Genomic DNA, 115,343 nt, shown 5'->3' with positions numbered 1-115,343 from the left:
GATTGGCGTAACTTTATTTATGGTCATGCTCGTTGTTACATTCCGCACACAATTAATGGGACTATTTACAGATAATCCTCATATTATCGCTCTAGGGGCAAGCGTTCTTTTACTAAGTGTACTACTTGAAACAGGACGGACGATGAACATCGTCATCATTAATTCACTTCGTGCAGCTGGCGATGCAAAATATCCTGTTTTAATCGGCGCATTCTCCATGGTGTTAATGAGCTTACCACTCGGTTACTTTTTCGCCTTCCATTTAGACATGGGGCTCGTTGGTATTTGGCTAGCGATTGCTATCGACGAATGGACGCGAGCAATTATTATGTTCTTCCGCTGGAGAAGTAGATCGTGGGAAAATTATGCACTTGTTAAACCAAATGAGCAAGATGAGAGTGTTTCTGTTCAGGCGCAGTAAAATAAAATTGTTTCTAAATGAAGAAAAAGGCGGCTGGATTTCAGTCGCCTTTTCTTCATTCTTGGAAACTCTTAATTTGCTGTCTTTAAACAGAAAAAGAACTTGGATAAAATCTCTTTATACTAAATTAAGTTTAATTAGTATAAAAAATAGAGCCATCCTTCTGTAATAGAAGAATGGCTCTACTTTATTATTGATAGATTTCTTTATATTTCTTATACTCTGCTTCAGAACATAATACAAAATGTCCTGGGCGAATTTCACGCATTGTCGGTGCTTCCTCACCATATTGATGTTGAGATGGATCGTATACGATACGTTTACGATTGCGCTCATAATCTGGATCTGGAAGCGGAATTGCAGATAGTAGTGATTTTGTATATGGATGCATTGGATTCGCATATAACTCTTCACTTGTTGTCAACTCAACGATTTGACCACGGTACATTACACCAATGCGATCACTAATGTATTTTACCATTGATAAATCATGGGCGATGAATAAGTATGTTAAACCTTTTTCTCTTTGTAACTGTTTCAGTAAGTTTACAACTTGCGCCTGAATCGATACGTCAAGTGCTGAGATTGGTTCATCAGCAATGATAAATTCAGGTTCTACAGCTAGCGCACGAGCGATACCGATACGTTGACGTTGTCCGCCTGAGAATTCATGCGGGAAACGGTTTGCGTGCTCTTTATTTAAACCAACTGTATTTAATAATTCATGAACACGGTCCATACGCTCTTTTTTGCCTTTTGCTAGTCCGTGAATATCAATACCTTCTGCGATAATATCCCCTACTGTCATACGAGGATTTAATGATGCATATGGATCTTGGAAAATCATTTGCATTTTACGGTTGAACTTCTTCAGCTCTGCACGTGATTTTTTACCATGTACATTTTCACCATCGAACAACACTTCACCAGCAGTTGCATCATATAAACGAATAATCGTTCTTCCAGTTGTCGATTTACCACAACCTGATTCTCCTACAAGACCAAATGTTTCTCCGCGGTAAATATCAAATGAAATATCATTAACCGCTTTGACAACACCACCACTCACGTCGAAGTGCTGCTTTACATTTTTTACTTCAATTAATTTCTCACGTTGTTTAGTCATGTTGTTCACCTGCTTTCATTTGAAGAATGCGTTTTTCAACGACTGCCGGTGGTTTTACTTCTGGAGCTTGCTCGTGAAGTAACCAAGTTGCCGCATAGTGTGTATCACTTACTTTAAATAAAGGTGGGTCCATTTCAAAATCAATTTTCAATGCCTGCGGGTTACGTGGTGCAAAAGCATCACCCTTTGGCGGTTTTAATAAGTCTGGAGGCGTTCCTGGAATCGCATATAGCTCGTCCTCTGCACCATCTAAGCTTGGCATAGATGCGATTAAGCCCCATGTGTATGGATGTTTTGGATTGTAGAAAATTTCATCAACAGTTCCAATTTCAACAACTTTACCAGCGTACATAACCGCAACTCGGTCTGCAACGTTTGCCACTACACCTAAGTCATGCGTAATGAAAATGATTGCTGCTTCTGTTTTTTGCTGAATGTCCTTCATAAGTTCTAAAATTTGCGCCTGAATTGTAACGTCTAGCGCTGTTGTCGGCTCATCGGCAATTAATAATTTCGGATTACAAGCTAACGCCATCGCAATAACTACACGTTGTCTCATACCACCTGAGAATTGGTGAGGATATTGTTTTAAGCGTGCTTCTGGATTTGGAATACCTACAAGGTCGATTAATTCTAAAGCAACTTTACGTGCATCTGCTTTACTCATCCCTTGGTGTTTAATAAGGCCTTCCATAATTTGATTACCAATAGTCATCGTTGGATTTAATGATGTCATTGGATCTTGGAAAATCATCGCAATATCTTTACCGCGTACTTGCTGCATTTCTTTTTCTGTTAGTTTCGTTAAGTCACGACCTTCAAATATGATTTCACCGTTTTTAATACGTCCTGGAGGATTCGGAATTAATCCCATTAACGCTTTAGAAGTAACTGATTTACCAGAACCAGATTCTCCTACAATCGCTAATGTTTCTCCTTTTTTCAAATCAAAAGTAACACCGCGTACAGCTTGTACTTCACCTGCATGTGTATCAAAGGAGACTTGCAAATCTTTTACCTCTAGCAATGTTTTCATTTTTACTTCTCCCCTCTTTTACTTACGCATTTTTGGATCTAACGCGTCGCGTAATCCGTCTGCAATTAAGTTGAATGCTAAGATTAACATACTGATGACAACCGCTGGGATGAACATCATATGTGGATACGTTTGAATTGATTTATAACCATCATTTACAAGAGAACCAAGTGATGCGAATGGTGGCTGAATACCTAGTCCGATGAAGCTTAAGAATGCTTCACCAAATACCGCTGTTGGAATTGTAAACATTGTCATTACGATAATTGGTCCCATTACGTTCGGAATTAAGTGCTTCACAATTAACTGTGTATTCGTTGCCCCTAATGTACGAGATGCTAATACATATTCTTGGTTTTTTAATTTTAGGATCTGTCCACGAACGATACGCGACATCCCTATCCAACCTGTAATTGCCATCGCAAGTGTAATTGACCAAATACCTGATCCCATAATGATTACCATTAAAATAACGATGATTAAGTATGGAATACCGTTAATGATCTCCATAATACGTTGCATAATATTATCTACTCTGCCGCCATAGAAGGCTGAAATACCTCCGTATGCAACCCCAATTACTAAGTCAATCGCTGCTGCTAAAAGAGCGATATATAATGATACTCGTGTACCTTCCCATGTTCTTGTCCATAAATCACGGCCAAGATCATCTGTACCAAACCAGAAGTACTCTTTAATATCACGTTTTTCATATTGGTCAACACCATATTGATCTGTACCGTCAAATGGTAGCCAATGAACATTTTCAATCACTGGAATTTTCGGTGGCATTTTCGCACGACCTAAATCCTGCTCTTTATAAGAATGCTTACTTACCATCGGTCCTAAAATTGCTAGTAGTACAATAAGCATTAATAATATGAAACCAAACATTGCACCTTTATGTTGGAACAAACGTCTTCTTACATCTTGCCAAAACGTTAAGCTTGGACGGGCAATGACTTCATTATCAACATTACTCTGATTGGCTGGTTGAAATAAATCTGGAGATAATTTTTGTACATCTTTCATCATTTTTTCCCTCCCGCTAAACGAATACGAGGATCAATAATTCCGTATAAAATATCGACAATGAAAATAACTAAGATGAAGATCGCACTATAGAAAATTGTAGTTCCCATAATAACTGTATAGTCATTCACTGTAATCGATTTAACGAATTGTTCCCCAAGTCCAGGTACAGCGTAAATTTGCTCAATAACTAGTGTCCCTGTAATTAATCCTGCAACCATTGGTCCTAAAATTGTTACAACTGGAATTAATGCGTTACGCAGTGCGTGCTTGATAATGATAACGCCTTGGCTAATTCCTTTCGCTTTCGCTGTTAAAATGTAGTCTGCTTGCATAACCTCAATTAACTCTGCACGAGCGAAACGTGCGATTGTTGCGATAACTGCCATCGATAAGGCAATTGTAGGCATTACTGTAAACTCCGGTCCTTTCCAGAATGCTACTGGGAACCAACCAAGCTTTACCCCTACGAAATATTGTAGTAATGCGGCGAATACGAATGAGGGTACCGACATCCCGAGTACGGAAATAATTGTCGCCCCATAATCGACCCACGTATTGTTACGAAGCGCCGCAACGATTCCTAAAATTAAACCGATAAATGTTCCTAATATAATCGCTTGTAAACCAAGTTGTGCTGATGGTCCAATACGATCCACAATCATATCTGTTACTGGGCGGTTATCATATTGGAATGATACCCCTAAATCACCTTTTGCTAAGTTACCTAAGTAACGTGCATATTGAACTGGTACTGGATCATTTAATCCATATTTTTCAAGAATGATTTCTTTTTGTGCCGGTGATAGCTTCTCCTGGTTTTTAAGCGGAGAACCCGGTAGTAATTTCATCAAAAAGAAAGTCAGTGTAGTAATTAAAAATAATGTCAAAGCCATGTACACGAAACGTTTTAATACATAACGTCCCATAGTCAAGCACCTCCCCGTTTTTCTCAAAAGCAATAAGATAGTTTGAAATATTCTTACTTTTATTTTTTTAAAATAAGAGCACATGCCCATCATAGGCATATACCCTTATTCATGATGGAAACCATTTTTAGTTTTTGAGTTCAACCCACTTATAGCTAAATTCTCCGCCGTATTTATGTTCTAATAGGCCTGTAATTGAACTACGTTGTAAATATGCCTTTCCAGGTTGATATACTGGAGCAATCGCTGCATCTTCAAGCAATTGTTGTTCTGCTTTTAATAGAGCATCCCAACGAGCTTGTACATCTACTTCTGTTTTGGCTTTCTTAATTAGTTCATCATAAGCTGGGTTTGCGTAATTCACTTTATTTTGCGAATTACCTGTTGTATACATTTCAAGGAATGACATTGGATCCATATAATCTGGACTCCATCCCGCATATGACATCGCATAATCTCCACTTGCTTCAAGTTTTAACTTTTGTGCAAATGGCTGCATTTTTGTTGAAACTGTTAAACCTGGTAAGTTCTTTTCGAATTGTCCCTTTAAATACTCTCCGATTTTTTTAGCATCATCAGTATCAAAGTTTAATAACTCTAACTCTACTTTGTCTACACCAAGTTCTCTTTTACCAGCTTCCCAATATTTTTGAGCTTCTTTAACATCCTCTTTTATAAGCTTTCCGTTCTCTTCACGGAAGTCTTTTCCGTTAGGTCCTTTTGCCAAACCTTTCGGAACAAAACCATACATTCCTTCTGAACCATCGTTTAAGATAACTTTCCCGATATTTTCACGTTCAAAGGACATCGCAATTGCTTTTCGGATATTTTTATTTGCTAAAAATTTATTTTTTTCATTTAAACGAATGAATTGTGTAGATGGTCTCTTAATTGTTTTAAAATCAGCATCTGATTTGTATTTATCTACAAATTCTGATGTTAATACTACACGATCAATCGCTTTCGTTTCATATAAGTTTATAGCAGTTGAGCGATCCTTAACAATATTGAAGTTTATCTCCTCAAGCTTCACTTCTTTATTTTCCCAATACGTTGGATTTTTCTTAAGGTGGAAACTTTGTTCATGTTTCCATTCATTTAAAACGAATGGGCCATTATAAAGTGTCGTATTGGATTCTAATCCGAATTTTGTTCCTTGTTCTTTTACAAACTTCTCATTCAAAGGATAAAATGTTGGATAGACTGTTAGACTTACAAAATAAGGAACAGGATTATCTAATTCCACTTCAAGTGTGTGATCATCAATTGCTTTTACACCAAGTTCCTCAACTGGTAATTCTTTTTTATTAATTTTCTCTGCATTTTTCACATCAAATAGTATGTAAGCAAATTTGGCACCCGTATTTGAATCAACAGCTCTTCTCCAAGAATAAACGAAGTCTTTCGCTGTTACAGGTTCACCATTCGACCATTTCGCATCTTCACGTAATTTAAATACATACTTTTTACCATCTTCTGATTTCTCATAAGATTTAGCGACTCCTGGAGCGAGTTTATCGTCTTTCCCCAGACGATACAACCCTTCCATTGTGTTATTCATGATGTTAGAAGATGCTGCATCCGTTGATAGCGTCGTATCCATTGTTGGTATTTCAGCAGTTTCTGTTAGATTCAATACTTGCTTATTTGAAGTACTGGATCCTTTCGCGCTTGCCTTATTATCATCTTTTTGATAACTACAGGCTCCTAGCACACTTACTGTCAACGTCGATGCAAGCAATAGCGGTATCTTTTTCTTCATGCTGTGTTGCCTCCCCTAATTGCACTTCCTGTACCCTCACTTGTAGAAAAACAGAATTGAAAGAATAATCTCCAAGTTTCTACAATTTTCATTATACATATAATATGACGATTGTGAATATAGTTTTTTGTTTTTTTGTTAAAATTTTTAATAAAATGTTTATATTTTTAATTTTTTGTAAAGGGATACGTTAACATTGCTACCATCATCTTGAAATTAGAACCTCAATTGCGTATAATTTTCAAAAAATTATTTATATTACTTATTATAACTTTTATAGTATAATAATTCTAGTAATATTTTGACGGAGGGGAATATTTTGAATAAAGTTTTTTTTCATACTTGTATACTATTTTTGGTTGCGATAATCGCTTCTAGTGTGGGCGCATTCCTCGTTTCATCACATTTTTTGTTGAATTTTGTCAACATCTCATTCTATATTGCATTGGTTTTTATTCTTATAGGTGGTTTTTTATTCATATTTCAAAACGGATTTTTTAACGTAACAATTTACGCATTCCAAAGAGTATTTGGTACGAATAAAAAAATTGACTCTTTAATTGAAGAAGCAGAGGAACCTATCGATAAGAAAGAACGTATTTATAAAACATATTCATTCAAATGGACGTATCCGATTTGTATTACCGGTATCGTACTTGGATTGTTCTCGATCCTCATTAGCTTTACTATTTTGATGTAGTTTGCAAACACTATCCCATATGATATAATAATCAGCAAAACATTTTGTTATAAAACTTTAGTTCTTTCATATTAAAAGAGCTTAGGTAACAATAAATAAATTTATATGTATGCGATGATAAAGAAGAGTACATATTGAGGCAATTTCAGAGAGCTTGTGGCTGGTGTGAACAAGTAATTGCGCAGTATGGAATGGGCTTTTGAGCACCAAACCGAACCGAAAGTAGTAGGCTTTGGCGTTATATCCAGACGTTATTATGGATCTTGAGAGATTTCACAGCTGTGAAATAATTAGGGTGGTACCGCGGTCCATTCGTCCCTATGTAATTTGGGATGAATGGGCTTTTTTGTATGCCTTCTCTTCCCCATCGCACATTCAATTTTAGGAGGAATTACTTATGTCAGTTATCTTTTCTGGTATTCAGCCAAGCGGAACAATTACACTTGGAAACTATTTAGGAGCTATGAAGCAATTTACAGAGCTTCAAAATGAACACGACTGTTATTTCTGTATTGTAAACCAACATGCGATTACAGTACCTCAAGATCCCGTACAACTTCGTAAAAACATTCGCAGTCTTGCTGCACTTTATGTAGCATGTGGCATCGATCCTGAAAAAGCTACTTTATTTGTACAATCAGAAGTACCAGCACACGCTCAACTAGGATGGATTATGCAATCAGTTGCTTACGTTGGAGAATTAGAGCGTATGACGCAATATAAAGATAAATCTTCTGGTAGAGATTCAGTTCCAGCTGGATTACTAACGTATCCACCATTAATGGCTGCTGATATTTTACTTTACAACACTGAAATCGTACCTGTTGGTGATGATCAAAAACAACATATGGAATTAACACGCGACCTAGCAGAGCGTTTCAACAAACGCTTCCGTGAAGTGTTCACTGTTCCTGAAATTCGTATTCCAAAAGTAGGAGCTCGCGTTATGTCATTAACAGAACCTACGAAAAAAATGAGTAAATCTGATCCGAATCCAAAAGCAATGATCAGTATGCTTGATGAACCAAAAACAATTGAAAAGAAAATTAAAAGTGCTGTAACTGATTCTGAAGGTATCGTGAAATTTGATAAAGAAAACAAACCTGGAATCTCTAACTTATTAACAATCTACTCTTCATTCTCTGGAAAAACAGTTGAAGAAATAGAAGCAATGTACGAAGGAAAAGGATACGGGGACTTCAAAGGCGACCTAGCACAAGTAGTCGTAGAAGCAATTCGTCCAATCCAAGACAAATATAACGAACTAATCAACTCACCAGAACTAGACGAAATTCTAGACAAAGGTGCAGAAAAAGCAAACCGCGTTGCATTCAAACAACTACGCAAAGTAGAAAACGCAATGGGACTGAGTAGAAAACGTAGGTAACTTATAAAGCGGAGGCAGCTCGTTCAGCTCTGACTGGCTAAGGTTCTTTCGCATAGAAGACGCTTTTTGTCTTCTTATGCGGAAGGTTCTTAGACACGAAGAGCTTGCTGCCAGAGCTGGATTACTACAAAAAGCGGAAGTGGCTCGTTCAGAATGTGAGGGGGATGGAGCTCCTTCCTGCGAGGCGCTTTTTGCCTCGCAGGAAGGCGCGAAGCCACCGAACATTCTTGTCACCTCCATAAAAAAAAACCGCCAATTGGCGGTTTTTTTAATTTACCTTCTGCTCATTTTCCATTTCCCATAACTTTTCAAAAAACGGCTGTCCTTTTACAAGGCGCTCACATAATTGCTCGTGCTTCTCAGACCATCCAGTTTTCGCTTCATCATAAAGTTTAGCCCAAACATCTTCAAACTCCATATGTTGGACCATTCCGTACGCTGATGGATCCCACTCTGTGAACCAATAGCGAATTTCAGCTGGATTTTTCGTTGTATGTAATTGATCTAATGCCATAAATAATAATTGTTTTAACTGTCTTTCTTTACGAGTTAGGCCGTTCATAATGAAAGGCGACGGTGATAAAATATGATGTTCTTTTTCAATCTCTTCCACTTGGAACTCATACTTTTCTGCTTGCACATTCTCTACCATCTCATATACCATCTGTTCTTGACGCGGTATAAGCCTACTTTTTCTAATTGGCACATTATAGCCGATTGAATCAATCGCAATAATTCCTTTTCCATCTGTAACTACAAAACAATATTCTTGTTGCAAACGTTCGTGATTTTTACGAATATAAGCCTTATGATATACGTCTTCCAATAATTTTTGCGGAAGCTCTAATAATTCGTTCTCGATGTAATGATATAATGTGGCATCTACTTTTAATAATGGCACTTGATCTAATAGCTCAATCGTATCATCTTTCCGCCATTCGTAAAAATGACAAACGTTATACCCATTCTCTTCACCTTCAAACCAATTTACCCATACATCATGTAGATATAACATTCACTACCCCTCACTTCACTACTGTTTGTACCAATCATTATGTTCAGTTTCGCTTAACTTTATTCCACTTGAGGAAATATATTCTAATTATTATTTTTTCTTCTATAATATAAAAAAAACAGGAGATAGCTCCCCTGTTTTTCATGAAACATGAAATGTATTTGCTTTATTCAAGATTTCTTTCGCATCTATAGATAATAAAGAAAGTGTATTTTCTCCTTCAAATGCTACACAATCTTTCACAATATGAAATCCAAGTGCATAGCCAAGCATTTTCGGATACGAGTGCAGTCCATTTAATAAAACATCATGCTCCCTCGTACCTCTCTTTACGCCTATTCGTTCTTGTATTGAATTCCTCCAATAATAAATAGCATCTTCTTTTGAAATGTAAGTAGTCCACGGTGCACATCTTTTTTCTGTATACCTTTCATACACAGCTTGCTCAGCTAACCCTTCCATAATCATCGTATCAAGTAATGTATACTCTGTTTCTTTCGTCTCAATTTGATGTAACCTACATATATGATGGTATTCATGCGTTAATAAAGCTTTTAGTTCCTCTACTGAATTACGTCCACATACGAATAAGAAAATAACGTGACGCATAGATAAGCCAGCCTTCCCGTTATATTCCTCTTGTACAGTTCGATTGTATGAATCTGATAATAAAATAAAGATAGGGACATCTGGACCTTTTAGCCAACCTTTCAATTTTTCATACTCCATGCTAAGTTCTTTCCAAATTTCTTTCTTCTCTAACTCTTTAATTTCCTGCTCCCCCCGCATTACTGGGCGATACATACCTTTAGAGATTAAAAAGCGATACAGTCTCTCTTTTGGCAATGGAATATACTTTGTAAATTTCTCACAAAGCTTCTCTGGACGTCCATAATACAGATGTAACCATTCTGCCGTTTCAACAACCCCCAACCTTCATCCCTCCTTTTCTTATGTATATGCAAAAAAGAAAGGAACGTAAAGGTGATTAAAAATAAATAAGGTATCTTTTCGTAATACTTTACGAAAAGACACCTTATGGTACATATTATTTATATGCTTTAAATACTAATACTGCGTTATGACCACCGAATCCTAATGAATTACTTAATACAGCTCGCACTTCTTGATGCCTCGCTGTATTTGGTACGTAATCTAAATCACATTCTGGATCTGGTGTTTCATAGTTAATCGTCGGAGGAATTACTCCGTCTGTAATTGATTTAATAGAGAAGATCGCTTCAACAGCACCAGCTGCTCCTAATAAATGACCTGTCATTGATTTCGTTGAGCTAATCGCTACTTTATATGCATGCTCACCGAAAGTTTCTTTAATTGCCATCGTTTCATACTTTTCATTTGCATCTGTACTTGTACCATGTGCATTAATGTAATCAATATCTTTTGGCTCTAGACCTGCATCAGCTAAAGCTTGACGCATCGCACGAACTCCGCCTTCACCGCCAGGAGCAGGCATTGTAATATGGAACGCATCACCAGTTGCACCATAACCAGCAATTTCCGCATAAATGTGAGCACCACGTGCTAATGCGTGCTCTAATTCTTCAAGAATAAGAATTCCTGATCCTTCACCCATTACGAAACCGCTACGATTTTTATCGAATGGGCGGCAAGCCGTTGCTGGATCTTCATTGAATGTTAATGCTTTCGCTGAGCTAAACCCAGCGAATGCCATACTTGTTAATGGCGCTTCTGCTCCGCCTGTTATCATCGCATCAGCATCACCGCGCTGGATTACTTTAAACGCATCACCAATTGAGTTTGCTCCAGATGCACAAGCTGTTACAGAGCAAGTATTAATTCCTTTCGCTCCTGTAGCGATTGACACTTGACCTGCTGCCATATCTGGAATCATCATTGGTACGAAGAATGGGCTCACGCGGCGCGGACCTTTTTCAGCAAAAATCTTAAATTGTTCTTCGTATGTTTCCATACCACCAATACCAGAACCAACCCATACACCAATGCGTGGTGCATTTTCTTCTGTAATTTCAAGCTTCGCATCTGCAACTGCCATTTTCGCTGCTGCTACTGCATATTGCGTAAAGCGGTCCATACGGCGCGCTTCTTTTTTATCTATATATTTTTCGACTTCAAAGTCGTTAATTTCTGCTGCTACTTTTGCAGGAATTTGTTCTGAATCTATTCTTGTAAGTCGTCCGATTCCGGATACACCGTTTTTAATGTTTTCCCAAGCTGTTTCAACATCTGTTCCGATCGGTGTAACAGCTCCTAGCCCTGTAATTACGACCCTCTTTTTTTCCATACAAAATACACTCCTTTTTTTCTCTCAGTCCTTATTTACCCCAACGAAGAGCTACTGCTCCCCATGTTAACCCGCCGCCAAAACCGACTAGTATAATTAAATCCCCATCTTGAATACGTCCATTTTGCAATTCCTCTACCATTGCAATTGGAATTGAAGAAGCCGATGTATTACCGAACTTTTCAATTGTCATACTCATTTTTTCTTTCGGTAAATTTAATCTTTCTCTTGCAGATTCCATAATACGAATATTCGCTTGATGTGGTACTAAGAAGTCCACATCCTCTTTCGTAAGTCCCGCTTTTTCTAACACGCGAAGACAGGAATCACCAAGTTGGCGAACAGCAAATTTAAAGACTTCTCTGCCGTTCATCATAACATACTCGTCTTGATAAAGATGCTTACCGCCACTTCCGTCCGCTCCTAATTCAAAAGAAAGTACACCTTTTCCTTCCGAAACAGCTCCCATTATGATAGCACCTGCTCCGTCCCCAAATAGTACTGCTGTATTTCGATCGTTCCAGTCTACAATTTTAGATAGTTTGTCACTACCAACTACTAATACATTTTTATAAGTTCCCGTTTGAATAAATTGCTGCGCTGTAATCATTCCGTACATAAAGCCAGCACATGCTGCACTTAAATCCATTGCTGCTGCGTGTTTTGCGCCAATTGCTTCTTGGATTACACAAGCTACTGCTGGGAATGCGCGATCTGGCGTTACTGTTGCCACTAAAATAAGATCGATATCCTCTCCGCTAATCCCGGCATCTTCAAGTGCTTTTTTAGAAGCCTCTACCGCCATATATGAAGTATCTATTGTATCATCGGCAATGCGTCTTTCTGCAATTCCCGTTCTCGTACGAATCCATTCATCAGATGTATCTACGATTTTCTCTAAATCGTGATTTGTGACTACTTTTTCTGGCACATATCTTCCGATCCCTAAAATGCCCACGTTCACATCGCAGCCCTCCGTTTTATATCAATTATTATGACTTGGTACTAATTTTAAAACATAAATGTACTTTTGTCTAGAATATATTTCAGCTAAAAAAATAAGACAGCGTATTACTAACTTTATTTTTCATTAAAAGAAACAGAAAAATCCCTATCCTTTCAAAAGATAAACTTCCCAATACTTTTGACCTTACTCCGCTCGCAACAAAAAAAGCCCTTACCGCTTCTATCCACAGCTCGAGCCTCTCTCCCATCAAAAAAGAAGATTTTTTTATTCTTTATCTGCTTTCCTTCAAAACTAAGACCTTCTCCTCATAACCTTTCCCTTTAACCTCATCATCTCTCTGGTATTACCTCGCTCGAAATAAAAAAAGGCCCTTACCGCTTCTATCCACGGTTCGAGCCTCTCTTCCATCAAAAAAGAAGGGTTTGGTTTTATTCTTTATCTGCTTTCCCAAGCTCATATGCTTCGCCCATTACTTTCATCAATAGCTCTAACACCGGCTGTGCTTTCTCCATATCAAGTGCAATTCCATTAGAATCTAAAATTGCCTTTGCTTCTGGTAAATGCTTCATTGCGATTTGTAAAAATTGCATACTTTTTTCGTTCATGTAATCTCTTCCTCTCCATTAAAGCTTTTCAATCAATTATCCATACAATAGTGTAACATGCATGCTACCCTTCGTATAACTCTTTATATTTTTTCATATGTGCCAATTGTTTATTTAAACCGAATTCTACTGGTGTATTTTTTTGAATAGAAATAACCTCTACAGCTTCATCTCTTACTTCCACATTTTTGTTATTTACTTTATCATCTGCATGTAAAAGACTCATACCTTTTTCCCATAACTCTTCTTTTCCACTAAGTAAATTATATATACCGAGGTGTTTTACATTCATTCCATTTTCCCATAAATATTCACATACATCTTCAACGTAAAGTAAATCACTTCCTTTTTCTCCATTTATACAACGGCACTCTTTTTCATCAAGTTCTGATAAAATAAGCTGATGATACATCATAAACGACGGTTGCCACGGCCCATATAATGTAGGAACTCGATATGCACTATATTGTAATTCGCCTTTTTTCAACCCTTCTTCCACTTTCGAAAATAGATGTTTGTTTTCGGATTCTTCAGTGCTTCCTATTTCAATAGAAGAAATTAGATTTAACTTTACTTTATTTTTTTCACACATCCTTACGATTCGTTTTAAATATTGTAATATGACCCTTTCATTCCGAAATCCACTTTGCTGATTCGGCTCATACAAGCAAAAATAAACTGTATCGAAACTCTCTTCCTCTACCGATCGCCATCCGTCTTCATCCCTTATAGAATAGTACGTAAATAACGCATTCCGCCCAATCAACAATAATTTCTCTTCATTAATTTTTGTCATACTATCAAATTCATCAAAATCAAGACCATATACTTCTACTTCTTCTGCAATCATTTTATTCACAAGGTGATAACCTACAAACGTAAGTGCACCTATAATCAGCACGCGTTTCATACCACCAACCCTTTCCCCTTGAAACAAATAGCTCCTCATTTATGTATATGGGAGCTTCACAATTCTTCTTCATATTTTTTAAAGAAATCAGTCGTTTGTCTAACCATTTTATATTTCACATCTTGCAGATGGAATAAAACAGAAGTATCGCATTGATTGAATTGCCTCATTTTCTCGTATTTACGTAACAATTGTTTTCTTCCTCTTTTTTCCTGTGTTGAGACAAAAACTTTAACAGGTACACAAGACGGCAGAAGCGCAAATGATTTCTTATTTATTTTTGATTCTAATTCTTCTTCTTTGGAATCATACGCCAAACTTAATTCCTTCACTAATCTTTTGTAAAAAAACTTATGCTCTTTCTCAAAATCCACATATTCTGGTAAATCTAAACACGGATTTAACATAACGACAGAACGTATACATTCAGGGTATTTGTTCATCATCTCCAGTGCTACAAGCGCTCCCATACCATCTGCCATAATGTGCATTTTCGCATTCAATGTCTCTTTTCTTAGAACGACATCATACAAACGTTTTGCAAGACGAACAGCTCGATCGTTCCCCCAATGCCTTCCGTATAAGTTAGATGAAAAGACCGTATAACCTTTTTCAATAAGGCCCTGTAAAAAATAAGCTCTCCCTGCATGCTGTGTCCATAAACTTGTACCATTCTCAATAAAATAGTTATAATCTCCTAGGAGCATAACAGAAAATCCATTTGGCTTTTCCGGTAAATAAATTACACATGGTTCTTTTTCTAAGTAAAAAAAACGTTCCGTAATACTCATTTTTCCCCCGCCTTATTTTCTAAACGTATAAAAGTACTCTTTATAATGTATGAACAGAATGCAAATTTGCGTTGAAAAATCTACAAATATTTTTCTATATTCTTTTTTCAATTGTGTTACAATAAGGACAGATTGAACGAATAGAGGTGTAAAATATGCGTTTCATTTGGGCATTAATTTGGTCGTTCGCACTTGTACATATGATGAGCTACGTAATCGGCTCTATGACTGGCGGTACATACGATTTTAACCAAGCGTCTATTTTCTCAGTTGTTCTTGCGGTATTAGTATTAGCGATTGCAGCTGCGATTCCAAACGAGCCAGTAGAACAACACTAAAAAAAGAGTCCGGATTTTATCCGAACTCTTTTTTTACTTCACACGCACGACTAATTCGTTATTTTTTACATCAACCACTACGTGACTATTGTCAGTAATCGCTCCTGCAATTAATTCTCTCGCTAATTTCGTCTCAACTTGACGCTGTACGTATCGTTTTAACGGACGAGCTCCGTACAGCGGATCGAATCCAGCTTCTACAACAAATTCTTTTGCAGATTCCGTCAATTCTAATGATATGTGGCGATCTGCTAAACGCCCTTGTAATTCTTGTACAATCTTATCAACAATACCTTTAATTTCATTCCTTGTAAGAGGTTTGAATAAAATAATTTCATCGACACGGTTTAAGAATTCTGGTCGGAAATGTCCTCTTAATTGTCCCATTACAAGTTCTCTTGACTCTTCTTTAATAGAACCATCTTCTTCTAGCCCTTCTAATAAGTGAGCAGATCCAATATTTGAAGTCATAATAATAACCGTATTTTTAAAGTCTACTGTACGTCCTTGTGAATCTGTAATGCGGCCATCGTCTAACATTTGTAATAAAATGTTGAATACTTCTGGATGTGCTTTTTCGATTTCATCTAACAAAATAACAGAATATGGTTTACGTCTTACTGCTTCTGTTAATTGTCCGCCTTCTTCATATCCAACATATCCAGGAGGCGCACCAATTAAGCGTGACACTGCGTGTTTCTCCATATACTCAGACATATCGATACGAATCATTTGCTCTTCACTGTCAAATAACGTTTGTGCTAACGTTTTTGCAAGCTCAGTTTTACCAACACCTGTAGGGCCTAAGAAAATAAATGAACCAATTGGACGATTCGGATCTTTAATGCCAGCGCGAGCACGAAGTACTGCGTCTGATACAAGGCTTACCGCTTCCTCTTGACCGATAACACGCTCTGATAAAATTTGTTCAAGACGTAATAATTTCTCACGTTCACCTTCAACGAGTTTTGCGACAGGAATACCAGTCCACCTTGAAACAATGTCTGCAATTTCTTCTTCACTTACTTCCTCGCGTAATAAACGATTCTCTTGTTTATTATGTGCACCCATCTCTTCCGCTTCTTTTAACTCTTTTTCGATAGCTGGAATTTTCCCGTGGCGAAGCTCAGCTGCTTTATTTAAATCGTAATTTCCTTCTGCTTCTTCTAACTCACGGCGCAAGCGCTCTAAATGTTCACGTAAGTCACGCACTTTATGAATGTCTTCTTTTTCTTTCTCCCATTTCGCTCTCATACTACTTGCAACTTCTTTTAAATCCGATAATTCACGTTGCAATGTTTTTAGGCGCTCTTGACTACCTAAGTCCTTTTCTTTCCCAAGAGCAGCTTCTTCAATTTCCAGCTGCATAATGCGGCGCGTTACTTCATCTAGTTCTGTTGGCATAGAATCAATTTCTGTTCGAATTGTTGCACAAGCTTCATCAACTAGATCAATCGCTTTATCAGGTAAGAAGCGATCCGAAATGTATCGATCTGATAAAACAGATGCTGCTACAATCGCGCGGTCATGAATATTTACACCGTGATAAATTTCAAAACGCTCTTTTAAACCACGTAAAATGGAAATTGTATCCTCAACAGTTGGCTCTTCTGCTAACACTTGTTGGAAACGTCTTTCTAACGCTGGATCTTTCTCAATATATTTACGGTATTCATCTAATGTCGTTGCCCCGATACAATGTAGTTCACCACGCGCTAGCATTGGTTTTAACATATTTCCCGCATCCATCGCTCCTTCTGTTTTACCAGCGCCGACGATGGTATGAAGTTCATCAATGAATAATAAAATGCGACCTTCACTCTTTTTAATTTCATTTAATACAGCTTGCAGACGTTCTTCAAACTCACCGCGGAATTTTGCCCCGGCCACAAGTGCACTCATATCTAAAGCGAAAATTGTTCTATCTTTTAATCCTTCTGGGACATCTTTTTTCACAATACGCTGCGCTAATCCTTCAACGATTGCTGTTTTACCAACACCGGGTTCACCAATTAAAACCGGGTTGTTTTTCGTTTTACGTGAAAGAATGCGGATTACACGTCGAATTTCACTATCGCGACCGATAACAGGATCAATTTTCCCCGCTCTCACTTCAGCCACTAAATCACGGCCATATTTTTCTAACGCTTCATAAGTTGCTTCTGGATTTTGACTAGTCACTCTTTGATTCCCCCGAACTGTCATTAAAGACTGTAATAAGTTATCTTTCGTAATATAAAATTTTGCGAATAATTGATTTATATCGCCTTTTTCTTCAGAAAAAGCAAGTAATACATGTTCGATTGAAATGTAGTCATCTTGCAGTTTCTCCGCTTCTTTTCCTGCTCTTACAAGCAGTTGTTGCAAAGCACCTGTTACATATAATTTCCCTGCCTCTGCCCCGCTTCCAGTTACAGAAGGCTTTTTCTTAATTAAACTTTCGGCGCCTTGCTTTAACGCTTCTATATCGACATTCATTTTTTGAAAAATACGTACCGTTAATCCGTCTTGTTGCTCTAATAACGTAAGCAATAGATGAACAGTATCTACTTCTTGATGATGATGAGATACCGCTAAAGATTGAGCACTCATAATCGCTTCCTGTGTTTTCGTTGTCATTTGATTTAAGTCCATCTTTACAGCCCTCCAAATGTTTGACTTTCTTTGACCTTTGATTTGATTATACGCCAACTGACTTTTTTATACAATAATTTTGCTTATGTAGTTCAAACTTATTATTGGAAAAAGAAAAAAGTAACATTCATTTTCCTAATCAAAAAAGCCGCAATAACGATTGCGGCTTCTGTTACGGTTTTCTTTTATATGTCCACTGACGGTTATGATTTGCGTTCTCTGGAAACTTTTCACCGGCAGTTAATTGTACCATTTGCGGATTTTTCACCATACTTCCCGTTTCACCAATTTCTACGTAAATGCCATCATTTGGCGCCTTTTGCCCTGAACGAAACCTGCGATTTTGTCCCATTTCCATTCTCCTTCCATGACGTCTTGCCTCATTAGTATATCCATTTTAAAAGAAAGCTTTTCTGTCATGTTTAGGAAACAAGTACTACGGTTTACCCATGTACATATATATAATTACACAAGCTTAAGCAGGAATTATTGGCATATTTGTTGAAAAAAAAGAAACCAACCTACTTTAGGCCAGTTTCAAAGGAGAGTCAAACATATACGAGAAGATTACATGTTCATTATAAGTCGCATCATTCAAACAATGTAACCCTTTTCACAAATTGTACATAATGAAAGAAACATTGTTTGAACTTTCTAAAAAGATATTGACTTTCCCTAATTTCCAACGAGAAATAGTAGACACCACAGCGCTTCGCGACGTAAGATGGATATATAGTGAAACTTTCATCTACAGTAGTTTCACCCAGTCTAACCTCTTATTTCTGCATATTAAAAACGGAAATACAGATAGAATCAAAAAATTTATTATAAGAGGTGAAATTATGAACAAACAACATTTAATCGCATTAGACTTAGACGGAACTTTATTAACAGACAACAAAATAATTTCTCCAAGAACGAAAAACACAATTGCAAAAGCAAAAGAACAAGGACATATTGTCGTTATTTCAACAGGGCGTCCATTCCGCGCTAGTTACGATTATTATAAAGAACTTAGCCTTAACACACCAATCGTAAACTTTAATGGAGCTTACGTGCATCACCCTCTTGATTCAAGTTGGGGAACACATCACTCTCCTCTTGAACTTTCAACAGCGCAAGAAATCGTCCGAGCTTGCTTTGATTTCGGCGTGAAAAATGTCTATGCTGAAGTCATCGATGATGTGTATGTCCGTGAAATTGATGAAGATAAAAAACATATTTTTGAATTCGGTTCTCCAAAGATTTTCACAGGAGATTTATTAAATATTTTAAACGACCATCCAACTTGCTTATTAATCGATGCACATGACGAGCATTCTGCTGCAATTCGCCAACATTTAACAGATATGCATGCTGAAGTCATCGACCATAGAAAATGGGGTGCACCTTGGCCAATTATTGAAATTGTAAAAAGCGGATTAAATAAAGCTGTCGGATTACAAAAAATTTCAGGCCATTATAACATTCCTAAAGAGCGAATTATCGCTTTTGGTGATGAGGATAACGACTTTGAAATGATCGAATTTGCTGGTCATGGAATCGCAATGGGTAATGCGATTCCTGAATTAAAATCACTTGCAAATCATACGACATTAACGAATGAAGAAGATGGTATCGCTCTATATTTAGAAGAGGTTCTTGGATTGTAATCTAAAAATTCCCTGCTTATAGTTTCTCGCTAAACGCTCATACTATTATTAGACGCAAAAGTCAGCGCGTCAATTGTTTTCAGCTAAATAAAGGGGGTTTTTCGAATGGGTAAAAAGAACAAATCAAAACGTTTTATCCAGCAAGGAGCCGATGCTGTTATGAAGCATGATGCAAGATTCCCGTACAGAGGTACATTAGCTGAGGCAGAAAAAGCGAGAAGTAACTCTTCATTTGGAGGGGTTTAAATGGGGAACTTACTATTCCAACAAGCTAGAGACGCTGTTTCAAGTGCCGTTTCTTGTTCAAGTGGCGCTGAACAACAGGAACTCGTTTATAGAGCAAAAAACTCTTTGCACTCTGCTTATGCAAACTCTTCAACTGCTGAAAAAGTTCAGCTACGTGAAATGCAGGAGCAATTGCAAAACATTACGAATTCGCATTAAAAAAGGAGGACCAGCTTTGGTCCTCTTTAATCTTTTCTAAACAATCCAAACACACCGACCGTTTGCAGTATATTTGTAAATGCACCTGGGTCCACTTGTTTAATAACCCTCTCTAATTCGTACAACTCGTAACGAGTAATAACAATCATTAACATTTCTTTATTTTCATTTGTATAAGCACCTGTTGCTGGTATAGTTGTAATCCCTCTCACTAAGCGAGAGTGAATCGCTTTTCGCACATCTGCCCCGTTCTTTGTAACAATTAATGCCGTAATCTTCACATGACGGGTATGAATCGCATCAATAATTCTCGTTGATACATACAAAGTGACTAAAGTATATAATGCCTTTTCCCATCCATATACGTAGCCAGCAGCGATAATGATAAGTGCATTAAAGAAGAAAAAATACGTGCCGACAGGCTTATCTTTTATTTTTGATAAAATCATGGCAATAATATCTAGACCACCTGTAGAAGCCCCCCACTTTAAAGCAACCCCTACCCCAATCGCTGAAATAATACCACCAAAAATCGCATTCAATATAATATCGTGCGAAACCGCTCTAACTGGGATAATTTCTAAAAACAAAGTCATAAATACAACACAAAGAAAACTAAAAAATGTAAAGGCCTTCCCAACCTTTTTCCACGCTAAAATAACGACAGGAATATTAAACAAACTAAACAATACCCCCGTAGATATATGAATAGATAAAAAGTCACCTAATATTTGTGACAATAATTGAGACAATCCAGCAAAACCACTCGCATACACTTTCGCTGGTGTTAAAAATAAATTCATCCCAATCGCATTTAATAAACCCGCAATAATTACAACGACTAACTTCTTAATAAGTTCAGTATAATTCAGCTTCAAATCCATTTCTAATCCACCTTTAGTATTCATGAATGCACCGCTATACATAGTCTTTACGAAAAAGGAAATGATAAACATACAACGTTTAGAAATGGAGTTGATACATATGCCACATACTAGTGATAACGACAAAAAAGCACGCGACAATAATGCAAAGCGCACTCAAAAAAATGAACAAGAGCAAAAAAATATTCAGCAAGGAAAACGTGCATATTCTAAGAAAACCGATCACCTTTGATTACATCGTACATCAACGTTAATGTTGATGTACTTTTTTTACATTTTACAGGGAAAAAACATTAAAAATTCACTTCATGTTCACTTCTATATTCTACAATAGCGATAACATATTCGGATGAGGTGTTAGCATGAAAGGAAAAAGTACATTCATTATCACTGCACTAATAAGTATATTAATGCTATCTGCTTGCGGACAAAAAAATGACTCGGGCACAATCGCTACAACAACAAACTCAACCATTACGAAGAGCGATTTCGAAAAACAATTGAAAGATCGATACGGAAAAGACACGCTATACGAAATGGTAGCACAAGATGTTATTACTAAAAAATATAAAGTATCTGATGATGCAGTAGATAAAGAAGTAGAAAAAGCAAAAGATCAATATGGAGAACAATTCAAAGCAACACTAGAAAATAATCGTTTAAAAGATGAAGAAGATTTCAAAAATCAAATTAAATTCAAACTTGCATTGAATGAAGCGATTAAACAAAGCGTTACAGAAAAAGATGTGAAAGACCACTATAAACCAGAAATTAAAGCTAGTCACATTTTAGTAAGTAACGAAAATGAAGCGAAAGAGATAAAGAAGAAATTAGATACCGGCACTTCATTTGAAGAATTAGCAAAACAAGAATCTCAAGATTTAGCATCAAAAGATAATGGCGGAGACCTCGGATACTTCGGGGCAGGCAAAATGACACCTGAATTTGAAAAAGCTGCCTACAAATTAAAGCCCGGCCAAATTAGCAATCCCGTAAAATCACCAAACGGCTATCACATTATTAAACTAACTGATAAAAAAGATTTACAACCTTACGATAAAGTGAAAGACTCTATACGTAAAGACTTAGAAGAAGAACGTCTTGCCGACCCTTCCTTCGGTCAAAAATTATTACAAGATGAATTAAAAAAGGCGGATATTAAAATAAACGATAGTGAATTGAAAGATACATTTTCTCATCTTTTTGGGAAAGAGAACTAAAATAAAGCACGATCTTATTTTTTCAAATAAGGTCGTGCTTTTTCTTCAGACTTTTATAATGCCAATTGATGTGATCTAGTTCTGCCTCTACTTCGATTAATATATCTATTAAGTCATCTTTATTTTGCTGAGATTTCATAATATTTTCAAGCAATTTTTCGAATCTTTCACTACTCTCATATATATCATTTAAATCCACCGCTAATATTTCACGTTCTTTTTCAGGGCATACTATGGAAAGACGGTTTATTAATTGTTCAAGTACATTATCTTGCACTTCCGTACCTCCGTTTCAATATCTCATCTATTCTTTCTTAATCTCTTGTAACAAAAGCATACAAAATTCAACTGAAGCTATTAGGGGGCACCATACCCAAAAAAGAAAACTGTACATTTAGACATTAAATTGACGTATTTCAATTTATTCCCTGTACGTTAAGGAATTAGTTTGTATATTTGTGGAGATATACGAGACAGGTGTGAATTTAGGGGAATCCAATATTTTCTATTCAAATATGATAGAATGAAAATATATCCAAAAGGAGGAACAACAAATGAACTCAAACACAAAACAGTTTATTTATGATATCCAGCAAAGAAAGAACAATTATATGGAAAATGTATTAATAGCAATACAACACCCTAAAAAAGAGCAATCTGAACAGGTCATTCAAAATATAGTAGAGAAGATGGATATGATGATTAGTTTAGTTACTACTTATATGAGGATTGAATCAGGATCTACGGAAGAATTAGAAGCACTTCAGGAAGAAATCATTCATGCTCAAGCATATATTCAAAAACGAAAATTTGAAGAAACACAGAGATAAAACCCTGTATTTTTATTTGGGCGTCTATGACGCCAATCGGTTATAAATCAAACTAGATGTAATTTGATCATTGTTTTGGCATAATCCATACAATTTGTTGAATACGTACAATATGCGGCACCTTATCTTCAATGAGCAAATGATCCGGTTCACATTCTTTAACTTTCCTCTTACATTACCTCTTACAGCTTCAATAACCACATGTTTACCAATTACCGATTGTAATGTCTAATATACGTAGGGATTAGGTACACTTACCATATTTTGTTCACTAAAGTCATTTACCTCTAAAAAACTCATTCTATAGGACTCCTTTCTAACTTACATTTTCCCTCTTAATATATGATATAAATCTTATAACTATACTAGAAGGATATTTCATTATAAAAACGAAACTAACATTTTAATAAGGTGCGTTTTCTATTCCTAAATTGCTAAAAAATTATTTATATAAGGTTACTTTTACTAGTTAATAGGTGATGATATAGGGATATTTTGAATGTACATCCAGGCTGTTCCTTTCAAGATATGTATCATTTTAAATACGCCCTTTATTAGAATAGTGCTCATACATTTTTTGAGATTCTTTAGTAATACGTGCGTTAAGTAAAATTGTTAACAATAAAAACACTCCATATTTCCCCCCTGTAGCTCCTATGATAATCACACTACTACAAACAAGCACAATTAATAAGATAAACGAAACTAAATAAATACAGTCATAATTCTTTGACATTTCCTCGTATTTTATGCGTTCTTTCCTTGCATCCATCTAAATTATCCATTTCACTATAAAATAAATTCCGACCTTAAAAAGAAAAATCTGTCCATTTAAATAATTAGTTTGTTTTTTTAGCAACTAATGTATATAACATGAAAAGAAATCCTACCAATGTTAAGCTTTCCACTATGATAATCCCGACCCTCTCCTTCCTATTAACCCCAACACATCAGATGAAAATTATGTGTACCCCATATTAGCTGCAGCAAACAAAAAGGATCCTCCCTTCTCTTAAAGGCTGATCCTTTTCTTCGTGCATTCAACTATTTTTAGCTATTCTTGATTAATTAGAATAACAGCTGGTCCATCTACACGAATTCCACCAACTTCGATTTTTTCATAAGGCTCAACTGTAATAGAAATGACCCCTTCCCGCTTCTTTAATTCTTTACTTAATTCTTTGGTTAACATTTTTTTCATGTGTGCACTCCTTCTTACTACTTAATTTACTATTGTTATGTAAATAAAATTAAAAGTGGTTTCCTGGTCTGGAAACCATTTTTTGTAGTTAACCATATGGTGTTACCAGTTCGCTTATCAATTTTACGTAAAGAAGATAAACAATTACTATTCACTGTCTCAGTAGATGTAAGAAATTCTTAAAGATAGCGGTGAGATTGATTGTTTTTTCTTCTAGAAATAATGACTTAGATAGTATATTACCTAAAACAATGAAAGCCCTACCTCTCTTTCATCCTTACGGCTCCTTGTCCGTGCCAGTGTGAATCAGGATTGCAAAATCAAGTGACTATTTAATCGAGTTATTTGATGAAACTTCGAACGTTCGTAAAAGAAATTTAAAAATAAAAATGGATTAGATTGAAGTAATAACAAAAGAGGTTCCTACTCTAAAAGTGAGTTAAAGAAGTTGAATGTCTTTGAAATGATTTACTTTTAATAATCATCATATTCCCGAAAAATTCAGGATATTTTCGGGGGATGTAATACATTATCTATAATGAATCTTAACAGAAACTTTTTATTTGATTTTCAGTGATTCCTTTAATTAATCCTAGTTCACTAATCAAAAATTCATGTGCGTTATCCAACATTTTTTTTTCGCTTGTATTAAGTGCCTTTTCTTTCTTCATACGCATTAAATCACGTACAACTTCAGCACCTTCTTGTATTTCACCCGTTTTTATTTTGTCCTTGTTCACTTTATACCTTTGTTTCCACGGCAATAATTTATCTGATTCTCCATGCTGAAAAATTTGTATAATGTGTTTTAATGCAAGTATATCAGTAACTGGGCGTATACTCGAACTTAATATTTTCCCCATAGGAATCATGACTTGCATATTACTGATCGACATTTTTATAACATAATACTGTTGTTTTTTTCCTGAGAATTCTTTTTCTTCTATGGCTTCAATTATACCTGCTCCGTGCATTGGATAAACAATGTTATCGCCAATTTGAAACATATAATCCACCTCCATATATGGTAACCTTCTCAACCTTAACATATATGTGATTTTTTATCAAATATTTTATAATATCATAAAATTGTTTTTATCGTCAACTACTTTTTTGACAAAAATTAAATTAAGTAAAAAACACCCCAAAAACAATAGGGAGTGTGTCAGATTCCCCCGCTTATATTCAGAAATCTCTACTCATTAACGTAGATCAGTTTTCCCTTGAAAACGACCAAATCGATCCCGTATTTTTTTCAATCTTGTGTGGTATTCCAAAATCTCAATTCTTGCTTTTTCAGCTAAAGGTGCAATTGGTCGTAAGTCTTTTAACCCCCAATAATCAACCACTACATCAAGTACTTGATCAAAATATTGTAGTGGTCCATAATTCGCTTCTTTTGCAATCACAGCCATTCTATTTTCAAAATCAGGCATGACGGCACCTGGCATTTTAAAATTCTTAATCACATTGGCAATATGATAGCAATAATTAGGTTCTAATTCCAAATGTGTTCGAATGACGTCTCGATAAAACGCATAATGAAGAGTCTCATCTTTGGCGAGACGACGTAATAATGTAGCAAGATCTGGATCATGCTTACTTGAAACCTTAGCTACGTTATTATAAAACACCAGCGTTGCAAGTTCTTGTAGCGTCGTATACGTCATTGCTTCGATTGGTGTATGAAAATCAGGCTCAAATCCACCCTCAACGACTGACTTTCTTAAATCATGTATTCGTTTAGGGTTCACACTTCGAGTGAGTAGTAAATATGTCTCCAATAAATTCGAATGTTGATCCTCTTCTGAGGTCCAAGTATGAATAAAGTCTGTAATAACAGAAAGGGATCCTTTAAAGGTCGCCGATAAATACGTTGTAAACCATGGTAAATTCACTTCTGTTAATAAAGCTGTCTCAATAGCCGTAATTACACCAGAAGGAAGAGTAACTTGACTTTCATCCCAAGGAACTCTTTTAAAGTCCATTCCCTTATCCCATGGTAAAAACTCATGATAACCCCAGTCTATCTTCTGCGCTCTTATTTTATGTTGTTCATACAGTTCTTTTAAACGTGGTTCTAATCGGAAATCTAAATCATTTGTTAGCATATATAAGTGCCCCCTTTTTTATCGTAGATAGTCATTCTATTTTTACATTCATTTGTATCCTTAAAAATTTTCTACAAATAAATATTACTTTCCTTTTTTTAAGTCAAATACAACAAATTTTTAACAAACCACTTTAAGAACGCTTTATTTCTATATGATTTTTTTCATATCAAAAGGGAAACCGTTACATATATTGTCATTTTTTTATAAAAAGGGTTCTGAGGCATACGATATGTTGCTTAGCCTAAATAAAAAAACTATCCTCAGCAAATAGAGGATAACATTCATGGATGAAGATACTCGTCATATTGTAAATCTTGGTGAGTATAAAAAGGTGCATATCCATAAAGAATCGTTTTATAATAAAGATTGATAAACAATTTATCTTTCATCCGTTTTCGTTACTTTCTAATTTTGTTATTGGTAGCAAAAACTTAAAAGATTAATGGCGTTTTATACACACTAACAATTTATTTAGATATAAGATATTAGATTAAGAAATTGCAAAATATATACAGTTGATAAGATAGCCTTAAACGACAATCCCCAACAAAATCACTGTACATTGGCTATGATGAGTTAGACCGAATTTTCGGAAACAGTATACAATACAAAGGAAAGAGGCGATAACCATGCAGTCAACGGAATCGTATATGAAGGAAAGACAACGTAGAGAAAAAATAGAAATAATATTTAATCACAGGGTAAAAGGAGAGAGTTATTTTCATGGTTCTTCCTATCAATGGAAAAACATTGTATATCAAAATTATAATAAGATACAACAAAAAGAGTTGGAAATTGAACAAATCATTTCAAAAATGGAAAAATCAGGAGTTCGTTTTACGCAGCACCGCTCGCTCATACACTATCCCATCATTGATTTTGTAAAATATATAGCTAAGATTTATAAGGAAACCCTCGAAACACAATAATCATATTTAAAGGAAACCTTTATAAAGTGTTTATTTTCGAAACTTTGTTAACTAAAAGCCCAAAAACTCATTTTAATATTCTTTTTATTCGAAATACTCTTCTTTCTTGTTATAATAAAAACCATAACGTATTCTAGTCGTTTGTATATCTTCAGATTTTGCGAATTTTATTACACCTTATTTACTTTTTATGTACTTTATAATAAAAAAAAGAATTATCTCTTCTCTTAAAAATTAAGAGAAAAAATAGTTCTTTTTCATTTATCTTATTTCTTAAAGTAAGTCCAGCCTTCTTCTTGGTAAATCTTTTCTTCTTTCATCAGTTTACCAAGCGCACGCTTAAATGCAGCCTTACTCATATTGAAACGTTCTTTAATGTCTTCTGGGTTGCTCTTATCCCAAAACGGCATTGCTCCGCCTCGTTCTTCCATATATGCATAAAGTACTGCTGCATCATCTTCCATTCCTTCTTCTTTACGAGGAAGAAGTGAAATGTTAATTGTACCGTCGTCTTTCACGTCAATAATACGACCTGTTACGCGCTCACCGATGCGGACTTGTTCTTTTCTTTCTGTATGGTGTAAGAAAGCACGGAAATGCTCGTCAGTTAGTATGAATGAACCAACTTGAAGTGAGCGATACACACGTCCATTTACGTTTTTATTACGCATAGATGGCGTTGCATCTACGATAATTTCTTGCATATCACTGTCTCTTGCCGGAAGAGCAATTAAACGATCACGATTCGTTAATTTTAACGTACAATATAATTCGTCGCCTTCCTGAGGCCATACTGGCATATAAATTGGAAACTCATCAAGTGGAATTAGTATATCTTTTGATACACCAATATCAACAAACACACCTAAACTAGGAATAACTTCTACAACCTTTACCCAATTCCAATCATGTGTTGTAATAATTGGTTCCTTCATTGTTGCTGAAATACGATTTTGGTGATCAAGGTATAAGAATACATCAATCGTATCGCCTTCTGCAATTTCTCCAGCTAATTCGTTTTTATGTAGGAAGATTTCTTCCTCTTCGTTTCCAACCATATATCCGATTTCCGTTTCGCGTAAAACAGTTACCTGTTCAATCGATCCTAATTGCAAATACATATTTTTTAATTCCCTTCTATATATATAAAATTATCTTTTTTATCATTCCAAACAAAAGTTAATTATAACACGATTTTCCCTTTATTTGTCCAACTGCCCAAAATTCACTATAATTAAATAAAGACTGTATCTATAGGACTATATTCCCCTACGGATGACCCGTCAAAACACTTAAGTTGCAACACTCTATCTAATCGATGTATTTTCCGCTATACTTTAATATGTATATTACATAGCCTATTTAGGTGCATGAAAAGATAGAAATTTATTTGGAGGTGCTGACTATGGCAAAAGAGAGTTCTTTTGACATCGTTTCGAAAGTAGAATTACCTGAAGTAACAAACGCAATTAACATCGCATTAAAGGAAATCCAAAACCGATATGACTTTAAAGGTAGTAAAAGTGATATTAAATTAGAAAAAGAAGTACTTGTTTTAACTTCTGATGACGAGTTCAAATTAGACCAAGTAAAAGACGTTCTAATTTCTAAACTTGTAAAACGTAACGTTCCAATTAAAAACTTGGACTACGGAAAAGTTGAAACCGCATCTGGTAATACTGTTCGCCAACGTGCAACTCTGCAACAAGGTATCGATAAAGATAACGCGAAAAAAATTAACAACATCATTAAAGAAATGAAATTAAAAGTAAAAACGCAAGTACAAGATGACCAAGTACGCGTAACAGCGAAAAGCCGTGATGACTTACAAGCAGTAATCGCAGCCGTTCGCAGCGTCGACTTACCAATCGACGTACAGTTCATTAACTACCGCTAAGAAAAAAAGATCCTCTATCTATACAGAGGATCTTTTCTTTTTAACCGCAATTAAAAAAGCAATAAATAATACGTTCACACCGACTATTAAGGAGATAAACAACCAATTCACACCTGTTTCTTCGCTAACTTTATACACATTCGACTCTTCACGCTTTAAAACAAGATAAAACTTTCCGTTTTCTTCTCTTATAATTTCGTCTTCTAACAATCCTCTTAACTCTTGTTTTTCACCAATTGCACTTACAGGTAAGGAAACCTTTTTCGTCTCTTTCGTATTATTAATCGCTACTAGTGTTACTTCATCTTTATACTTTCGTTTTAATATACTCATTCCATCTTTATCATATAGAAGTTCAAACGTACCACGTCGTAAAGATGGTCTCGCTTGTCTAAGTTCACCTAGCTTCGTTATGTGCTGCATAAACTTTTCATCAGATTTGAAATCCATTAATCGTCTATTATCTGGAGCATCTCCCCCATCTAATGCGATTTCAGTTCCGTAATAAAAATTCGGTATCCCCGGGGATGTTAATAAGTAAGTGATCGCTAGTTTTAAACGAGACGGTGGGTAATACATATTTTCTTTTGCAATACGTGCAAATCTCTTTGTTTCTTGATTATCTAAAAACGTAGCGAATTCCTCTTCTTTTCCGCTCACATCATATAAAGGTTTCACAGACATATCTGCTTTTGAAAATGACTCTACTATTTTTTTATAGTACTCATTATCTTCCTTTGTCATAATGCGAAAATCTTGCTTTACCTTCTGCAAATCCTTTTGCACTTCATCCCAAAAAGCACGCGGCTTTTTTTCACTATGTATCACATAACTTCCGTCTAAATCAACTTCTTTTATCCACCATTTCATCGAGTCTATTAATTGTTGCTCATTTTCTGCATACGGAAATTGAAAGACAACTTTCATTCCTTTTTGATGAGCCACTTTTACAAGTTCTTTCACATCATTTTCTGTTCCGAAATGTTCATTTACTTTTTGAAAGTTTCGAACGCCTAATCCATCATACTTTTCACTTTCAAAAAGCGGCGAAAGCATAATAGTAGTAAATCCCATTTCTTTTATGTAGTCCAATCTTTTTATAATCCCTCTTATATCTCCGCCCTGATACCCTTCTAAATTACCAACGTCTAACTGTTTGTCATTTTTCGGTTCTCCGTTATTAAAGCGATCAATCATAATGGAATATATAACTTCATCTCGCCATTCCCTTTTTTCTTCCGCAAAAGTATGTACTGGTACAAACAAAATAACAGCTAAACAAAAACAAATGAATAGTTCCTTAGTCCATATTTTTTTCACACGCATCCCCCAAACTTCTAATTGTAAGAATATTATACCAATTATTAGAACAAATCGCATACGTTGATTTTATCCATCCAAAATACCTAATGTTAGATTTTCTAACATCACTTAAAAAGTTTTCTGAATTTTTAGTTGATTTTTCTTTTTATTTCGAATATGATATGAAACATAACAAGACGATGTTATTTTTTCTAACATCATAGGAGGAGAGAGAATGAATACGGGAGATACAGTTTTTATGTTTGTAACGACAGTAATGGTCATGTTGATGACACCAGGATTGGCACTTTTTTACGGGGGCATGGTTCGCAGTAAAAACGTACTCAGCACGACAATGCATAGTTATAGCGCAATGGCTATCGTTTCGATTCAATGGATTGTTATCGGCTATTCTTTATCATTCGGACCAGATTGGCACGGACTTATCGGCAATCTCGATTGGTTCGCTCTAAACGGAGTTACCTACGCACCAAATCCAGACTACTCATCTACTATTCCTCACAATTTATTTATGATGTTCCAACTCATGTTCGCTATTTTAACTCCCGCTTTAATTTCAGGTGCATTCGCCGAAAGAATGCGATTTTCTGCCTTTCTTATTTTCATCCTTCTTTGGACAACAATCGTTTACAATCCTGTCGCTCATTGGGTATGGGGCGTTGGCGGATGGCTGAGAGAACTCGGCGCGTTAGACTTCGCTGGCGGTAATGTCGTTCATATCACATCTGGTGTTGCCGGTCTTGTATTAGCTATTTTCCTAGGAAAACGAAAAAACATAAGCGGCACCTCTCCTCATCATTTACCATTTACAATGTTAGGCGCAGGCTTACTCTGGTTCGGCTGGTTCGGTTTTAACGTCGGTAGTGCATTATCTTTAAATGACGTAGCTTTAACTGCATTTATTAATACAAATATAGCCGCCGCTGCCTCAGCTCTAACTTGGATGCTTTCTGAATGGTTCTTCCAATCGAAGCCGACTGCGATGGGAGCTGCTTGTGGGGTTGTTTCTGGTTTAGTCGCAATTACGCCGGCTTGCGGATTCGTTACACCTTTCTCCGCTCTTCTTATCGGAGCAATTGGCGGTATATTATGCTTTGGCGCTGTCTTCTTCTTAAAAACGAAGTTCGGATACGACGATACACTCGATGCATTTGGATGCCACGGCATCGGAGGAACTTGGGGTGGTATTGCAACTGGACTATTTGCAACCACTACTGTAAACGGTGATGGCGCTAACGGATTATTTTACGGAAACGCAGCTCTCCTTTTCAAACAACTTGTAGCAATAGGAGCAACATATGCATTCACAATCATAATGACGTATGCCATTATTAAAGCGATCAACTTCTTCCTCCCTGTTCGAGTCGATGAGCATGAGGAACATATGGGGCTTGATATTTCGATGCATGGGGAGAAAGCTTATGAGTATACTGAGCGAGTGAACTAAAAAAAGAGAGGCAATCTATTGGTAGTAGATTGCCTCTCTTTTTATTGTACAGGGCGGCAGCATACCCCGCCTTGTATTTTCGTAAATATATCAACGTTTTTTCAAATATATCGATTTACCAACAAATTCCGACATAACTAAAACGAAAAATACCCTGCATGATTTTACACAAAAAAGACGACCGTTTAACAGTCGTCTTTTCCTATTTACTTCGGAACATTCCCTACATACTGCGTAATATCAACATTTAACGCCCCTGCTAAACGCATTCCGTAGTCATGATCTGCGCGGAAGAAGTTGCAAATAGCTAGTAATTTCGTTTGCTCATTTACGCCTTTTAAGTCGTTTGTTAAGTTCGCAATTAAGTTGTCTTGCTCTTCTTTAGAGAATGAACGGTAACGCTCACCCGCTTGTTTGAAGTCATTTGGTTTTTCAATTTTTTCACGAGATACGTAGCCTTCTACTTTCATAGTTGAATCGCGGTAAGTTGGGTCCTCAACTGGATTTTCAGTATGACGGCTCGGTTCGTAGTTTATTGTAGATGGGTTTTGATCCACTTGCATCGCACCATCACGTTGTTGATTACGAACAGCTGCGTATGGGCAGTTTACAGGAATTTGTAAATAGTTTGCACCAAGGCGATAACGCTGCGTATCTGGGTAAGAGAATAAACGACCTTGTAATAATTTATCTTCAGATGGTTCAATACCATTTACAGTTGCACTTGGAGTAAACGCCGCTTGTTCTACTTCCGCAAAGAAGTTTTTCGGGTTACGATTTAACGTCATTGTCCCTACTTCAATTAATGGGAAGCGATCTTCCGGCCATACTTTCGTCGGATCTAGTGGATCGAAATCTAAAGAATCCGTTTCTTCTAGTTGCATCACTTGTACGTGTAAATCCCATTTCGGATAGTTTCCTTTTTCAATTGCATCGAACAAGTCACGAGTTGCATGATTGAAGTCTTTTCCTTGCACTTGCTCGACTTCTTTTGCACTTAAGTTACGTACACCTTGCTGTGGTTTCCAGTGATACTTAATGTAAACAATTTTACCTTCTGCATTAATCCATTTAAATGAATGTACGCCGAATCCTTCCATTTCACGGTAGTTTGCCGGTGTACCATAATCAGAAAATACCCACGTCATCATATGTGTAGATTCTGGAGTTAACGTCATGAAATCCCAGTAACGATCTGGCGTTTGAACATTTGTATCAGGTGCTGGCTTTAAAGAATGCACCATGTCAGGGAATTTAATTGCGTCACGAATGAAGAAAACCGGTAAATGGTTACCTACGATATCATAGTTTCCTTCTTCTGTATAAAATTTAACAGCGAACCCACGGGGATCACGAGCTGTCTCTGGAGAACCTTGACCATGAATAACCGTTGAGAAACGAACGAATACAGGTGTTTCAGTTCCTTCATTTTGTAAAAACGCTGCTTTCGTATATTGCTGCATGCTGTTTTTCGTTACGAATACACCGTGAGCACCTGCACCACGTGCATGCACAACACGCTCAGGAATACGTTCACGATCAAAGTGAGCAAGTTTTTCTACTAAATGATAGTCTTCTAACAATACCGGTCCACGGCGACCAGCTGTACGAGAGTTTTGGTTATCTCCAACTGGAGCACCTTGGTTTGTTGTTAAGCGCTTATTTGGATTCATCAAGGGTGATCCTCCTCTTTCCTTCATAGTAATTATTATTTATTTAAAATTATTATAAACTAATTATTATTCAAAATTAAATCCTTGTCAACTATTTCCTTCATTTTTTTGGAAACAATTTCAGCTAAACAAGCAATAAATACAGATTGTGAATTGGGCATATTTAGTCTAAAATATGCGGCATTTAATTCATCAGTTACAACTTTACATTCATAATCGGTGTCATATAAAGTGAAACTTTAATCAGTGGGGGGGTGTTCATCCCACACTGATTATTAGTTGAACCAATCGGGCATTTACGGGCAGTTGATCTCCCACCTAACTTCTTTGCTCCAGCTGAATTTTGAGGTGGCAGTTTTACTGCCCGTTAATGCGGGATAAAACTCCTAAATCGAGCAATGTGTTTTAAACCTAAGTAACAAAAAAATTCATACTCTGTAAACATTTTATTCATTGAATCTGTTAATTTATGCGCCTGCTCTTTCATTATTTTCCCAAGCGGTGAAATTCCACCAATTGCTTTATACCGTCCGATTAAATTTTGGAGCGCTTCTTCAGACGGCTTACGCCCATGACGAATGCGAGTATACATCATCTAATGACTCCGGCGTTCCATACGCCATCACAAGCAAACCTATTTTCTTCGTCATCTATATAGCACCTCAATTTTGGAAATGAGAATCCTTTTCAAGAACATTTGTTTCCAATTATAACAAGCAATAATAAGTACGTCAAAATAATAATTCTAAATAAGTATTATTTCTAATATGATTTCGAATTTTATATGACAATTCATTTAATAAAAAAGCGACTTACATATATTTTGTAAGCCGCCCTTTCCTCTATTCTTTAATATTTACCCCATACTCTTTAAACCAAACATGAATTTGCGCTAAATGAGCTAAAAGTTGCGGCCCAGTCATTAATTGCCCGAACCACGGTTTTTGAAATGCACTGCCGCCAGACTGGATCAATCCGCTCAATTGCTCCTTATCGAACAATTCATGCAAAATTGAGCCTTTATCCGTTAATAAATCTTGGAGCCATACTGTGACTGCTTTCGTATAGTGCGGGTTATGCGTTTTCGGATACGGACTTTTCTTTCTATACAATATATCATTTGGAAGTAATCCTTCTAAAGCCTTACGCAATAGACCTTTTTCGCGGTTTTTATACATTTTCATTTCCCAAGGAATATTCCACGCATATTCGACAAGTCGGTGGTCCGCAAATGGAACGCGTACTTCTAAGCTTGCCCCCATACTCATACGGTCTTTTCTGTCTAATAATGTTGTCATAAACCATACCATGTTTAAATAAAATAATTGTCGTCTCTTCGCTTCTAATGGGCTTTCTCCCTCTAAAATAGGAACTTCTTGAATGGATTCTTCATAGCGTTGTTGTACATATTGTTGTAAATTTAATTTATTTCTCCATTCTTTCTTCAGAAGTTGTTCACGCGCTTCTGTAGAACGCATCCACGGAAATGCACTTGATTGTAAATCATCTTCTCTATAAAACCACGGATAACCGCCGAATATTTCATCTGCACATTCTCCAGATAAACCGACGACAAAATCTTGTTTTATTTCACGGCAAAACCATAATAATGAAGAATCAATATCTGCCATACCAGGCAAATCGCGAACGAGTACTGCTTCTGTTAAATACTGTGCTAGCTGTTCATTAGAAATGACGCAGCGATGATGAATTGTTTGAAATGTCTCTGTCATTAAATTAATAAATGGTGCATCTGAATTCGGCTGAAACGCATTCGCTTTAAAATATTTGTCGTTATCTTCATAGTCAACAGAATACGTGTGCAATTGACCTTTCCCTGATCTTTCATACTCTTTCGCGGCAATTGCTGTGATAGCACTTGAATCTACACCTCCTGATAAAAAAGTGCATAGTGGTACGTCAGAAACTAATTGTCTCGTAATCGCATCTTGTAATAAAAAACGAGTTTTCTCTACTGTTTCTTCAAATGAATCTTCATGTTTTTTACTTTCTACATTCCAATATCTCCATATGCATAAACCGTCTTTTGAGAACGTCATTGCATGACCCGGACGCAGTTCTTGAATACCAGCATATACACCGTGACCAGGCGTTCTAGATGGTCCGAGGCCAAATATTTCTGACAACCCTTCTAACGTTACTTCCGCCTTCACATCTGGATGCGCTAGTATCGCTTTTAACTCTGAACCAAATAATAATCGTCCGCTATCATATTTATAAAAAAGCGGTTTTACACCTAATCGATCTCTGGCAATAAAGACTCGTTCATTTTTCTCATCCCATACTGCAAACACATATATACCGTTTAAATGATCGACACATTCTTCTTTCCATTCAATATAAGATGCCAATAGTACTTCTGTATCGGAATGCCCTTTAAATGTATAACCTCTTCTTAATAACTCTTTGCGAATATCTTCTGTATTGTAGAGCTCTCCGTTATAGCAAATCGCATAACTCGTTTCGTCTTTTAAACAAGTCATGGGTTGTTTACCACCTTCAGGATCTACAACGATTAACCGTTTATGCCCAAATGCGACGTTCCCTTTAATCCAAACTTTATTATCATCTGGACCGCGTTTCGCTAGCGTTTCCGCCATCTTCGTCACGATGTCCCTTTCCCCTTCTAATGAGCGTTTATAATCCACCCATCCTGTAATCCCGCACATAAGAATCATCCTTCCTAATCTAATATCTGTTTCTGAACGTGCAGTAATCCCCACCCTATGAGTGCGGATACATAAAAACAACAAACTTGACGATAACTAACTATCCACATATGGAATAGCAGTTTCACAGTGTAAAGCGTGTTTTATTGTATGCCCATCTATCTTTAGGTGTGTCTAGTTATAAAGAACGTACGAACTGTCCATAACAAGAATAACTATTTCTATAAAAGGAGAAATGAACTATGATACAACGCAAACATATTTTGTATAACCAACCGCGCGCTCATACAGTCGGTAATGTAGAATATATAAACAAAGAATGGGTATTCTTTGATGATGAAAATGATGAAGCTTTTCTATTAGAAGATATTGCTGAAGATGGTTTTGAAATTTTATATAACAACAATTGGCTACCAGCTCGCTTTTATGAACAAGACATATTACAAATTGCAAATGAACAACATTCTCTCCAAAACGGGGAAATGATACGAATTCGAAAAAAATTACTTCTTAGCTATAATGAATGGCTTGAGGAATTACCTGACTCTTTCTTTACATTATTAACCGAATCATTGCAATCACTTAATTACTCTTTATATGATTGCATGTATTGTCATAATTATTTATCCTTCTTGCCAAAAGAGGAAGCATGCGAAGGAGTAAATATTCTTTTATTCGATAACGACGAAATGATTTGTACATTGCAGCATCATTTTGTACGCCACTCTTCCTCTAATAAAAATATTTTGCGATTTACGAAAGTAAACGGAGAAGAGTTGCATATTGATGTGACATAAAATAAAAACCACCTTATCTCCCAAATATTTGAGATCATAAGGTGGTTTTATTTTTATTTGAATACGTACCAGCCAAGCGGTAATTTTAGTCCTAAGTATAATACCGCTACTAGCGCGACAATAAATAAGCCCCAAACCGCCCCTGTTGGTTTGTTTTTGCTCATTTTCACAAGAACCATTTCCATTCCAGCGATTACTAATATACCAGCTAGCATTTTCATGCCGTACCACATGTGCATGCTACCTGTTGCCGTCTTCACAATACTCATGTACAACATGAAACCTGTCACAATAATGATGATATACATAAGGCGAAGCCCCATATGTACACCTTTACCTTTTCTTCCTGCTGAATAAAGTGAATACGCAACGAAGAATAAAATTAATCCTAACGCCCATGCTGTAATATGCATATGTACCATCGTATCCCTGCCTCCTCTTTTTCACACTTTTTCACTCTATATGATAACATGTTCATATATTTTCAGGAAATGTTTCGCTTTTTTATATTTAAATGCTATAATATTTAGAGTATTTACAAACTTCTTGTAATAACAAAAGGGGGAACAATCATGATTCAAACTAAGGATATTATCGAACTTACAGACACATACGGGGCAAATAACTACCATCCACTTCCAATCGTTATTTCTAAAGCAGAAGGCGTTTGGGTAGAAGATCCTGAAGGAAACCGCTATATGGACTTATTAAGTGCATATTCTGCAGTAAACCAAGGTCATCGTCATCCAAAAATCATTAACGCTTTAATTGACCAAGCTAATCGAGTGACGTTAACTTCTCGTGCTTTCCATAGCGATCAATTAGGTCCTTGGTACGAAAAAGTTGCGAAACTAACAAATAAAAATATGGTACTTCCTATGAATACAGGTGCAGAGGCTGTTGAAACTGCAATTAAAACAGCTCGTCGCTGGGCTTATGATGTGAAAAAGGTAGAAGCAAACCGTGCAGAAATCATCGTTTGTGAAGATAACTTCCACGGACGTACAATGGGTGCTGTTTCTATGTCATCAAACGAAGAGTACAAGCGCGGCTTCGGTCCAATGCTTCCTGGCATTATTGTAATTCCTTATGGTGATTTAGAAGCGTTAAAAGCTGCGATTACACCAAATACAGCTGCATTCATTTTAGAGCCAATCCAAGGTGAAGCAGGAATTAACATTCCACCAGCTGGTTTCTTACAAGAAGCTTTCGAAGTATGTAAAAAAGAAAACGTTTTATTCGTAGCAGATGAAATCCAAACAGGCTTAGGCCGTACGGGTAAAGTATTTGCTTGCGACTGGGACAATGTAACTCCTGACATGTACATACTTGGTAAAGCACTTGGCGGCGGCGTATTCCCAATCTCTTGTGTTGCAGCAAACAGCGACATTTTAGGTGTATTCGAGCCAGGTTCTCACGGTTCTACATTCGGTGGTAACCCACTTGCATGTGCTGTTTCTATTGCAGCTCTTGAAGTATTAGAAGAAGAAAAATTAACAGAGCGTTCTCTTCAATTAGGAGAAAAACTAGTTGGGCAATTAAAAGAAATTGATAACCCAATGATTACTGACATTCGCGGTAAAGGTTTATTCATCGGTATCGAATTAAACGAGCCAGCTCGTCCTTACTGTGAACAACTAAAAGCAGCTGGTCTATTATGTAAAGAAACACACGAAAACGTAATTCGTATTGCACCACCTCTAGTAATCTCTGAAGAAGATTTAGAGTGGGCGTTCCAAAAAATTAAAGCTGTACTATCTTAATCATAGTGAGGTTGTCCTAAATATAGGACAACCTCTTTCTTTTTTAGTAGTTTACCGTAAAATAAAATTGAATATTCTGTTTTTATTAAAAAGGGGGTAACTGTATGCTATTGAAATACGGTAAACACATTAATAATTTAGCTACAATTTTTATTTCTATGACATTCATCGGCTTCATATTATCTACAACTTTACTCAGTCATTATTCAACTCCTAATACATTCACACTACTCAAAACATCATTTTGGGCTGCTGTTTTCCTTACAATTATCGGTTTTGGCCGTGAGAGAAGCGCACTTGCAGTTATGCTAATTGGAATTTGTACTTTAGCATTAATCGGATTGTATATTTTCGCCATCATAGATTACTCCGTTAATCCACGCCCATAGAAAAGAGCTATCTTTTCACAAGATAGCTCTTTTTTCATTTCACAATATTTCTAAGCGTACCAATTCCCTCTACTGTAATAACAACTTCATCACCAGCATGTAAAAACTTCGGTGGTGTAAAACCTTTACCAACACCAGCTGGTGTCCCTGTTGCAATGATATCTCCTGGCTCTAATGTCATGCCTTTACTTATAGTTGAAATAATTTCTTCTACTGAAAAAATCATTTCTCTCGTATTTGAAGTTTGCCTTACTTCTCCATTTACCACTGTTTCAATGTGTAATGCATTCGGCGTTCTAACCATCGATTTATGAATTAAATACGGTCCCATCGGACAAAATGTATCGAAACTTTTCCCTAGGAAAAATTGTTTATGTTTTCTTTGAATATCCCGAGCAGTTACATCATTTATAACTGTATATCCAAAAACATGATCAAGAGCTTTTTCTATTTTTATTTGTTTCCCTCGCTTACCGATAACGATTGCTAGTTCACCTTCGTAATCAAGTTCATTCGTCGCGTGAGGGTGACCATTAATTTGCTCATCAATTCCAATCACTGTTGTTGGCGCCTTTGTAAAAATCATTATATTTTCAGGGATAGACTCTACTCCGCCCATTTCTACCGCATGCTCACGATAGTTCTTTCCAACACAAAGAATATTTTTTCTCGGCCTTGGAATCGGTGCTAATATTTTCACCTCTGCTAACGGATAATACGCCGATCCCGCATTTTCCTTCGCCCAATTTACAATATCGTACACTTTCTCAAGACATTCGCTTCCTCTTTCAATACACTCTAACATGGTAATTGGGATAGTAACCTTTTCCCCTTTTTGTCTTTGCGCTTCTCTTAAATGTAATACCTTTTCTTCCTCTTCATCCACAATACCTACAAATACTTTTTCTTCTTTCTTCGCCGTTACAAAACGCAACATTTCCACTCTCCATCCTAAAACTCATACCCTATAATTGTATTCGCATCCTTAAGAAAAAAACCTTCTTATACACGCTAATTTTTACAATATTCAACCATTATTATATTTGTTCCTCATCCGTTATTTGACATAAAATGTAGAAATTATACTTTTTTTAGCGAAGATGTTTCTTTTTTATGGGATTTTTGTATAATATGTACTACATATATACATAAAATTTATTGAGAGATGGAGCCGATTTCAATGTTTGAGCAAGCTATCGAAAAAAAACGCGAAAAAATGATCTATTTTGCTGAACGCTACGGAATGACTTCTCAAAAAACAGTAGATTGTAGCCAGGAATTGGACAGGCTCTTAAATGTTGTTTGGCCTATACATACAGATTGCACACATACTCAAATGTTCGAAACACATACGCAATAACGTATGTGTTTCTTTTATTTCGAAAAAATACACATTTTATTGAAAACGCCCATACAATAGTAGAAAAGAAAATTTTAAAAACGAAAGGTGTTTTGTATGCCAGCTATGGTCGGACATATTCGTATCGTTAACATTGGATCAAGTGGTATTTTTCATATTGGAGATGTATTTGCGATTAGGCCTATTAGTTATTCACGCGCTTTTGCCGGAGCCGGTTCATTTAATGTTGGGGATAACGTCTCTGTCTACAATTATCAAAGCTCAACGACCGTCAATGATTCAGATGTAATTGATCAAGCAATAATTGGTTCGAACTAAAGGGGGCGATTGCATTGAATTTTTATGTGAACCAAAGTATCATCATTAACAGCATTAAAATCGATAGCATTACGACCTCTTCCGTTTTTCAAATTGGAACTGCAGGTAGTATTAAAGCTCTTTCTAAATTCTCAAATTCTGGCGGATTTACAGAACCTCTTCGTCCATTACAGGCGAAAGGACAAATTATTTCCATCAAACCATCAACTAGTTCTTCTTAAGGTATCCTTGTCATAAATATATAGCAGGAATATATTTCCCCTCCCTATTGAAAAGGAGGTTTCACAAATGAATCAAGATATATATACTTACCTACACCAACTTCAACAAGCTCTCCAAATACAGCAGCAAACTATTCTAAATCTTGAAGAGCAAGTTCGCCTACTACAAGAAGAGCTTAATGAGTTAAAAAGTCGTCCCTCCTCTTCTATAGGAAAAGTGGAATATAAATTCGATCAATTAAAAGTAGAAAATTTAAACGGCACTTTAAATATTGGCTTGAATCCATTTTCAACAAAAGGGCAACAAATTGAAGATTTTCAAGTGGATACAGAAACATTAAAAGTAAATCCTGAAACAGAAACAAATCCAGATTTTTATCAAGGTATCCTTCAAGAAATGCATCGCTATTTAGATGAAGAAGCATATAGTCGAATTCTCCATTTTGAACAAGAAGAGAGAACGCCGCTTGATGAGATGTATCGACAAATGATGGTGGATGACATAAAAAAACAGATGGAACATAGACTTCCATATTATTTATCACAAGTTCAATCGTATGAGGGTATTTCCTCAGATCCCGATTATTTACGAGACGTCATTATTCAAGCGATGAAACAAGATATTGACAAGGCGTTCCTTTCCTTTATTCAACACATACCGGGTAATTTCCGAAAGGAGTAAGTATGTATGAATTTAAATGTTGTGAACCGCGAGTTAAAAGTAGGGCAGATTAAAATGACCGGGGTTTCTTCTTCCGCATTATTTTTAATTGGAGATGCTAACCTTCTCATCCTTTCTTCTATTCTTGATACGCCATTCGAATCCGTTACAGAGGGACCATTTGTACCATTAGTAACAGATGTCCCTCCGACTCCAGGTTGAGGAGAGGAAAAATTATGCTCCGTCATACTTCAATTGTACAAAATGTTTCTATCGTTTCTATGGGGGTTGCAGCTGTCTTCCAGGCCGGGGATTCTAATCAAATAGAATTAAAAAATAGAGCACTTATCGTTCATCGAGAAATCCCTTGTTATATAAAAGGTGAAGGTCGTTTTGATGCGTTTGAAATCTTTACAGATGAATACATTACAATTCCAAAGCGAACAACAGATGTAAAAATGAATATTGTAAATGAGTGCCCTTTTATTGAAGTAAATGATGTTCACTTGCGAACCCTTTTAAATTCCGCGTGCTTCCAAATCGGCAATGTTGACTATGTTTTTAATAATTCTCGTACGCTACAAATCCGCCAATTTATTACTGATGAACCTTCCTCTAAATAATTCATATAGTAATTAAAAAGCTTAGTAAAGTAGGTGGATGGTATGCCTTCGGTTGTAGGAAATCTCGTCGTTCAAAACAGTAACGGCTCTTTCAACTTAGGAGATTTTTATAACGTGTCTCCGAAAGAAAATACGAAAGCTTATAACGGATCTGGGGCTTCCAATGTCGGATTTGTCGTTAACACTTTTAGCGGCGTTAGTGCAACAAATACATTCGATTCGGACGTTGCAGACCAAGATCAAATTGGAACAGCGTAAAAAAAGCATTAGCTCTTCTTGTATAGAGCTAATGCTTTTCCTTCTGTTTTTTAACACCTTACATATTTACGTTTGAACCCCAGTCTTCCTCTATCAAGTCCTTTATGAATACTTTCGTAAGCGTTTAGAAAACTGCTTTTCTTGTTGTCCCGTTTTAGCTCCACTATGCCTACTTCCTTTGCAGTTTCAACTGCCTTTTCATGTAGCGGCACATATGAAATCCCCACAGTGTTTAGAAAATTATTCATAGCGGATTTCGTTCGTTCTGGCGCATCGTGAATTGTATTTTTCACAACTTCTAGCATATTGGTAATCTTACTTTCGGAAAATTCATGGTCTTTTCGATTCCCTAAAAGCCAGCAGTAACAACTCCATCCCGCTGACATTCTTAGTTCGTCACCACTTGCAATCCATTTATCAGCAACGTCTTGTGCAAAATCTGATTCTGATAAAGTTACTGCCACCACATAATCGGACAGCATATAAAAGTACGCCCCATCCATCCAACGATCAAAATCCGATTCGTTCATAGTTTTTGGATTTGCAATAATGCCTGCAAAGTACATCGCATCATAGTTACCTGTAGCATAAAGCTCTTCAGCTAAACTTTGATTGATTTTTATTTTCTTCGCGATTGGTTTCATAGCACCTGTAGCTACTCCAAAAAGTGGCTCCTTTGCACCATTGGATATGTATATTTTTTTAGTTCGTTCCTTGCCGAGAGTTTCAAGCTCTTGCATTACTGTTTCAAAATCCATCGCGTTGCACTTCCTTCCTCAATATTATAATCAATTCGCTTATCTTCTTTATCAAGTTCTCTATACTTCATAACTCCATCTTTTAAAGCGTTTTGTCCATCGATTTACGATTTTCAAAATGGGATTTCGTTATACGCGTTTATCTAGCTAATTAATACCGATTATAAAAACTAATCATTAATGAAGATGCTACTCCCCGCTAATGATTAGTTTTTTTATTTAAATGATAATCCCTTATCTTCTAAAGCCGCTCTCAATTTAGGTAAAGATGCTGGCCCTATACCGTGCAGTTTCAAAATTTCTTTTTCACTATACTTTGAAAGTTCTGCTTCAGTCGTTATTCCATGGTGCTCTAACGCTCGCCTTGCTGGTGCTGAAAGAAGAGAAAGAAAGCCTTCTTTTGGCTTTCTCTCTTTCTCACAGGTTGGGCAAGTTGGACAATCGCTACTTTTGTAGTACTCGTGTCCTTGATCACAAGTTCTTAACGTCGCCATAATCCATAACCCCTTTCTAAGCTCTATTCGTCAATATTTACAACATGATTTCCATCAAAGAAATATAAACATTTCTCTTTCACAGGATGTTTTAAGCTTTTCTCGAGTGCTTTTGCATATAGTGAAAGCTGTACTTTGTATCGGTCTTCTAAAATTGGTTTCGCTTGATCAAATCCGCCTGGGAACTTTCCTTCAATCGTATCTGTTTTAAAGTCGATTAAAGTAATTCCGTCTTCCTCTTCGATCATGCAGTCGATAACCCCTTGGACAAGTATTGATTCGCCTTTCTTCCCTTGCCAATCTTGATACGCTTCTTCTGCTGAAAGCATCATCGTAAATGGTACTTCGCGCTCAACACTTTTTGCTGCTAATACCCTTTTACCTAAGTCACTGTCAAAGAATGAAATTACCTTTTCAATCGCTATTTCTTCAGCTTGTTCAAATGTTAATAGTTCTTTATTTACCATTCTTGCAATTTGTTCTTGAAGAACTTCAATCGTAATTGGTTTCTTCAAATCTACATGCTGCATAACGGCATGGACTGCTGTCCCTCGCTCTGCGTATGTTAGCCCTTTTTTCTCCATAAAGCGCGGACGTGTTTTAATTGGTGCACGAAGTTTTTTAATAAAGGCGTTATCGCTACCTTCTTCAGATTGATAATTTCTCTTTATTTCTGTAACAGACTGCTTCGCACGGTGAGATGTCGCGTCCGCATACCCGTATTCCCACATCAATCTGTCGTACACTTCTTCTTTCCGTTCACTTTCTAACGGAACAGCTTTTTTATCACGAAGCGCTTCTAATAACTCTTGTTTCTCTTCTTGAACTGGTTCTGGTGCAAGTAAATCTTTTCCTTCAACAACTTCTACTTTCCAGCTAGCACTATATTCATAAATTTCGCCTGGAATATTTCCTTGTCCTAATTCAAGAAGCATTTCACTATCACGGTGTCTATATAAGGAAGGTGCAATCCAGTCTAAGTAGCAAGACGCTCCGGCACGAATATGGTCTGGTAATAACCATTCACTATGCTCTCTTGCATCGAGCCATTTTTCCATTTCTTTATTTGCATCTTTAACTGTTCCAATTAAAATTAACTTCTCTTTTGCACGTGTTAATGCTACGTATAGTACGCGCATTTCTTCCGCAATTAATTCCATCTTCATTTTACGCTTAATCGCTAGTTGCGATAATGTCGTATATTTAATTCGTTTACGAGGATCGATAAATTGTGAACCGAAACCGAAATCTTTATGAAGTAAGAAACGCTTCATTAAATCTTGTGTATTAAAACGGCGACCAAGTCCAGCTACAAATACGACTGGGAACTCTAGCCCTTTACTTTTATGAATCGTCATAATGCGAACAACATCTTCTTGTTCTCCAAGAGCTCTCGCCGTTCCCATATCATCTCCGCGTTCTAAAATACGCTCAATAAAACGTAAGAAGCGGAATAATCCTCTAAACGATGTTGCTTCATATTGTCTTGCACGATCATATAGTACGCGTAAGTTTGCCTGCCTTTGCTTTCCGGCTGGTAAACCGCCGACAAAGTCGTAATAGCCTGTCTCACCATACACTTTCCAAATTAAATCGGAAAGTGATTGTTGTCGCGCAAATTCACGCCACCCTTGCAGTAAGTTATAAAACCACTCTAATTTATCATGTAATTCTTGTTCTTCTTCAAGCGGCGCTCCCTTTAAGAATGAGCTCATCACTTCATAAAACGAGCCTTTCTTTCCATGAGCACGAAGCGTCGCGAGTTCTTCGTCATTTAGTCCAACGATCGGTGAACGAAGTACAGCTGCAAGCGGAATATCTTGCATCGGGTTATCAATGACGCGGAATACATTCATCATAATATTTACTTCTGTCGCTTCAAAGTAACCAGTCGCAAGGTCAGCATATACCGGAATTCCTTGTAGTTTTAACTCTTCCATAATTTGCGGCGCCCATGGCATGGAGCGAAGTAAAATAACGAAATCACGATATTGCACCGGGCGCATACTATCAGTTTTACGATCATACACTTCATAGCCTGAATCGACCATTGCTTTAATACGCTGCGCCATAAGACGAGCTTCAAGCTGCGCTTTTTCTACTTCGGCACCTTCTTCACCTTCTTGCACTTCTTCCTCAGTTTGCTGAATACATAATAGCTCTGCCGCTACATCTTCACCTTCTGGATAGCTAGCACCTAGCTTTAATTCAGCGTCAGCATCATAATCGATTTCGCCGACTTCTTCGCCCATAATTTGTTTGAAAATAAAGTTCGTACCTGCTAGCACTTCATGACGGCTACGGAAGTTTTTCGCTAAGTCAATCTTCATTCCGCCGCCCGATCCTTCTTGTGTGAAACGTTTATATTTTCCTAAGAATAAACCAGGCTCTGCTAGTCGGAAACGATAGATTGACTGTTTTACGTCACCAACCATGAACAAGTTTCCTTCACTCTCAGAATCTTTCGTTACGAATTTAATAATTGATTCTTGTACGAAGTTCGTATCTTGATATTCATCAACTAGTACTTCCGCAAATTTATTACGATATTGAAGCGCTACTGCTGACGGCTTCATTTCACCGCCTTCACTTTGCTCGCTTAAAATTTGCAAACAGAAATGCTCTAAATCTGTGAAATCGACCATTCCTTTATCTCGCTTAATCGCTTGGAAACGCTCTGTAAATACTTTTACAAGCTTCACGAGTTTTTCTAATACAGGATGCATATCTTGAAAATCTCGTAAGAAACTTTCGGGTCTGCGGCTAAATAGCTCTTCTTGTAATTTCTTCACTTCATCTTTCGCTTTATTACGAAGAGAATCTACTTGTTTTACAACATCTTCGTTGTAATCACTTTTTTTAATACGCTTTAACGTTTGCCACGATACATTTTGCATCGCTTCATAAACGCTTGTCCACGATCCACGCGCTGCTGAGGATAACGTTCCAAGTAAAGCTAAATCTGCTTGTAAAGTTTCAACGCGAGGCGCTGGACCATCAGGAAGCATTGCGAGTTCAGTCGCCTTACGAATATGCTTTTCCGCTGTTTCAAGCTGAAACTTCACATCTTCTAATAAGTAAGAAGCGTACACTAAATCTTCAATCGTCTTTCCTTCAACGTCGTATGCTTCTACTAATTTATCAAGCCACTTCTCCGGGTTTGGATGCGCTCTTGATTCTGTATGAAGCGCTAAAATCATTCGTTGTAAGTCATCGTCACTACGGTCACTCGTATAACGATCAACTAGTTCAAAGAAAATACTATTATCTTCGATTCCATATTCTTCTTCTAATATGTCATCTAGCACTTCTTCTTTTAATAACTCATTTTCTGTTTGGTTCGCAATACGAAAACGAGGATCGACATCAAGCATGTAATAATATCCTCTAATAACTTGTAAACAAAATGAATGAATTGTTGAAATGGAAGCTTTATTTAATAAGCTAAGCTGCTTTCTTATATGCTGTGAACCTGGCCCATCAATTAATAATTTTTCTAACGCTTCCCCAATTCGATTTTTCATTTCTTGCGCTGCTGCATTCGTAAATGTTACAACGAGCAGGCGGTCGACATCGACTGGATTTTCCTCACTTATAATCTTTTTAATAATACGTTCAACTAATACCGCTGTTTTCCCTGATCCAGCTGCCGCTGCGACTAAAATATCACGTCCGTTCGCTACAACCGCTTTCCACTGGTCATCTGTCCATTGACTACCTTCTGGTTTCTGAGGCCAATTTTCTTTCATTCTCCGCCAACCTCCTCTCTAATTTTCTCCATCGCTTCGCTATCTTTCATATCTTTTAACGTACGGAATTGGTTATCTTCAAGTGATTCATCAAATTGACAAACAGATTTGAAGTTACAGAACGTACATGCCGCTTTATTCCCCTTTTTGTAAGGAGCAATATCGATAACACCTTCTGTAATGTCTTTTCCGATATTTTCAAACGAGTGGTGTACATATTTTTGAAGTACGTTAAACTCTTGTTCACTTGCAATGCTAGAACGCGCACTAAAACTACCATCTTTTTTCAGACCAGCAGAAATAATATCAGAGCTTCCTGTTGAAAGTTTATTATCCATTAAACGCACAACGTCAGCATCGCCTAGTACGAGACCTTTCATTTTAAATTTCTTTAAAATTTCTTTCTCAATTTCTTCTTCAGATGCATCGCCTTTCATCTCAACAATCGGGTTATGAATATGGAAATACAATACACCCGCCGGTGATGCAGTACTGCCCTTTTTCATCCACGTATGTGCATTTGAAGTAACAACATCTAAATACGTTAACATTTGAAGTGCGAGTCCGTAATACACTTCTGTTAAATCTAACGCTTTCGAACTTGATTTATAATCAATAATACGAAGGAACGTACCACTCTCATCTTCCGCCTTATCAACACGGTCAATACGGCCAACTACTTCCATCTTCACACCATTTGGCAACGCAAATTCCATCGGCGGAAGCGATCCAGTCCCGCCCATACCGAACGGTACTTCTAAATCAACTGGTACAAATCCACTCGACTTCGCATGTTCACGAAGAATAAGTGACGTACGGAAAATGATTTGTTGTAGTTTTTGCTTTAAATAGAAATGACGGTTCGAACTTAATAAAATTTGTCTTTGTAATAACGGTGCAATTTCTTCTATTACTAAAGCAGAAAGGTGTTCACACTCTTTTATTGATAAATCCGCCCAAGTCCGATTTTCACGTAATAGCTTGTCTGCAATTCTCTTCAGCGCTGCATGAAATAACTCACCGATATCTGGCGCATCAAGTTTGAAAATATCACGCTCTCTTAGCGATAAACCGTGCTGAGCAAAATGAGCGTACGCACAGCGATTAAATAGCTCCATACGAGAAACGCTTCCCTTAATTGTATCTCCATATAAATCCCTACTTACATCTGCACTTAGTTTCTGTGCACGATTTCGGTAGAATAAACTTGATAACACACGGCTACTTTTTTGCTTCCATTCATCTGAAGTAACGTAGAAGTTATATACGTCCCACCAAAAGTCTAAATTGCCTTCAAATCCGTAACGCTTCCACGTTTGCAATTGCTGCATGACATAAGACAACGTTACTTCTGGCGTTGCTACATATGAGATTTGTTCCGAACGCGATAAGTCATTTACATCATTCGTAATAAACGATTCTTTCACATCAGGGAACATTCTTTTTATTTTTTTAATAAAACTAGAAGCAAGTAACGTCTTTCCTTCTTCATCCGCAAGCGGACAGGAAATGTATACCTTCTCAGATGCTCTCGTCACCATTTGATACATAACGAACTGTTCTTCTAATAAAGTTTGTCTCGTCGTTGGTGCTAATTCGATACCTGCAGCGGTGAGAACATTTCTTTCCTCATCAGAAAGCATACCTTCATCCATAGGCGCTGCTGGAATCACTCCTTCATTTACTCCAATAATGAACGTCGCTTTAATATCTGATAATCTAGAATGATCAATATTAGCAACTAACACTTGATCTAGTGACGGCGGAATGTTCGCAAATTGAAGTGCCTCAAGACCTGTCGACATAACCTCCGTAAACATTGAAAGGGACATCTTCTCTTCGCCAAGCATCTCAACGAACGTATCAAGAAGATTCATCACTTCTTCCCATACTTGCTCATGGTCTGTCGCAAATAAGAAATCTCCATTTTCTTCTGCACGAACACGTAATTCTTCTAGTTTTTTCGGAACGTCAAGCTCCTCTAAAAATAAATATACCGCTTCGCACATTTGCATAACTGTTCCAGCACGCTTCAGTCTTTTTTGCATACGAATAACTGGCGTTCTTACAACGTCGCGAAGTCGATTTATTCTCTCTTCCATTTCACGCTCACTGTCTGTTATCATTTCGCTCGCATCATCAAGAGAACGATAACGACGATACATCCACGGATCTTCAGAAGTCCATCTCTTCCCTTGTACACCGTACGCTAAACAGTAGTTTTCAAACTCATCCATCTCTTCGCGCATCGCTTCTTTTCTTACATCTAATGGATATAAAAGCTCTGTTTTCACGCAGCGAAATACTGCATCATAACGCCAATTCCCGCTAATAATCTCGAGTGCAGAACGAATACATTCTACTAGCGGATGATGTGACATTGGGCGTTTTTCATCGATGAAATGCGGGATATTATAATCCGTAAATAACGTTCGCATTACGTCGTAATAACTTTCTCCGTTACGAAGAAGGACTGCGATATCTCGGTAACGATAGTCTTCATCCGCCACAAGTCTTCTAATTTCACGAGCTACACCTTCTACTTCAGCTCGTAAATTAGCTGCTGTACTAATTGTTACACTCGCTTCACCATGATACTTTTCATTCGGACGCGCTTCATAATGCGCTTCTAAATGAGCTAATGCTGGAGAATGAAAACGCGGTTGTTCCATAAGTGGAATTGTTTTTTCAATTTCTATTTTCTCTTCACGCGCTACTTGTTTTATTCGTTCATACGTTAACGTCGTTTCATAAAATAAATCTAGTTCATTCACTGGCTGCGCTAACGTTTTTTCATCTATCGTTAATGTTATTGTTACTCTTGTTCCTAATCTCATTAGCCCTCTAACGATTTCTAGCTCTTGAGGAGAAAATGAATGGAATCCATCTATATAAATTTCCGCGCCTTTTACATACTCAGAGTCTGAAAGCTTCTCAATTAATAATTGTAAGTAGTCTTCTGAATCTAAATACTTTCCGATTAAAGCACGTTCAAAATCATCATATAGTAACTGTAAATCATACACTTTATTCGCTAGTAGCTTTTGCTCTGCACTACTGCTATGCGTGTCTAATTGTTGCCACATTTCATATACGTTAGACGGCGTCACATTGTAACGTTTAAACTCAGCAATCATACTACCAAGATGTTCAAAGAAACCGTTTTGCTCCGCTGCTTTTTGAAACACAGATAGTCCATCTTTACGAGATTCTACAATTTTACGAAGCAACATATGTACACCAGCTTCATCAATATGAAGACGACTCGCTCCGCCAACTTCTTGCAGCACCTTCCACGCTAATCGCGAAAAACTAAAAACTTGTGCCCGAATAGAACCTCTTACCTCTTCACTCCCAATTAACGCCTGCTGCGTTTGGAATGTCATCTGTTCTGGCACAAGATATAATATTGTTTTCCCTCTTGGGCGCTGTTTTAACTCTTCTTGCACTTCGTGTAAACAAAGTGTACTTTTTCCACTTCCAGCTCTACCAATCACAAATCGAAGTGACATGTAACCCCACCTTTCACTTACATAACGAACGTTAGTTTGCTATCACAATTGTATTATAGGACGATAAAAAAGACAAACATACTCGTTTGTCTTTTCCTTATACTTCATTTTATTATATCAGCCTTTTGAGAAATTCGTTTGTACCTCTTGAATCGGCCAATATCGTAAATCAACTTTACCGACAACTGTATCAGCTTTCACAAAGCCGAAGTGCCTACTATCCCAGCTACCGAGGCGGTTGTCGCCAACTACAAAAATAGAACCAGGTGGTACAAACTTTTCTTTCGTTAATTCTTCTAATTTAAAATCACCTGTTAATTGCCGTCCATTTATCTCTTTCTTATACGTCTCTAAATAAGGTTCATCCACGAATTGTCCGTTTATATATAATTTATCATGCTTATATTCGATATGATCCCCAGGTAAACCGATAATTCGCTTTACATAGTCCTCTTTTTTATTCGCATGAAAAACGACGACATCAAATCGATTCAAGTCCCCTACTTGATAACTCACCTTATTCACAACGAGCATATTTCCATCTTGCAATGTCGGCATCATTGACTTCCCCTCTACAACGTACGTTGAAAAGAAAAACGTTCGAAAAAATACAGCTAATAGTACACCAATTAAAATTGTTCTTACCCACTCTAGCCCTTCTTTTTTCAAAGTTTTCTTCATTTGCTTCTCCCCTCGCCCTTTAATGATGAAGCTTATCTTTACAAAGAAGACTTTTCCTAATGTAGTTCTAACTTTACTTCAATTTTTTTACCGACATACCATAAAATAAAAATAACAACGCCCACAATAACCGATTTCACCGGCTTATGAATAAATGACACTAAATCATGACCGATATACGTTAAAATAAAGATCATAACAAGCTTTCCAAATGCTAATGCTAGTCCAAACTGTTTTACGCTAATGCGAGATAAACCAGCTACAACGTTTATAAGCGCAGATGGTGTGAACGGAAAACAAAATATAACAAAGATTGGCGCGAACCCTTTTCTTTCAATCCATCCCATCGCTTTTCGCACTCTCTCATGCTTATTTACAAAAGAAAAGAAACGACTTCTTCCAAAGCTACGAATAATGAAAAATACAAGCATTGCACCAATTACTGACCCAATCCATGAATAAAGAAAACCGAACCAAAAACCAAATGCAACAGCATTCGCCAACACAAACACAATGAGTGGCAATGCCGGAATAAGCGCCTCTATCATCGGTAAGCCAATACCGAGAAGCGGTCCGAACGCACGATAACTTTCAACAATATGATCCATATTTTCTGGTGAAAAATACTCTTTGATCGTTTGAAAATCCATTCTACACTTTACCCCTTTACTCTAATTACTACCTCTACTGTATCATCGCTTAAATGAAAGAGGAAATGGTAGATACGACATATGGAGATATATTTATTAAAGTTTCCATATCATTCGCTAGAATTCCTTCATTATTATGCTATGATAATCTTTCAATATTCGACAAGGTTTGTTGTACGTTTGGTTGTTTGAGGAACAATATTTTTTGATGATTTTTTCGGTAAATGAAATTACACTGGTGATTTTCTGAATACATCGACCACAATTTGATTTTTATCGACTTTCCGACAAAAACAGACAAATAAAAAGGATGAGTCTCCCCACCCTTTCCCTCTCACACTTCGCCTTCCTTCACAAAATACACTTTCTCATATGCTGGTGTTAATTTAGATTCTTCATTTTTATCAATCTCTTTAAAGCAAGGATTTCCTTGTTTTTTCTTACGATCTTCATACTCTGTCCGTAATTTCGCTGTACGATTTTGCTGATTTTCAAAGCTACTTTTTGACATTTCTAGTTTCACAGCGAAACCATTTATAAATCTAATAATAAGATTTCCATCTTTTAATTCTTTATTATCTTCAATATGAAAATGAGATAACCACGCACACTCTTTTCGAGAATAAGAATACGTAGGGAAAAAATAAAGTTGATCTGTCGGGCTAATTGCGATAGGAGCTTTATGTGTAATACGAGTTAACTCCTTCGTTCCTTCTTTTCTTCCAAAGAAACTAGAACCATGCTTCCGGCAACTTCTCTCTATAATATCAAGAGGCTTTTGAAATACGAAAAAAGAATCTTCCATTTCTACAATTCGCGTAACAACTTTCTTTTCTCCTAGAACAACAGGAAGTAAGGCCATTGTATTTTTGCTTACAACATAGTTTTCGACATAACGTTCTACTTTACTTTCCATAGTCTACTGTCTGCTACTACAAATATAGGCAAATGTATATCCTTAGAGTATGTAGTTTTTGCACGCTAAGAATACTTTTATCTATACTCGCTCTTTTGTTAGTAACAGATTTTTCACCTCTCTTTTTTAAATTTTCGATTGCTATTTAATTTCCCTTCTTCATTTCCCTTTTATAGTAGCACCTACGAAAAGGAAATGGTTTACATTCCACGATTCTTTACAAATACTTATAATAAATCAAATATAATACAAATCTGTTAATAATGATATATGAATATCAAAGGAATAATCTGTATAAAAAAAGGATTCTATATACGAAAAAAGAATTTATATCATTTGTAATATGTTTAACACATTCCCCTTTTCATATAATTACAGCAATTAATTTTGCTATAATTAAAATATAAATCAAATATACGGAGGTCTCTCATGGAAGAAAAGCAAGATCATCCAACAATTCAAATGAAAAATAGTAGCATTGTTATCGTAAAAAATTCAGCGAGTATTATATTCGGTTTATTTTTTATTTTACTGTTCTTCGCGAAGTCTTTTCGTAAATCTAAATGTCCAGAATGCAAGAAACGTGAAAAGAAAAAAGCTGTGAAAGAACACTAAAAGGCCTTCCTTTACGGAAAGCCCTTTTTACATACTGATTGCCATTTCCTTCATTCTTCTTCACCCTCAAAAAAACCTACTATTTTTTCTTCCAAGATTCTCTGTATCTCTTTCAACCTGTACTATGATTATATATGGTTCTTGATCTAAATACCGAGAATGAGACTTCCTCAAATCAATTACCGTCACTTTATCATTTTCATAAGTTTTCGAGTACGCCTTTATTTCTTCAATCGTACTTTTTAGGCTGTCTTTATTACTAATATAAATATCGTATATCTCACCAACAAAAAAAAGGATGGCATAAGCCATCCTTTTTTCTATAATAAACTATAAAATTATAGTTTGATTACGTTTTTAGCTTGAGGTCCACGGTTGCCATCTTCGATTTCGAAGCTAACTTTTTGGCCTTCTTCTAAAGATTTGAAACCATCAGTTTCGATTGCAGAGAAATGTACGAATACATCGTTTTCGCCTGGAACTTCGATGAAACCGAAGCCTTTTTCATTGTTAAACCATTTTACTTGTCCTGTAACTGTCATAATTATTTCCTCCTACGAAAATACATTTTATTTAGTCTTCATGTATAAAAAAAGAATCCACACATTATCAAATTCGAAACATAAACTAGTTCTCACATACTTTTTCCCGTTTGTTTTCGGCATTTGATAATATATGGATTGCTTAATTTAATTATTCAACTGGTATTATCATAACACACTTAAAATAGAATGTACAATCTTTTTAAAAATAAAATTTCTAAATTTTAGTATTTCTTATAAAATATAACCATACCTATTCTAATAAGGAGGCGTGTATGACAGAAATAATCCCTAAAAAAACATTAAAGAGAATTGAAAAAGATATTGAAAATAACAACCTTGGAAAAGCAAGAGATAGATTACACGGATTAATCACTACTTATCCGAATGAATTAGCACTTAGGAAAAAACTCGGGGACATTTACTTTACATTACAATACCCAGAAATGGCCGGACGGTATTGGTATCTTGAAAAAGAGAAAACAGATGTTATGCACGCGGCATGTCTACAATTTGAAAAATCGATGGGAAACGACTCTTATCATATTGTACGTGCTTTAAAATTCAAAGGAGATCGTAACATTATTACAGGACTACACACCGAACGTCCCTTACAGCCATTGCAGAAAAAAGTGATAGAGGAACTAATTGATGATTATGAAGAAACATGGAAAGACAAACTATTTACATGGGGCTGTCTATCATTATTCGCATTCCTTCTTTTTACTGCTATCGTTGGTATATTCACCATATTAGATTGGATATTTTAAATAGAAGTGAACGTTCCACAATACGACGACAAATAAAATTACATCCACTTTCCGACAAAGTTTAACAATGTCAGCGACGTAATAATAAATAAGAAAAGTGCCCCAAAAATATTTTTTGGGGCACCTACTTATACCTTTATTTCGTAAACTGTTCTTCTTCTGTGGATCCTTTTAGAGCAGTCGTTGATGAAGTACCGCCTGTAATCACTTGTGCTACTTCATCAAAGTATCCTGTTCCTACTTCGCGTTGATGGCGCGTTGCAGAGTAACCGTATTTCTCTGCTGCGAACTCTGCTTGTTGTAATTCAGAGTACGCTGCCATGCCGCGCTCTTTATAACCACGCGCTAATTCAAACATGCCGTAATTTAATGAATGGAATCCAGCAAGCGTTACGAACTGGAATTTATAACCGTACGATGCAATTTCTTTTTGGAAGCTTGCAATCGTTTTTTCATCTAATTTTTGTTTCCAGTTAAAAGAAGGGGAACAGTTGTAAGCAAGTAGCTTCCCTGGATATTTCTTATGAATTGCGTCCGCAAAGCGTTTTGCATCTTCTAAATTTGGCTCCGACGTTTCACACCAAACGAGATCTGCATACGGCGCATACGCTAAACCACGTGCAATTGCTTGATCAAGACCTGCTTTCGTATGATAAAACCCTTCTGGCGTTCTTTCGCCTGTAATAAACTCTTGATCAACTGGATCGATATCGCTCGTAATTAAATCTGCCGCATCTGCATCTGTTCTTGCGACGATAATTGTTGGTACACCCATTACATCCGCAGCAAGACGTGCCGAAATTAAATTACGCACCGCTGTTTGCGTCGGTAATAATACTTTTCCGCCTAAATGCCCGCATTTTTTCTCTGAAGATAATTGGTCTTCAAAGTGCACGCCAGATGCACCCGCTTCAATCATCCCTTTCATTAATTCAAATACGTTTAACTGTCCACCAAACCCAGCTTCAGCATCCGCCACAATTGGGACGAAATAATCCGTATCACCGTTACCTTCCATATGCTGAATTTGATCAGCACGTTGAAGTGTTTGGTTAATTCGTTTTACAACAGCTGGCACACTGTTCGCTGGGTATAAGCTTTGGTCCGGATACATATGTCCAGAAAGGTTCGCATCTGCCGCTACTTGCCAACCGCTTAAATAAATTGCTTTTAATCCAGCCTTCACTTGTTGCATCGCTTGGTTTCCTGTTAATGCTCCAAGTGCATTAATATAATCTTCTGTATGAAGTGATTTCCAAAGCTTCTCTGCACCGCAGCGCGCTAACGTATGTTCAATATCAATCGATCCGCGCAGACGAATTACATCTTCAGCTGTATATGGACGTGTTATCCCTTTCCAGCGCGTATCTAATTCCCAGCTTTCCTGCAATTTATCAATTCTTTCGTTTTTCATATGTTCCATCCCCTTTTCTTGTTTCTTATAAAATTTCATAACCCGGTAATGTTAAAAACGGCATGAACTCGTTATTACGAACAAGGTTTGTAAACAGTTTTGTAGCTTCTTCAAATCTCCCCTTATTAAATGCTTCCTTACCAATCTCTCTTTCTATTTTTGCTAGTTCTTCTTCTTTCAATTCTTCCATTAATTTAAAAGTGATATTACGGCCATCACTTAGCTTTCCACCCTCATGACGAATCCACTGCCATACTTGTGCTCTTGATATTTCTGCTGTTGCTGCATCTTCCATTAAGTTATAAATTGGAGCTGCTCCCCGCCCGCTTAACCAAGATGCAATATATTGAATACCGACGTTAATATTCGTGCGAAGACCACCTTCTGTAATCGTTCCCATCGGTACTTCTAATAAATCCTTTTCTGTTACACGTATTCCTTCACGCTTTCTAAAAATTTGATTTGGCGTTTTCATTATGTGATTAAATACTTCCATTGCAACCGGTACAAGTCCCGGGTGGGCAACCCAAGTCCCGTCATGACCGTCTAAAGCTTCGCGCTCCTTATCAGCACGCACTTTCTCGAAAGCTGCCTCATTTGCTTCTGGATCATTTTTAATTGGGATTTGCGCCGCCATCCCTCCGATTGCTGGCGCATTACGACGATGACACGTTTGAATAACTTTCAAAGAATACGCGCGCATAAACGGCGCTGTCATCGTGACTTGCGCTCTATCCGGAAGTAAAAATTCATTATGATTACGGAAGCTCTTTAAGAAACTAAATATATAATCCCATCGCCCGCAGTTTAAACCAGCAGAATGATCTCTTAGTTCATACAAAATTTCATCCATTTCAAATGAAGCGTGAATCGTTTCTATTAACACAGTCGCTTTAATCGTTCCGTTCGGAATACCGATATACTTTTGAGCAAATACGAAAACATCATTCCATAATCTTGCCTCTAAGTAACTTTCCATTTTCGGTAAGTAAAAGTACGGGCCACTTCCTTTTGCTAAAAGCACCTTCGCATTATGGAAAAAGTACAAGCCAAAATCTACTAAACTGCCAGACATGTTCTTGCCATCAACTTGCATATGTTTTTCTTCTAAATGCCACCCTCTCGGACGCACAATTAATACAGCTGTTTTACTATTTAAACGATATTCTTTTCCGTTTTCATTTTTATGTGAAATCGTTCCCTTATTCGCATCTCGTAAGTTAATTTGACCTTCGACAGCATTTCTCCAAGTTGGTGCATTCGAATCTTCAAAGTCTGCCATAAAAAGATGTGCTCCTGAATTTAAAGCGTTAATGACCATCTTTCTATCCACCGGCCCAGTAATCTCCACGCGGCGATCCTCTAAATCTTTCGGAAGCTGGGCAATTGTCCAATCACCTTCACGTATGCTTTTTGTTTCCTCTAAAAACTTCGGAAACTCTCCCGCATCAATTCGTTTTTGTTTCTCCACACGCTTCTGTAAAAGTTCTATGCGGCGCCCATTGAAATTTTCATGTAGTTCTTTTAAAAAACTAAGCGCCTCAGGTGTCAATATTTCGTTGTACGCTGGTAACATTTCTCCGGCCAGTGTAACCCGTGAAGTTTGCGTCGACATATTAGCATCCCCTTCTTAAACTGTTTTATAACAGATTTGATTTTATGTTTTATATTATATAACAAATCTTCAGAAAAGGAAGTTTTTTTTGAAAATTCACTTCGTTTTTTTCAAACCGCCTTTCTTTCGCGCTTTATTTCACACAAAAAAGGTCACTGTTATACAACAATGACCTTTTCCTATTCTATTTCCAGTCTTCTTTCAAATGATAATTAATAATCGCATTGTTTATAAACTGAGCATATTGCTCTCTAGGTACAAAGCGATTTAATTCATACATACCATTACCAGTTCCTCTTACAACATTATTAGATTGGAGTGCACTAATTGCATCTTCTGCCCAATGACCTTTTGGGACATCTTTAAATGTATGTTTTTGTTTCACTTCAAAAGTAAATGCTTTTTTTAGAACGACAGCCATTTCTGCTCGGGAAATTGGCGCTTTCGGCCTAAAATTTCCTTGTCCATCCCCTTGAAAAACACCACGTTTTGTTAATGCTAAAATTTCTTTTTTGAAATTCGTTGTACTTTCAGACAGATCTTTATATGGATTCGCTACTGATCCTTCTTCTTTCATTTCAAGTGTTCTGTAAATAACCCCAGCTACTTGTTCACGTGTTGTAAGATCTCCAACACCATACTTTCCGTTTCCATACCCTACTATAATTTTATGATAAGCTAAATCCATAATAGCATCAAATGCCCAATATCCGTATGGAACATCATCAAATACAATCATTTCCGGATACTCTTCCGCTTTTACAGGCGCAACATTCGTTCCTACAAATAGTCCTCCTACCATTGTCGCAATCATCATAGCACTCAATATTTTTTTCTTCATTGTCCTCTCTCCCTATTTCTATTTAATTTAAAATAGAAAAATAATAGATAATACGAAGTTATCCATACTACATATGAAGCATTTCCAAATAACATGAGCAAATATTTTTAGTCATGTATTTTCATAAGCTTCACTGATTTAGGAGTATTCATTTATTGATGAATGTACGATAAAATGCAAATCTTCTAGAAGAAACATTTTTACCACCTTACTCCTTCTTCTATTGTCAAAAGGGAAGTGTCCAATCTAATGTGATATATAATGAAGTATTCTATAATCTCTTTATGATCTCCTTTGCATTTTGAAATTTCACTTTATTGCTACAAATAGTGAGATAAGTAGATTATGTTGCACTCGTATTCACCGATAGTTCCTTCTCTGCTCTCTTTCGAAAAGTAAATGCCATTCCTACAAATATTAAGGCAATCCCTACAATTTGCATACTCGTCGGTCTGAATCCAGTAAAGATCGTATCTAACAAAATTGCAACAGCAGGATCTAAAAACACTAATACAGAAATAAGTCTCGTCGGTAAATCTCTTAAACTGTCAAAAAATAAGTAATATACAAACCCAGTATGTATAAGTCCTGTCGCAGTAATCATCATCCAGTTCATCTCTGTTAATCCTTGAAACTTCCCGAAATCTACGAATGGTAGCAATAAAAATATACCTAAAAACGTTTGTAAAAAGGTCATCGCATATGCACTCGTATGCTTAATTCCTTTTCCGAGCAACGTTGTAAAAGCATAAAATAAAGCCGCAAGAAGTGCCCATACCATTCCAGATGACATTAATTTCTCAAGCGACATACTACCGTCCACTCCAGCTACTAACACTGTGCCGATAAAACAAATAACAATGGACATAACAGCAAATACTGTAAGTCTCTCTTTAAATACGATACTACCGATCATTAATACGATAATTGGAGCGAGATGATACACTGAAATCGCAATTGTAATCGACATGAGTTCAAACGCTTTAAATAAAAACACCCAGTTAAAAACGAGAAATACGCCACACGCTAATATTTGCACAATTTCTTTTTTATTCCATTTCTCATTTTTATATTGTCCTGTTGCAAACCAACATAGCGTTAAAAATAAAGTCGCACAAATACAACGAATAAATACTAATTCAAAAGATGGTAAACCCGTTTGGACAGAAAAAAATCCAATCGATCCGAAAATAGACATCGAAAGGATCATTTTTATAGCCGGCATTGATTTTGAATGAAACAATTTTCTCCTCCCCCTACAATCATCTCTTTATAAACTAAAAATTCTAAAAACATTACATATCATTATATATCACAATTGAAAAACTGTAAAAAAATAGAATGTAAAAAGTAGAGTTCACACCAAATTTTCATAATAAAAAAATCATCCTTTATTTCTTATAAAGGATGATTTTTTTATTATTTATTCAGAGGAATTTCACTATATATAAACTTAAATATACTATTTTTGAAGAGTAAATTGTGAAACAATCTGCTTTAATCCTCCTGCTACGCTATGCAGATGCTCAATTGAAACTGAGATTTCTTGAACTGATTTTTCTTGCTGATGAATAGACTCTTTTACCCTATCAGTTCGATCAGATGATCTTTGGGAAATTTGAGCCATGTCTTCTGCAGAAGCAGAAATCTCCTCACTACTCGCTGCAATTTCATCTGTAGACATAGATACAGTTTGAATTTGATTAGATACTTGCTGCACTTTTTCAGTGATTTTTCCAAATACTTTTTCTGTATTCATCACTACTTGTGTACCTGCCTGTACCTCATTATCTACTTTCCCCATCATGTCTACCGTATGGTTCGTTGTTCCCATAACTTGAATAATAAGTTTCTCAATTTGTTTTGCAGAATCACTAGATTGTTCTGCTAATTTTCTTACTTCATCTGCCACAATTGCAAATCCTCTACCACTTTCTCCAGCACGTGCAGCCTCAATTGCGGCATTTAATGCTAATAAGTTAATCTGAGAGGTAATACCTTGCATAACATCAATGATTTTAACAATCTCTTCTGATTGTTCTTTCATAGTCTCTACTTGTTTCACACCGCTATGTACTGAATTTTGGATTGTATCCATCTGTTGAATCATTTGTTTCATTAATTTGTTACCACTCTCTGCATCTAATGCTGATTGAGCAGACAATTCATTTACAGAGGATGATGTATTCACTATACTCTGCATTCCTTGTGTCAACTCTTCCATCGCACCCGCAGTTTGTTCCATTGCTTGCATTTGGCTCTCTGCGCCATTGGCAACTTCTTCAATATCCATAGTGATTTTCTTTGCTGCACCGCTAGATACTTCTGATGCAGATACTACTCCGTCTGCATGTTGGAATAAAAGCTGAATATTATTCTCTACTTCTTGCATATTTGTTCTTAGCCCTGCAATCATCTCGTTAAAATCACTTACTAATATACCTAATTCATCTTTAGCATTATACTCACCATGTACAGTTAAATCTCCCTCTTTTGCTCTTTCCATCATACGACTAACCGTTTGTAAAGGAGCAACTATAAGTTTGCTAATAATATAACTTACTATACATATAATGATTGTAGTAACTACTGCAAGAATGATAAAGGTAATAACGGACCGATCTATCATTTTTTGAGAATCTTTAAATACTTGGTCAGCTAAATTTGAAACATACTCTTCTAAATCTACAGCATAAGCAGCTAACTCTACTCCCTTCGGTTTTAAGTCCTTTTGAAATTCGTTTACCATTTGAGATTCATTTGCTCCCTTTGCTTTGTCAAACAACTTCTTATATGTCTCCATATAACTTGGCAAAGATTTCTTCATCTTCTGAAACAGTTCATCTTCTTGCTTACTTAAATTAACGCCATCATCATATTCTTTTAATAAAGAATCATATTTTTTAAGATCCTTTTCAACATTACCAATAATCCCTTCTTTATTTGTCCCCTCATTTTGTGACGTTGTAATTAATTCTAGTAAGTTATATTCTAGTGAATTTTGTGTACGAAGCATTCCTTCTAATAAAACTGCAGAATTTTGATAATCATCTACTACAACCTCTGTATCGTGCTTAATCTTATTAATAGAATTAATTGCTACACAACTCATAATTGCCATGCCCAAAACTGCTAATGAGATAAGTAAGAATAATTTATGTTTCACTTTTAAATTTTGTAAAAAATACATATTTCCACCTTTATTCCTTTATATATAGATTTTTAGAATTTTATAGCTTATTATTTACAAAATCACAATAAAAAGCAATGATAAATATTCCCAATACCAAACTTATATTTCTATAAACAAGAAGTAGCATAATCGCTACTTCTTGTTTTTTTGTTTTTCATATTGTTCAAACGTATGAATTCTTTCGAAAATTGGTGGATGTGTATATAAGAAAAACTTCACTAACGCAGGTGGATTTACTTGGCTTAAGCTCGTTTTTGATAAATATTGAAAAGTTTTCACACCTGAATTTCCATCTTTCGTCATATCTAAAGCGTATTGATCTGCCGCTCGTTCCTCTATACGAGAAACGTAGTTTGTTGCTGGTTGTGCTGCAAAAGATAATAAAGAGGAAATTAAGAAAAATAAAGGTAAAATTGAGAAACATGCTAATTTTGGAATTTGCAGTGTATCTCCCCATTTTCGAATACACATATTTATAATACGACTAATTAAATACATACCTATAAACGATAGCAACACATAGCTCGCAACGCCCCAATATATATGTTTCATAACATAATGCCCTATTTCATGGGCCATAATAAATAAAATCTCTTTATCTTTTAATTGCTTAAGTGTTGTATCCCACATTACAATACGGGCGTTAGGGCCAATTCCCGTTACGTACGCATTTAACGAATTCGTTTTTTCCGACATATTTACTTCATATACGTGTTTAGCTGGAATATCAGCTTTATCTGCGATCGCTAAAATTTTCGTTTCTAATTCCTTATTTTTCAGCGTTGAAAAATCATTATAAAGTGGATCAATTACAACAGGTTGCACAAACGTTAAGAAAATCGTAAACGGAACAGAGAGCGCCCATCCTGCTAGCCACCATCTCTTCGGGAATTTACGGATGAGCCATAACAAAACCGTAACAATGAGTAACATAGTCGCATAGTTCACCCAAAAATCGATGACATGATCTTTTATCCAGCTTTGTGTGCTTTGCGTAGATATTCCGTAATCAACGGACACTTTACGCCCGATCCATTGCATCGGTAATGCAAGAACTGTTGTTAGTAGTGATAAATAAAAGAAATAAATCGCAACTTGTAAGACATTTATTTTGGTCGTTTCCTTCGACCATTTCTCAAACTTTTTTGAAATACCGAGCACAAGTACAAATAATAAAATAATCCATTCAAGAGGCGTCGCTAAAAAGAACAGTAAATTTTTCACACGCGAATAATCTTGACTTAGCGTAAGCTCCCTCGCATTCATAAAGGTTTCTGGATCTGCACTCGTTCCTTTATACATGTCCGGAATGAGTTCATGATTCCATCCAAATAAATACCAATATATAAGTAACGCAAACCCAACGTATAAAAAAAGCGACCACCCAATAACTTTCCTCACGCTATTCCCTCCTCTATGCTGCCTGTCTATTATTATTGTAAGTTCGTACTTTCAAAATTAGAACAAGCTAATCGTGATAATTGTTCTAGCTCGTTCAATTTACATAAAAAAACTCTTCTATTACAAGAAGAGTTTCACCGGCTCATAATCTGGTATAAGAAATGTACTTACAAACCAGTGCCTTTTACATATCGTATATATTCATAGTCCTTAAAATCCTTCTTAAGGAAGTACATCTATTAACAAACTAAAATCTTGCAAAGAAAAAGAACTATATTTCATAATACCTTGTACAGTTAAAAGTAAAATAAGACCCATCACACACATATAATTAATACTTTCTTCATGCTTTTTCTCAGCAACTACTCCGCCGCTTATACATAATATTCCTAACAAATGGAGTGCTAAATACATAAAGAAATACGCTTCCTCCCAGCGAAGAATAACATTGACTGTCGTTATCAGCACTATACTAAGCACAATCAAATAAAAAAACTTATTTGATGATATTGTTTCATTCATATAATTTTATACATCCCTTTCAAATTTCGAATTAATGATGTTTCAAAGCTATAAAGTAAATGATTGTTTTCATGCCATAAAACAAAAGGAAAGCCACTATTACTTTCTCGAATACTTTATGAACCCACATATACTTCTCTTCATTTTTTCTGAAGATGCGCTTCATCATTTCTTCTACAATTAGACCAAATATTAGTAAAACCCCTAACACAATAAGAAGAGAAATAATATTTTCTTTTAAATGAGTACTAGAAAATAAGTAATACTCTGGAAACACAATCGTATCTACTACAGGTTGAAGCCAATGGCAAACGTTTCTATCACACATATCTGTAATAGACGTAGAATCTATAATGTCTTTCAATATTTTTTCAATCGTTTTCTTCATCTCATTTACTCCCCACTACGTCTGAAAAGATTTTTTCCTGCTCTACATATATAGCTGGCATTTCTTTACTCCAATATTTGCGGTTAACAAATAAAAAGATGAGTACTAAGTTTAATCCCGTTATAAAAATAATAAGTCCTGGAAAGAACGTCGTATAGTTTGAGAAATCTGCAAAACTCATGATTTTTTCTCTACTTACTAGGAAAGATGCACAGAGTACAAATGTATTGTTTAACATATGTATCGCAATTGGCATGAGTAAGCTTTTCGTACGAATATATACGATTGATAATACGATACTAAATACGGCGGCACCGAGAAAATCGACATGTAATATCGCAAATAAAAGTGCTACAACGACCATTGCTATACTAGTACCCCATTTTGCTGCAAAACGCTGCAGTAAAAACCCTCGAAAAACAAACTCTCCGACAATAGGCGCGATAAATACAACCCTAATAAATTGAAATACATATCCCCCGGTACTATCTATAATCGGTTCATGCAAGGCATTCATAATAAAATCTGGTGTAATCCATGCAAAGCTGTACATATATAAAATAAGATAGCCGTAACTAAACATACAAAGCATAATCGCGATGTACAAAACTTGCACTAGGTTAAATGTTTCGTTTCTATTAATAAATAATGAAAATGAAACACGATGCTTTCTATATCCGTAAAAAAGCCATATTATTGGAAGGATATAAAATATAAGCATATTTATAAAAGATGAATTTTGTATATGAAATGTACTTTCTAGCAATTCATTACTGCTTCGTGCTATTAAAATTAATAGTGCAAATACAATTAAAAAATATCTAGCTCGCATCGTTTGAAACGGATTCACATTCATCTCCTCCCCATGTTACTTTTATCATATCATTTGAATCTTAATTTTTTGTGAAAGAAAACCTTAAAATTTCCTTAAAAATTCCATAAGTTACAAAAAGATGATATGATATTCGAGGAAATTAGGAGGGATTCATATGTATCACGCAAATATTCTACTCATTGATGATGAAACAGCAATTTTACAATTACTAACTACCATTCTTGAAAAAGAAGGTTTTTCTCATATTACAACTGCAACATCTGCGGAAATAGCCTTATCTCTCACCGAGCAAAACAATTACGATTTAATTATTTTAGATGTAATGCTTCCTGGACAATCCGGTTTTGACATTTGTCCAATCATTCGCCAAAAAACGGATTGCCCTATCTTCTTCCTAACAGCAAAAACATCTGATGTAGATAAAATTTCCGGATTTTCATACGGTGCGGATGATTACATTACGAAACCATTTAATCCACTAGAAGTAGTCGCTCGTATGAAAGCTCAACTCCGAAGACATATGAAACAAAACATACAAGAACAAAGAATATACTCCTTTTCTTTTGGGAGATTTGAAATTGATCAACATTCTGCGGAACTAACAGTAGATGGAAACGTTGTCGAATGTTCCGCTCAACTCTTTCAACTACTACTATTCTTTTGTGAGAATCCGAACTACGTATTTTCGAAGGAAGAATTATACGAAAAAGTTTGGGGAGCACCTGCCTATAATGGAGATGATAATACTGTTATGGTTCACATTCGAAAACTACGTGAAAAAATTGAACAAGATCCAAGTAAACCAGAATACATAAAAACAGTTCGTGGACTTGGCTATAAGTTCATTACAAAGTAGGTTAAAGATATGAATTTTAATAAACGACTTATAATCCAGTTTATTTTACAACACGTTTTTGTCTTAGTTACGTTACTTATCGCAGTAATTGCTTCTTTTTCTTATTTAATTTTTCTTCTTAATAGTACTTTATATGAACCTAATATTTCTGATTATGATACCTTTACAATCTCCGAATATATTTCTTCTGAAGACAATAACATTACTTTAAAATCTGAGGTAAAAGATTTAATAACAGAAAAGAGTGATTGGCTTCAAATTGTAGCTGAAGATGGAAAGGTCCTTTACAACTTTAATACGCCTAACGATGTTCCGACCTCTTACACAAAGACATCCTTACTTACGTATTTACAGAATAGTAACAACAATATTTATAAATTTAACTATTGGGAAATTAAATTAGAAAAGAAACCAGTGATCGTTATTTACGGTGCCAAACTAAAAAGTAATGCATTACTAAAAACGATACAACAAGGACACCCTTCTTTATCATTAAATGAATTTGCATTAACTGAACAAGAAAAACAATTACTTTCTAAAGAAAAAGCAACACTGCAAATATTTAATAACAATGGCGAAGAAGTTTTTTCCTATCCAACTGAGAAGAAAAAAACATTTTCGGCTATAAAAACGGCTCTTAATGAAAAAGAGCCGTGGAATTATAAAGAAAATACATCTAGTTTTTACGATTCAAATAGCGGTCATCTCGTCGTTGTATCCGCCCCAAACGCTCATTATTATCCAGATGATGAATTAGATGATATATTTACCAAGAAACTTCTAATCGGATGCAGCTTAATCCTCCTTATTGTGTTTGCTTATTTAGTCATTCTTTCAATTTGGTATGGAAATAAGTTTGGAAAGCCTTTATTACACACGATGCGCTGGCTTAAAAACATAGCCGGAGGAAAATATGAAGAACCTGTTAGTAAAAAAGGCAAACCTGTTCGGTTTCGGCGCTCCGGTAAAGAAAAATGGTCGTTCCGCATATTTAAAGATGTTACAAACTCACTAGAGCACCTTTCTATTACTTTGAAAAAGAACGATGCAATGAGAAAAGTACTGCAACAAACACGTGAAGAGTGGATTACCGGCCTGACGCATGATCTAAAAACACCGCTTAGCTCTATATACGGCTATGCATTATTACTAGAATCGAAACAATATAATTGGACGGATCAAGACATTCAACAATTTGGCCATGTAATGAAAGAAAAATCTCAATATATGACTACATTAATTGACGACTTAAGCTTAACATATCAATTAAAAAATGATACTCTGCCTGCGCAACACGTAAATGTTGAAATTAATCAGTTCGTCCGAAAAGTACTATTACAATTTATTAATAACCCGACACTACAAAATCAAAACATTGAATTCGTGCCAAGTTCAAGCAAAATCCAATATTTTATTGAAGAAAAATGGTTCCAACGTATTATCGAAAACTTACTAGCAAACGCTGTAAAACATAATAATGAAACGACAAACGTAATCGTAAAGCTTTCGCAAAATGCAAATTCATTTACACTATCTATTTCAGATAATGGAAAAGGTATGGATGATAAAACGAAAGAACTTCTATTCGAGCGATATTACAGAGGAACGAATACAGAAGAAAGCAACATCGGAACTGGACTTGGTCTCGCCATTACAAAACAGCTCGTTCATGCCCATAACGGAACGATTTTCATTGATAGTGAAGTTGGAAAAGGAACGACGATTATACTTGTGTTTCCATTTAGTTCGTAGGAAAAGGTGCTTTTATAAAGCACCTTTCTCTTTTCGGAACAGTGCGCTAGTAAATGAAATTATATCGACTTACTATAAAACACAACAATAGTAGCAACCTATTAATAAAAGAAGACCGTCCAAAAATACCTTTTGAACGGTCTTTCTTTCTATTATTTCTTCTTCACCGGTATCCAAAGTTCAATTTGAGCGAACTCACTTTTATCTGCATGGGAACGTTCATCGTATAGCTCAAACTCATTAACGCCGCAATGTTCGTATCCTGAATGCGGGAACCATTCTGAGAATACTGCATTCCACGTTTGGTGAATAGACGATACCATTTCTTCATGAGGAACTTTCGGCGTTGTAAATACTGCATATGTCGCCGCTGGGAATGTACGCTTTGCAACTGCATTTGGTACATTTTCAAAGTCTGTAACTTCCATTCCGATAATATAAGTGAAGTCCCCTGTTTCTAAATTAAAATCAGTACATAATCCAAGTTCTACCCATTGGCTCGTATCTTTACGATTCGGAATCGTCGTTCCAAGATCTTTTTGTAAATATTCTTGCCAAAATGCTGGAATGTCTTGATGGTTTTTTCCTTCTTTACTTGTCGTCTTCAGCTCATAACCCGCCATTAAAAATTCTGGTTTATTTACAATACGATATTCCATTTGTATGCCCCCTAAATATGGATTTAATTTTCTTTGCTTTACATTCACTCTATAATACATTGGTGTTTCAATTTCTTGTTTTCGATATTCACTTGGTGTCATTTGAAATAATTTTTTAAAGGCTCTCGTGAACGTTTCATGAGATTGAAAGCCATGCTCAAATGCGATATCAATAACTTTTTCATCCGTATGAGAAAGTTGATAAGCTGCCCGGGCTAACCTCCTCTTTCGAACATACTCCATTACTGTATCGCCTACTAACGCCTGGAATACACGATGAAAATGCGACTCAGAAAAACCTGCAACACGTGCTAAATTACGCAGCGTTTGTTTTTCCATTACATCTTCCTCAATATAATCAATTGACCTTTGAATTTGTGTTTCATAGCTTTCCATCTCTGTTCACCCGCCTTATATGTATTATGATAAAAGAGAATCCTATCCAATTCTTGACGTTTTTTACTATAATTTCGTAAAAATTGTAACTTTTTTATATGTATTTCGTTGTTATGTATGAAGGGAGGGAAATGTAGTGAAACGCAAACAATCATTAGAAGAAATTTACTCAGAGCATATGCAAGATTTATTTCGCTATCTTCTCTCCCTAACCGGAGATTCTCATAGTGCTGAAGATCTCATGCAAGAAACATTTTACCGAATGCTCGTCCATATTGACTATTATAAAGGAGAAGAAATTAGGCCGTGGTTATTTACAATCGCCTACAACGCCTTTATCGATTGGTACCGAAAAGAAAAGAAGTATAAAACAACGCAAATTGAAGAATTCCATTTACCAAACGTGCCAAGTACAGAACACTCTTATTTCGTAAAACATGAGATTGCTAGTTGGTTACAAAGTATATCCTCTCTTCCACTCGAAAGACGAAATGTGTTACTACTACGAGATTACTACGGATTCTCCTATAAGGAAATAGCAGAAATGACTAACCTCTCGTTAGCAAAAGTAAAAATTGAATTACACCGAGGACGAAAAGAAACGAAAAGCATAAAGGAGTGATACAGATGGGTTGTGCAGAGTTTAAAAAACTGTGGACGAAATACGAAAAAGGAACGCTCACACATGACGAACAAGAACAGTTAGAAAGTCATATAGAAACTTGTGCAGAATGTGAAGCTCATTTAGATGAATTGCTTGCGAAGAGTGAACCCGTAAAGAAAAAATTACCGCCAAAAGATCTTAAAGTTCCTTTTTGGAGAATTAAGTGGAAACATCGGTTACAAACGTTTGGTTTTATATTATCCATTTGCATCGTTATATATATAATCGGTGGGGTATTATCAGCCTTTTATTTTCAAGCTAATAATGATAAAAGGCTAGAAGAAATTAGAGAAGTTCCTTCGCTTGCACTTGAAGCAACTATCCCAAATAGCCGTGTTATGGGGGGCGGAACAAGTGTAGAAGCTTTTTTCCGTACGAACAGCAGCTTCGATTTAGTAAGAACCGTCGGTAAAAAAGAAATGCCACTCGGTACAGTAGAAACAAAAAGCTTCTTATCATCTGTAGATGTCACGAAACAAACTTGGATGAATCCGTTCTATCAACCAAAACTCTTCTTTGTTCATCCCAAAACAAAGCAAGGTGATTATTTAAAGGATTCCTCAAAAAAAGTATGGGATACACTTGCAAAAGTACATGATGGAACCGTTGCAGAAGTAGCAATTTCTTTTGATAAAACTTACACTTTAAAAGAATTAGAACCGCTTTTATATAGCATATTCGAAGCACAAGAACTCCCTCCAACTCCTGTATGGTACGCTTTAGATACAGGACAAGAAAGAAAAAATGTAGATGACTATATCTTACATGGCGGAGAAGCTATAGGATTTCCAGAACATGTAAGATTTCTAGATAGTAACGCAGACAAGTACAAAATGCCAGAAGATCAAGTAATCGAAATGATGCGCGTCCTTTCTATCCATAAAAAAACAGTAAGTAAAATAGCAGCACTTCCTGAGAAAGAACTCAACTTAGATAAACGTTATAAATATGTAAAAGATAACGGCGTAAAAGTATACGGCATTGTCATTACGGGGCCGTCGAAAGAATTATTAAAATTACAAAACTCCCCGCACGTACGTTATGCGACTCTTGGAGATATTGAGGTTTGGAATTGGTTTGATTAGTGAAAATGAAAAGGTTGTGTAGAAAATAGCAGCTATTTTCTACACAACCTTTTTAATAATTTAAAACCTATATTTCACTAACAGAATCTGTGAACAAAGCGTGGAATACGTTAACTTCCCCCATACGTAAACATTCCGTTTCTATATCAGGAATTGCAGTTCTAGCAACCTCTCGTTCTACTCTTACAAATCCTTTTGTATTCATTAGTTTATCAAATTCACAAATGGTATCCATTTCTACATCGATTGTTTCAAAAGTCCATTCCCTTACATCTTCATCATATGTTGTTTTTAATACGTAGTAATAATAATATTTATCAAGTAAGCTAACAAAAACCCCTAAATCAAGGCGCTCGCCTCTTGATTTTCGTATCCAATCAATATCATCATTTAACATCGGTTCTTTTCCATTTAGTAACACATTATATTCTAGACAATTATATAGGTTTAAATCTGTATAGTCTGACACGTGATAATCACAAAATGTTGACTCGATTAAAGACAAAATTTCCTTTTGAGAGCTTTCGTTTTTTATAAAATTCTCTTTCAAGTCTACAAACTTTTTATGCTCTTTGGACTCCTCGTACAATCCTTTTTCTTTCACAATATTTTTCGGAAAGAATTTGTAAACTGTTTCTTTTAATTCATTCATCATTTCAGGTTTTGCCGTTTTAACCATTCTGTAAATCCTCCTATGCTAAAAAGAATTCTCACCGCAATAAAGAATCATACCCTAAATATGTTATTAATTAACAAATAAATTATATTAAAATAAGCAATATGATTCAATTCTGTTTTTTTAAAATTTTTCTGTTATAATGGTTGATTCCGGACATTATGTTTATCATAATATGAAAATTACAACAAAAAACGACAAAAACCTTTAAATTACCTTAAAAAATATAACAATCCATATATAAAGAACGAAAGATTCTAAAGCGATTATTGAAAAATATATTATTTTTGTCACATTAAAAATTAGTACTTTTTTCACAAATTATTTTTGATGGAAAACTTTATAAAAATTTTTTTTTACTATAAAAGGTATTTCTCTGGTAAAATATTATAGTCTCGTAAAAATGTAACACATTTCCATACGAACAACCCTTTAAAGCGAAAAGGTGTCATCATAATTGATGACACCTTTTCCTATTACAAATAAACTAATTAGAAATCACTTTCACATACATCCCTCTTATCGCCTTTTCATAAGCGATATCGCTCATCTGTCTTATTTTTCCCGATACAACAGACGATCGAACAACTTCACCTTCACGAAGTAATGGAGGATCAATAAGACGCACTTTATTTTTCTGATGTAGATCATACTCATTTCTATCTTCTTTTACTTCTATACTTGGATGAACTTTTCTTAATAAAGCATCTACTTCTTGATCTTTACATAGCCGCAATTTCGTAATAAGCTCATGATCTTCAAGAAGAAAATCATCTGGATGGATTATCTTTTTATGAAGAGCTAATTTTAACGTTTTAGCTAACATATCGTTTCCATAAATATTCATTGGTTTCATAAAGAAATCAATTACTTCTTTGTAATACGTCTTCGTAAACCATTCTGCAATTTCAATATTTTGAAGAACCATTTTCCCATCTACTTCGATTAAATCCTCTAAAAAACTATGAACTTCTTCTAAAGAAATATATCCATATGTAAACATATCCCGTAATGTGTAATCCACTCGGTCTGCACATAATTCTGGCGCAGATTTTTCAAGTAATGTCCACTTCGAATCATCTAACAAAATATCTTCATAGTTATAATCATGTTTTGAAAGAATCGCCGGGATTTCCGAGTTTTTCACGACAGAACTAAATATTTCTTCATGATAACTTTCATTTTCGTTATCAAAAACGTAATCGATCACATGGGAAAAAGCAGTATGCGATACATCATGCAGTAAACCAGCAATCTGTTCTTCTACTGAACCACCAAGTTTTTTAATTAACAACATAGCACCAACTGAATGATCAAAACGTGTTACATTCCATTTCTCATTCATTAAGTAACTTGCTCCGGCCTGATGGACCCCTTTCAGCCTTTGCACAGGTTTACTTAAAATTAATTCTTCTAACACTTTATCTACTTTAAACTCACCGTATATGACATCTAATATGATCACTTAAAATCCCCCTTTTCAAGCAGAGTCTTCTTATAGTATCTCTTTTTTCAGAGAGTAAATAAAGAACTTCACTCGAATATTTTGTACCTTTAAATTAAAAAATAGAGAGCACTCAGCTCTCTATTTCACAATCCTATTCAAATGTAACTTCAACCTGCACAATCTCAGATCTACTTCCCAGTCTAAGCGGTGGTCCCCAGAATCCAAATCCAGAAGAAACAATTGCGTGGAATGCACCTTTTTGTGCATATCCCCAGTCTAGTTCGTACATTCTTCTCGTCACAATATGGTTCGGCGCCATTTGTCCGCGATGCGTGTGACCGGATAATAATAAATTAACGCCGGCGTCCGCTGCTTGTTTTAATTCAAATGGTTGGTGATCCATTGCGATAACAGGAAGCGATTTATCTACCGTACTCATTAGATTTTCAAAGCTTTGACGATCTCGCTCTGTTTTATCCCTTCTTCCAACGAGATAAAAATCATCTTCAATTGTAATGACTTCATCTAAAAGAATACGAATATCAATCTTATCCATCTCTTGTAAAAACTCAGGAACAGCTCTGCCGTAATATTCATGATTTCCTAACACACCATATACGCCTAATGGAGCTTTCATCTGTTTCATGATTGGTCCCATATTTTTTTGAATGAACACACCTGGATGATCATCGATAATATCACCAGGCAGTAAAATAATATCGGGTTTCATTTCATTTACATGACGAACGAGTCTCTTTAAATGAGCAACTCCAGACAGTTTACCGAAATGCATATCAGAGGCCATCGCAATGCGTAAACTTTTACGCCCTTCTACTTTTTTCGGTATGTCCACTTCGTACTTTCTTACTACTGGACTATATGCGTTGAATACTCCATACGCAAAAATAAAGATGAACGCAAGTAACACGGCCGATCCTGTCCAAACAATTGCCGTCTCTTTCTCCATTGAAAACTGTAGAAGGAAAACTGTAATATCGGCTAACGGCAATAACATAAGCGCGTATTGTATAACCGCAAACCAAATTGAACCGACCGTTCGCAGGAAAGGAAGGAATTTAAACACTTGTACGAGAATATACGCATATGAAATGAAGCCAACTACGAAAGCGTAATACCCCCAAGATTCCCAGCCGAACACCACATGAAGCCAAACCCATCCGTTCCAGCCGATGTAAAACATGAGTAGTGTGTATACAATTAAAATAGTGAATATATTGAGATAACGAAAACTTTTCACAGCCAGCCTCCTTATTGATTTCTTCTATTATAACTTGTTATGTACCAATAACGTAAATATTAAGCGTTCCAAACGGACCGTAATAAGCTACTTTATCTGCTACAGCACAAAGTTATTTTTACAGGTTTTCTTTATAGTAACCTGCTTTTCTAGCAGCTTTATTCACATATTCCTTGTTATAGCCTGGCCTATTTTGCTGTTTATAATTATGTTTACCTGTAGAATACCAAAGATAAAACCCTCCGTATAAAGACAATCCTTTCTCTTAACATTGCAATTCTCTTTAAACGTTCGCTCACATTTATCCCCTCATGTATTAAGTAACTCAACATAATACAGCGTATCATCCGTCTGAAAATACATAACAGATCCGCGGCTATAATAAGTAACAAATTGAATCGTCTCACCTAGTTCATTACAAGGATTCATATCATGCACATGATTATTGTTTAAATCATAAACAACCAACTTTTTATCTCGAGTAATGAATACTACTTTATCTTGAGCAACCGCAAAACTTTCCGACCGTATTTCCTTAATTACATTTATTTCATTCCATGACATATGAATTTCTTTATCTTTCATTTGAACTAAAGGAAATTCTGAATAATAATAGAGCCAAACGTCTCCATCTATAACGTTCATCGCATAACAATCATCTATAGGAGGCACATTAAGCCTTTCTACATATTGATCATAATGATTAAAAATCAATTGACCTTTAGAATCAAAAGCAACTATACCATTTATTCCAATTGGGCACTCTCCGAAAACCCCTTCATCACAATAACTAATCCATATATCTTCATTCGCATCAACCTGACAATCTTGAATCCCTTCTCCGGCATAAAACTTACAATATTCACTTCCGTCCGCATTATAAATAACCGCATTATCCTCTTCATAATTAAATATAAGTAACCATTTCTCTCCGATTCGTTGCATACATTGGACAGATTCAACATCGATATCTACGTTTAAATTGAATTTACTTATATTCATATTATTTTTATCCAAATAAATAATACAAGGTTGATCAGTATTATCTTGTACTAGTAAAATCACATTTTGTTTATAATCCAAACTCACTTTTTTTAACTGATAAGCTTCAACAATATCCTTAAAACTTACTAACTCTTTACATGCGATATCTTTCATATAGATGAAAATCCTCTCATTGATTCTAAACATAAAAAATAAGCGTCAAACTTCCTTAATTCTAATAAGTTTGACGCTTACCCTCAATTATTATTTTAACTGCTACATTTTAATCTCTTATAGAAAATATTAAATTCCATTGTTTTTTTCTATAATTTATCGGACTCATCTTTTCAAATTTTTGATTTTGAATATGAAAAACTATTTTCTGTATATTTACTGTCGGATTGAATAAAAAATCTCTCAAATCAATATACTTTTCCTTTGCAAACACAGCCCCTTCCATAATAGAAAGATTCTGCGCTCCTTGTTCTATATCTATATTTAAAATACATTGATATAGAATATCCTCATTATTTAATACTAAGTCCGCTTTTATATGAACATCCGCATTCCCGAATTCAAATATATTTGTAACAACAGACGGGCGAACCCAAGTCTCGTCTTGATAATCTACACTTTCATTCTCGTAATCCCACTCCCAGATTGGTGCGACCGAGAAATCTTCAAGACTTAACTCTTCTATTGGTTTTCCATTAGTTGAACCCACCAGTGATCCTGCCTCTTTAACTACTTTAGGAATAAGATTACTAAAGTACATATTTCTCTCATCCGTTATCGATTCTTTAATAATGGGATATAAATATAAAGTAGCCATCGTTCTGAAACCATTTCTCGCTCTTAATTCTAATTCCATTTCTATAGAAAAAGTCCTTATTGATAAATAACTAATTCGAACGTTTCCATTAAGGACCGTAAAAGTTGCTCCCTCTATATTAAATTCCCATTCTTGAAAATTAAACTCTTTATAATAATAACTATAATCCTTATGTATAAAATCAGGATACTTATTTAAATATATATCCAAAAAATCATCTTCTACTAAGGTCTTATATGTTGGGCATATAATTTTAAACTGTAACTTTCGAGATTTAGAATCCACAACAATAAAGTTATCCTGTATTATACAATACACCCAAGGTATATAAAATTGATTTCCCTCTATTATAAGCTTTGAAGGCTCTCGTTTTAACATTGATACCACCTCTTTTATACATCCTAATGTAACTTAAACCATCGCTCAACGTTGTCGATTACATAAAATTTCTGTTATTCTCCATCTTTTTTCTGCATTATATAGTAGATCTTCATACACATATTTAACAAATGAATCTTTCTAACCACTAATTTTTCTGGTGATATATTAATAGCCCCTAAAAGCAAACTGAATATACATGTAAGTACCAACACCATAAATAACAAAAGCAACTATAGTAATTAGCCAATTTTCACTATTTTTTTGTACATACTTCGAGCATATCCGAATAAGAAGTAAAATAATTAATTGAATTGCAGTCACTTTTAAGACAGCAAATATAGTAGTTTCCGTAACAAACACTACCCATGTCCCGAACAGCATACGGATACAAAGAATAATCGCCCCAATACGTGTTTCAGTATATTGTTTATTTATATCTGCAAAAAATATATCTTGCAACATAACAGTTAATATTAATACACCTAATAAAGCCAAGATAGAAGCAAATTCTAAAATTTCTATAAGCACTTTTAGTCTCCCTTCATTAACGTCTTCCCGCTTCCTTTCATTTAACCTCGATTCTATTAATACCTTAATTCGTTTCAGATACTTCTGTGTTAGCTGCTTTATACGCAATAGTCGATTCACGACCTTCATTATCTATTTCTTTAATAATCCTATTATCCTTATTATATACAAACCCACGGGATTTCAAAGTATTCGTCATGCTTCACGTACCTTGAAAGGCATTGAAACGATTCATGCTATATACAAACAAAAGAGAAGTCACATTCCAGACTTCTCTTTTTCAACGTACAAGGAATTATAAGATTTATTCAGAACCAATTATTCTCTATCTTCCTTTGCTAACTCATACGTATATGCTAATACAAATCCCAAACCTAAACTAATAGCTACTATTAATTGAAAGAAAAATGAAATATCATTTAGAATACTTGTAGTTATTGCCAAAATCCCGCTAACAAATAACATGCCAGCAATCAAAGCTGAAAGGTAATGCCTTTCTCTCAGCAATGTATACATTAAATATATGGAAATTCCTATTCCCAAAACCATCTTAAAAATATACATACATTCGACCCCATACTTATATTTTACCTTCTTTTTTTATTACTTTTTTTATTGTGTTTCTTATCATATTCTTTATATCCCGATTTGAACCCTTGATAAAATGTGTAACCGTCAGGAATAAAGCCTATAAACCCTAAAGTTTTTAATCCTAATTTCGTTCCAGCTTTTCGCATTCCCTGTTTTAACTGTTTTTTATTGAATGAAGGTGTATTTGCAAGCTTATAGTTTCTTGCCCCTAAACGATACCCAGCGCCAAATGAAGTAACATGTGGGATAAATGTAGCTGGATTTCCAACATAAGATTTCCAAACAGCCTTCCCCCCAGATTTTGTTGCATACCAAATCTGTTTCCCTTTACTTTTCCATGCTTTATGCCCATCTGGATCCACCGATAAGAACACACCATGCTCCGGATTATAGTATCTCGCAATCAAGTAATACATACTAATTTCTTTATCATACATGTATCCCGCATACCCAAATGGATTCTCTGCTGCGATACCTTTTGCGTCGCTCTTTAATACGTTACCCCACGAGTCATATTCATACGTTGCTACAACTTCTTTGTCTTGATTCGTCATCGCAACGACATCACCACGAGGGTTATAATGATAGTATAACGTTTGTCCTTGCGATTTCATAGCTAAGCGCGTACCGCTTGTAGCGTATACATATTGACGAAGTACAGTTCCACTTCCATCTGTTTCATACAACGGATTAATACTGTCTCCATCATAGAAATAGCGTGTTACTTGACCATTTACATTCTTTTCAATACGACGATTATCATCATCATACTTATAAGTTGCAAATGCATTGCTTTCACCTTGTTTTGTAATCGCTACAATTTGATCATTTTCATTCCATGTATACTTATACTTCCCATCAGATGTACGATTTCCATTCGCATCATACGTTAAGGATTCATTTCCGAATTTTACAAGTTGATTTCCTTCATTAAATGTTGCCGCTATAGATTTTGTTTCTTTTCCATTCTCTACAACTTTCACACTTGTACGGTTTCCAAATCCATCATATGTGTATGATTTAGTTGTTCCGTTTGGTAATGCCTCGTTTAATAGTTGGTTAATCGGGTCATATACAAAGTTTGTTTCTGTTAATTTTCCGCCCGCACCTTCATGTTTAATCTTCGTACGGTTACCTGCTTGGTCATATTCATATCGTTCAGAAAGTAGAATACTGTTTGATGTACCTACTACTAAATCTTTAATTTTGTTTGCATGGTCATAGTTAAAGGTAGAACCTGAACCATTTCCAGCTGTATACGTACGAACATTTCCTTGATCGTCATAATCAAATCGGTACGTTTGAGAACCATCTGTCACACGAATGTTTTGATCTAACGTGTTGTAATCATATGATACTTTATTTGTGTATCCGCCTTGTGTTACGGTTTGTTCTTTTAATTTTTCTGTCTTACTGTTTGCTTTGTCATGATATGCCCAGTCAACTTTTCCGCCTCGACTATCCGTTGCACTTGTGACACGATCAGCCTTATCGTATGTTTTGGTACGTTCTACACCATTGACATGGTCTTTTACTTTCGTAACTTGTCCATTTTGGTCACGTTCAAAAGTAAATGAATCTTTTCCGTTGCGCTTTTCACCAACGACGCGATCTGCTGTATCATATACAGATTCTACAATAGAGCCATTTGGCATTATTGTTTTAATCTGGTTTGCATTTTCATCATACGTATGTTCAATACGACGGTTTAACGCATCGATATACACTGTATTTTTATTATCTACATCAAATTCATATTTGTGTGTCTGTGTCTTCCCGCCAAACATGACAGATTTCTCTGTTGTATTTCCATTATGATCAAAACGATAATTTACAGAGGTCCCATTTTTCAGGGTGATTTTTGTTAATAAACTATCTTTGTTGTAATCATATAATTTTGTATTTCCTTTTTCATCTGTTTCGCTCTTTTTATTTCCTGATGCATCGTACGTGAATGTATTTTTTTGCCCCTCTTCATCATACGCTGCGATGACATTTCCATCGTTGTCATACTCATTTTTAATAAGAGCATTTCCTTCTAGTAAACGTATATCATCAAACCAAACTTTCCCTTTGTTTTCTCTTCTAAATAGAAGATAAACTTCCATACGTTTAATTGGTTTAGTGGCAGGGATTACAAATGCACTACGATTCCAATCATTTGTCCCACTTGGGAATTTAGCTTGGAAATTTTCCCCACTTCCATCTTGATAATGCACATCCGCCCAAATAGAGTAATCTCGAGAGAGTTTATCTGGTGCAGTATTTTCTACATTTTCAGATTTAGACATTCCTGTTAGCGTGATTGGTTCTGCTTTTTTCTGATTTATAGTGATATGCTTGCCATATCCTACATCTGAACCTCCATATTGGCTACGTTCTAATACAATAGACGAATTTCCTGTAAAGCTTTCGTTATGAGAAATATCTTTTGCATCACAACTTGTTCCATCTCCTCGAATCCAACCTGGCATACAGCCATTTCCCGCTATATTTTCTAAACTACTATTTTCAATTGGATTAAAGCTGGAAGACACTTCTCCTCTTTCCAATTGAATCTTATCAAACCATGCTGAACCACTTGAATCCGCTCGATTATAATCAACTTGTAGATATATTCTAACTTTTTTTGTTTGATCTGTTGTCTTAAAGGTTACTTGGCGATTCGTCCAATCTTTCTCGCCCTCTATCCTATTATGACGTGTATCAAACCAGTTATTTCCACTTCCAAGAGGAGTTCCATCTTCTTTTAATAACTGAACATTAAAAAATGCACCAGCGTGAGTTAATGATGTTTTCATCATCCCACTTAATGTGTATGTTGTATTTGGTTCTACTACCACATCTTGAATCGCACTATGGTATCCCCAACCAGCATTTTGCGCCTTTACTATCATTTGTAAAGATGAAGATCCACCCAATCCACCTGGCGCGAATATTTCATCTTTTTTCAATGATCCATGACTATTAGTCTTCTCTTCATTCCATCTCTCAGTGTTATTCATTTCAAAGCTTGGATTTTGAATCAGGTTTTCTCCTGTTCCCAGCTCTCTAGTTGTTGCAATTGGATTTCCAAACTGATCATACTGCATGAAAGATGATGTATTTGCTGCTTGGTCAGTTTCAGACACTTCTGTATTTGCTGATTTATAAGCAACAGTTGTTTCACGATTTTCGTTATCTGTCGCTTTTATAATCCCATTGTCTTTATTGTACTCAAACTTTTCTGTCCCCATTTCATCGGTAACAGACGTAACATTCCCATTATTATCATAGGTCGCTGTTTCTGTTTGATTTTTAGGAGTCGTAGTTTTCACTAAATTATTTGCATTATATTCATACGCCGTTGTTAAATTCAGACGCCCAGAATCTTCGACTGTTTTCACTGGATTTCCAGCATCGTTATACGTATAAACAGTCTTACGCCCTTTTGGATTCGTTAACGTAACTTCTTTCGCATCCGTATTATATGCTAATGTTGTTGCTTTCCCTAATGGGTCTGTCACTTTTACTAATCTATTATTCTCGTATGCATACGATGTTTTATACGGTTTTGCATCTGTATGTTGCGGGTCATAAATAGATGTTAATAAACCATTATCATATCCGTATTTATATACTTTTCCTTCTGGTGTTGTAGAAGAAACGAGTAAATCTCCATCATACTTAAATGTAATCGTCTTATTATCTGGACCGATTACTCTTGCTGCTTTTTTATTATTCCCATCATATTGTACTAATAACTCTTTGCCAGAAGCGTTCTTTACTTTTGATAAACGGAATTCGCCATCATACTCATATGTCGTCGTATTTCCGTATTTATCTTTTGTATACTCAATACGCCCCTGTGCATCGCCAGATTTATAGAAAGTAACAGTTTGGTCTTTATCTTTTATTTCATACCCACCTGATACTTGCTTAATTTCTAAATATATACCAGTAGGAGCTTGATACGTATTATCTCCTGTTCTAGTAAAAGTAATATTCGCACCATCGGCAGAAATTAAAAGTAAGTTTCCATTTCCGTCGGCCCAAATTCTTTCTTCTAATCCACTAGACCACCCCGTACCAAATAAGCCTACCTTTTTACTCTGGCTATTGTACGTTCTTTCTACTGATACATCCGGCCCGCGCCCTGATAACGTAATATCTTTCTCACTCATGATAAAGTTACCATTTGTAGCATTTACTTTACCATTTAACACCGGAACTGATGCCCAGTAATCAAACATCCCTATAAATCCAAAATCTTGGGAGAATTTAGGAACAAACTCATGCGAAATTTCACTTTCAGCATGTCCAGCTTTACTATACGCTGTTACACGGAACCAGTAGTTTTTCGAACCTGCATAGATTCCACCAGAATTCTTATACACAGGTGATGGATCAACTGCTAATTCTGCACCTTTTTTATCGTGATGAAGTAAATATTGGCCTTTCGTTATTTCATCTTTCGTTGGCCAAATCTTCTCATTTTGCGTTGTCCAATTTGTTTTATTTCCCACATCGAACGCTTCGTAATCTTTTCCGTTATAAATCCAAACTTTATAACCTGTTGCTGCTGGAACTGAGTCCCACTTCAGCGTTACATAACCAGTTTGCTGATCTGTCGCATTAATATATGCAGAGCCATCTGGCTTTTTCACTTGTTCTAGTGGAATAAATGGAACTACTCCATCAGAAAGCGGACTATCACCAAATGGATACTCTGCCACAATACGAATCCAGTAGCTACTTCTTCCGCTATAATCCCCGTATGGACCTCCTGCTTGATAAGCATTTATATATATTTGTCCTGGGTCAGTAGGTGCTTCTGCACCTTGTCCGTCATCATGTATCCAGTAACGCCCTTGTGCAATTTCTTCTGGCGTTGGGAATATTTTTTTATCCTTCGTTGTCCAACTTGTCACATTACCAACTGAAATATATTCATAGTCATATCCATTAAAAATAGCTACTTTATACTCTGTTGCTCCTGGAACTGGATCCCATTGTACATTAAAGTGACCTGAACTACTTCCACTCCCATTCGAGTAAGCTTGTACTCTCGGTGTATTCGGTTTTGCATACGAATACTTAACTTCTAAGTACGGTGCATTTTCTCCGTTTTCAGCTGCAATAAACTTTTTCCAATGATTCTGACCATTTCCATTTGCATGTAGCTTAAAACCGTTGTTTGGTCTCGCACCTTCTACCCATGCTTTCACTGTATTCGTTACATTGAACTGAGCCCATTTTCCGCGGCCTACATCAGCGTGTGCAATGTTGTTAGAACCTGGTTTATTATTCCAGTTAATACCTCCGACATTCCATCCACCTGTAACTTCATCTAACCAAACACCATTTGGTTGATTTCCATAATAATGCCAAACTGCATAGGCATGGAATGTTGCACTTTCAATCTTTGCACCTTTTAAATTTGAAACGTCTGGTTTAATGAATGAAAAGTTTGTCCCAGAGGCCCCGTCATAATAACCTACTTTTAATGTATAAGCATTTTGACCAGCATCCCAAAGCTTTCCTCCTGAATAATTGACAGTTGGATACGCGCTTGAAGCATAAGCATTTTCAAAGTTATCCAGTTCAATTGAAGGGTCTACATATACCGGATATTTTCGTTCCGGCGCTTGTAACCACTTTGGATCCGCTGTAACAGTTAACGTATATGTTTTTTCATCTGTCTTCTCAATATTGTAACGAACCGCATCTGACGTTACAGCCTCACCTGATTGTTGATCTACATTTGAATCGTTCATATACGGTTTCGGTAATGTGAAGACTTTTTCTTTTTTCTCATTTTGGAAGTCGATTGAACCATCTTCCTGTATATTCGGTGTTAAATCTGTTTCTAATGCAAACGTAAAAATATGATGCCCTGTATACTCACGTAATACAAAGTCTTCTTTTACATTTTCATTAAATGTCGTACTCTTTAAATCAATATTTGGGAAAATCCCTTTATACCATACTGTATTTTTTTCATGTGTTGCGGTTACTGGTGATGGCTTCACTTCACCTTTTTCACCATTTGCACTCATTAATTTGTACTGAATAGTATGATCTTTTACTTTAAATTGAACGTACTTTCCATCTTGTGTTGTTTTCTCAAACTCTGGTTCTAATTTTGTATTTTCCGTTACAATTTTTTCATTTGGTGCTTCTACTAATTTTGGTGAAACCTCTTCTAGCTTTCCATCTTTCTCTGCATGAATTGGTTCCGTATATACCTTCTTTGTAAAAGTACCATCATTGTTATCAAAAACCTTTTCGGTTTCCGTTCTTTCTTCTACAATCTCAGTTGGATTTGCTTGTGCTTTAGCCTTATCCTTCTTTAACTGATCTGGATGTGGAGCTGGTAACTCCTTTTCCTCTTTCTTTTCCACTTCTGGACTTTGTTCTGAATTCGGAGATGGTGTAAACGGTGGTGCTGTTTCCGCCAATCCATTCAGTGGTATAGAGGTAACAATTAATGCAACTACCATAAGTTGGATTAAATACCTATACCAATTCTTTTGTTTCTTTTCTTTCATAAACTCACCTCGCTGAAATATTTTTAACATATATAATGTTACATATCACAATTTAAACAAAGGAAAGAGTAAAGTAAATATAGTTTTAAAGTTTTGAAGATTTTGTGCACAAAATCCGACAATTTAACACAATTTTATAAATGTCATTACAGATAACTGTTTTTGTTATATATTTAAAAATTTACGATAATTTTATCTATTATTGTTCGCTAGCGACATGATATGAACATCATTCAACTAACCTTTTATTTTCACTTTCGATTTTGTTCTAACATTCAATGAATCTAGTACACTGATCTTCATATTCCTGGGGTAAATATGGTTCCCTAACTGTAATACCATTATTTATAGCGGGTAATTAGAATATCTTCCTTACTATTCATACCAAATAACTGTTTGAACACGCTCCCCCTCTTCTTATGATATCTATAGTTTTTCCCCACTACATTTCGCATACGAAAAACTATCACTACAAACAAAGAGGAAGCCTCCCAAAATATATTTTAGAAGGCTTCCTCTTATTAATAGATTGCTGATTTTAACTCTCTTAAATAACAAAATCCTCCGGAATAAACACTTTCACTTCTCTCGGATGTACGTATACAAACTCACCTGTTTGAATGCCTAGTTGTCTAAACTGTTCTTTACTAATTTCTGCTTCTAGATACTCATCTGTTCCGTCGCGCTTCAATTCTACATATACGACAGGGCCAACTGCATGTGAGTATGTTACTTTCGCCGGGATGGCATCTATACTTTGTTTCGTACGATCGATTGATAAGTGATGTGGTCTTACGTATCCCACTCCGTCTACGTTTGAAACGTGCTTATGCTCTGGTGCTTCTAGCTCCACTGATCCTACATTTAGCTTACCTTTATGAACGCGGCCGTGAAATAAATTCACGTTTCCTAAAAAGTCATATACGAACGGACTTGCTGGTTTTTCATATACTTCTTCCGGCGTTCCCATTTGTTCAATGCGTCCTTCATTCATTACAACGATGCGGTCCGCAACGTCTAGCGCTTCTTCTTGATCATGCGTTACGAATACGCTCGTAATTTGAAATTCGTCATGTAGTTTCCGGAGCCATCTTCGCAATTCTTTCCGTACTTTTGCATCAAGTGCACCGAACGGTTCATCTAGCAATAAAATTTTCGGTTCGACTGCCAGTGCCCGGGCTAGTGCGATACGTTGGCGTTGTCCGCCAGATAATTACGCTGGATAACGTTTTGCGAAACCATCCATTTTTACTAGTTTCAATAGTTCTGTTACTTTTTCTTTTATTACTTCAGCTGAAGGTCGTAAGTTTTTCTTTCTTACTTTTAAACCGAAAGCGACATTTTCAAATACATTCATATGTTTAAAAAGTGCATAGTGCTGGAAGACGAAACCGACTTGCCTGTTTTTTACGTGAATATCAGTTAAATCTTCTCCATCAAATGAAATGGAGCCTCCATCCGCTTCTTCTAGTCCTGCAATAATTCGTAATAATGTCGTCTTCCCAGAACCTGATGGGCCTAATAAAGCGACCAGTTCTCCTTTTGGAATATCCAAATGAATGTCTGTCAGCGCTTGAAATGTACCATATTGTTTTGATACATTTTGAATTTGAATACTCACCGCACTCACTCCTTATTGTCGTTTTTCCATTCTCCATTCAATCCAGTTTTTTATAACGAGCGTAAAAACTGCGATGAGTGACATTAAAGTCGCCACAGCGAACGCTGCTGAAAATTGATATTCATTGTACAAAATTTCAATATGAAGCGGCATCGTATTTGTAACGCCGCGCACGTGACCAGATACAACGGAAACGGCGCCGAATTCACCAATGGCCCGGGCATTACATAAAATCATGCCGTATAATAGACCCCATTTTATATTTGGCAATGTGACGCGCCAAAACATTTTCCATCCGCTTGCGCCAAGTGATAGAGCCGCTTCTTCTTCACTCTTCCCTTGCGCCTGCATAACTGGGATTAATTCACGCGCAACGAACGGAAACGTAACAAAGATCGTCGCAATGATAATGCCAGGAACAGAGAAGATGAGCTTTATCCCGTGTTCCATTAACCATCCGCCAAAGGCTGCACGAGGTGTGAAAAGTAAAACGAATACTAATCCTGCGATAACTGGTGATACAGCAAACGGCAGTTCAATAAGAGATAATAATAGTTGCTTTCCTTTAAACTGAAACTTCGTAATAAGCCAAGCTGCTGCTATTCCGAATACCGTATTCAGCGGCACAACAATTACTGCAACGAGAAGCGTTAACCTGATTGCCAAAAATGCTTCTTGATCTGTTACAGCGGCAATATATACATCAATTCCTCGTTCGAATGCTTTCATAAAAATTGTCACGAGCGGCAGTAATAGAAAGAGAGATAAAAATAAAATTGTTATCGTAATGAATAAAATTGGTACAAACTTAGATTCTTTTTTAACTGATACGCTTTTTACTATTTTCTTTTCTAATAATGTTGGTTCCATTTTCTCCCCTCCTATTCGCTTTTCAATTCATGCCTTCTGCTCCAAGTTTGAATCATATTAATAAGTAGTAGGAAAAGGAGAGAAATAATAAGCATCACAGCCGCTACAGCTGTTGCTCCTGCATAATCATATTGTTCTAGTTTCGTCATAATCATAAGCGGTGCGATTTCTGTTTTCATCGGCATATTACCTGCAATGAACACGACAGATCCATATTCCCCTAACGCCCGAGCAAAGGCGAGTGAAAAACCAGCAAGTAGAGCAGGGAATATTTCTGGCAAAATGATTTTCACAAATATTTGAAAGCGTGATGCCCCTAAACTAGAAGCTGCTTCTTCTACTTCTTTATCAATACTTTGCAACACTGGTTGCACCATTCGAACGACAAATGGTAAGCCAATAAACGTAAGTGCAACAATAATGCCGAGCTGGGTAAAAGCTACTTTTATATGAAACACACTAAATATTTTTCCAATAAAGCCATTTTCCGCATAAAGCGTCGTAAGTGTAATACCAGCTACAGCAGTCGGAAGAGCGAATGGTAAATCGATTAGTCCGTCTAATAACCGCTTCCCTGGAAATGTGTAGCGAACGAGTACCCAAGCAATTAATAAACCAAAAATGGCATTTACGATTGCCGCTGCAAGTGAAGTTGTGAAACTTACTTGATACGAATGCAGCACGCGCTCACTCGTTATAACCCCAGCAAACTTCTTCCAGCCTAGCTGCGATGTTTGAATAAATACGATAGAAAGTGGTATAAGTACGAATAAACTCATATATAGCATTGTAAATCCAAGAGATAATCCAAACCCTGGTAAGACACGCTTCTTCCTCATATAACGTCACCTCATCCCCCCTTATTTTTTATACATTTGATCGAATACGCCGCCATCATTAAAATGCTTTTCTTGTGCTTTTTTCCATCCTCCAAATAGTTCATCAACTGTAAATAATTGAACTTTCGGAAATTGTGATGCGTACTTTTCTGCTACTTTTTCATTACGAGGGCGATAAAAGTTTTTCGCCGCAATTTCTTGCCCTTTTTCTGAATACAAATATTCAAGATATCCTTCTGCTACTTTTTTCGTTCCTTTTTTATCAACGACTTTGTCTACAACTGCTACTGGCGGCTCGGCAAGTATACTAATCGAAGGTGTTACAATTTCGAATTTATCTTTTCCAAGTTCTTTTTGTGATAATAACGCTTCATTTTCCCAAGCGATTAACACATCACCAATTCCTTTTTCAACGAAAGTTGTCGTTGCCCCGCGTGCTCCTGAATCTAGTACTTCCACGTTTTTATAAATTTGACCGACAAATTCTTTCGCCTTATCTTCACTATTGTTATATTTCTTCAGTGCATATCCCCACGCCCCTAAATAGTTCCACCGTGCTCCCCCAGATGTTTTCGGGTTTGGTGTAATGACAGACACACCTTTTTTCGTTAAATCATCCCAATCTTTAATTCCTTTCGGGTTTCCTTTTCTAACAAGAAATACAATCGTTGATGTATACGGAGTAGAATTATCCGCAAGTCGCTTCTGCCAATCTTCTGCTAGTTGTTTCTTCTTACTAATCGCGTCAATATCATAAGCGAGCGCTAGTGTTACAACGTCTGCTTCTAAACCGTCAATAACGGAGCGTGCCTGACTTCCAGATCCCCCGTGTGATTGCTTTACATTTACTGTTTGACCATGCTTCTCTTTCCAATACTTCGCAAAGTCTTTATTGAAATCTTGATATAACTCACGCGTTGGATCATATGAAACATTTAAAAGTTCGACTGTCTTCTTATCTGCACTTCCTTCAGAATTGTTAGTGGATGTTGCCGAACCACACCCTGACAAAAGGACAAATGCTGATAATAAAACACCTGTACTTTTCATTAATGCTGTCTTACTCCACTGTTTCATATATAAAGCCCCCTTAGTTTGTACAATAGAAAAAGGCACACAATCTATTCACAAAAGTGAACGTTGTGCGCCTTCAGTTTCTCTGATGAGCTTCTATTGTATTCTGTTTGATTTCTTTCCATTTTAATTCCGTAATTCACATGTGTCAACTTGGAATTCAGAATTATTATATAAGAAACTTCATACAAGCTAAAAATCAGCGGGAATGGAATCCCACTGATTTTAGTTTCAATTATATGAATATACCCAACATAACTATCACATTGATAACGATTATCAATGTGAAATAAAAAATTAAACGAATAATACCTATTTATTACACAAATATGCTTTCCGATCATTTTTAAACAATAAATAATGAGCAGTATGCACTTTTCTCTCTAAATAATCTAATGAATACGTACCCGATGGATCCACTAAATCCCCAATCGCTCCTGAAAGGTGATCAATTACCTTTTGCAATGTTTCTAAGTTCTTCTTTTCACTCTCCATATTCATTTCATCCATAATGTCACAAATAAGATATTGTACTTTCCGTAAGCGTAATTCCTTCTGCTCCACGTATATCTCCTCCTTATTAGCAATATTACGGTTTAAATATATGGGCTTATAACTTAACCAATTCTAAAAAATAAAGTGAGACTTTAATCAGTAGGGATTTTGTCCATCCACACGAATCGAGCTTTTACAGGACAAAAAGATATCCATCTCTAAACATGTAGTCATAGAGATGGATATCTTTATTTTTATACTTGCAATGCCTTCTCTCTCAAAGCTCTTCGTAACAACTTACCAGTTGTATTCTTCGGCAATTCTGTTAAAAACTCAATGCTCTTTGGCACTTTGTATTTCGCTAAATGCAGCGTGCAGTAATGCGTAAGCTCCTCTTCTGTTACGTTCGTTTGCTTCAGAACGACGTAAGCTCGCACTGCTTCTCCTAAGTTTTCATCCGGTACACCAATTACGACAACTTCAGCCACAGATTCGTGAGTATATAATACTTCTTCTACTTCACGAGGGTATACGTTATAACCACCAACTAGGACGATATCTTTTTTGCGATCGACGATATAGAAGTAACCTTCTTCATCCATTTTCGCTAAGTCACCTGTATATAGCCAGTCGTCTTTAAGTGTCGCAGCTGTATCTTCTGGCGCATTATAGTAACCCTTCATAACGTTAGGTCCGCGAACAATTAGCTCCCCAACTGCACCGACAGGCACTTCTTCCCCAAGTTCATTCACAATTTTATTTTCTACGTGCCAAATATTTGTACCAATCGAACCTGGTTTACGAGGACGATCTAACGGATTAAAACAAGTAACTGGTGATGCTTCTGATAAGCCGTATCCTTCTGAAACAATCACATCAAAACGTTTTTCGAAGTTTTGCAGAAGGGCAACAGGCATTGACGCACCACCTGAAATACAGAGACGAAGCGTCTTTACATCTTCTGCGCTTGCTTCTTCAAATAAATATAAGTAATTGTACATCGTAGGCACACCTGCAAAAATCGTTGGTTCATACGTACGACAAATACGGAATACTTCTTTCGGACTAAACCTCGGTACCATTAAAATCGTTGCCCCGTTCACAATCGGCGCATTTACTGCAACTGTTAAACAGAACACATGGAACATCGGCAATGCCGCAACGACGCGATCATCCGCAGTATATTGTAAATATGACGCAACATCGCTTGCGTTACTATATAGGTTTTTATGTGTTAACATAGCGCCTTTTGGCTTTCCAGTTGTACCTGAAGTGTATAAAATAACAGCTACATCTTCTTCATCTAGTTCAGGACCTTCGTAAGTTATATCTCCAGTTCCTATAAAACTAGTAAACGTTTTCATTTTTTCCGTTTCTGTATGAGTAAAATCTGATGAGGTTTCGCATATGATGATATTTTCAAGTGAAGGAAGTCTTGTTGTAAGAGATTGTATAACAGGTAGAAGGACGTCGAGTACAATGATTGTTTTTACATCTCCATTTTGTAATATGTAATGTATTTCGTCTGCTGTATAAATTGGATTAATCGGAATGACAGTTGCTCCGGCTTTCATCGTTCCGTATAAACCTACTAAAAAATGTGGTGAATTGCCTACAGCTAATGCGACATTGTCCCCTTTTCCAATGCCCATTTTTGCTAAATTACTAGAAAACCTAGTGACCACTTTGTTTAATTGGTCATAAGAGACCGACTGATCCATAAATATGTACGCCGGTTTATCCCCCTTCTTTTTTGCCGTTTCAGCCAAAGATTGAACGAGATTCACACAAACCCCACCTTTATAAAATTTAGAATATTTAAAAATTCTAAATTAATTATATTAAAAGAAAATTAAAGTAGCAAGTGATATTCCATTAATCGAATATACATCGACCACTTTCTTCCAGAACACTTTAGTAAGATACGAGAATTATATGTGAAAGAAACAGGTACAAACATATAGTTAAACTGTAGCTAAAATCATTGTAGGATAATATGCACTCATCTTTCCCCTAAGTTTTTCAACTTCCTCTTTATTTAAAGCCGTATACTCTCCATACAAATTGAGAGCGTCCGCTCCATTTTTATGCAAGTAGACTGTAACATATAGTGTCGGTAATCCTTTATTTTCTTCATCTATCGACAAGACAACATCTGGCGTTTTATTAACGCTACTAAACGTTTCATTTCTTTTCCATTTCTTATTTTGAAACATAGTTTGTACATCATTTATTTTTTGTTTGTTATTTGTATGCGTATAATATATGACATTATCCTTCGCTGGCTTGCCAATAGACAAAGTCGTACGGTTTGAAGAAGTTTCATCGTTACAAGCTGTCATCCCTATAACGAAGCTGATCAATAATATAAAGTGTATTATCCTTTTCATTTCGATCATCCTCCTTTAATTATATATACTTCCTTTATAATAAAAGAATGTCCTGCTAGTAGATGTTTTTAGGGACGCTTTTAACGGTAAATGAATTCATAATAAAAAAGCCATCCCAAAAAATATTTCGGGATGGCTTCTTCTTTTAGAAGAATAAATGTAAGAAATCTTCTGTTGTAATATTACCGAAATAGCGTACGATATCTACGCCTTCTAAAGCTACAGTGAATGCACCTTTATCAAATTGTACGCCTGTTAGACGCTCTTCAATGTCATGAACATCTAGTGATCCGAAGAAGTCACCGAAAATTTTACATTCTGTTACTGTTCCTTTTTTCACTTCAAGACGAACGTCAACTTGTCCAACTGGGAAGCGGTGTGAATGTTGTAAGTTGAACTTCGGAGATTTTCCGTAGTTCCAATCCCAATTTTGGTAGCGCTCTTCAGAAAGTTTATGGATTTCTTTCCAATCATTTTCTGTTAATTCGTACGTTGGAATTTCTGTTTCTCCTTCGAAAATTGTTTCTAGAAGAAGTTGTCTAAACTCTTCTGTCGTCATTTTTTCGTTTAAGAACTCTGTAATATTCGCAACGCGGCTACGGATTGATTTAATTCCTTTTGATTGAATTTTATCCATTTTCACTTTTAGTGCCGATACAACGTGATCGATTTCAGAGTCAAATAGTAACGTACCGTGACTAAACATACGACCTTTCGTTGAGAACTGCGCGTTACCTGAAATTTTTCTACCTTCAGCTAAAATATCGTTACGACCACTTAGTTCTGCATTTACGCCTAATTTACCAAGCGCTTTCGTTACAGGCTCTGTGAACTTTTTGAAGTTGCTGAAACTATCTCCATCATCTTTCGTAATAAAGCTGAAGTTTAAGTTTCCTAAATCATGATATACTGCGCCTCCGCCTGATAGACGACGAACGACATGAATTCCTTGTTCTTTTACGTAATCTGCATTAATTTCTTCTACTGTGTTTTGATTTTTACCAATGATAATGGAAGGTTTGTTAATGTAGAACAGTAAATATGTTTCGTTAATATCTAAATTCTTCACACAATATTCTTCAATCGCTAAGTTTATTCTAGGATCTGTAATCCCTTTATTATCAATAAATAACATCGTATCACCTCATGAATTCCATACGTAGCCACTATGCGCTAGCGTAATATGGCCACTGAAAATTTGTTTTGCTTCTGTTACTAAATCAGATGGGTTGCCTGTATGCGGTAAGTGCGTTAATAAAAGTTCTTTTACATTTGCATCTTTCGCAATACTTGCTACTTCTGTACTATTCATATGCCCTGCTTTTGCAGCCTCTTGATGTGCATACATATTACACTCACAAATGAAAAGATCAGCATCTTTTGTGAACGGAATAAACTCAGGAATATAACTGGAATCTGCGCTATATACTACAGCGTCACTACCAGCTGTAATGCGCATCGCAAAACATGTAACAGGATGAACAGTTTTTAAGAATGAAATCGAAAACGGTCCAATTTGAAGTGTTTCTTCTGGATTGTAGGCGATTCCTTTCGTATGCGGTTCATGCGTTAAAGAACGGAATCCATTCTCGTCAAACGTATGACCGTATATTGGTAATTCCGGTAGTTGTCCCTTTGTCGCACTTGTAATTAATCTCGCATATTGCAATACCCCAATGTCTGCAACATGATCATGATGATAGTGCGACAGTACAACTGCATCTATATGAGATGGTGTTATATATTTTTGAAGCTGTGCTAGTACACCACTGCCACAGTCTACAAGTAAACGAAAACCATCGTGTTCAAACAAATACCCCGACGTTGCTTCTCCCGCTTCTGGAAAGCCGCCCCAAAAGCCGACAACAGTCATCTTCATATGTATCCATCCTTTCTAAAACCGCGTAGGAATGCCGTTTTTTCCGTACTTGAGAAAGTTTTTTACTTACATCCTACATTGTTAACTATAATCCATTTCCTAAACTTTTTCATTAATTTTCACTTTTGTTATAAAACAGTTGTTGACTTTAGCCATTTGTACTAATACAATGATAGTAAGAAATGGAAATGGAGGGATTGACATGATCGATCAACCAATGGAGTTTTTCCGAAATTTACCGACGAAAACTTGTGCTCATTGCGGGAAGGAAATTGATGAGCAGCACGAAGCATACCATAACAAATGTGACGATTGCGTTCACGAAGAATAGTAGTTTGTAAACATAAAAAAACCTAGCAGACATAGTCTACTAGGCTAATAACATCGTATCCTTCATCGTTGAACCTTTCACCAAGAGCTCCAGTTCAAACTCATACAATTCTTTTTGTCGATAATTTTTCGTATGGATTTTATCCATCATTAAGTCGACAACTTTTCGGGCCATCTCGTCGATTGGTTGTTCAATTGTCGTAATACCTGGCTCTGTAATCTGCGCCAAAATTTGATTATCAAAACCGATCACAGCAAGATCTTCTGGAATACTCCAACCATGGCGTTTCGCCTCTGAGATAATTCCAGCTGCAACCTCGTCGCCTCCTGCCAAAATCGCGGTAGGATTTTTTTTGTCCTTTAATACTTCATTGAATATTCGTTTTCCATCATCCCAAGAGAAAGCGTTTTCAAGAAAATCGATCGCTTCCACTTCTCTACTCTTTTCAGTAATAGCGCGTAAAAAGCCCATTTTTCGCTGTTGGCTCACTACTTTCGTTTCGTTGCCACGGCAAAAAATCAGATTACGATATCCTTGTTCTAATACATGATTGGCAGCTATGTATGCACCCTGTGCATGATCGAACTTCACTGTTGGAACATTTGCTTCCTCAATATATTCATTACATAACACGATTGGACCGTGTTGCAAGTATGGCTCCACATTCTCCCATGGATTTTCTAGTGAACATAGAATAATCCCATCTACTTGTTTCGTAGATAATAATTGTAAATACTCCATCTCTTTTTCCGGTAAATATCTTGTTTGACAAATAATCAGTTTATATTTATGTTCAGAAGCAGCAATCTCGATTGCTTCAATAAATCTACTAAAAAAAGGATTTGTAATCCTTGGAACAAGCACCGCAATTGTTTCTGTTTTTTGTTTACGAAGCCTTCTCGCCGCAGAATTAGGAACGAAGCCTAAATGCTTCATTGCTAATTGAACCCTTTTCTTCTTCTCATCTGAAACATATGGATGATTATTGATCACCCTAGAAACCGTTGTCCTTGATAACCCCGCTAATTTCGCCACGTCCTCGATAGTCGACACGAAATTTCCCCCTTTGCATGAAAACGTTTTCTTATCCTGATTATATAGTATATTATTGGAAACTGCAATATAGGTTCTTATGATTTTACTATATTAATATTATACATAGGGAAAAGTCTGTTAATGGCAGGGAATTACACACTACTTTTAGAATTTCACAATAAGAATATTTATAAAATAAAGGATGATATTTCATGAATCGGACGGATCGTTTATTAGCTATATTAATTGAATTACAAAGAAAACAAACTGTCACAGCACAAAGCTTAGCTGAAAAATTCGAGACAAGTATACGCACTATTTATCGAGATATGGACGCACTCAACGAATCCGGTGTTCCCATTTTCTCAATGCCTGGTCACGGCTATTCATTAATGGATGGTTATTTCTTACCACCCATTCAGCTTACGCCAGAAGAGGCCGTTACTCTTTTATTGGGCGGTGATTATATTGAGAAAGCTTTCACCTCTTCTTTTTCTGTACATGCGCAATCAGCAAAAGAGAAACTTGAGATAGTCCTCCCTACTGATCAACAAAAGAAAATTGAGGAATTGCGAGGAACTTTCCGTTTCCTTTCTCCTATATTTTCAAACCAGCAAGCCGAGCAAGAAAAACTAGAGAGCCAACTTTTCTTGTTACAAGAAGCTATTCAAAGAGAGCAATCTATCTCTTTTTCGTATCGTAAACCGAGAGAAACTACAAAAACAAAACGTACCGTTCATCCTTACGGTTTAGTCAACATTTCTGGAATTTGGTACATCGTTGCTCATTGTTTACTGCGAAAACAAATACGTAATTTTCGCTTAGACCGTATGGATACATTACAGCAAGAACAAGAATTTTTTACAAAACCGAAGGACTTTTCTTTACAAGACTATCAACCTGAAAACAATCGTACTGTTACGATCCATTTATTATTCCCAGCCCACATTGCACATAAAATTATTGAATCACGATACTTTTTTATAGATTCATACGAGCATAAAGATAATGATTTTCACGTCTTTTTGAAATCAAGAAGCATAGACGAAGTATTTCAATGGGTATTAAGCTGGGGGAGCCAAGTACAAGTACTAGAGCCAAAAATTCTTTCTGAGAAAATATATGATGAAGTAAAAAAAATGTTAAAACTTTAATTTTTTATTTTACTACTGACATAATGTTGTCAGCATCCCTCCTTTATTGTAGGTATTAACAAATATATTTTCTTAAAAAGGGGATACCAATATGAACAGTACTGTTATGTTAGAGAAATTCGAAAGTTTAGCAACGTGTTATGTGAAGGAATTAGACAAATATACGATTGAACAATTTAGAAAAAAACCTTCTGAAGAAGAATGGTCGCTCGGTCAAATGTATAACCATCTGCTAGCTGCTACATATATGCAATTAGATGCAATCGAGAAATGTAAAAATGAAACACCATCTGTAGCTAACAAAAAAACGGATATGGGTGAAAAAGTATATACAATGGGTGCTTTCCCTCCTATACAAATAAAAGTGCCAAATCGCTCTGGATACATACCTGAAAATCCATCATGCAAAGAAGAGATACAGGAGCGTTTTCTAAAATTAATTACAGCTGTAAAAAACATTGAACCAATGCTTGCTTCTATTCCAAATGATTGTAAAGTGGAGCATCCTGGACTTGGGTACTTAAATGCTCCAGAGTGGTTCCAGCTCATTTCTATGCATTTTTCACATCATCTTCGTCAGAAAGAAAGATTGGATCACAGTATTTCATAATTTACCATAAAGAATGAAAGAAGGTGGTTTGGCACATAGCCAAACCACCTTTCTTCATACAAATGAATAAAAATATAATCCAATATACTTTTATTGTAATTTAGATATTTCTTGCATAAATCCAGATATACTTGCTAATGCACTAGTAAAAACGAAAAGCACAATAATGAGAGTGACAAGTTTATTTTCATTTAAATTCGTAATTGTTTTTAAGCCTATTCCTGATAAAACGTAATACCAAATATTAAATATATCTATCCTCTGAGCGATTGCATGTAAAACCATATTATCTGTTGCTATCGCACCTAAACCTGTATAGGACAACTCATATCCACCAAGGGAGAACGCAATCAATCCGTTTAAAAGCATCCCTAATTTTAATACAAAAGATGCATAGATAATGATAGGAAATGTTTCCTTGTAGTTAATATCGACTCCAAAAAAAATCATAATGTTTTTATAGAATATAGGCGCAAAAAGTATAGCTACTATTCCACTTACTGTAGAAATTCCAAATGAAGTAAAGAAAGTTATGTATTTTGGAACAGTAAATCCAGTTTTATCATGAAACATACTAAGCGCAGGATTGTTTAAAGTATTCCAAGACATTAAAGCACTTGAAATTATAATAAGCACAATTAAAAGAGCTAACGGAAAAAATATATTTCTTTGATTCTTCATCTTTTTGAATTGCAGTGTTGGTGAAGTAAATATCCCAATAATCGATGGTTTTCCCGAAATCTCTTCCTGTATAAGACTACTAGCTTGCAAGAAAATTCCCCTTCCTCATTACACTTATAACTCCTCCCACTTCGTCCACACTTCTCTCCCGTTTATATGGTACATATTATCCTCACGATCCATAAATCCATGCACTATGAATTCTCGTCTAATCGTACAAAAATCATCATGATACTGTTTTACGAACGCATTAATTTCTTCTTCTGTATATTGGTTTCCAACATCCAGCTTTCTAATCAAATGTTCCAATAACACTAACTTTTTCTTCTTTTGACCTGGAATCGATTTTAAGCGGTCCTCTTTATCAAAAAAGTTGCGAATGGTCGTATCACGAAATTTCATTTGGCTTTCGGTCATTTCGTTCTCCTCCATCAGTTTTTATATTATTAAACTTTACCGTTTTTCTTTATTCTTTTACTTAAAAAATCAATAAAGTAATATCCACCAATTAAAATATAATAGGTTACAATCATTCCCACTATGTCTTTCATACTCGTATATTCCTTTTTATGAAACAAAATCGGAGATAGTGTATAAACTAAGAAGCAGACTAGCGGATATATGATGAAATAGAAGCGAGATTTTTGTCTCATACTATCAACTCCCCTGTAATATGATTCTATTCAAATTGTTGTGATTCCTTTCTTTCGTTTAGGCTACACATAAAATATAGGAAAATTAAGGAAAAGATGCTCTTTGGAAAGTAAGAACCATTCTGAGTAATATTCAAAAGACCATATAGATTGTATCTTAAATAAAAAAAGGATTACATGCAATGAATCAAATTTTAAAGGATGCAAAACAACTATTACATCATGAAGAAAATATTTTATCCATTTTAAGATGTTCACTTACTGGCTATATTATTACACATAATGTCCCTCGTTCCGGAGTGTTACTTGCCACTAATAGGAGGGTTATTTTTTATGGACAATCATTCAAATGTTGTAAAAATGCATTGATTGTGGAATTTGAATATAAAAAAATTCTATCCATAGAGACGAAAAGAACATTCTTTGATAAAAAACTAATATTTTACTATGAAGACGAATATATAACGGTGGGACAAATTTTAAGCTCAAATATTGAGGGTTTTTTAAATGTAATACAGAGAAAAAGAATTCAATAAAGTGAAACTTTAATCAGTGGTTGATTTTGTTCATCCCCCACTGATTATTAGCCTACACCAATCGGGATTTTACGGAATAAAATACTTTTCATCTAAAAGAGAAGTACAGTTCACCTTTCTTACAACTGTATTTCTCTCTCATCCTCACTTCTCTTAATTTACTTATCACCCTCATTCTCATAACCTATTATTAAAATTAATAAATTATATATGGAAAATTATGTTACAATTAACTTATACATATTTTGGAGGGAAAATAGTGAAAAAAGCTATTATAGTATTAAGCATCCTATATCTTATTTTAACCGTACATACGGGAGCTGTTCTTTTAGGAAAAGAAGATTATAGAGGTGCTATCAATACATTAAAAGAAACGAAGGAAGTCTCTTCATTTCAATCTGCACAAGACGGTGTGATTTTATTAAAAGGAACATTAACTACCGCGCAACCTATTACAGAGGAAAAACTTCAAAATAAAGAATTTGCACTTCTTGAAATTAATACATATAAACGACGAAAGGCAAATTGGAAAAACATTGATACCGAGCAGCATATTGCAAAGCAGCTCTTACTAAACAATGAGGCTCTTCCTGCATTAAAAGAAATCCGCTTCTCAATGGAACCAATTACACTGTCAGGAAAAGATATTTCCGCCGAAGACTACACACTAAAAAAAGATGATACTCAATTAACAATTAAAGGTAAAGGATACCGATACACAGGAATAGAAAACAAATCAGACACTCTTATTTTTGGTATAAAAAAAGGAGATACACTTGAAGGTTATAGTGGCTCTGAAATTCTAATAGGAAAAACAAAAGAGGACATTTCCAGCAACATGAAACTATATACTTTTGCTGAAAGATATGGTCCATTTGTTTGGATTGTAGCAACAATTATTCTTATAAGTATTGTTATATACTTGTTCCGTAAAAATAGAAAAACAAATGAACTTTCTCAGCCAATAAAACAAGACCATTAAAAAGGCACCATTTCGGTGCCTTTTTTATATTTCTTATTTATGCTTCAATCGATTGATTTTCAGCAATATTTTTAAATTGTCGTTTGTGCATCCACGTTAATGAAGCAATTGTTCCAAGTGATAATAAAACGATAAAGATCATGAGTATCCCTATATTTTGCCACATGAAATTAAAATCACCGCTTGATACGACTGCTTTAAATCCTGATACAGAGTATGTCATCGGTAGCCAAGCATTAAATGGTTGTAAATACTTCGGAATCAACTCTAGCGGGAATGTTCCAGCGCTAGTTGTAAGCTGTATAATTAATGTTAAGATCGCAATAAAACGGCCCGCATCACCGAAAGCTGTTACTAAACATTGAATTAATGCGATAAACGCTAAACTTGTAACGATGCTAAAGAGTATGAAATACGGAATACTTTGTACTTCTACACCTAATCCGAATAGTAATATAATATCTGCTACTATCGCTTGAATAATACCGACTGATAGTAACACGCCGAACTTACTAATAAACCAGCTAAATCCTGATTTCGGAACACCGACTGTATCACGTAATGGATATACGATAGATAATAGTAATGCCCCAACGAATAAACCGAGTGATAAGAAATACGGTGTAAATCCAGTTCCGTAGTTTGGAACTTCCGCCATTTTCTCCGTCTTCACTTTTACAGGACTTGCAAACATATCATACGTTTTATCCGTTCCTTTTACTTCTCTTGTTTTTTCTGCACCTTCACCAAGTTTCTCAGCCAGTGTACCTGATCCATCATTTACCTTTACGAGCCCATCTGTCACTTTTCCAGAGCCGTCTGCTAGTTTATTTACTCCGTCGATTAGCTGGGTTGAGCCAGTTGACATTTTATTTAGTCCACCATTTAGAGTACCTAAGCCAGTTGTTACTTGGCCCGATCCATCCGCTAATTGCGTTATTCCGCCTGTCATTTGACTTGCTCCTACCGATAATGTGCCTAAACCGCCTGTTACTTGGTTTGATCCATCTGCCAATTGATTTATTCCGCCTGACATTTGATTTGCTCCTGCAGATAATGTACCTAAACCGCCTGTTACTTGACTTGAACCGTCCACTAATTGGGTTACTCCACCTGACATTTGGTTGGCTCCTACCGATAATTGACCTAATCCTGCTGTCACCTTTCCAGATCCACTTTGTAATTGAGTTACTCCATCAATTAGTTGACCTGATCCGTCATTTAGTTTATCGGCACCTATTTTCACATTAGCTAAACCTTCACCAAATCCATGAAACTTACTAACAAATTTGGTTTGTTCGTTCGTTAGTTTCTCAATACCCTCCGTTAAATTCTTCACCTCTGCTGGATTTGGTAGTTTATTTTGCAATCCACTTGTTGTTTGATGTATTTCACCTTTTAATTGTTTTACTTCTTCATTTAATTTGTTTGTTCCACCTGCTACTCCGGCAGCTTTCTGCTGAACTGTCGCTGTACTTTTTGCCGCATTTGCTATAAATGGTTGTAACTGCTCTTGATATTCTTTTGGTAAACTTTCAATTTGCTTTTGCAAATTAGCTACATCTTGCGCTGCAGTTGTTGCATCCCCCGCTGTTGATTGAGTAAATTCATTTAACTGATTTACGTTTTCTTCAGCCCCAGTCATTTTCTCATTTACTGTATTTAATATAGAAGGAATATTCGACTGCGCTTTCTCTAGGCCTGCAACAGAATTTTGTACTTTACTATTTAACTCCTGCAAACCTGTTTGAATCTCTTGGGACCCTTTTTCTAATTCACTTTGTCCTCCAACAAGTTGTTCCATACCATTTGATAGTTCAGTTGTTCCTGTTTTTAATTCATCTGATTTACTTACCAATTTGTTCAAACCACCGGTCACGTTCTCCGATCCACCTTGTAATTCATCAATTCCTTTTTGCATTTCACCTGTTTTACTATTTAACGTATTTAAACCTGCTGTCACCTTTCCGGATCCATCTTGTAATTTCCCTATACCAGTCTGCATTTCACCTGTTTTGCTACTTAACGTATTTAAACCATCTGTTACTTTTCCAGACCCATCTTGTAATTTACCTATACCTGTCTGCATTTCACCTGTTTTGCTATTTAACGTATTTAAACCATCTGTTACTTTTCCGGACCCATCTTGTAATTTATTAGATCCATCTGCTAATTTCTGAACTCCATCCTTCATCTCACCAGACTTCCCTTGAAGTGTATGAAGGCCATCCGTCACTTTACTTGAACCATCATGCAGTTCACTTGATCCGTCGTGTAGTTTATTTGCTCCTTCCGCCCCATCTGCTAATCCTTTTGAAACGTCTTGAATGGAATCAAACATTTTCTCTGCATATGTTTTCGTTAACGTGCTTGATACTTCACCTTTAATTTTTTCAATGGCTGTTCCGCCAATTTGTGAAGATAAGAAGTTTAAACTTTCATTTGGAATGTATTCTAAGTTTAATGGTTTCGGATCGTCTTTTAATAACGTTGTAGCGTTACTTGAGAAGTCATCTGGGATACGTACTAACATGTAATACTTTCTGCCTTCCATTCCCTCTTTCGCTTCTCTTTCACTTACAAATTCCCATTTAAAACTTTTATTATCTTTTAAGTTATCAACGAGCCCTTTCCCGACCTCAATTGGTTTCCCATCAAGTTCTGCACCTTTATCTAAATTGACTACCGCAACTGGCAAGTCATCTAGCTGTTCATACGGATCCCAAAAGGCCCATAAAAACATACCCGCATATAAAATCGGTACAAATAAAACCGCAATGATTGGGATTAATATTTTTTTACTTTTTATAATCTCTGCAAATTCTTTACTAAGCAACTTATGCCATTTCATAATTTATCCCCCTTTTTAAAAATGACCAAAATTCATTTATGGTCATTTTTACCCAAATAAAAAGGCTATATCTGTTCATACATATGCCTTATCCCCGAATTTATACTATGCACATTTTCATCTACATGATTATATTTAACCATCCTCCTTATACGATTGACCAATTTGTTCAATTAGTCATTTTTTATAATATTAAAAGGATTATCTTAATTTGACAATCCTTTTAGTAAATAAAGTTCGAATAATTCCGATATTTTTTCTTTTTCTAACGGTTCATGATTTTTTTCCCAATCAAAAATAAGCGATACGTATAGGCGAAGCATAATAAACGCTGTAATTTCTGGATCACATTTGCTAATTTCACCCTTTTCAATCGCAATTTCTAAATACGATTGAATAACAGAAACGATTTCCACATCTACTTGTTGCATCACTTCTTGTACTTCTTTCGTTCCCATATCGCGCTCTTCTTGAATTAATTTAATCATGAGCTGATGTTCTTTTCTAAATTCTAATATGCTATATAATGCTCTATGTACATTTTCAAAAAATGAAATATCTGAACGAATTGCATTTTCTGCAACTTGCTTCATTTCTGTAATTAAATTAGAAATAATTTCACCAAATAGCTCTTCTTTATTTTTGAAAAAAGTATAAATCGTTCCTTTTCCTACATTCGCTAACTTCGCTACTTGATCCATCGTTGTTGCTTTATAACCGAACGCTGAAAAAGACTTTGTTGCAGCTTCAATAATAGAACGCTTTCGATCTATCGCCACATCTTCACCTCCAAAAATGACCAATTGGATAATATAGTCAATCAGTACATCTTTGATATTACCACACGCTTACATTCTAGACAAGTTCTCTTTTTTATTATTTCCAGTATAAAAAAATTCCAGTCAAGTTATATAATACTGTCATAGTGTATCAGAAGAAAAGAGAAAAATAAAAGGTGTTCTTAAGATATATGATTAAACCTTACTTAACGACAACGAAATTCCCTTTTTTCAAATAATCAAATAAAAAAACAAGAAAATCTTTACATTTAATAGTAATATAGAAAATAGACAAGTTTATCAAAATAGTGGAGGCTTTTTCAGTCATGATGCGTGCGCTTCGTTTAAATATAAAGCAAGCTTTTTGTAGTCGTATTTCTTTAATTATTATGTTTAGTGGATTCGTTCTTATTTGTATTTATCACTATTACTATGTAATTCGTTATTTAGGAGACGCAGCGAGTGGACCTATTTCAACAGATATAAAATGGATCGGATTTCGCGACAATGAAATGGATGTTTATTTATTATTAATGCCAGTTATTGCGAGTTTCCCCTTTAGTACAAGTTACAATTCGGATAAGTCAGATGGTTTTAAACCGTTTGTGAGTAAGGGGATTTCTTTATTTCCTTATTCATTAATGAAATATATCGTTACGTTTTTTTGCGGAGGATTTCTTTATACATTTCCATTCATCTTATCGTTATTATTTTGCAAATTAACCATTCCAGACGGAACACCTACGATTGGTTCAGGCATCATAAATGCTGATGGAATGTTCGCAAACCTATATTTCGATGCGCCTCTCACTTACATTACTGTATATATCGGAATTAATTTTTTATTTGCAGGTTTAATGGCTCTTTTAGGACTTGCTGCATCTGTATGGTCACAAAAGGACTATATGGCAATTCTCTTTCCATTTGCAGTTGCCTCCATTCCTTACGTCCTGCTAAATACAATATTTCCTTCAATAGGCGGAGCACCTATTCATTTATATGATCCCAAACAACCATTGCAAGGCATGTCACCGTACATTTTAACGATGCAATGTGCTTTCTTCCTTCTCGTTAGCTTATTTATGTATATACAAGGAGTAAAGCGGGATAGAAAAAAATATAGAAGAAGACTGCAAAAAAGAGATCGGTGTAGAAAAGCGTTTCAAGCAATTTCGGACTAAATAATTGAACGAATAAGAGCGTAATTCCCTAAGTTAGCTTAGAGAATTACGCTCTTATTATCATTTACATTTATCAATCTTATATTTTCAATACTCATATAATCCTCTCCCCTTTACGGCGTGCCAGCCAATCCCCACAAAATAACAACAGCCGCAAAATAAATCGCTTTAATACCTACAACTGAACATAATAAAATAATTGCATATTTACTTAATTCTCTTTTTGCACCGATTAAAGTAAAAATAACCGCCAAACTAAACGTTATATAGGACGATGCTGTATGTATTAAGTTATACGTAATGTCTAAACTTTGAGTAAGCCCTGTTACATCAGCTACAAATTGGATCATGACGATCGTACTAAAAAAAATTGCAAGCTGATTCATTAACTTTCCATTTAACCATGCTTGCATCTTTAACCTCCTCATTATAAAAAACTGAATTTTTAATTAATTTTAACATGATTTTTACAGAAAAAGAACGCTTAGTATATTTCTAAGCGTTCTTTCTCGACTATTTAAGAAGCCTTCTTCAAATCAATTTGAACAAGTACTGGATCGTGGTCACTTACACGTCCATGTTCTTTCATAATGTTTGAGTTTAAGTGTACAGGGTCTACAATTGTGTGCGGTGCGATGTTGTTTGTTACTAAAATATGATCTAGCACTTGTGCGTTACCTTCATGAATGTACGTGTAGCGGTTCTCTTTCGGCACTGTGTTTAACATATCTTTTAATATCGTTCCCTCTAGTGCTTCTAAAGGTTTAGAGAATTCAAAGTCATTCATATCACCTAATACAACAACTGGTGCATTTGTATTCTTTTCTTGAATACCTTGTACGAAATGATTCACTTCTTGTGCTAATTGAACTCGTTTTTCTTCACTCTTTAATACGAGCGGCTGCACTTTTCCAAATGGCGTTGCATCTCCTAGTTTTGAGTTTAAGTGATTTGAAATGACAACAACGTTTTGTCCTTGGAACGTAAATTCTGCCGCTAACGGTTTACGTGTACTTTCAAATAAAGGATTTTCGTCTCCAATACGAACTACATTTTTATCTAGTAACTTCGGTACTGTCGTTAATTTCACACGAGATGGGTTATAGAAGAAACCGACGCGAATATTCGCTCCAGGTGCCCCGCCGTCTTGATTGTTGTTCGGCGCAATTTCTACATACTCATACTTCGGTCCACGAATTTCTAATACAGCATCAATGATGCGTTTTGCGCTTAAAGATGCATCAGTCGTACCGTCATTGATTGCTCCATTATTATCTTGCATCTCTTGTACACCGATAATATCAGGCATTTTTAAATTATATTTAATAGAATAAGCTAACGCTTTCACTTTTTCATCTGTTGTTTCTTTTTTGTTCGCTGAGAAGTTTTCAATGTTATATGTAGCAACTGTTAACTTATCAAGACGCGGCTGAATATTTGCCCCTACTTGCTTAAATCCGCCGTCCACTACAGATGGTAATTCCGTTACTGGCGAAATGCGGAACGAACCGTAGTCATATCCTACTACGCCTGTTATATCTCCAGTGAACGTATCGCCTACTTTCGCGACATAATCACGAGGTACTTTTACAGAAAGGCGCTCTGGATTTAATTGCTCTTTATCTAATAAAGGTGTACCATACTTCGTTACTACTTTATCTCCGCCATTTTTTACTGTTACATATAAATTACCGTTTTTCTGCGGAGCGATAATTTTTGGTGTTGGCATCGTAACGCGCATACCTTCTACACTTTCATAAAAGTCGATTGCATCTTCATTTGGATCAAATAGACCGAATGCATCATTATCGATAATTTGATCAGGGATTTTCACACCGTTTTCTCCTAATAAAATCGGCGCTGGTAAAGGTTGATCTTTTGCGATTACAGCAACGCGACTCGCCTTAATTTCCGTCGTCGTTAAGTCTGTTTCAAATCGCTCTGCATATCCAGGTCCAACATATTCTTCTACTTCTCCATCAACTTGGACAAGATCTCCTACTGCTACATTCGCATCTTTTTTGTATACGTAAATACCTTCAGAAGTAGCTGGATCATTATCCGGCTGATTATCTTCTATATAAAAACCATTTTTATCAAGCGCTGTGACAACGCCCTCCACATTGTTTACTTTCTTCCCATTGTAAGGAGAAATATGTGATTTCCCTTGAATATCATGAATACGAACTGGTTCATTTGTTACGATTATAAATGAAAATGTCGAAACTGCTGAAGAAGTAAGCCCTTCTTTTTCAGCGATTGCTTTCACTACACTATTTTCATTCACTACAATTTGTCCTTTATAACGAACACTTTTATTTGTAGGATTAGAGCCATCTAACGTATAGTAGATTGTTGCTCCTTCTGTATTCGTTGTTAATGTTACTGCTGTTCCTTTTGCGACTTCCCCACCATTTGGTGATGCCACTACATCGCTAACGCGGTTTTGTTCTTCTCCTTGAAACTTATGAGCTGTTACTGATTTTAAACCTGGGCTACCGAAATATAACTCAAGCGTCCCTGTCAACCTAACTTTCTTTCCGATATTTTCAGGATGGTCTTTCACATTTACTGCCGATCTCACATCGCCTTTTGGCAATTGAACAGGCATGATTTTGTCTGGATTCGTTTCGTTTGGCGAATCGGCAATTGCCACGTTTGTGTCGTCAAACTTAGCCGGATCTTTCGTGTATTTAGAAGGACTTTGCGTATACCCAACGATATATCCTTCCACTATCCCCTTCGTTTTCCCTTGCTGCTTAAATACTTGAATTGCTTTTTCTACTGACATAGAAGTAGTTTCTTCCGCCTGCGCTAAAGTTCCAGTAAATGAAAGCAATAACATCAATGATAAAAAGACACTTAATAATTTCTTCACAGCCATTTCCCTCTCCCTAATTCATATTTTCTCAGCATTTCTATCATATCAAATGATTCGTTATATAGAACTATATTTCGACAAGTTTTACACAAAATTTATTTAATTTACAAGTTTTCAAACTATAATACAAAATAATAATTTTACACCTTCTACGAATGCGCTCTATAATGTTAGAGAGAGAAAACAGAAAATATAGAAATTTAATTGGCATGTAAAATAGATTCATTTGAATAGGAGTGATTGGATGGAAGTGCAAATAGAAACATACCGCGCAGCTATGAATGGAACATTAGAACGTCATTTTTCAGATATGATTGCTGTTATACCAACTAAAATTACAATTGAACAGTTAAAACAGCGGCTAGAAACTATCTCTACTAAAGTTGATGAGTTGAAAATTGTTTATAGTGATGAGATAAGCCTTATTGTCGAGTTACATATGGATGAAAAAATCATACCGTATGAACTGCATATTGATGAGGCGAATGACCCAGAAGAATATAAAATGTACAATAGACAAGATTCTACAATCGTAGATCGTAATTTTGAAGATGCTGCTTATGGCACTGAAATTTTCACTCGTACGCTATTTGTAGGCGATGTGCTGGGCTGCTTTTTCCAGCAGTTACAGTTTCTATGGAACCTCGCCCCAGACTTGTTATTTGTAATCGATTCAAGTGCCGCAATGAAAGTGATATCTAGAAGCTATATTGAATATCACGTTGAAAATGAATTATTACCTGACATTCCTGACTTGTATGTTATTCATTCCGTTTATGAAGACGATAAAGAAGGTGAGCCTACGCAATATTGGTTTCATACACACGGCCTTTTAAGAGCAGGCGTAACAGAAATAGAATTAATTATTCCAAATCGTATTTCTTCCTATTACGGCATTGGTGATCTCTTTCAAACATTTGCTAATAATGCCGTTGAGAATGGACAAGTCCCTATGAATGAGCCTATCGTTATCGCGCATAGTCAGCAAGGTTCTATACATACAGTAGCTGTTCCATGGGAAAAAGGATTATCTTATATTGGGCATAAAACGAGTATGGATCAATTATCTTCAATCGAGGATGAAGAAGTGAAACTACAACCAATAGATGCACAAAACGTATTTCTTGGCGGGATGGATGACCGAGATGAATACCATCAATCTCCATCCGTTCTCTTATTCAAGTTTAATACTTCAGAAGAATATATTGAAAGTTTTTTCAAAGAACACGAGGAAGCTACAGGGCTCATGTTCTATAAAACAAATAGTGAAACTGATCGTATGGCTTATAATGCGAAGAATACTTTCGGGTATTTCAGCAACATTTTTCACATTGAACAATCAAATGAAGATTTTCGTTTCCTCGCTAAGTTTGGTGTCTCCTACGAAGAAGGAAAAAGTGAACATATGTGGTTTGAAATGCAAAACATTACCGAAGATTTCATTCAAGGAATACTCATTAATGAACCATATTTTATAGAAGATATGAGTGAAGGAAATAGTTATCATTTAGATTTTGATAACTTAACAGAGTGGGTTATTTATGCAGGAGATGCCGTTATAAAGCCAAATAACTTATATATGTTTATTGGCGAATAAGTATTTTATATAATAAACAAAACGCCTTCAATATAATTGAAGGCGTTTTGTTTGAAATATTTTAATGTGCGACTAATTTAGTCTCCATTACTTTCTCTAAATGAAATAACACACGTTTCGCCGCTAACTCACCTTGCTCAATACAAGCCGGAAGACCAGAACCAGCGTAAGAACTACCTGCCAAATACACACCTGGCAATTCTTCCTCCATAAATGTTGTGAGCTTTTTCATTCGCTCTTTATGGCCTACTGTATATTGAGGCATGGCTTCTTTCCAGCGGCTTACAATTGTAAACTCTGGATCCTCTGTAATATCCATTGTCTTTTGTAAGTCCTCTAATACGAGCTGTACAATTTCTTCGTCAGTTTGTTCAACAATCGCTTCATCACCTGGGCGTCCGACGTAACAGCGAAGAAGCGTTTTTCCTTCTGGCGTTGTATGTGGCCATTTTTTATGTGTCCACGTACACGCTGTAATTGTATAATCACTATTTCTTGATACGACAAATCCGGTACCATCAATATCACGCTGAATTGCAGACTTTGGGAAAGCAAGTGCCACGTTTGCAACTGATGTAGACGGAATGTTACGGAAGAAACGAAACTGCTTATACTGCGCAAACATAGATGGCAATACTTTATGCGGCGTCGCAACTACAATCGCGTCTGCTTCCATTTCTTTTCCGTTACTAAGCGTAATCGTATAACTATCACCAAGTTTTGCAACCTTTTCGATACGAGTTCCCTTCATTACCATATCATTAGGAATCTTCGTTTCAAGAGATTCTACTATAGATTCTAAACCCGTTTTCACAGTTTTAAAGATTCCTTTTTTCAATTCAGCCTTCTCTTGCTTTGGAGCGAGCGTACGCATACCGAGTGAAATACTACGGTGCTCCTGTTCAATTTGATAAATTTGAGGGAATGTTGACATTAAACTCATTTCATCAATATCCCCTGCATAAATACCAGATAATAATGGCTCAATTAAATTTTCAACAACTTCATTTCCAAGGCGATGCCTGAAAAACTGCCCGAGTGATTGATCAGAAACTGGTTTTGATCTAGGCATTAATAAATCAAAACCAGCTCTTAGTTTACCAATTGGGGAGAACAATCCGGAAAATAGAAACGGCGTAATTTGCGTTGGAATTCCCATCATTGAACCGCTCGGCATTTTATGTAACCGATTGTTTACGAGAACGAACGATTGACCGGCCTTATTATTTACAAGTTCAGCATCAAGTCCTAATTCTTTCACTAATTTAGCTGCGCTCTCTTTTCTTGCTAAGAAAGAATCAGGACCGCGTTCAATTGTAAATCCATCTTTTTGAACGGTTTGAATTTTCCCGCCAAGTTTACCAGACGCTTCTATAAGCAATGCATCTATCGGCAAGTTTTTTTCACGAATTTCTTTTTGTAAGTTATACATTGTTGTTAATCCTGTGATGCCACCGCCGATGATCACAACTTTTTTCCTCAAGTAAGCTCCCCCTTTCTACTTACATTACAGATTCTTTTTTCTTTAATACAACATCTGCTAAACAGTCGATAAATGCGTCCGACGCGTTAGGCATTTCGGGACGATAATATTTCGCGCCAATTTCATCCGTTACAACTTTACACTCAAAGTCATTGTCATATAAAACTTCTAAATGTTCCGCAACAAATCCAACTGGTGCATATACGAATGAATTGTAGCCGTACTTTTCATTTAATTCTCTCGTTAAATCTTGTACATCTGGACCAATCCAAGGATCTGGTGTATTTCCGGCACTTTGCCAGCCAACTGCATAATTTGCTACTTCAGCACCACGTGCAATATAGTCAGCTGTTTCGTTTAATTGATCCGGGTATGGATCGCCGAGTGCGATAATTTTTTCTGGTAAGCTATGTGCAGATACGATTAACACTGCTTTTTCACGTTCTGCTTCTGACATACCGTTATATATACCTTTCACTGCATCGACCCAATACTGAATAAATTTCGGTTCTTTATACCAGCTATCGATGCCGTGAATTGTTAAGTTTCCAAGTTTTTCTGCTTCTTCTTGCGCTCGTCCTACATAAGACTTCACGCTAAAAGTAGAATAGTGAGGTGCAAGAACGAGTGCAATTGCATCTTCTATTCCATCTTTATGCATAGCTTGTACTGCATCTTCAATGAACGGTTCAATATGTTTTAAACCAAGATACATGTGGTACTCTACTTCATCTTGCATTTCATTTAAACGCGTTTCTAACTTTTTAGCTTGCTCTAATGTAATAGTAGCTAAAGGAGAAATACCACCAATTGCACGGTAACGCCCTGTTAAATCTTCTAGCATTTCAGGACTTGGCTTTCTTCCTCTGCGAATATGTGTATAGTAACGTTCAATATCTTCTTCTTTATATGGCGTTCCGTATGCCATTACAAGCAAACCAATTTTCTTTTTCATACAGACAATCTCCTTTACTTCGCTAACTGTTCTTTAGAGTACTCATGAATAAATGTAGTTAAGCGTTTTAATGTATCTGGATTTACTTCTGGGAATACGCCGTGACCTAAGTTAAAGATATAACCTGGCTGCTTCATCCCCTGATCTAAAATACCTTTTACATGTTCTTCAATAACAGGCCAAGGTGCTAATAAGAATGAAGGATCCATATTTCCTTGTACCGCCTTGTGAACACCACGTGCGCGTGCTTCTTCAATCGGTAAGCGCCAATCTAAACCTACTACATCAAGCGGTAAGTCGTGCCATTCATTCACTAAATGTGCAGCACCTACGCCGTGCATAATCATTGGAACACCCACCTTACGAACTTCTGCAAAAATACGCTCCATCGCTGGTTTAATAAATATACGGTAATCCGCTACATTTACTGCTCCAACCCAAGAATCGAAAATTTGAACCGCTTTTACTCCTGCGTTAATTTGCGCTTTTAAATATGTAATAACCATATCTGCAAGCTTATCCATTAAAGCGAACCAAGCTTTCGGCTCTGCATACATAAACGCTTTCGTATTATGATAGTTACGAGAAGGACCGCCTTCAATCATATAGCTCGCTAACGTAAATGGAGCTCCTGAAAAACCGATTAACGGTACATCTAACATTTCTGTCGTTAATAAACGAATTGTATCTAGTATGTAAGGTACGTCATCTTCTGGATTGATTTCCCCTAATTTTTCTACGTCTTGTAAAGAACGGATTGGACTATCGATAACTGGACCAATGCCAGATTTAATTTCCACATCAACACCAATTGCAGGTAGTGGTGACATAATATCTTTATAAAGAATTGCTGCGTCTACGTTATATTGATCAACTGGCAACTTTGTAACGTAAGCGCACAACTCTGGATTATGTGTAATTTCAAATAAAGAATATTTCTCTTTTATCTTTCTATATTCCGGCTGTGAACGACCTGCTTGACGCATATACCATGCTGGTACATACTCTGTACGTTCCCCCCTACATGCTTTTAAAAATGTCTCATTTATAGTTCTTACCAAGACCCTAGCTCCCTTCCTTACCAATGCTTTTTCTTTAAATATGCTCTATTCCGATATTTATCTTTTTTTACTATACAGCTTGTAAAAACAAAATGCATAACATTATGTACGTTGTTCATTAAATTGACACAAACGTTCGTAAAAACGTTTACTATTTTCACAACATTCTTATTATAGCACAGAGAAAAACTACGGTTTAGCTACTTTTGACTTTTCTCCTTCACGGTTCGTTTGTGTGTTATATGGCACAACGTAAAAACTTGGTTTTGAGAATATATTAATAAACTTCTCCTCATATTTCCCTGTTCCTTTTGCCGTTCCAACGTGAGTATGAATTCCTTTTTCAACTTTATAAATCCGATACATAATTCGCTCATCAGGAAGCGGCGTCCAGCTTAGTTTCATTGCAAATAAACCGAAAGGACTAAATGCTAGTTTTGCTTCCACGTTTTGAATCTTATCTAAACGAATTGGCAGTCCAATTGTTTCAACACCTTTTGGCCTATGAAAACTCGCTTTATCTTGTATGTTTGCTTTCGTTAAAATCTTTTTAAATAACATCGTTGCAGATGCATTTCCATCTTGTAATTGATGCTCTTTATCGGTGCGGTCATAGCCAATCCAAACTGCACCTACTAAATTCGGTGTATATCCAACGAACCACATATCACGCGCACCATTGTCATCATTCGGCAATGAAGTTGTGCCTGTTTTTCCAGCTAAAGCTCCATTATATACGCCAGCTTTCGCCGTACCTTCTTTCACAACTCCTTCAAGCATCTTTGTCATATACCATGCCGTTTGCTTCGAAAAGACTTTCGTTTCAGCTTTTGATGATTCTCCAATGACCGCCCCGTGTCTATTTAATACTTTATCGATAACGTGCGGTTCGATAATATTCCCGTTTGCTAAAAAAGATCGGTACATTTTGACAAGATCAAATGGAGACACACCATTTTTCAGCCCGCCAAGTGCTGTGCTTAAACCTGAGTCTGCAATATGAACATTCCCTTTCTCTAAATATTGCTTTCCCTCATCTACCCCTAATTCATTTAATAAAGATACAGCTGGCACATTTGCTGATTCTAATACCGCATCGTACATCGTCATCTCTTTCGTATACTCATGATTATAATTTCGAGGTTCATAACCTTCAAACGAACTTTTTTCATTCGTTAATAAAGAATATGGATTATATTTCTTCGTCTCAAGTGCAGGTCCATATACGATAAGCGGCTTTAAAACAGAACCAGGCTGCCGCTTTGCAAAAACGCGATTAAGCCCTCTCGGAACATATTCTCTTCCGCCAATCGCGGCTTTAATTCCGCCAGTCTGATTATCCATTAATAAAAATGCACCTTGCGCCCCGTTTTCTTTACCAGGGAAATTTCTCGCATCTTGAAACTGGTTATATGCTACCTTTTGAACTTTTTCATCCATCGGTACGACAAACGTATATCCTCCGCGCAGTACTTCTTGATGCGATAAACCATATAAACGCGCCGCTTCATCTATAACCATATCGATATACGGCATATATGCGAGTTCACGTTCATCTGAATTTTTATAAAGAGCGATTGTTTTCCCTTGGTAACGAACACTATCTTCCGCTGTTAAATAGCCTTGTTTATGCATAAGTGACAAAACAAGATCACGGCGCCCCTTACTCTTTTCTAGGGATAAGTACGGTGAATAGCCATTTGGCGCTTTCGGAAGCCCTGCAAGCATAGCTCCCTCTTCCACTGTTAAATCTTCTACATTTTTATTAAAATACAACTTTGCTGCCGCTTGAATACCATATGCCCCATGACCGAAATAAATATGGTTCATATACATTTCAAGAATTTGCTGCTTCGTATATTTTTGCTCTAATTGAAGAGAAATTGCGACCTCTTTCAATTTGCGCGTAAATGTTTTTTCGCGAGTTAAAAAGACGTTTTTAGCCAGTTGCTGCGTAATCGTACTACCGCCTTCTACCTTCTCTCCAGCTAACGCGTCTTTATAAAGCGCCCGAAATATAGAAGGGTAATCAATTCCTTGATGCTCATAAAAGCGAGAATCTTCCACAGCAATAAATGCTTGCTGCACGTACTTTGGAATTTCTTCAATCGGCACGAGCTCTCTATTTTCTACATATAACTTCGTAATTTCTTTTCCTTTCTGGTCAACGATACGTGATGAAGAGTGGAAAACAAGCTGCTTTTCATCCATCATATAGCCACCAGTTAACACAATAAGTTTATAGAGTACAATCGCTACTACGAACGTTGCTACCCCGCCTAATAAAGTCCACTTTGCTTTCTTCATACATCGGCCTTCTTTCCAAATGATGGTACATTTATTATTTGAAAAAGAAGTATCTTTATGTATATAATCTTCGAAGTTTTTTAAGAGAATTGATATAATAGAGACAAACCATAAAGGGGGCATTAAAATGAAGGCTATTATTTCATACGAAACACCTCTAGAACAAGCACATTTCACTGCAAAAAATAACGAAAAAGATATGTTTTATAAAGAAAATACTGAAGAATCTGTAGAATCAACACTTCAGTATGACGTATTAGACGCTGTTGGAGAATTTAAAGGACAATCTGGCTACATCGTTTGTAACAACATTTCTGTAACAGACGAAGGTCGCCCTGTATTTGAAAACCGTTTTAAAAACCGTGCTGGTCTAATCGAAAATGAGCCTGGCTTCCAAGCAATCCGTGTTCTTCGCCCATTAAGTAATGATACATATGTCATCTTAACGATGTGGGAAACTGAGCAAAACTTTAAAGACTGGACAGAATCACGTTCATTCGAAAACGCTCATAAAAAACGCCCTGCACAAGCAGAAGGACAAGGACAAGCACAAGCGCATCCACATGCAGAACAGCAAAAAAGCATTTTCTCTCGCCCGTCGTTCGTGACTACTTTTGATGTGTTAGTTTAATTTTCGGAGTTCGGAGTCAGCGGTATGTGAAATTATATCGGCGATTTTTCGAATATATCGGCGCAACTCGAAATATATCGACTTATCGACAAATGACGACACACAAAAAAGGAAACACCATTACACACCGGTGTTTCCTTTTTCTTTATACCAATTATATATGCGAAGCGCGTCTTCTTTTCGCATATGCTTCACTTCATAACCATGTCCCGCCACCGCTACAGCAGCTGTACATAACTCGTCTTTCTTTTGAAAATAAGATTGATTGTATCCGACCACTTGAATATGCCTTCTTCGC

The 115,343-nt window shown here is 36.1% G+C and carries 111 protein-coding genes, 7 pseudogenes and 1 other annotated feature (2 of these 119 cut by a window edge); of the genes and pseudogenes, 38 read left to right on the top strand and 80 right to left on the bottom strand.

Features of this window, described 5'->3' with window-relative positions; translation table 11 throughout:
• Positions 1–421 carry the 3' portion of an MATE family efflux transporter gene (locus tag MKY90_RS05975; protein WP_002166144.1) on the top strand. The gene continues 1,025 nt to the left of window position 1, outside the view, so 421 of the gene's 1,446 nt are visible here — the last part of the coding sequence; its start codon lies off the left edge, out of view; the stop codon is at positions 419–421.
• 190 nt (positions 422–611) lie between these two features.
• Here the strand turns inward: MKY90_RS05975 and MKY90_RS05970 are convergent, their stop codons facing one another.
• The 5 genes from MKY90_RS05970 to MKY90_RS05950 form a co-directional block, all read right to left on the bottom strand.
• Positions 612–1,547, bottom strand: coding sequence for an ABC transporter ATP-binding protein (locus tag MKY90_RS05970; protein ID WP_002086978.1), 936 nt, complete (start codon positions 1,545–1,547; stop codon positions 612–614).
• Positions 1,540–2,583: an ABC transporter ATP-binding protein gene (locus MKY90_RS05965; protein WP_012260547.1), complete on the bottom strand. Its 1,044-nt coding sequence runs from the start codon at positions 2,581–2,583 to the stop codon at positions 1,540–1,542. The genes MKY90_RS05970 and MKY90_RS05965 overlap by 8 nt, the downstream gene beginning before the upstream one ends.
• Positions 2,584–2,601: 18 nt before the next feature.
• Positions 2,602–3,618 carry an oligopeptide ABC transporter permease gene (gene opp3C, locus MKY90_RS05960; RefSeq protein ID WP_012260546.1) on the bottom strand — a complete coding sequence of 339 codons (1,017 nt, stop codon included), beginning with the start codon at positions 3,616–3,618 and terminating at the stop codon, positions 2,602–2,604.
• Positions 3,615–4,544 (bottom strand): oligopeptide ABC transporter permease, encoded by a 930-nt coding sequence (opp3b, locus tag MKY90_RS05955; protein ID WP_000534165.1) that lies wholly within the window; start codon positions 4,542–4,544, stop codon positions 3,615–3,617. Before opp3b ends, opp3C begins: the two co-directional genes overlap by 4 nt.
• A gap of 127 nt (positions 4,545–4,671) precedes the next feature.
• Positions 4,672–6,306 (bottom strand): peptide ABC transporter substrate-binding protein, encoded by a 1,635-nt coding sequence (locus MKY90_RS05950; protein ID WP_098167265.1) that lies wholly within the window; start codon positions 6,304–6,306, stop codon positions 4,672–4,674.
• Between the two features lie 319 nt (positions 6,307–6,625).
• Here MKY90_RS05950 and MKY90_RS05945 point away from each other — a divergent pair, with 319 nt between their 5' ends.
• Both MKY90_RS05945 and trpS read left to right on the top strand, forming a co-directional pair.
• Positions 6,626–7,006, top strand: coding sequence for a DUF3899 domain-containing protein (locus MKY90_RS05945; protein ID WP_033708890.1), 381 nt, complete (start codon positions 6,626–6,628; stop codon positions 7,004–7,006).
• Between the two features lie 105 nt (positions 7,007–7,111).
• Positions 7,112–7,329 (top strand) — a binding site (T-box leader).
• Positions 7,330–7,403: 74 nt separating this feature from the next.
• The gene (trpS, locus tag MKY90_RS05940) at positions 7,404–8,393 is read left to right on the top strand and encodes a tryptophan--tRNA ligase (protein WP_000110999.1); all 990 of its coding nucleotides are present in this window, start codon (positions 7,404–7,406) and stop codon (positions 8,391–8,393) included.
• Between the two features lie 268 nt (positions 8,394–8,661).
• Here the strand turns inward: trpS and MKY90_RS05935 are convergent, their stop codons facing one another.
• The 7 genes from MKY90_RS05935 to MKY90_RS05905 all read right to left on the bottom strand — a co-directional run bounded on the left by MKY90_RS05935 (position 8,662) and on the right by MKY90_RS05905 (position 14,968).
• On the bottom strand, positions 8,662–9,408 hold the full coding sequence (locus tag MKY90_RS05935; protein ID WP_002030367.1) for a YjbA family protein: 747 nt from the start codon (positions 9,406–9,408) through the stop codon (positions 8,662–8,664).
• A gap of 141 nt (positions 9,409–9,549) precedes the next feature.
• On the bottom strand, positions 9,550–10,341 hold the full coding sequence (locus MKY90_RS05930; protein ID WP_002030365.1) for a DUF2268 domain-containing protein: 792 nt from the start codon (positions 10,339–10,341) through the stop codon (positions 9,550–9,552).
• A gap of 115 nt (positions 10,342–10,456) precedes the next feature.
• Entirely contained in the window at positions 10,457–11,695 is a 1,239-nt protein-coding gene (fabF, locus tag MKY90_RS05925; RefSeq protein WP_061688962.1) for a beta-ketoacyl-ACP synthase II, read from the bottom strand.
• 31 nt (positions 11,696–11,726) lie between these two features.
• The gene (gene fabH / locus MKY90_RS05920) at positions 11,727–12,659 is read right to left on the bottom strand and encodes a beta-ketoacyl-ACP synthase III (protein WP_098167263.1); all 933 of its coding nucleotides are present in this window, start codon (positions 12,657–12,659) and stop codon (positions 11,727–11,729) included.
• A 431-nt stretch (positions 12,660–13,090) separates the two neighbouring features.
• Complete coding sequence (locus MKY90_RS05915) at positions 13,091–13,267, bottom strand: ComZ family protein (protein WP_002011319.1); 177 nt, start codon at positions 13,265–13,267, stop codon at positions 13,091–13,093.
• A 64-nt stretch (positions 13,268–13,331) separates the two neighbouring features.
• Complete coding sequence (locus tag MKY90_RS05910) at positions 13,332–14,204, bottom strand: NAD-dependent epimerase/dehydratase family protein (protein ID WP_002086991.1); 873 nt, start codon at positions 14,202–14,204, stop codon at positions 13,332–13,334.
• A gap of 29 nt (positions 14,205–14,233) precedes the next feature.
• Positions 14,234–14,968 carry a hydrolase gene (locus MKY90_RS05905; RefSeq protein ID WP_002030268.1) on the bottom strand — a complete coding sequence of 245 codons (735 nt, stop codon included), beginning with the start codon at positions 14,966–14,968 and terminating at the stop codon, positions 14,234–14,236.
• 155 nt (positions 14,969–15,123) lie between these two features.
• Between MKY90_RS05905 and MKY90_RS05900 the strand changes: the two genes are divergently transcribed.
• Positions 15,124–15,306: a YjzD family protein gene (locus tag MKY90_RS05900; RefSeq protein WP_001211111.1), complete on the top strand. Its 183-nt coding sequence runs from the start codon at positions 15,124–15,126 to the stop codon at positions 15,304–15,306.
• Positions 15,307–15,339: 33 nt separating this feature from the next.
• Here MKY90_RS05900 and clpB read toward each other — a convergent pair whose 3' ends face one another.
• The gene (clpB, locus tag MKY90_RS05895) at positions 15,340–17,940 is read right to left on the bottom strand and encodes an ATP-dependent chaperone ClpB (protein ID WP_098167262.1); all 2,601 of its coding nucleotides are present in this window, start codon (positions 17,938–17,940) and stop codon (positions 15,340–15,342) included.
• A 172-nt stretch (positions 17,941–18,112) separates the two neighbouring features.
• Complete coding sequence (locus MKY90_RS05890) at positions 18,113–18,292, bottom strand: YjzC family protein (protein WP_002086997.1); 180 nt, start codon at positions 18,290–18,292, stop codon at positions 18,113–18,115.
• Between the two features lie 490 nt (positions 18,293–18,782).
• Between MKY90_RS05890 and MKY90_RS05885 the strand changes: the two genes are divergently transcribed.
• From MKY90_RS05885 to MKY90_RS05875, 3 genes are all read left to right on the top strand, one after another.
• On the top strand, positions 18,783–19,592 hold the full coding sequence (locus MKY90_RS05885; RefSeq protein ID WP_002030271.1) for a Cof-type HAD-IIB family hydrolase: 810 nt from the start codon (positions 18,783–18,785) through the stop codon (positions 19,590–19,592).
• Positions 19,593–19,697: 105 nt separating this feature from the next.
• Positions 19,698–19,838: a hypothetical protein gene (locus MKY90_RS05880; protein WP_000516816.1), complete on the top strand. Its 141-nt coding sequence runs from the start codon at positions 19,698–19,700 to the stop codon at positions 19,836–19,838.
• Complete coding sequence (locus tag MKY90_RS05875) at positions 19,839–20,036, top strand: DUF3813 domain-containing protein (protein WP_002011309.1); 198 nt, start codon at positions 19,839–19,841, stop codon at positions 20,034–20,036. It abuts the gene before it with no gap.
• 26 nt (positions 20,037–20,062) lie between these two features.
• On the opposite strand, the gene MKY90_RS05870 is transcribed toward MKY90_RS05875, so the two are convergent.
• On the bottom strand, positions 20,063–20,920 hold the full coding sequence (locus MKY90_RS05870; RefSeq protein WP_002125914.1) for a YitT family protein: 858 nt from the start codon (positions 20,918–20,920) through the stop codon (positions 20,063–20,065).
• A 100-nt stretch (positions 20,921–21,020) separates the two neighbouring features.
• Between MKY90_RS05870 and MKY90_RS05865 the strand changes: the two genes are divergently transcribed.
• Positions 21,021–21,152, top strand: a complete 132-nt coding sequence (locus tag MKY90_RS05865; protein ID WP_001120851.1) for a DUF3941 domain-containing protein — start codon at positions 21,021–21,023, stop codon at positions 21,150–21,152.
• Between the two features lie 130 nt (positions 21,153–21,282).
• Positions 21,283–22,140: a peptidylprolyl isomerase PrsA gene (prsA, locus tag MKY90_RS05860; RefSeq protein WP_341090775.1), complete on the top strand. Its 858-nt coding sequence runs from the start codon at positions 21,283–21,285 to the stop codon at positions 22,138–22,140.
• A gap of 22 nt (positions 22,141–22,162) precedes the next feature.
• Here prsA and MKY90_RS05855 read toward each other — a convergent pair whose 3' ends face one another.
• Entirely contained in the window at positions 22,163–22,417 is a 255-nt protein-coding gene (locus tag MKY90_RS05855) for a hypothetical protein (protein WP_098167261.1), read from the bottom strand.
• A 277-nt stretch (positions 22,418–22,694) separates the two neighbouring features.
• On the opposite strand from MKY90_RS05855, the gene MKY90_RS05850 reads away from it, so the two are divergent.
• Positions 22,695–22,970: a hypothetical protein gene (locus MKY90_RS05850; RefSeq protein WP_002166150.1), complete on the top strand. Its 276-nt coding sequence runs from the start codon at positions 22,695–22,697 to the stop codon at positions 22,968–22,970.
• A gap of 67 nt (positions 22,971–23,037) precedes the next feature.
• On the opposite strand, the pseudogene MKY90_RS05845 reads toward MKY90_RS05850, so the two are convergent.
• The 5 genes and pseudogenes from MKY90_RS05845 to MKY90_RS05825 form a co-directional block, all read right to left on the bottom strand.
• Positions 23,038–23,270, bottom strand: a pseudogene (locus tag MKY90_RS05845) (DUF2642 domain-containing protein).
• A 238-nt stretch (positions 23,271–23,508) separates the two neighbouring features.
• The gene (locus MKY90_RS05840) at positions 23,509–23,742 is read right to left on the bottom strand and encodes a hypothetical protein (RefSeq protein ID WP_002030277.1); all 234 of its coding nucleotides are present in this window, start codon (positions 23,740–23,742) and stop codon (positions 23,509–23,511) included.
• Between the two features lie 282 nt (positions 23,743–24,024).
• Positions 24,025–24,171 carry a BC1881 family protein gene (locus MKY90_RS05835; protein ID WP_002011296.1) on the bottom strand — a complete coding sequence of 49 codons (147 nt, stop codon included), beginning with the start codon at positions 24,169–24,171 and terminating at the stop codon, positions 24,025–24,027.
• A gap of 545 nt (positions 24,172–24,716) precedes the next feature.
• On the bottom strand, positions 24,717–25,178 hold the full coding sequence (locus tag MKY90_RS05830; RefSeq protein WP_341090769.1) for a CarD family transcriptional regulator: 462 nt from the start codon (positions 25,176–25,178) through the stop codon (positions 24,717–24,719).
• Positions 25,179–25,373: 195 nt separating this feature from the next.
• Positions 25,374–26,282, bottom strand: a complete 909-nt coding sequence (locus MKY90_RS05825) for an acyl-ACP desaturase (protein ID WP_002030281.1) — start codon at positions 26,280–26,282, stop codon at positions 25,374–25,376.
• Between the two features lie 632 nt (positions 26,283–26,914).
• Here MKY90_RS05825 and MKY90_RS05820 point away from each other — a divergent pair.
• Entirely contained in the window at positions 26,915–27,214 is a 300-nt protein-coding gene (locus MKY90_RS05820) for a hypothetical protein (RefSeq protein WP_002030282.1), read from the top strand.
• Between the two features lie 266 nt (positions 27,215–27,480).
• On the opposite strand, the gene MKY90_RS05815 is transcribed toward MKY90_RS05820, so the two are convergent.
• Positions 27,481–28,335, bottom strand: coding sequence for a CvfB family protein (locus MKY90_RS05815; RefSeq protein WP_002011240.1), 855 nt, complete (start codon positions 28,333–28,335; stop codon positions 27,481–27,483).
• 284 nt (positions 28,336–28,619) lie between these two features.
• Between MKY90_RS05815 and MKY90_RS05810 the strand changes: the two genes are divergently transcribed.
• On the top strand, positions 28,620–29,111 hold the full coding sequence (locus MKY90_RS05810; protein WP_002030284.1) for a YajQ family cyclic di-GMP-binding protein: 492 nt from the start codon (positions 28,620–28,622) through the stop codon (positions 29,109–29,111).
• Between the two features lie 18 nt (positions 29,112–29,129).
• Here the strand turns inward: MKY90_RS05810 and MKY90_RS05805 are convergent, their stop codons facing one another.
• On the bottom strand, positions 29,130–30,491 hold the full coding sequence (locus MKY90_RS05805) for an alpha-amylase family glycosyl hydrolase (protein WP_050000068.1): 1,362 nt from the start codon (positions 30,489–30,491) through the stop codon (positions 29,130–29,132).
• Between the two features lie 157 nt (positions 30,492–30,648).
• Between MKY90_RS05805 and MKY90_RS05800 the strand changes: the two genes are divergently transcribed.
• Positions 30,649–31,881 carry an ammonium transporter gene (locus MKY90_RS05800; protein ID WP_003187921.1) on the top strand — a complete coding sequence of 411 codons (1,233 nt, stop codon included), beginning with the start codon at positions 30,649–30,651 and terminating at the stop codon, positions 31,879–31,881.
• 206 nt (positions 31,882–32,087) lie between these two features.
• On the opposite strand, the gene katB is transcribed toward MKY90_RS05800, so the two are convergent.
• The 4 genes and pseudogenes from katB to asnB all read right to left on the bottom strand — a co-directional run bounded on the left by katB (position 32,088) and on the right by asnB (position 36,244).
• Positions 32,088–33,554, bottom strand: a complete 1,467-nt coding sequence (gene katB, locus MKY90_RS05795) for a catalase KatB (protein WP_078204658.1) — start codon at positions 33,552–33,554, stop codon at positions 32,088–32,090.
• 59 nt (positions 33,555–33,613) lie between these two features.
• Positions 33,614–33,784, bottom strand: a pseudogene (locus MKY90_RS05790) (ferrochelatase); the annotation flags it as partial.
• 158 nt (positions 33,785–33,942) lie between these two features.
• Positions 33,943–34,204 (bottom strand): annotated as a pseudogene (locus MKY90_RS05785) (ferrochelatase); the annotation flags it as partial.
• A gap of 192 nt (positions 34,205–34,396) precedes the next feature.
• A complete protein-coding gene (asnB, locus tag MKY90_RS05780) occupies positions 34,397–36,244 on the bottom strand; it encodes an asparagine synthase (glutamine-hydrolyzing) (protein ID WP_341090764.1) in 1,848 nt (615 codons plus the stop codon).
• A 242-nt stretch (positions 36,245–36,486) separates the two neighbouring features.
• On the opposite strand from asnB, the gene MKY90_RS05775 reads away from it, so the two are divergent.
• The gene (locus tag MKY90_RS05775; protein WP_341090761.1) at positions 36,487–37,041 is read left to right on the top strand and encodes a DUF2777 domain-containing protein; all 555 of its coding nucleotides are present in this window, start codon (positions 36,487–36,489) and stop codon (positions 37,039–37,041) included.
• Between the two features lie 53 nt (positions 37,042–37,094).
• Here MKY90_RS05775 and MKY90_RS05770 read toward each other — a convergent pair whose 3' ends face one another.
• On the bottom strand, positions 37,095–37,463 hold the full coding sequence (locus tag MKY90_RS05770; RefSeq protein ID WP_002011256.1) for a YisL family protein: 369 nt from the start codon (positions 37,461–37,463) through the stop codon (positions 37,095–37,097).
• A gap of 150 nt (positions 37,464–37,613) precedes the next feature.
• On the opposite strand from MKY90_RS05770, the gene rocD reads away from it, so the two are divergent.
• Positions 37,614–38,804: an ornithine aminotransferase gene (gene rocD / locus MKY90_RS05765; RefSeq protein ID WP_000616665.1), complete on the top strand. Its 1,191-nt coding sequence runs from the start codon at positions 37,614–37,616 to the stop codon at positions 38,802–38,804.
• 104 nt (positions 38,805–38,908) lie between these two features.
• Complete coding sequence (locus MKY90_RS05760; protein ID WP_000925332.1) at positions 38,909–39,193, top strand: hypothetical protein; 285 nt, start codon at positions 38,909–38,911, stop codon at positions 39,191–39,193.
• Between the two features lie 34 nt (positions 39,194–39,227).
• Here MKY90_RS05760 and MKY90_RS05755 read toward each other — a convergent pair whose 3' ends face one another.
• Positions 39,228–40,130: a fumarylacetoacetate hydrolase family protein gene (locus MKY90_RS05755; protein WP_002125896.1), complete on the bottom strand. Its 903-nt coding sequence runs from the start codon at positions 40,128–40,130 to the stop codon at positions 39,228–39,230.
• A gap of 243 nt (positions 40,131–40,373) precedes the next feature.
• On the opposite strand from MKY90_RS05755, the gene MKY90_RS05750 reads away from it, so the two are divergent.
• The 7 genes from MKY90_RS05750 (at position 40,374) to gerPF (ending at position 42,634) form a co-directional block, all read left to right on the top strand.
• A complete protein-coding gene (locus tag MKY90_RS05750; protein ID WP_002087032.1) occupies positions 40,374–40,553 on the top strand; it encodes an aspartyl-phosphate phosphatase Spo0E family protein in 180 nt (59 codons plus the stop codon).
• Between the two features lie 96 nt (positions 40,554–40,649).
• Positions 40,650–40,871 carry a spore germination protein GerPA gene (gerPA, locus tag MKY90_RS05745; protein ID WP_001111190.1) on the top strand — a complete coding sequence of 74 codons (222 nt, stop codon included), beginning with the start codon at positions 40,650–40,652 and terminating at the stop codon, positions 40,869–40,871.
• Positions 40,872–40,885: 14 nt separating this feature from the next.
• Positions 40,886–41,092, top strand: coding sequence for a spore germination protein GerPB (gene gerPB, locus MKY90_RS05740; RefSeq protein WP_001012506.1), 207 nt, complete (start codon positions 40,886–40,888; stop codon positions 41,090–41,092).
• A gap of 67 nt (positions 41,093–41,159) precedes the next feature.
• Complete coding sequence (locus MKY90_RS05735) at positions 41,160–41,774, top strand: spore germination protein GerPC (RefSeq protein ID WP_002087034.1); 615 nt, start codon at positions 41,160–41,162, stop codon at positions 41,772–41,774.
• A gap of 6 nt (positions 41,775–41,780) precedes the next feature.
• Positions 41,781–41,975, top strand: coding sequence for a spore germination protein GerPD (gene gerPD / locus MKY90_RS05730; protein ID WP_002087035.1), 195 nt, complete (start codon positions 41,781–41,783; stop codon positions 41,973–41,975).
• A 14-nt stretch (positions 41,976–41,989) separates the two neighbouring features.
• Complete coding sequence (locus MKY90_RS05725; RefSeq protein ID WP_002030295.1) at positions 41,990–42,376, top strand: spore germination protein GerPE; 387 nt, start codon at positions 41,990–41,992, stop codon at positions 42,374–42,376.
• A 42-nt stretch (positions 42,377–42,418) separates the two neighbouring features.
• Positions 42,419–42,634 (top strand): spore germination protein GerPF, encoded by a 216-nt coding sequence (gene gerPF / locus MKY90_RS05720; protein WP_001141570.1) that lies wholly within the window; start codon positions 42,419–42,421, stop codon positions 42,632–42,634.
• A gap of 50 nt (positions 42,635–42,684) precedes the next feature.
• Here gerPF and MKY90_RS05715 read toward each other — a convergent pair whose 3' ends face one another.
• The 8 genes and pseudogenes from MKY90_RS05715 to MKY90_RS05680 all read right to left on the bottom strand — a co-directional run.
• Positions 42,685–43,392, bottom strand: coding sequence for a DNA alkylation repair protein (locus MKY90_RS05715; protein WP_002030297.1), 708 nt, complete (start codon positions 43,390–43,392; stop codon positions 42,685–42,687).
• A gap of 215 nt (positions 43,393–43,607) precedes the next feature.
• Positions 43,608–43,886: an RNA polymerase alpha subunit C-terminal domain-containing protein gene (locus MKY90_RS05710; RefSeq protein ID WP_002011271.1), complete on the bottom strand. Its 279-nt coding sequence runs from the start codon at positions 43,884–43,886 to the stop codon at positions 43,608–43,610.
• Positions 43,887–43,909: 23 nt separating this feature from the next.
• Positions 43,910–47,635 carry a helicase-exonuclease AddAB subunit AddA gene (gene addA, locus MKY90_RS05705; RefSeq protein ID WP_215552769.1) on the bottom strand — a complete coding sequence of 1,242 codons (3,726 nt, stop codon included), beginning with the start codon at positions 47,633–47,635 and terminating at the stop codon, positions 43,910–43,912.
• A complete protein-coding gene (gene addB / locus MKY90_RS05700; protein WP_215552770.1) occupies positions 47,632–51,147 on the bottom strand; it encodes a helicase-exonuclease AddAB subunit AddB in 3,516 nt (1,171 codons plus the stop codon). The genes addA and addB overlap by 4 nt, the downstream gene beginning before the upstream one ends.
• A 117-nt stretch (positions 51,148–51,264) precedes the next feature.
• Entirely contained in the window at positions 51,265–51,828 is a 564-nt protein-coding gene (gene lepB / locus MKY90_RS05695; protein ID WP_215552771.1) for a signal peptidase I, read from the bottom strand.
• A 56-nt stretch (positions 51,829–51,884) separates the two neighbouring features.
• Complete coding sequence (locus MKY90_RS05690) at positions 51,885–52,478, bottom strand: TVP38/TMEM64 family protein (protein WP_002011278.1); 594 nt, start codon at positions 52,476–52,478, stop codon at positions 51,885–51,887.
• Between the two features lie 334 nt (positions 52,479–52,812).
• Positions 52,813–53,394 (bottom strand): competence protein ComK, encoded by a 582-nt coding sequence (locus tag MKY90_RS05685; RefSeq protein WP_002011279.1) that lies wholly within the window; start codon positions 53,392–53,394, stop codon positions 52,813–52,815.
• A gap of 49 nt (positions 53,395–53,443) precedes the next feature.
• A pseudogene (locus MKY90_RS05680) lies at positions 53,444–53,530 on the bottom strand (RNA-guided endonuclease InsQ/TnpB family protein); the annotation flags it as partial.
• A gap of 293 nt (positions 53,531–53,823) precedes the next feature.
• Here MKY90_RS05680 and MKY90_RS05675 point away from each other — a divergent pair.
• Positions 53,824–54,009 (top strand): hypothetical protein, encoded by a 186-nt coding sequence (locus MKY90_RS05675; protein WP_098167252.1) that lies wholly within the window; start codon positions 53,824–53,826, stop codon positions 54,007–54,009.
• A 50-nt stretch (positions 54,010–54,059) separates the two neighbouring features.
• On the opposite strand, the pseudogene MKY90_RS05670 reads toward MKY90_RS05675, so the two are convergent.
• Together MKY90_RS05670 and cspA are read right to left on the bottom strand one after the other, a co-directional pair.
• Positions 54,060–54,321 (bottom strand): annotated as a pseudogene (locus MKY90_RS05670) (hypothetical protein).
• Between the two features lie 26 nt (positions 54,322–54,347).
• A complete protein-coding gene (gene cspA / locus MKY90_RS05665) occupies positions 54,348–54,551 on the bottom strand; it encodes an RNA chaperone/antiterminator CspA (protein WP_002011282.1) in 204 nt (67 codons plus the stop codon).
• Between the two features lie 275 nt (positions 54,552–54,826).
• Here cspA and MKY90_RS05660 point away from each other — a divergent pair, with 275 nt between their 5' ends.
• Positions 54,827–55,321 (top strand): DUF6584 family protein, encoded by a 495-nt coding sequence (locus tag MKY90_RS05660; protein WP_002011284.1) that lies wholly within the window; start codon positions 54,827–54,829, stop codon positions 55,319–55,321.
• Between the two features lie 136 nt (positions 55,322–55,457).
• On the opposite strand, the gene aceA is transcribed toward MKY90_RS05660, so the two are convergent.
• The 9 genes from aceA to MKY90_RS05615 form a co-directional block, all read right to left on the bottom strand.
• On the bottom strand, positions 55,458–56,735 hold the full coding sequence (gene aceA / locus MKY90_RS05655; protein WP_002140795.1) for an isocitrate lyase: 1,278 nt from the start codon (positions 56,733–56,735) through the stop codon (positions 55,458–55,460).
• Between the two features lie 25 nt (positions 56,736–56,760).
• Entirely contained in the window at positions 56,761–58,350 is a 1,590-nt protein-coding gene (aceB, locus tag MKY90_RS05650; RefSeq protein WP_242246153.1) for a malate synthase A, read from the bottom strand.
• A 184-nt stretch (positions 58,351–58,534) separates the two neighbouring features.
• The gene (locus MKY90_RS05645) at positions 58,535–59,191 is read right to left on the bottom strand and encodes an S-layer homology domain-containing protein (RefSeq protein WP_098167250.1); all 657 of its coding nucleotides are present in this window, start codon (positions 59,189–59,191) and stop codon (positions 58,535–58,537) included.
• Positions 59,192–59,534: 343 nt separating this feature from the next.
• Entirely contained in the window at positions 59,535–60,434 is a 900-nt protein-coding gene (locus MKY90_RS05640) for a DMT family transporter (protein ID WP_215552776.1), read from the bottom strand.
• 219 nt (positions 60,435–60,653) lie between these two features.
• Positions 60,654–62,381 (bottom strand): methyl-accepting chemotaxis protein, encoded by a 1,728-nt coding sequence (locus tag MKY90_RS05635; protein ID WP_098167248.1) that lies wholly within the window; start codon positions 62,379–62,381, stop codon positions 60,654–60,656.
• 135 nt (positions 62,382–62,516) lie between these two features.
• Positions 62,517–63,785, bottom strand: a complete 1,269-nt coding sequence (locus MKY90_RS05630; protein WP_088038842.1) for a M48 family metallopeptidase — start codon at positions 63,783–63,785, stop codon at positions 62,517–62,519.
• 222 nt (positions 63,786–64,007) lie between these two features.
• A complete protein-coding gene (locus tag MKY90_RS05625; RefSeq protein WP_088292285.1) occupies positions 64,008–64,307 on the bottom strand; it encodes a hypothetical protein in 300 nt (99 codons plus the stop codon).
• A 31-nt stretch (positions 64,308–64,338) separates the two neighbouring features.
• Positions 64,339–64,695, bottom strand: a complete 357-nt coding sequence (locus MKY90_RS05620; RefSeq protein WP_141506883.1) for a hypothetical protein — start codon at positions 64,693–64,695, stop codon at positions 64,339–64,341.
• Between the two features lies 1 nt (position 64,696).
• Positions 64,697–65,545 (bottom strand): CPBP family intramembrane glutamic endopeptidase, encoded by an 849-nt coding sequence (locus MKY90_RS05615; protein WP_098167247.1) that lies wholly within the window; start codon positions 65,543–65,545, stop codon positions 64,697–64,699.
• 139 nt (positions 65,546–65,684) lie between these two features.
• Between MKY90_RS05615 and MKY90_RS05610 the strand changes: the two genes are divergently transcribed.
• Together MKY90_RS05610 and MKY90_RS05605 are read left to right on the top strand one after the other, a co-directional pair.
• A complete protein-coding gene (locus tag MKY90_RS05610; protein WP_002064182.1) occupies positions 65,685–66,386 on the top strand; it encodes a response regulator transcription factor in 702 nt (233 codons plus the stop codon).
• Between the two features lie 9 nt (positions 66,387–66,395).
• Complete coding sequence (locus MKY90_RS05605; RefSeq protein ID WP_215552778.1) at positions 66,396–68,138, top strand: ATP-binding response regulator; 1,743 nt, start codon at positions 66,396–66,398, stop codon at positions 68,136–68,138.
• Between the two features lie 152 nt (positions 68,139–68,290).
• Here the strand turns inward: MKY90_RS05605 and MKY90_RS05600 are convergent, their stop codons facing one another.
• The gene (locus MKY90_RS05600; RefSeq protein WP_002030329.1) at positions 68,291–69,193 is read right to left on the bottom strand and encodes an AraC family transcriptional regulator; all 903 of its coding nucleotides are present in this window, start codon (positions 69,191–69,193) and stop codon (positions 68,291–68,293) included.
• A gap of 136 nt (positions 69,194–69,329) precedes the next feature.
• Here MKY90_RS05600 and MKY90_RS05595 point away from each other — a divergent pair, with 136 nt between their 5' ends.
• Both MKY90_RS05595 and MKY90_RS05590 read left to right on the top strand, forming a co-directional pair.
• Positions 69,330–69,815, top strand: coding sequence for an RNA polymerase sigma factor (locus MKY90_RS05595; protein ID WP_097810055.1), 486 nt, complete (start codon positions 69,330–69,332; stop codon positions 69,813–69,815).
• Between the two features lie 5 nt (positions 69,816–69,820).
• Positions 69,821–70,942 carry an anti-sigma factor gene (locus tag MKY90_RS05590; protein ID WP_201066359.1) on the top strand — a complete coding sequence of 374 codons (1,122 nt, stop codon included), beginning with the start codon at positions 69,821–69,823 and terminating at the stop codon, positions 70,940–70,942.
• 67 nt (positions 70,943–71,009) lie between these two features.
• Here MKY90_RS05590 and MKY90_RS05585 read toward each other — a convergent pair whose 3' ends face one another.
• From MKY90_RS05585 to MKY90_RS05555, 7 genes are all read right to left on the bottom strand, one after another.
• On the bottom strand, positions 71,010–71,621 hold the full coding sequence (locus tag MKY90_RS05585; RefSeq protein WP_341090717.1) for a hypothetical protein: 612 nt from the start codon (positions 71,619–71,621) through the stop codon (positions 71,010–71,012).
• 484 nt (positions 71,622–72,105) lie between these two features.
• Positions 72,106–73,083 carry an HD domain-containing protein gene (locus tag MKY90_RS05580; protein WP_098167243.1) on the bottom strand — a complete coding sequence of 326 codons (978 nt, stop codon included), beginning with the start codon at positions 73,081–73,083 and terminating at the stop codon, positions 72,106–72,108.
• A 133-nt stretch (positions 73,084–73,216) separates the two neighbouring features.
• Entirely contained in the window at positions 73,217–74,323 is a 1,107-nt protein-coding gene (locus MKY90_RS05575) for a metallophosphoesterase (protein WP_341090713.1), read from the bottom strand.
• 309 nt (positions 74,324–74,632) lie between these two features.
• Positions 74,633–75,481 carry a hypothetical protein gene (locus tag MKY90_RS05570; protein ID WP_098167241.1) on the bottom strand — a complete coding sequence of 283 codons (849 nt, stop codon included), beginning with the start codon at positions 75,479–75,481 and terminating at the stop codon, positions 74,633–74,635.
• A gap of 109 nt (positions 75,482–75,590) precedes the next feature.
• On the bottom strand, positions 75,591–76,517 hold the full coding sequence (locus MKY90_RS05565; RefSeq protein WP_098167240.1) for a hypothetical protein: 927 nt from the start codon (positions 76,515–76,517) through the stop codon (positions 75,591–75,593).
• 168 nt (positions 76,518–76,685) lie between these two features.
• Positions 76,686–77,048: a hypothetical protein gene (locus MKY90_RS05560; RefSeq protein ID WP_141506882.1), complete on the bottom strand. Its 363-nt coding sequence runs from the start codon at positions 77,046–77,048 to the stop codon at positions 76,686–76,688.
• 64 nt (positions 77,049–77,112) lie between these two features.
• A complete protein-coding gene (locus MKY90_RS05555; RefSeq protein ID WP_265325016.1) occupies positions 77,113–77,247 on the bottom strand; it encodes a hypothetical protein in 135 nt (44 codons plus the stop codon).
• On the opposite strand from MKY90_RS05555, the pseudogene MKY90_RS05550 reads away from it, so the two are divergent.
• Positions 77,218–77,349: pseudogene (locus tag MKY90_RS05550) on the top strand (IS6 family transposase); the annotation flags it as partial. The gene MKY90_RS05555 and the pseudogene MKY90_RS05550 sit on opposite strands and share 30 nt — an antisense overlap.
• Before the next feature lie 17 nt (positions 77,350–77,366).
• On the opposite strand, the gene MKY90_RS05545 reads toward MKY90_RS05550, so the two are convergent.
• The 11 genes and pseudogenes from MKY90_RS05545 to MKY90_RS05495 form a co-directional block, all read right to left on the bottom strand.
• Positions 77,367–77,612 carry a hypothetical protein gene (locus tag MKY90_RS05545; RefSeq protein WP_098167239.1) on the bottom strand — a complete coding sequence of 82 codons (246 nt, stop codon included), beginning with the start codon at positions 77,610–77,612 and terminating at the stop codon, positions 77,367–77,369.
• A 23-nt stretch (positions 77,613–77,635) separates the two neighbouring features.
• A complete protein-coding gene (locus MKY90_RS05540) occupies positions 77,636–84,169 on the bottom strand; it encodes a DNRLRE domain-containing protein (RefSeq protein WP_341090702.1) in 6,534 nt (2,177 codons plus the stop codon).
• Between the two features lie 547 nt (positions 84,170–84,716).
• Positions 84,717–85,790: pseudogene (locus tag MKY90_RS05535) on the bottom strand (sulfate/molybdate ABC transporter ATP-binding protein).
• A gap of 12 nt (positions 85,791–85,802) precedes the next feature.
• A complete protein-coding gene (cysW, locus tag MKY90_RS05530) occupies positions 85,803–86,660 on the bottom strand; it encodes a sulfate ABC transporter permease subunit CysW (protein ID WP_002149991.1) in 858 nt (285 codons plus the stop codon).
• 11 nt (positions 86,661–86,671) lie between these two features.
• On the bottom strand, positions 86,672–87,499 hold the full coding sequence (gene cysT, locus MKY90_RS05525; protein WP_063217645.1) for a sulfate ABC transporter permease subunit CysT: 828 nt from the start codon (positions 87,497–87,499) through the stop codon (positions 86,672–86,674).
• A 21-nt stretch (positions 87,500–87,520) separates the two neighbouring features.
• The gene (locus MKY90_RS05520) at positions 87,521–88,576 is read right to left on the bottom strand and encodes a sulfate ABC transporter substrate-binding protein (RefSeq protein ID WP_002011197.1); all 1,056 of its coding nucleotides are present in this window, start codon (positions 88,574–88,576) and stop codon (positions 87,521–87,523) included.
• A 309-nt stretch (positions 88,577–88,885) separates the two neighbouring features.
• Positions 88,886–89,137: a hypothetical protein gene (locus MKY90_RS05515; protein WP_000435463.1), complete on the bottom strand. Its 252-nt coding sequence runs from the start codon at positions 89,135–89,137 to the stop codon at positions 88,886–88,888.
• Between the two features lie 185 nt (positions 89,138–89,322).
• Complete coding sequence (locus tag MKY90_RS05510; protein ID WP_002125836.1) at positions 89,323–90,855, bottom strand: fatty acid--CoA ligase family protein; 1,533 nt, start codon at positions 90,853–90,855, stop codon at positions 89,323–89,325.
• A 177-nt stretch (positions 90,856–91,032) separates the two neighbouring features.
• Positions 91,033–91,458: a hypothetical protein gene (locus MKY90_RS05505; protein ID WP_002125835.1), complete on the bottom strand. Its 426-nt coding sequence runs from the start codon at positions 91,456–91,458 to the stop codon at positions 91,033–91,035.
• Between the two features lie 145 nt (positions 91,459–91,603).
• A complete protein-coding gene (locus MKY90_RS05500; RefSeq protein ID WP_002125833.1) occupies positions 91,604–92,593 on the bottom strand; it encodes a lipoate--protein ligase in 990 nt (329 codons plus the stop codon).
• A 9-nt stretch (positions 92,594–92,602) separates the two neighbouring features.
• The gene (locus MKY90_RS05495; RefSeq protein ID WP_002125830.1) at positions 92,603–93,337 is read right to left on the bottom strand and encodes an MBL fold metallo-hydrolase; all 735 of its coding nucleotides are present in this window, start codon (positions 93,335–93,337) and stop codon (positions 92,603–92,605) included.
• Between the two features lie 202 nt (positions 93,338–93,539).
• Here MKY90_RS05495 and yhfH point away from each other — a divergent pair, with 202 nt between their 5' ends.
• A complete protein-coding gene (yhfH, locus tag MKY90_RS05490; protein WP_000567010.1) occupies positions 93,540–93,668 on the top strand; it encodes a protein YhfH in 129 nt (42 codons plus the stop codon).
• A 39-nt stretch (positions 93,669–93,707) separates the two neighbouring features.
• On the opposite strand, the gene MKY90_RS05485 is transcribed toward yhfH, so the two are convergent.
• The gene (locus MKY90_RS05485) at positions 93,708–94,721 is read right to left on the bottom strand and encodes a LacI family DNA-binding transcriptional regulator (protein ID WP_002087115.1); all 1,014 of its coding nucleotides are present in this window, start codon (positions 94,719–94,721) and stop codon (positions 93,708–93,710) included.
• 194 nt (positions 94,722–94,915) lie between these two features.
• On the opposite strand from MKY90_RS05485, the gene MKY90_RS05480 reads away from it, so the two are divergent.
• Together MKY90_RS05480 and MKY90_RS05475 are read left to right on the top strand one after the other, a co-directional pair.
• Positions 94,916–95,857 (top strand): helix-turn-helix transcriptional regulator, encoded by a 942-nt coding sequence (locus MKY90_RS05480; protein ID WP_002125829.1) that lies wholly within the window; start codon positions 94,916–94,918, stop codon positions 95,855–95,857.
• 91 nt (positions 95,858–95,948) lie between these two features.
• Complete coding sequence (locus MKY90_RS05475; protein ID WP_002125827.1) at positions 95,949–96,467, top strand: DinB family protein; 519 nt, start codon at positions 95,949–95,951, stop codon at positions 96,465–96,467.
• Positions 96,468–96,557: 90 nt separating this feature from the next.
• On the opposite strand, the gene MKY90_RS05470 is transcribed toward MKY90_RS05475, so the two are convergent.
• Genes MKY90_RS05470 through MKY90_RS05460 form a run of 3 tightly spaced genes read right to left on the bottom strand, consistent with a single transcriptional unit; the run spans position 96,558 to position 97,801 of the window.
• Positions 96,558–97,238, bottom strand: coding sequence for a YIP1 family protein (locus tag MKY90_RS05470; RefSeq protein WP_341090693.1), 681 nt, complete (start codon positions 97,236–97,238; stop codon positions 96,558–96,560).
• A gap of 24 nt (positions 97,239–97,262) precedes the next feature.
• Complete coding sequence (locus MKY90_RS05465; RefSeq protein WP_002125824.1) at positions 97,263–97,565, bottom strand: DUF2087 domain-containing protein; 303 nt, start codon at positions 97,563–97,565, stop codon at positions 97,263–97,265.
• A 29-nt stretch (positions 97,566–97,594) separates the two neighbouring features.
• Entirely contained in the window at positions 97,595–97,801 is a 207-nt protein-coding gene (locus tag MKY90_RS05460; protein ID WP_002125823.1) for a hypothetical protein, read from the bottom strand.
• Between the two features lie 182 nt (positions 97,802–97,983).
• Between MKY90_RS05460 and MKY90_RS05455 the strand changes: the two genes are divergently transcribed.
• Together MKY90_RS05455 and MKY90_RS05450 are read left to right on the top strand one after the other, a co-directional pair.
• Complete coding sequence (locus tag MKY90_RS05455) at positions 97,984–98,337, top strand: PH domain-containing protein (protein ID WP_002125820.1); 354 nt, start codon at positions 97,984–97,986, stop codon at positions 98,335–98,337.
• A gap of 220 nt (positions 98,338–98,557) precedes the next feature.
• The gene (locus MKY90_RS05450; RefSeq protein ID WP_098167235.1) at positions 98,558–99,319 is read left to right on the top strand and encodes a hypothetical protein; all 762 of its coding nucleotides are present in this window, start codon (positions 98,558–98,560) and stop codon (positions 99,317–99,319) included.
• 37 nt (positions 99,320–99,356) lie between these two features.
• Here MKY90_RS05450 and MKY90_RS05445 read toward each other — a convergent pair whose 3' ends face one another.
• Together MKY90_RS05445 and MKY90_RS05440 are read right to left on the bottom strand one after the other, a co-directional pair.
• A complete protein-coding gene (locus tag MKY90_RS05445) occupies positions 99,357–102,170 on the bottom strand; it encodes a YhgE/Pip domain-containing protein (protein ID WP_098167234.1) in 2,814 nt (937 codons plus the stop codon).
• 206 nt (positions 102,171–102,376) lie between these two features.
• On the bottom strand, positions 102,377–102,949 hold the full coding sequence (locus MKY90_RS05440; protein ID WP_000963368.1) for a TetR/AcrR family transcriptional regulator: 573 nt from the start codon (positions 102,947–102,949) through the stop codon (positions 102,377–102,379).
• Positions 102,950–103,275: 326 nt separating this feature from the next.
• Between MKY90_RS05440 and MKY90_RS05435 the strand changes: the two genes are divergently transcribed.
• Entirely contained in the window at positions 103,276–104,130 is an 855-nt protein-coding gene (locus MKY90_RS05435) for a hypothetical protein (protein ID WP_002125815.1), read from the top strand.
• Between the two features lie 113 nt (positions 104,131–104,243).
• Here the strand turns inward: MKY90_RS05435 and MKY90_RS05430 are convergent, their stop codons facing one another.
• Positions 104,244–104,543: a hypothetical protein gene (locus MKY90_RS05430; RefSeq protein WP_002125813.1), complete on the bottom strand. Its 300-nt coding sequence runs from the start codon at positions 104,541–104,543 to the stop codon at positions 104,244–104,246.
• A 104-nt stretch (positions 104,544–104,647) separates the two neighbouring features.
• Positions 104,648–107,014: a DUF6359 domain-containing protein gene (locus MKY90_RS05425; RefSeq protein ID WP_098167233.1), complete on the bottom strand. Its 2,367-nt coding sequence runs from the start codon at positions 107,012–107,014 to the stop codon at positions 104,648–104,650.
• A gap of 241 nt (positions 107,015–107,255) precedes the next feature.
• On the opposite strand from MKY90_RS05425, the gene MKY90_RS05420 reads away from it, so the two are divergent.
• Complete coding sequence (locus MKY90_RS05420) at positions 107,256–108,608, top strand: DUF4026 domain-containing protein (RefSeq protein WP_002125811.1); 1,353 nt, start codon at positions 107,256–107,258, stop codon at positions 108,606–108,608.
• 61 nt (positions 108,609–108,669) lie between these two features.
• On the opposite strand, the gene hemY is transcribed toward MKY90_RS05420, so the two are convergent.
• From hemY to MKY90_RS05400, 4 genes are all read right to left on the bottom strand, one after another.
• Positions 108,670–110,091: a protoporphyrinogen oxidase gene (gene hemY, locus MKY90_RS05415; protein ID WP_033706504.1), complete on the bottom strand. Its 1,422-nt coding sequence runs from the start codon at positions 110,089–110,091 to the stop codon at positions 108,670–108,672.
• Between the two features lie 19 nt (positions 110,092–110,110).
• Positions 110,111–111,046, bottom strand: coding sequence for a ferrochelatase (hemH, locus tag MKY90_RS05410; protein ID WP_002125808.1), 936 nt, complete (start codon positions 111,044–111,046; stop codon positions 110,111–110,113).
• 14 nt (positions 111,047–111,060) lie between these two features.
• On the bottom strand, positions 111,061–112,107 hold the full coding sequence (gene hemE, locus MKY90_RS05405) for a uroporphyrinogen decarboxylase (protein WP_016101582.1): 1,047 nt from the start codon (positions 112,105–112,107) through the stop codon (positions 111,061–111,063).
• A 189-nt stretch (positions 112,108–112,296) separates the two neighbouring features.
• A complete protein-coding gene (locus MKY90_RS05400) occupies positions 112,297–114,414 on the bottom strand; it encodes a transglycosylase domain-containing protein (protein ID WP_002011154.1) in 2,118 nt (705 codons plus the stop codon).
• A gap of 127 nt (positions 114,415–114,541) precedes the next feature.
• Here MKY90_RS05400 and hmoB point away from each other — a divergent pair, with 127 nt between their 5' ends.
• Complete coding sequence (gene hmoB, locus MKY90_RS05395) at positions 114,542–115,045, top strand: heme-degrading monooxygenase HmoB (protein WP_215588802.1); 504 nt, start codon at positions 114,542–114,544, stop codon at positions 115,043–115,045.
• Positions 115,046–115,165: 120 nt separating this feature from the next.
• Here hmoB and MKY90_RS05390 read toward each other — a convergent pair whose 3' ends face one another.
• Positions 115,166–115,343 carry the end of a PH domain-containing protein gene (locus tag MKY90_RS05390; RefSeq protein ID WP_341090681.1) on the bottom strand. 1,241 nt of this gene lie beyond the right edge of the window, so the window shows 178 of its 1,419 coding nt (coding positions 1,242–1,419); its start codon lies beyond the right edge, outside the window — the gene reads right to left on this strand; its stop codon occupies positions 115,166–115,168.

This window comes from Bacillus sp. FSL P2-0099 (assembly GCF_038007445.1).
Lineage (GTDB): Bacteria > Bacillota > Bacilli > Bacillales > Bacillaceae_G > Bacillus_A > Bacillus_A mycoides.
The sequence above is the reverse complement of the archived record's forward strand: the minus strand, read 5'-3'. Positions and strand labels throughout refer to the sequence as shown.

Excerpts from the sequence above, each read along its gene's own strand:
- MKY90_RS05970 (WP_002086978.1), bottom strand. The coding sequence starts at position 1,547 with ATGACTAAACAACGTGAGAAATTAATTGAAGTAAAAAATGTAAAGCAG.
- MKY90_RS05965 (WP_012260547.1), bottom strand. The coding sequence starts at position 2,583 with ATGAAAACATTGCTAGAGGTAAAAGATTTGCAAGTCTCCTTTGATACA.
- opp3C (WP_012260546.1), bottom strand. The coding sequence starts at position 3,618 with ATGATGAAAGATGTACAAAAATTATCTCCAGATTTATTTCAACCAGCC.
- opp3b (WP_000534165.1), bottom strand. The coding sequence starts at position 4,544 with ATGGGACGTTATGTATTAAAACGTTTCGTGTACATGGCTTTGACATTA.
- MKY90_RS05950 (WP_098167265.1), bottom strand. The coding sequence starts at position 6,306 with ATGAAGAAAAAGATACCGCTATTGCTTGCATCGACGTTGACAGTAAGT.
- trpS (WP_000110999.1), top strand. The coding sequence starts at position 7,404 with ATGTCAGTTATCTTTTCTGGTATTCAGCCAAGCGGAACAATTACACTT.
- MKY90_RS05935 (WP_002030367.1), bottom strand. The coding sequence starts at position 9,408 with ATGTTATATCTACATGATGTATGGGTAAATTGGTTTGAAGGTGAAGAG.
- fabF (WP_061688962.1), bottom strand. The coding sequence starts at position 11,695 with ATGGAAAAAAAGAGGGTCGTAATTACAGGGCTAGGAGCTGTTACACCG.
- MKY90_RS05915 (WP_002011319.1), bottom strand. The coding sequence starts at position 13,267 with ATGAACGAAAAAAGTATGCAATTTTTACAAATCGCAATGAAGCATTTA.
- MKY90_RS05905 (WP_002030268.1), bottom strand. The coding sequence starts at position 14,968 with ATGAGTATTACGGAACGTTTTTTTTACTTAGAAAAAGAACCATGTGTA.
- MKY90_RS05900 (WP_001211111.1), top strand. The coding sequence starts at position 15,124 with ATGCGTTTCATTTGGGCATTAATTTGGTCGTTCGCACTTGTACATATG.
- clpB (WP_098167262.1), bottom strand. The coding sequence starts at position 17,940 with ATGGACTTAAATCAAATGACAACGAAAACACAGGAAGCGATTATGAGT.
- MKY90_RS05890 (WP_002086997.1), bottom strand. The coding sequence starts at position 18,292 with ATGGGACAAAATCGCAGGTTTCGTTCAGGGCAAAAGGCGCCAAATGAT.
- MKY90_RS05885 (WP_002030271.1), top strand. The coding sequence starts at position 18,783 with ATGAACAAACAACATTTAATCGCATTAGACTTAGACGGAACTTTATTA.
- MKY90_RS05880 (WP_000516816.1), top strand. The coding sequence starts at position 19,698 with ATGGGTAAAAAGAACAAATCAAAACGTTTTATCCAGCAAGGAGCCGAT.
- MKY90_RS05875 (WP_002011309.1), top strand. The coding sequence starts at position 19,839 with ATGGGGAACTTACTATTCCAACAAGCTAGAGACGCTGTTTCAAGTGCC.
- MKY90_RS05870 (WP_002125914.1), bottom strand. The coding sequence starts at position 20,920 with ATGGATTTGAAGCTGAATTATACTGAACTTATTAAGAAGTTAGTCGTT.
- MKY90_RS05865 (WP_001120851.1), top strand. The coding sequence starts at position 21,021 with ATGCCACATACTAGTGATAACGACAAAAAAGCACGCGACAATAATGCA.
- prsA (WP_341090775.1), top strand. The coding sequence starts at position 21,283 with ATGAAAGGAAAAAGTACATTCATTATCACTGCACTAATAAGTATATTA.
- MKY90_RS05850 (WP_002166150.1), top strand. The coding sequence starts at position 22,695 with ATGAACTCAAACACAAAACAGTTTATTTATGATATCCAGCAAAGAAAG.
- MKY90_RS05840 (WP_002030277.1), bottom strand. The coding sequence starts at position 23,742 with ATGGATGCAAGGAAAGAACGCATAAAATACGAGGAAATGTCAAAGAAT.
- MKY90_RS05835 (WP_002011296.1), bottom strand. The coding sequence starts at position 24,171 with ATGAAAAAAATGTTAACCAAAGAATTAAGTAAAGAATTAAAGAAGCGG.
- MKY90_RS05830 (WP_341090769.1), bottom strand. The coding sequence starts at position 25,178 with ATGTTTCAAATTGGCGATAACATTGTTTATCCAATGCACGGAGCAGGT.
- MKY90_RS05825 (WP_002030281.1), bottom strand. The coding sequence starts at position 26,282 with ATGCTAACAAATGATTTAGATTTCCGATTAGAACCACGTTTAAAAGAA.
- MKY90_RS05820 (WP_002030282.1), top strand. The coding sequence starts at position 26,915 with ATGCAGTCAACGGAATCGTATATGAAGGAAAGACAACGTAGAGAAAAA.
- MKY90_RS05815 (WP_002011240.1), bottom strand. The coding sequence starts at position 28,335 with ATGTATTTGCAATTAGGATCGATTGAACAGGTAACTGTTTTACGCGAA.
- MKY90_RS05810 (WP_002030284.1), top strand. The coding sequence starts at position 28,620 with ATGGCAAAAGAGAGTTCTTTTGACATCGTTTCGAAAGTAGAATTACCT.
- MKY90_RS05805 (WP_050000068.1), bottom strand. The coding sequence starts at position 30,491 with ATGCGATTTGTTCTAATAATTGGTATAATATTCTTACAATTAGAAGTT.
- MKY90_RS05800 (WP_003187921.1), top strand. The coding sequence starts at position 30,649 with ATGAATACGGGAGATACAGTTTTTATGTTTGTAACGACAGTAATGGTC.
- katB (WP_078204658.1), bottom strand. The coding sequence starts at position 33,554 with ATGAATCCAAATAAGCGCTTAACAACAAACCAAGGTGCTCCAGTTGGA.
- asnB (WP_341090764.1), bottom strand. The coding sequence starts at position 36,244 with ATGTGCGGGATTACAGGATGGGTGGATTATAAACGCTCATTAGAAGGG.
- MKY90_RS05775 (WP_341090761.1), top strand. The coding sequence starts at position 36,487 with ATGATACAACGCAAACATATTTTGTATAACCAACCGCGCGCTCATACA.
- MKY90_RS05770 (WP_002011256.1), bottom strand. The coding sequence starts at position 37,463 with ATGGTACATATGCATATTACAGCATGGGCGTTAGGATTAATTTTATTC.
- rocD (WP_000616665.1), top strand. The coding sequence starts at position 37,614 with ATGATTCAAACTAAGGATATTATCGAACTTACAGACACATACGGGGCA.
- MKY90_RS05760 (WP_000925332.1), top strand. The coding sequence starts at position 38,909 with ATGCTATTGAAATACGGTAAACACATTAATAATTTAGCTACAATTTTT.
- MKY90_RS05755 (WP_002125896.1), bottom strand. The coding sequence starts at position 40,130 with ATGTTGCGTTTTGTAACGGCGAAGAAAGAAGAAAAAGTATTTGTAGGT.
- MKY90_RS05750 (WP_002087032.1), top strand. The coding sequence starts at position 40,374 with ATGTTTGAGCAAGCTATCGAAAAAAAACGCGAAAAAATGATCTATTTT.
- gerPA (WP_001111190.1), top strand. The coding sequence starts at position 40,650 with ATGCCAGCTATGGTCGGACATATTCGTATCGTTAACATTGGATCAAGT.
- MKY90_RS05735 (WP_002087034.1), top strand. The coding sequence starts at position 41,160 with ATGAATCAAGATATATATACTTACCTACACCAACTTCAACAAGCTCTC.
- gerPD (WP_002087035.1), top strand. The coding sequence starts at position 41,781 with ATGAATTTAAATGTTGTGAACCGCGAGTTAAAAGTAGGGCAGATTAAA.
- MKY90_RS05725 (WP_002030295.1), top strand. The coding sequence starts at position 41,990 with ATGCTCCGTCATACTTCAATTGTACAAAATGTTTCTATCGTTTCTATG.
- gerPF (WP_001141570.1), top strand. The coding sequence starts at position 42,419 with ATGCCTTCGGTTGTAGGAAATCTCGTCGTTCAAAACAGTAACGGCTCT.
- MKY90_RS05715 (WP_002030297.1), bottom strand. The coding sequence starts at position 43,392 with ATGGATTTTGAAACAGTAATGCAAGAGCTTGAAACTCTCGGCAAGGAA.
- MKY90_RS05710 (WP_002011271.1), bottom strand. The coding sequence starts at position 43,886 with ATGGCGACGTTAAGAACTTGTGATCAAGGACACGAGTACTACAAAAGT.
- addA (WP_215552769.1), bottom strand. The coding sequence starts at position 47,635 with ATGAAAGAAAATTGGCCTCAGAAACCAGAAGGTAGTCAATGGACAGAT.
- addB (WP_215552770.1), bottom strand. The coding sequence starts at position 51,147 with ATGTCACTTCGATTTGTGATTGGTAGAGCTGGAAGTGGAAAAAGTACA.
- lepB (WP_215552771.1), bottom strand. The coding sequence starts at position 51,828 with ATGAAGAAAACTTTGAAAAAAGAAGGGCTAGAGTGGGTAAGAACAATT.
- MKY90_RS05690 (WP_002011278.1), bottom strand. The coding sequence starts at position 52,478 with ATGGATTTTCAAACGATCAAAGAGTATTTTTCACCAGAAAATATGGAT.
- MKY90_RS05685 (WP_002011279.1), bottom strand. The coding sequence starts at position 53,394 with ATGGAAAGTAAAGTAGAACGTTATGTCGAAAACTATGTTGTAAGCAAA.
- MKY90_RS05675 (WP_098167252.1), top strand. The coding sequence starts at position 53,824 with ATGGAAGAAAAGCAAGATCATCCAACAATTCAAATGAAAAATAGTAGC.
- cspA (WP_002011282.1), bottom strand. The coding sequence starts at position 54,551 with ATGACAGTTACAGGACAAGTAAAATGGTTTAACAATGAAAAAGGCTTC.
- MKY90_RS05660 (WP_002011284.1), top strand. The coding sequence starts at position 54,827 with ATGACAGAAATAATCCCTAAAAAAACATTAAAGAGAATTGAAAAAGAT.
- aceA (WP_002140795.1), bottom strand. The coding sequence starts at position 56,735 with ATGAAAAACGAAAGAATTGATAAATTGCAGGAAAGCTGGGAATTAGAT.
- aceB (WP_242246153.1), bottom strand. The coding sequence starts at position 58,350 with ATGTCGACGCAAACTTCACGGGTTACACTGGCCGGAGAAATGTTACCA.
- MKY90_RS05645 (WP_098167250.1), bottom strand. The coding sequence starts at position 59,191 with ATGAAGAAAAAAATATTGAGTGCTATGATGATTGCGACAATGGTAGGA.
- MKY90_RS05635 (WP_098167248.1), bottom strand. The coding sequence starts at position 62,381 with ATGTATTTTTTACAAAATTTAAAAGTGAAACATAAATTATTCTTACTT.
- MKY90_RS05625 (WP_088292285.1), bottom strand. The coding sequence starts at position 64,307 with ATGAATGAAACAATATCATCAAATAAGTTTTTTTATTTGATTGTGCTT.
- MKY90_RS05620 (WP_141506883.1), bottom strand. The coding sequence starts at position 64,695 with ATGAAGAAAACGATTGAAAAAATATTGAAAGACATTATAGATTCTACG.
- MKY90_RS05610 (WP_002064182.1), top strand. The coding sequence starts at position 65,685 with ATGTATCACGCAAATATTCTACTCATTGATGATGAAACAGCAATTTTA.
- MKY90_RS05605 (WP_215552778.1), top strand. The coding sequence starts at position 66,396 with ATGAATTTTAATAAACGACTTATAATCCAGTTTATTTTACAACACGTT.
- MKY90_RS05600 (WP_002030329.1), bottom strand. The coding sequence starts at position 69,193 with ATGGAAAGCTATGAAACACAAATTCAAAGGTCAATTGATTATATTGAG.
- MKY90_RS05590 (WP_201066359.1), top strand. The coding sequence starts at position 69,821 with ATGGGTTGTGCAGAGTTTAAAAAACTGTGGACGAAATACGAAAAAGGA.
- MKY90_RS05585 (WP_341090717.1), bottom strand. The coding sequence starts at position 71,621 with ATGGTTAAAACGGCAAAACCTGAAATGATGAATGAATTAAAAGAAACA.
- MKY90_RS05570 (WP_098167241.1), bottom strand. The coding sequence starts at position 75,481 with ATGAAAGATATCGCATGTAAAGAGTTAGTAAGTTTTAAGGATATTGTT.
- MKY90_RS05565 (WP_098167240.1), bottom strand. The coding sequence starts at position 76,517 with ATGTTAAAACGAGAGCCTTCAAAGCTTATAATAGAGGGAAATCAATTT.
- MKY90_RS05555 (WP_265325016.1), bottom strand. The coding sequence starts at position 77,247 with ATGACGAATACTTTGAAATCCCGTGGGTTTGTATATAATAAGGATAAT.
- MKY90_RS05545 (WP_098167239.1), bottom strand. The coding sequence starts at position 77,612 with ATGTATATTTTTAAGATGGTTTTGGGAATAGGAATTTCCATATATTTA.
- MKY90_RS05540 (WP_341090702.1), bottom strand. The coding sequence starts at position 84,169 with ATGAAAGAAAAGAAACAAAAGAATTGGTATAGGTATTTAATCCAACTT.
- cysW (WP_002149991.1), bottom strand. The coding sequence starts at position 86,660 with ATGGAACCAACATTATTAGAAAAGAAAATAGTAAAAAGCGTATCAGTT.
- cysT (WP_063217645.1), bottom strand. The coding sequence starts at position 87,499 with ATGAGGAAGAAGCGTGTCTTACCAGGGTTTGGATTATCTCTTGGATTT.
- MKY90_RS05520 (WP_002011197.1), bottom strand. The coding sequence starts at position 88,576 with ATGAAACAGTGGAGTAAGACAGCATTAATGAAAAGTACAGGTGTTTTA.
- MKY90_RS05505 (WP_002125835.1), bottom strand. The coding sequence starts at position 91,458 with ATGAAAAGGATAATACACTTTATATTATTGATCAGCTTCGTTATAGGG.
- MKY90_RS05500 (WP_002125833.1), bottom strand. The coding sequence starts at position 92,593 with ATGTTATTTATTGATAATAAAGGGATTACAGATCCTAGAATAAACTTA.
- MKY90_RS05495 (WP_002125830.1), bottom strand. The coding sequence starts at position 93,337 with ATGAAGATGACTGTTGTCGGCTTTTGGGGCGGCTTTCCAGAAGCGGGA.
- yhfH (WP_000567010.1), top strand. The coding sequence starts at position 93,540 with ATGATCGATCAACCAATGGAGTTTTTCCGAAATTTACCGACGAAAACT.
- MKY90_RS05480 (WP_002125829.1), top strand. The coding sequence starts at position 94,916 with ATGAATCGGACGGATCGTTTATTAGCTATATTAATTGAATTACAAAGA.
- MKY90_RS05475 (WP_002125827.1), top strand. The coding sequence starts at position 95,949 with ATGAACAGTACTGTTATGTTAGAGAAATTCGAAAGTTTAGCAACGTGT.
- MKY90_RS05465 (WP_002125824.1), bottom strand. The coding sequence starts at position 97,565 with ATGACCGAAAGCCAAATGAAATTTCGTGATACGACCATTCGCAACTTT.
- MKY90_RS05460 (WP_002125823.1), bottom strand. The coding sequence starts at position 97,801 with ATGAGACAAAAATCTCGCTTCTATTTCATCATATATCCGCTAGTCTGC.
- MKY90_RS05455 (WP_002125820.1), top strand. The coding sequence starts at position 97,984 with ATGAATCAAATTTTAAAGGATGCAAAACAACTATTACATCATGAAGAA.
- MKY90_RS05450 (WP_098167235.1), top strand. The coding sequence starts at position 98,558 with ATGTTACAATTAACTTATACATATTTTGGAGGGAAAATAGTGAAAAAA.
- MKY90_RS05445 (WP_098167234.1), bottom strand. The coding sequence starts at position 102,170 with ATGAAATGGCATAAGTTGCTTAGTAAAGAATTTGCAGAGATTATAAAA.
- MKY90_RS05435 (WP_002125815.1), top strand. The coding sequence starts at position 103,276 with ATGATGCGTGCGCTTCGTTTAAATATAAAGCAAGCTTTTTGTAGTCGT.
- MKY90_RS05430 (WP_002125813.1), bottom strand. The coding sequence starts at position 104,543 with ATGCAAGCATGGTTAAATGGAAAGTTAATGAATCAGCTTGCAATTTTT.
- MKY90_RS05425 (WP_098167233.1), bottom strand. The coding sequence starts at position 107,014 with ATGGCTGTGAAGAAATTATTAAGTGTCTTTTTATCATTGATGTTATTG.
- MKY90_RS05420 (WP_002125811.1), top strand. The coding sequence starts at position 107,256 with ATGGAAGTGCAAATAGAAACATACCGCGCAGCTATGAATGGAACATTA.
- hemH (WP_002125808.1), bottom strand. The coding sequence starts at position 111,046 with ATGAAAAAGAAAATTGGTTTGCTTGTAATGGCATACGGAACGCCATAT.
- MKY90_RS05400 (WP_002011154.1), bottom strand. The coding sequence starts at position 114,414 with ATGAAGAAAGCAAAGTGGACTTTATTAGGCGGGGTAGCAACGTTCGTA.
- hmoB (WP_215588802.1), top strand. The coding sequence starts at position 114,542 with ATGAAGGCTATTATTTCATACGAAACACCTCTAGAACAAGCACATTTC.